This window comes from Arthrobacter sp. Y3223151 (genome assembly GCF_059091125.1).
In genome coordinates this window covers 1-85,223 of record NZ_JBNHGI010000014.1, presented here as the reverse complement: position 1 = coordinate 85,223, position 85,223 = coordinate 1, and the positions used below count along the sequence as shown (strand labels likewise).

Below are 85,223 nucleotides of genomic sequence, written 5' to 3'. Positions count from 1 at the left end.
CGCTGCCGGCAGACGATACTGGCGCAAGCGCTGCCGCGGCGGGAGGTTCGGGTATGGCCGGATCAAACATCTCAGCGTCTCAATCTTCAGCATGCGTGCTGCATGGCCTCGACTACGAGCGGTCACGAACCCTGGACGGATCCGCAGACGCCACCGGCAAACCACTGCCCGGCGGCCAACGATGGTGCTGAACTGCTACTGAAAACAGGCTATCCGCCGCCACTGACAGTTTCGGAGGATGCAGAAATCCTCCGCAGAAAGCGGTCAGGCCGCAGGTGTGGGGTCCGCAAGCCGCCGATAGTGGCCCCTCCGCTACGGCGGGTCCCCGGCTGCGCTGCGGCACGGCCTCTCCGATTCCTAGCCGAGTGCCGCCACTATGTGAGGCAGCAGCGCGCGGAACGCCTGGCCGCGGTGGCTGATAGCGTTCTTTTCCTCCGGCCGCAGTTCGGCGCAACTGCGGTCCATCCCCGCTGGCTGCAGAATGGGGTCGTAGCCAAATCCGCCGGAGCCGCGCGGTTGGGCCAGCAGGGTGCCCGCCAGACGGCCCTCCTCGACGGCTTCGAGGCGCGCAGACACGACGCTTGCTGCACAGACGAACGCAGCCCCGCGATGCTCGGGCGCGATGTCGGACAACTGGTTTAACAGCAGGCGCAGGTTCGCTTCGTCGTCGCCGTGTTTCCCGGCCCAGCGGGCCGAGAAGATGCCGGGTGCCCCGCCGAGTACGTCAACCGCCAGACCCGAGTCGTCGGCCACCGCGACCAGTCCGGTGGCTTCGGCCACGGCGCGTGCCTTCAACAGGGAGTTCTCTGCGAAGGTCAGACCGGTTTCGGCAACGTCCGGGACCCCTGCCGTGGCAGCGTCGATCACCTGGGTATCCACGTCCAGCCCCGGTATCTGGCCGCGCAGCAGGTCACGCAATTCACGCAGCTTTCCCTGGTTGCGGGTGGCCAAGACCAGCCGGGGCTCGATCTCCTGCCCGGCGTCCGGCGCTCCGCCGGGGCCGGCGCCTGCCGCCCCGGTGTCAGCCACGAATGACTTCTCCCAGTGTCTCCGCCAGCGTGTCCCGCTGGATCTGGGCCAACTGGGCAGTGCCGGCAAGAGCCAGGTCCAGCAGCGCGTCGAGTTCCGCACGGTCGAACGGCGCGCCCTCGGCGGTGCCCTGGACTTCCACGAACTGGCCGGATCCGGTGACCACCACGTTCATGTCCGTTTCGGCGCGCACGTCTTCGACGTAGGGCAGGTCCAGCATCGGCACGCCATCGATAATGCCGACGCTCACGGCGGCGACGGTATCGGTGAGCGGGCGGGCGGAACGGGCGATCAGCTTCTGCTCTTTCGCCCAGTGCAAGGCGTCGGCAAGGGCCACGAAGGCGCCGGTAATGGCCGCGGTGCGCGTGCCGCCGTCGGCTTGGAGCACGTCGCAGTCCAAGACGATGGTGTTCTCCCCCAGCGCCTTGGTGTCGATCACCGAGCGAAGCGAGCGGCCGATCAGCCGGGAAATTTCGTGCGTGCGGCCGCCGATCTTGCCTTTGACGGATTCGCGGTCGGAACGGGTGTTCGTGGCGCGGGGAAGCATCGCGTATTCGGCCGTCACCCAGCCGCGTCCTTCGCCCTTCAGCCAACGCGGCACGCCCGCGGTCACCGATGCGGTGCAGAGCACGCGGGTGTTGCCGAACTCGATCAGCGCCGATCCTTCGGCCTGGTTGGACCAGCCGCGCGTGATGCTGATTGGGCGCAACTGCTCGGGCGTCCGGCCGTCGGCGCGGGCGGCGGCAGCGGGCATGGCGGAACCGGGATCAACATCAATCATGAGTCCACCCTATCGGCTCGCGGTGGCCGCGGCCGCGCGTAAGACGCCGCCGCCACCGCTTGGCTGCCGCTCAGGCGTCTTCGGCCGACTCTGCCGCAGCCGCTCGTAAGACGTCGCCGCCACCGCCCCGCCGCCGCTCAGACGACGTAGCTGACGCCGGCCACCGCGACCGCGAGATCGCCGACATAGGTTTCGCGGGCCTCCTCGACGGTGCGCACCGAGTCGTTCCAGACGGGCAGGTGGGTCAGCAGCAGCCGCCGGACCTGCGCCTCGGTGGCAGCGGCGCCGGCCCGCTTTCCGGTGAGGTGCACGCCGTCGACGGCGTCGTCGCGTCCCTCGTGGAAGGCAGCCTCGCACAGGAACATGTCCGCGCCGAAGGCAGCTTCGACCAGTTCGGGGCAGCTGTCGGTGTCACCGGAGTAGGCGAGCACCCGCGTGACCGGCCCCTCGGGCGTGGGCTCCGTAGCCTCGACCCGGATCGCGTAGGCCTCCTCAACGGGGTGGCGCACCGGATACGGCGTGATGGTGAACGGGCCCAGCTTCACCGGTTCCCGTTCCGCCCAAACGTGGAAGTCGAACTCCTCTTTCATGCCCGGATCCAATTCCAGCCCGTAGGCGGTGGCCATGCGGTCCGCCGTGGCGGCCGGCCCCCACACGGGGATGCGGCCCTTGGTCCAGCCGTCGGGATTCCAGCGCACCGCCACGTGCAGGCCGCACAGGTCCATGCAATGGTCCGGGTGCAGGTGGCTCAGGAAGACGGCGTCGATATCTTCCAACGCCATGTAGCGCTGCGCGGTGCCCAGGGCGCCGTTGCCCAGGTCCAGCAGGATGCGCCAGGTCCGCTCGCCGTCGTGGGCGCTGACCAGATAGCACGACGCCGGGGACTGCGGCCCGGGAAACGAACCGCTGCAGCCGATGATGGTCAGGTTCATGCCCGCTCCCCCGGGTTGTACTGCCCGGACGCACCGGCAAACGGCGAAACTTTCGGGCCTGCCTGCCCTCCTGCGCGCGCGGCGGCGACCATCTCGGGGGTGATCCTGGCCATGCTGCCGGTGGGATAGTGCGCCGCCACGTGCTCCACATGCTCCACGGCGATCACCTCCGGCCCCAGGAACCGGCGCGCCAGCACCTCGAAGGACGCGGCGTCGCCGGTGGCAATGAAGTGGTGCCGGCCCGGCGTCCCCTCCGGCCGCAGCAGATCGTGGGACACCAGGGACCGGTAAACGTCCTTCGCGGTCTCTTCCGCGCTGGAAACCAGTGTCACGCCGTCGCCCATGACGTAGGAGATCACGCCGGTCAGCAGCGGATAGTGGGTGCAGCCGAGCACCAGCGTGTCCACGTCGGCGCGCCGGAGCGGCTCCAGGTACTCCTCGGCGGTGGACAGCAGCTCCTGGCCTGCCGTCACGCCGGCCTCCACGTATTCGACGAACCGGGGGCAGGCCACGGAGGTCACGTCGAGGTGCGGTGCGGCGGCGAAGGTGTCCTCGTAGGCGCGGGAACCGACGGTGGCCGAGGTGCCGATCACGCCGATCTTGCCGCTCCGCGTGGAGGCGACCGCGCGGCGGACGGCCGGCTGGATCACCTCGATCACCGGGATGCCGTAGCGGGCGGTGTAGCGCTCCCGGGCGTCGCGCAGAACGGCGGCGGAGGCGGAGTTGCAGGCGATCACGAGGAGCTTCACGCCGGCGTCCACGAGCTCATCCATCACGCCCAGCGCGTTCGCGCGCACCTCGGCGATCGGCAGCGGTCCGTAGGGGCCGTTTGCGGTGTCGCCGACGTACAAGATGGATTCGTTGGGCAGCTGGTCTATCACTGCGCGGGCCACGGTCAGCCCACCCACCCCGGAATCAAAGATGCCGATCGGAGCTGCGGGTTGGATCAACATCGGGATGTCACTGCCTTCCGGGGCTCATATTTCTCTAGAGGATAGGCGTCGGCGGGCGCTTGGGCGAACTTCCGTACGGCTTCTGTTAGCCATCTCACAGTGTTTCCCAGCCGACGGCGGCCTCCCGGCAGGGCCTGGCTTCGCGGACCAGGTGACCTCCCGACCGGGGCGCAGCAGGGCGTGGCCTCGTGGAAGGGTGTGGCCCGTCCCGGGGTCCGCGGCCTCGGCGCCGCGGGGCATGGCCTCGCGATGTCCGGGCCTCGGGTTACAGGTGCCGGCCCGACGGGGCGTGGCTCAGCGGTGCCGGCCCGGCGTGGCGTGGCTCAGCGGTGCCGGCCCGGCGTGGCGTGGCTCAGCGGTGCCGGCCCGGCGTGGCGTGGCTCAGCGGTGCCGGCGCGCCGAGGCGTGGCTCAGCGATGCCGGCCCGACGGGTGGTCCAGCCCGTCCAGCAGCGCTTGCATCAGGGTCTCCTGGAGCCAGGTCATGAAGTTGTAGACCAGCGCCAGATAGGTCTCGAGGTCCTCGGCCTGGGACCAGTCATCAATCTCATGCAGGGCCTGGGCGTCCTCATCGGTGCGGAGCTCCAGCCGCTCGGCCAGCACCAACCGGACGTCGTTCACGGCCCGGGCGAACAGCCGGGCCTGCTCGTCGGTCAGGTGCAGCGGTGTCTGTTCGAGCAGCAGCGCGCTGGCGCGCAGCGCCCCGAGCTTGTCCTCCCGCAGCGTGCGTTCGGTGAGCTTGCGGAACTCCAGGGCCTCGCCGTCGTCGTGCTCCACCGCATCCGGCAGCAACCGGAGCAGCGCGGGGTCCCGCGGCTTGGCGGCATCCATGTCCAGACCCACGATCGCCGCGAGGGGGTCCTCGTCCTGCCGGTCGACTTCCAGCATGGCGACGACGTCCGCGAACAGCTTCCGGATCAGGTCCCGCTCGGCGGGCTCCAGGAACCCGGTGATTCCCTTGCGCGTGTGCTTGAATGCCTTGGCCATCTACGCCTGGTCCGCCTTCTGGTACGTGGCCCACAGGCCGAACGAATGCATCGCCACGGTGTCCTGCTCGGCCTGCTCGCGGCTGCCCGTGGCCACCACCGACTTGCCCTGCTGGTGCACCTCGAGCATCAGCTTGCGGGCCTTGGTTTCCGAATAGCCGAAGTAGCTTTGGAAGACATAGCTGACGTAGCTCATCAGGTTGACCGGGTCGTTCCACACGATCACCACCCACGGGGTGTCCTTGGCCGTAAGTTCGGCGGATTCCGCGCGGCGGGACGTCTCGATATCCGAGTCCAGCACGGTTGTGCAGGAGGGAAGGATGCTCACGGTCATGGCTTCCATTGTAGGCAGGGCGGGCCCGGCCGGCCTTACGGGGGCAGGGAAGCGCCCGGTCGGCCCGACGGCGGCACGACGGGGGCACGACGGAACCGCCCGGTCGGCGACGGCGGCGGACCTGCGGACGGCCCGACGTCGGCACGAAACCGCCCGGGCGGCGACGGCGGCACGAAACTGCCCGGAGGGCGAAACAGGATTAGAGTCGGGGATGTGAACATTGCAGCCGGCTGGGCGCACCCCAGCACCTCCCTGTACACCGACCATTACGAGCTGACCATGCTCCAGGCCGCCCTGCACTCCGGCGCAGCGCACCGGCGTTCGGTCTTCGAGGCGTTCGCCCGGCGGCTGCCGGAAGGCCGCCGGTACGGCGTGGTGGCCGGAACCGGCCGGATCCTGGAAGGCCTGGAACACTTCACGTTCTCCGAGCACCAGCTGGATTTTCTGGCCCGCACCGACGTCGTGGACGCGCGCACCATCGACTGGCTGGCCGATTTTCGTTTCTCCGGCGACATCTACGGCTATGCCGAGGGCGAGGCCTACTTCCCGTACTCGCCGATCCTGGTCGTGGAGTCCAGCTTCGCCGAGGCCTGCGTGCTGGAGACCTTCATCCTGTCCGTGCTGAACCACGACAGCGCCATCGCCTCGGCCGCCTCGCGGATGACCGGGGCGGCCGGCAGCCGGCCGTGCATCGAGATGGGGTCCCGGCGCACGCACGAGGAATCGGCGGTGGCCGCCGCCCGGGCCGCGGTGATCGGCGGCTTCTCCAGCACCTCCAACTTGGAAGCCGGCTACCGGTACGGCGTCAAGACGGTGGGCACCGCCGCCCATTCCTTCACCTTGCTGCACGACACCGAGCAGCAGGCCTTCGAGGCGCAGCTGGCCTCGCTGGGCGTGGGCACCACCCTGCTGGCGGACACGTACGACGTCGAAATCGCCGTCCGTACGGCCGTGGACCTGGCGGGTCCGGAACTGGGCGGCGTGCGGCTCGATTCCGGCGACCTCATCGCCCAGGCTCAGTGGGTGCGCCAGCTGCTGGACGACCTGGGCAACCACCACACCCGCATCACCGTCACCTCGGACCTGGACGAATACGCGATCGCGGCTCTCGCCTCGGCTCCGGTGGACTCCTACGGCGTCGGCACCGCGCTGGTCACCGGGTCCGGCGCACCCACCGCGAGCATGGTCTACAAGCTGGTCAGCCGCGAGGGCAGCAACGGCGAGCAGGCGTCGGTGGCGAAGGCGTCGAAGAACAAGATCTCCGTCGGCGGACGCAAATACGCGCTGCGCCGGCTGGACGGGCACGGGTCCGCCACGGCCGAGGTGGTCGGCATCGGCCATCCGCCTTTCGACGACGGCAACGACCGCCCGCTGCTGCAGCAGTTCGTCACGAACGGCAAGCTGGCGGACGGCTGGACCGGCGCCGAGGGCGTCCGCCGCGCCGCTGAACGCCACACCGCTTCCATGGCCGAGCTGCCCGGCGCCGTTAACCGGCTGCAGCGGGGCGAGGCCGCCATTCCCACCGAATTCGAGGAGCAGCCATGACACGCGCACTGATCATCGTTGACGTCCAGAACGACTTCTGCGAGGGAGGCGCCCTGGCCGTCGACGGCGGGGCGAAAACTGCCGCCGACATCAGCGAGCACCTGGAGACCCGGCCGGACGAATACGACGTCGTGGTGGCGACCCAGGACTGGCACGTGGATCCGGGCAGCCACTTCTCCGACGAGCCGGACTTCGTGGACAGCTGGCCCCGGCACTGCGTCGCCGGTACCCGCGGGGCAGACCTGCATCCCGACCTGGACACCGACCGGATCGACGCCTACTTCCGCAAGGGCCAGTACGACGCCGGCTACTCCGGTTTCGACGGACTGCTGGCACCGGCGGACGAGGTGGCCACCGGGGAGCGCGAGGGCGACGAGGAGGAAGAGCAGGTCGAGATGCCCAGCCTGGACGACTGGCTGCAGGAGCACGGGGTGGACGAGGTGGTGGTGGCCGGGCTGGCGACCGACTACTGCGTCCGCCAGACCGCCCTCGATGCCGCGCAGGCCGGGTACGCCACCGCCGTCAACCTGGCACTGTCGGCGGGCATCAATGCCGGGCGGGTCGAGAAGACGTTGGCCGAATTCAGCGACTACGGCATCGACGTCATCGAATAGCAGGGCGGGCCTGCGCCGGAATTGCACGCGGCTTAGACGCCTCGCTCGTTCCTCGCTCAGCGATGCGCCGCTTAGCGATTCCGGCCTCCGGCCCCCGCGACGTGGGCAAAACCCGCGTCCCGCCCACGAGGTCCGGGGCACGCGTCCAGATCACCAAAGCCGCACCCCCTGACCTCATCGCGAGGTCAGGGTCGGGCTGCGAGATCACCGTTTATATGCCCTGACTTCGCAGCCATCCCCCGACCTCGGCTCCAGGCCGGGCGGGACGCTGCGCCGTCACTGGCTTCGGGCTGCCCCACGGCCATGCGGGCCCCGACCGAAACCCGCGTCGACCACGACCGGCAGCCATGCCAGGCCGTGGCGGCCGGCTACTTCCGGCCGATGAACCAGTCCTGGAGCTTCTTCAGGCGCCTGTTCAGCTGCTCCTCGTTCGCCTGGGCCACCGGCGGGCCGCCGCAGACCCGGCGCAGCTCGGAGTGGACCACGCCGTGCGGCATGCCGGAGCGCGCCGACCAGGCGGACACGTTCTTGGCCAGCTGGTTGCGCAGTTCGGTCAGCTGCCGGTGGTCAACCACGGCAGGGGCCGGCTCGGGATCCGCGGCCCCGCCCGAAGGCTTGCGTTTGCGCGACTGCTGTTCCTGCTGGCGCTGGCGCAGCAGCATGCCCACCTGCTCCGCGTCCAGCAGCCCCGGGATGCCCAGGAAGTCCAGTTCCTCTTCGCTGCCGAGCTCGCCCCCGGTGCCGAACTCGGCGCCGTCGAACAGCACGCGGTCGAAGGACGCCTGGGAATCCAGCGCCTCGAACTTCTGCTTGGTGAGCGCGTCCGATGCCGACTCTTCCCGGTTGGCCTGCTCCATCAGGGCCTCTTCGGGAATGAAGCCCTCGTCGTTGTCCTTGTCCGGACGGTCCAGCGCGTGGTCGCGCTCCAGCTCCATCTGGTTGGCCAGTTCCATCAGGTTCGGCACCGACGGTAGGAACACCGACGCCGTTTCGCCGCGCTTCCGGGCGCGCACGAAGCGGCCCACGGCCTGCGCGAAGAACAGCGGGGTCGCCGTCGAGGTGGCGTAGACCCCGACCGAGAGCCGGGGCACGTCCACGCCTTCGGAGACCATGCGGACGGCGACCATCCAGCGGCTGTCGCCGGCGGAAAACGCCTCGATCTTTTCGGAGGCACCGGCGTCGTCGGAAAGGATGACGGTGGCGGATTCCCCGGTGATCTTCTTCAGCTGGCCGGCGTAGGCCCGCGCGTCCTCGTGGTCGGTGGCGATCACCAGCCCGCCGGCGTCGGGCACGGCCCGGCGGACCTCGGTCAGCCGCTTGTCGGCTGCCGCCAGCACCGACGGGATCCATTGGCCCTGCGGGTTCAGCGCCGTACGCCAGGCCTGCGCCGTGATGTCCTTGGTGACCGCGGCCTCGCCGAGCGACGCGGCGTACTCGTCCCCCGAACTGGTGCGCCAGCGCATCTGCCCCGAGTAGGCCATGAACATGACCGGGCGCACCACGTGGTCGCGCAGGGCGCTGCCGTAGCCGTAGGTGTAGTCGGCCCGCGAGCGGCGGATGCCGTCCTTGTCCTCGGCGTACTCCACGAACGGAATCGCCGCCGTATCCGAGCGGAACGGGGTGCCGGTCAGCGCCAGGCGCCGGGCGGCGGGTTCGAACGCCTCGCGGATGCCGTCGCCCCAGCTGAGGGCGTCGCCGCCGTGGTGGATCTCGTCGAGGATCACCAGCGTCTTGGCGGCCTCGGTCTTGGCCCGGTGCAACAGCGGCTTCATGGCCACCTGCGCGTAGGTGACGGCGACGCCGATGAAGTCGCGGCCGTGCGAACCGTCCGAGTTCTTGAAGTTCGGGTCGATGGCCAGCCCCACGCGCGCCGCGGCGTCAGCCCACTGGCGCTTGAGGTGGTCGGTCGGGGCGACGACGGTGATCCGGTTGACGATCCCCCGGTCCACCAGTTCGGTGGCCACGCGCAGCGCGAAGGTGGTCTTGCCCGCGCCGGGGGTAGCCACGGCCAGGAAGTCCTGCGGGGCCATGTCGAAGTACTTCTGCAGGGCCTCGGCCTGCCATTGGCGCAGTTTGGGGGCGGTGCCCCAGGCGGCCCGTTCCGGGTAAGCCGGCGGCAGCACCGGTCCGGCGCCGAATAGTGTGTCGTTGCTCATTTGCTGGCCTCCTCCCGTTGTTCCTGTCCGTTGTCAATCCGTTCCGCGCTGCGCCAGCCGGTGGCGATCCCGCCTGCCGCCACCACCGCCAGCACCAGCCAAATGACCACGTAGACGCCCACCGAGCCCGGGTTGTCCGGATCCCGCAGCAGCGCGAACAGTCCGCCCGCCCCGGCGGTACCCACCACGCCGCCCAGCTGGTCGGCCAACTGCAGCGACGCGGAGTTCCGTCCGCGCTCCTGGGGGGCGGACAGCTTCAGCACCATCACGGACGTGGTGGACAAGGCCATGCCCATCGAGAACCCGGCCAGCGCCCAGACGACGATGAGCGCCGCGAGCGGCACCGACGGCGCGGACACCAGCGCCATCAGCCCCATGCAGGCGGTCAGGATGCCGGATCCGATCACCAGCATCCGGTGCCGGGCGGTCTCGACGCGTGCCTGCAGCCAGGAGCCGATGCTCCAGCCGACCGCACCGGCCGTCAGGGCCAGGCCCGCGGTCGCCGGCGAGATGCCGTGCGCCGCCACCAGCATCAGCGGGATGAACGCCTCGGCGCCGAAGAACGCCAGGTTGATCAGTCCGCGGGTGGCGATCACGCTGGGCAGCCCGCGGCGCAGCCGCAAGGTGCCCGGCGGCATCAGCTTGGGCAGCGCCGCCAAGGCCAGCACCACGCCGCCGGCGGCCAGCGCGTACATCAGCACCAGCTTCCCGGCGGACCCGCCGGCGACCGCCTCGAACAGGGCCCACTGGGCCAGGAACACGCCGCCGGCCAGCATCAGGCCCCGCATCGCCTGCAGGCGCCCGCCGCGTTTGTCCGTGGTCGGGTTCTCCGGGGCTCCCACGCTGCCGGTCTGCGGCCAGATGACCAGCACGGCCAGCAGGAAGATCGGCGCCACGCCGTAGAACACCAGGCGCCAGGAAATGTACTGGGCGACGACGCCGGCGGCCAGCGGCCCCACCAGCGACGGCACCACCCAGGCCGCCGCCAGCCAGCCGAAGACCACCGGCTGCAGCCGCTGCGGATAGACCTGCCCAATGATCACGTAGACGGCCACGATCGCGAAGCCGCCGCCCAGCCCGGCCACGGCGCGGCCCGCGGTGAAGATCCAGAATTCCCCGGCCACCCCGGACAGGACCAGGCCGGCGACCATCAGCACCAGCCCCGCGGCGAGCGCCGGGCGCGGGCCCTTCGCGTCGCACCAGACTCCGGCCACCACGCTGGCCAGCAGCGAAGCGGTCAGGAACATGGAGAACGCCAGCCCGTAGGCGGACTTGCCCTCCAGGTCGGCCGCCACCACCGGCATCGCCGTCGCCACCGCCACCGCCTCGAACGCCGCCAGCGTGATCACCGTCAGCAGGCCGATGGTCAGCGGCCGGTAGGCAGCAGACATGGCGCCGGGCGCGCGGATGGCGGTGGATTCGGGCATCAAAAAACCAGGGCTGACTTTCTTGGCAGGCAGGGGGAAGCGCGGCGGGCACCGGACGCGCCCGCCCACGTGGGGAGGGAAAGGTTACTACTTCTTCTTGCCGGAATCGTCGCCGCCGGGGCGCAGGCCCTCGTAGATGGCCTTGCAGTCCGGGCATACCGGGAACTTGTTCGGGTCGCGGCCGGGCACCCACACCTTGCCGCAGAGGGCGATCACCGGTTCGCCGGACAGCGCCGACTCCATGATCTTTTCCTTGCGGACGTAGTGCGCAAAGCGTTCGCGGTCGCCGGGCTCAAGCTCTTCGCGGAGTTCTTCACGCTCGATCGTCGCGGTGGACCCGCCCGGGGTCTGCGGCGCGCGGGGGTCGTTTTCGAAAGGATCCGGGGGAAGACTCATGCCTCCCATCTTAACCCCTGAAACGGGAACGACGACGGCGGAGCCCGGCTCCCCCGTCGTCGTCGCCCGCCGCTGCGGCCGCGCCGGCGTGCTATTTGTTTTTGGCCACGGCCTGGAGGAGTTCCGGTGTCCGGCGGTCATACCAGCGGCCGCCCAGCTCGACGCCGACCACCAGCAGGACCGCCCCGAGCACGAGGCCGACGGCCAGCGCCAGCCAGCCCCACAGCGCGTCGCCGGTGAAGACGCCGATCAGCGCCAGCACCAGTTCCGGCAGCGAGAGCAGCACCAGCACGCCGAGGCCGCCGAGCTGGACCAGCATCATCCGGGCGGTCGACCCGGGCGGGGTCTTGAACGGGCTCTCCCCCGGCAGCGGCACGTTGTAGGTGTAGCGGGCCGAGACCACGCTGGACAGGCCCAGGCCGGTCAGCAGCACGCCGAGGGCCACCCCGGAAACGGGCGGCAGCAGGTGCCACCCGCCGATGAACACGAACGGCAGCACGGTCAGCACGACGGTGGCCGGCAGCGCGATCACCGCGCAGGCCGCGGCCCGGCCGATCCGGTCGGCCCGTCCGCTCACGCCGGTGGTGACGTGCAGCGCGAACGCCGTGTTGTCGTAGGCGATGTCCGCGGAGATGCCGAAGGACAGCAGGAAGGCGATCATCGGGCCCAGCCACAGCATGAAGGTGAAATCGCCGGTTTGCGAGAGGCCGAAGAAGACCGCCACCGGTATGAGCGGAATGGACACCAGGGACGCCCCGTAGCGGGGATCCTTGAACCAATAGATCAGCGCGCGCGCCGCCACGGCTCCGGCAGGGGTGCCGGGCATCCGGGAGAACCAGCCCAGTTTGCCGCCGGCTTTCCGGGACACGGCGTTGTACGGCGGGGTGACCAGCGCACGGGCCAGGCTGAGCTTCCACAGCCAGGCCAGCACGGCCAGGAAGGCCACCGCGATGAGCAGCCGGGCGCCAGCCGCGCCCCAGTTGCCCAGGGCCAGGTCGCCGGGGACGGCCCAGACCGCGCCCAGCGGCGACCAGGCCAGGCCCTCGGTCAGGGCCGGCAGGAAGTCCTGTGAGCTGCGGAACCCCTCGACGATGCCGACCATAATCGGTCCCAGCAGCACCAGCGGGATGATGCCGATGACGCCGCTGAGGTCCTTGAACCGGCGCGAGCTGGCCAGCGTCGTGGACGCCGACGTCGTCACGCGGGAGAGCACCACGCACGTCAGCGTCGCGACCAGGGCGCACAGGACGGCGGCCACGAGCGCTGCCGGGTGCTGCCACCAGGCGGCCGCGTGCCCGAGCGCGGCGACCAGCGTCACCACGCCCGGGATGCCGACCAGGCCGCCGATGGCGAGCCCGAGCAGCAGCTGGCGCATGGGCACGGCGTAGGTCACGAACCGGGCCGGGTCCAGCGTCATGTCCACGCCGGTGGCCATCATCGGGATCAGCGCCCAGCCCAGGAAGGCCGCGGAGCCGCCCAGCACCACCACCATGCGGGCCATGTCCGGCTCCGTGTAACTGAGGAAGAACAGTCCTGAAATCAGCAGGGTCAGCATGCCGATCGCGTACAGGCCGCCGAGGATCACGCCCACCAGCTGCCACGGGCTGCGTTTGAAGCCGTTGCGCAGCAGCGCCAGCTTCAGCCTTACGAGGTGCGCAACCACTCGAGCCCCTCCGCCTGGGTCCGTCCGCCGACCAGCTGGACGAAACGCTCTTCGAGGCTCGCGCCGGCGCGGACCTCGTCCACGGTGCCGGCGGCCAGCACGTTGCCGCCGGCGATCACCGCCACGTGGTCGCACATGCGCTGGACCAGGTCCATGACGTGGCTGGAGACGATCACCGTGCCCCCGGAGTCCACGTAGTCGTGGAGGATGTCGCGGATGTTCGCCGCGGAGACCGGGTCTACCGCCTCGAACGGTTCATCCAGCACCAACAGCTTCGGCGCATGGATCAGTGCGGTGGCCAGCGCGATCTTCTTCGTCATGCCGGCGGAATAGTCCACCACCAGGGTGCCGGCGTCGTTGGTCAGGTCCATGGCGCGCAGCAGGTCCGGTACGCGGGCGGCCACGGTCTCCCGGTCCATGCCCCGCAGCAGCCCGGCGTAGGTGACCAGCTGCTCGCCGGTCAGCCGGTCGAACAGCCGGACGCCGTCGGGCAGCACGCCCATCAGGCGCTTGGCCGTCAGCGGCTCGCCCCAGACGTCCACGCCGTGCACCCACACCTGGCCGTAATCCGGCCGCAACAGCCCGGTGGCCATGGAGAGCGAGGTGGTCTTGCCCGCCCCGTTCGGCCCGACCAACCCGTAGAAGGAGCCGGCGGGCACGTCCAGGTTGACGCCGTTGACGGCGATCTTGTCGCCGAAGCGCTTGGCCAGGCCGCGCACCGCCAGGGCGGGAACGGGGGCCTGGGCGGGCGCGGGGGCTTGGGTGGGTGCGGCAGCGGGCGCCGGGTACCCGTGCGGGGCGGCGCCGTCCGGCACCGGTACCGCGCTGCTGTTCTGCTCGTCCGGCTGCTGGACCGGTGGTTGTGATGGGTGCGAAGTCATGTGTCCACGCTAACAACCGGGGGTTCACCGGGACGTCATCCGCAAGGACTAATATTTCTCCGCCACCGCGGCACGCTCGTATTGCGGCGCCCACGCCAGTTCGTGGCCCAGTTCGACGGCGGCGCGCTGCCACCAGTGCGGGTCGCGCAGCGCCGCCCGGGCGAGCAGTACCGCGTCCGCCGAGCCTTCCCGGATGATGGAGTCGGCCTGCGCGGCCGTGGTGATGAGTCCTACGGCGCCGGTCGGGATGCCGGCCTGGCGCCGGATGGCGGCCGCGAAGGGCACCTGGTATCCCGGCCGCAGCGGGATGTTCGCTCCGTGCACCGCGCCGCCACTCGAGACGTCCACCAGGTCCACGCCGCGGGCAGCGGCCTGTTCCACCACGTCGGCCACGGCCTCCGGTTCCAGCCCGCCGTCCGACCAGTCGGAGGCAGAGACGCGCAGCAGCAGCGGCATGGCGTCCGGAATGACGCCGCGGACCGCCTCCACCACCTCCAGCAGCAGCCGGGCGCGCCCGGCGGCCGTACCGCCCCAGCCGTCGGTGCGGGTGTTGACCAGCGGCGAGAGGAACTGGTGCAGCAGGTAGCCGTGGGCGCCGTGGATCTCCACGGTGTCGAAGCCGGCCCAGACGGCACGCGCCGCCGCGTCGCGGAAGTCCGCGATGACCTGCCGGATGCCGGCCTCGTCCAGGGCGTCGGGCGCCGAGTAGCGGCCGAAGGCGGCAGCCGTCGGACCCACGGTCCGCCAGCCGCCCTCGGCGGGCGGCACGGAGCCGGATGTCGGGGCGAAGGGCGCGTAGGTCGACGCCTTGCGCCCGGCGTGGGCCAGCTGGATGCCGATCTTGGTGTCCGCCGAGCCGTAGCGGTGCACGAACTCCGTGATCCTGCCCCACGCCTGGGCCTGGTCGTCGGTCCAGATGCCGGTGTCCTCGGGACTGATCCGGCCGGCCGCGTCAACCGCTGTCGCCTCGGTGAGGATCAGCGCGGCCCCGCCGGCGGCGAACTGGCCCAGATGCATCAGGTGCCAGTCGTTAGGCGTCCCGGGCGCGTCCTCGCGCCGCACCGAGTACTGGCACATCGGCGCCACCCAGCCGCGGTGCAGGAGCTGCAGACCGCGCAGTTTCAGCGGCTCGAACAGGCCGCCGGCCACAGGCTGCGCCATTTAGAAGAGCGCCCTGGCCAGAGCCTGGCGTGCCTTGGACACCCGCGGGTCGGTGCTGCCCACCACGTCGAACAGCTCCACGAGGCGGGCCCGGGCGGCCTCCCGTTCATCCCCGGCGTGGCGGCTGATGAAACCCACCAGGCGGGCGAAGGCGTCCTCGACGTGGCCGCCCGAGATGTCCAGGTCGGCGACGGCCAGCTGGGCCTGCAGGTCGTCGGGCCGGTCGGCGGCAGCGGCGCGCAACCCGGCCGCATCGGCCCCCTGCAGCCGCTGCAGCAGCTGGACCTGGTACAGACCGGTGCGCGCCTCGTCGTCCGCCGGCTGCTCGGCCAGCGCCTTCTGGTACGCCGCGGCGGCGCGATCAAAGTCGCCGGCCTCGATGGCCTCGAACGCTTCCTGGTGCAGCGGCGGCAGCGGCTTCTCTTCCTCGGCCGGGGCCTCCCCCGCACCGGGCGCGGTGCCGGTGACGCCGTTGGCCTGTGCCACCTTGAGCAGCTCGTTGACGAACTGCCGCAGCTCGTCGGCCGTCGCCGCCCCCTGGAACAGCGGGATCGGCTGCCCCTTCAGGAGTGCCACGGCGGCCGGCACGCTCTGCAGCTGGAAGGCTTGGGCGATGCCGGGACTGGCATCGACGTCAACCCTGGCCAGCACAAAGCGGCCGGCGAACTCGTTCGCCACCTCCGCCATGGCGGAGGCCAGCTGCTGCGCCAGGTCGCTCCACGACGCGGTCAGTTCCACGATCACGGGGACCTGTGCGGACAGCTGGACGAGCGGCTGGAAGCTCTGCTCGTTGACCTCGACGATGTAGCCCGGAGCTTCGCCTTCACCCGCTGCCGGCGCGCCGGGGGCGGCCGGCATGCCTCCCGCCGGCGGCTGCGGCTTTTTCAGCGCGGACAGGTCGACGGCGCCGCGGAGGCTGACGGAAGACGGCGCGGGGCCCTGTCCTGGAGTTGGAGTGGTCATGACATCACACTAATACGTCTCGGTCGGGGTCCGGAATTTTGCCCGACCGGGCCGGCGGCGCGGCCCGGTCGGCCCGGGGCTACTTCAGTTCGGCGTCCACCAGGCCCTGAGCAACGCCCACCAAGGTGAGCCGGTCGTCGGAACCGACCGGCGGCACGTACAGGAAGACGGACTCGCCGTAGGTCACGTCCACGCCTTCCGTGGTGGAGTCTTCCCCGGCCAGCGCCGCGAACTCGGGCGAGAGTTCCACGGTGGCGCCGGCTTCGGCCGGCACGCTGCTCATCACCGACTCCATGTGGCCGAACACCACGGCGCCGCCGTCGGCGGTGCGCAGCGCCCGCAGCGAGCCGTCGTCAACGCTGCGGCTGAAGGAGATGTCCGCGTTTTCGTTGGATTCCACCTGGTCTTTTTGGAACGCCCGGATCTGCTCGGAGAAGGTGTTCTTGCCGATCGCGTCCTTGTGCTTGCCGTCGTCGAGGTTCTCCGCGACCATTTTCACCGCCGCCTGCGGCGAGTGCAGCAGGCCTTCCCCGGCGTCCGGCGCCACGGCCGGCGTCCCGGCGCTCTCGGTGGAGACCTGCGGGAAGGTGGTGCCCGGCAGCATCTGGAGCGCGCCCACCATCCGGTAGTTCGAGCGCGGATCCTGCTGCACCAGCACGATCACCTGCGGCACCGGATTGTCCTCGCCCTCCGTGACCGTCACGACCGTCCGCGGCCAGTCGGCACTCGTGCTGACCATCGAGGTCAGGATGGGCCCGGCAGCCACCGGGACGGGAGCCGCGGCCTCGCCGTTTTCAGCCCGCACCTTGTAGTTGGCCTCGCGGACCGTCAGGGCGGCCCCGGCGACCCGCGGCTTCAGCTTGCCGGAATCCCGCGCCGAGTCCGCGTCCGAGACCGCCTTGGCCACCGAGTCCATGATCCGGGTCAGTTGGCCCTCCAGCACCACCGGGTAGCCGGCGGCTTCCCCGGCGTCCTGGGACGGGGCGGCCGGAGAGGCTGCGTGGGCGGGAAGCACGGCGCCGGAGGCCAGGACCATGGCCGCGCCCGCCGCAGCGGCGGCGCGCAGGCCCAGCTTCGGGCGTTCCATCAGGGAACGGCGGCCCGCTGACCGGTCGCCCTGTTCGGGCTTTTCCAGGCCCGCGCCCCCGGGCACGGACTGGCCGGGACGGCCGGCCGGAACGCTGCCGCCGGACTGAGCCAGCGGGGTCGTTTCCGGGCCGCCTGCCTGCGGTCGGCCGCTGCCGCCCCGGGGGTCGGAGTCGCCGCCGGGGACGGGCCGGTTCGGACGGCGGGACACCACGGCCATCGCCACCCCGAGCACCAGCAGCAGGGCGCCGATGATCATCAGGGCCAGCGACCACGGCACCGAGGTGTCGTTCGGCCAGGTGACGGTCACCGACGTCGGTGCCGGCTCGGTACCGTCCGCGGCCAGCAGGATGGACCACTCGCCGTCGGCCGGGGCCAGCCACCGGTGCTCGAGGCTGCCCTCGGCCTGCTGCTGGCTCACCCACAGGTCGGAACCCGCCGGGTTCGGCACCTTGGCCTCGCCCTCGGTCACGGTTCCCTGCAGCTGCCCGTCCTCGATGCCGGTCAGGGAGGTGTGCGCCGCCTCTCCGACCCAGGCTTCGACGTCGCCCGCGCGGCCGACGGCCAGCAGGAACTCGCCGTCGGCCTCCACCGAAACGTCCACTTCTTCTTCGTGGACACCGAAGACTTCCGGTTCGATGACGGTCACGGGTGCGGTCGCATCGGCTGCCGTGTAGGTGGCCGAGGCGCGCTCGGGCGGTGCCCACACGGTCCGCTGGGCGATGCCCAGCGCGATGGCCAGCAGGCCGATCACCATCAGGGCCACTGAAATCTTAAAACGCACAAAAATACCAATCGTCGATCGCTGCAGGAAGGAAGGGCCGGAGGGACGCCCAAGCCTCCAGGGCCGGCCGGGGTGCCCGCCATCGGTCATGCTTTATAACCCTATGGTAACGAACCCTCTCGGCCGTCCGTGCGCGGCCGAACCGTGTGGTCCGCCGCGGACGGCCTTTTGCCCTTTTTGCCGTCGGCATCCGCTGCCACACCATACCGGACTGGTAGTCTTTCGCTCAGAATTGCCCCTATCCTGCGCCGTTGTTGCTTAGCGCGTGACAAGTGCACCCGCCCGCTGCTTCAGCGGCTGCAGGATGAAGAGAGGATGCTGCGTGAGCGAACCCCGGGATGCCCCCACGCCCGCCGCCGGCAACGGGTCGCCGGCCGAGGGCCAACCGGCCGACCTCGCGGCACCGGTCCCGAATCCCGCCGCGCCGGCCGGCTCCCCGGCCTCTGCGCCGGTCATGGCGGCGCGCCGGCATGCCGTGCTCGGCGCCCTCGGGCGCCTCGGCGCGTCGATGCCCCGCGCCCGGCCGCGCGTCCGCTTCCAGATGCCGCCCGAGGACGATTCCCCCGCCGCCGCCCGCGACGGCGCCGCAGGCACCGACTTCTCCCCCGCCCGGCACCCGATCCACTTCGGATTCATGGCCACGGTCGGCGTCGGTTTCGCGCTGCTGCTCTACTTTGTGCTGACCAACGTCGGTGAACTGCTGGCGTGGATCGCGGCGGCGCTCTTCATTGCCCTGGGGCTCGATCCGATCGTCCGCTGGCTGGAAAGCAAGGGGCTGCCGCGTCCGGCCGGCGTAATCATTGTGGTGCTGATCCTGGCCGGGCTGATCGCGGCGTTCATCTCCACGCTGATCCCGACCATCGTCAACCAGACCACGCAGATCGTGGCCAACGCTCCGCGCTATGTCGAGGACATCCTGAACTCGGCCTTCTTCCAGACGATCGATGCGCAGTTCCAGGTCCGGGAGCGCATCGACATCGAACTGGAGCGGTTTTTTGCCAGTTCCGAGAACGTCACGGGCATCTTCGGCGGCGTCCTCGGCGTCGGCAGCGCCGTGCTCCAGGGTGCGTTCGGGGCGCTGATCGTGCTGGTGCTTACGCTGTACTTCCTGGCGTCGCTCCCGGCGCTGAAGGTGTGGGCCTACCGGCTCGCTCCGCGGTCCAAGCGGCGGCAGGTGCAGCGCCTGTCCGAGGAGATCACCGGCAGCGTGGGCAGCTACGTGATCGGCCAGGCCTGCGTGGCCCTGATCAACGCGGCCGTGGCCTTTATCGCCATGACCATCGCGCAGGTGCCGTTCACGGCCCTGCTGACCTTTGTCGTCGGCCTGCTGGCCTTCATCCCGCTGATCGGGGCCGTGATCGCCGGCGGGTTCGTCTCGCTGGTTGCCCTGACCGTGGGCTGGCAGCCGGCGCTGCTGTTCGCCGTCATCTACTTTGCCTACCTGCAGATCGAGGCCTACTTCGTCTCGCCGCGCATCATGCAGCGCGCGGTGGCCGTCCCCGGCGCCGTGGCCGTGATCGCCGTGATTGCCGGCGGTTCGCTGATGGGCGTGCTGGGCGCCCTGATGGCCATTCCGGCCGCGGCGTCGGTGATGCTGCTGCTGAAGGACGTCTTCATCGTCCGGCAGGACCGGAACTGAGGCCGGCTCAGCGGTAGCGGAAACTGCGGGTCTGCCAGCAGCGCGGATGCCAGTGCCGCCGCTCGGCCAGCGCCGTCTCGCCGCCGAACAGCGAGTCGGCCTGCCAGGCGACCAGGTGTTCGATCCCCGGGCCGATCGTCCGGTTGCAGCCCGGGCAGGTGTACTCCTTGGCGGCGTTTGACGGGGTGATGCGCCGCACGTTCCATTCGCCGTCGGGCGCGTTCTGGCGCTCCGGGATGCCGGCGCGGGCGCGGTCCAGGTCCAGCTCGTTGGCCCGCGTCCACTTGCTGCTGCCGGCCCCTGAGCGGCGGCGCGGGCGGTTGGAACGGGGCATGCCACCATTCTGCCCCACCGGCGCGGCCCGGACCGAACGAGCCCGCCCGCCGCGGCACCGGACCGACCACGCAGCGGGCACCGGTAAAGTGGCCTACTGTGCGTCTTGTCATTGCCCGTTGCTCCGTTGACTACATCGGCCGCCTCCGCGCCCACCTGCCGCTGGCCACGCGCCTGCTGATGGTGAAGGCGGACGGCTCCGTCCTGATCCATTCCGACGGCGGTTCCTACAAGCCGCTCAACTGGATGAGCCCGCCGGCGAATCTCCGGGTGGCGGAGCCGGAGGCCGACGACGCCTCGTCGGGCGTCCGCGAAGTCTGGCACGTCCAGCATGCCAAGAGCGACGACCGCCTGGTGATCAGCATCCACGAGCACCTGCACGAATACAGCCACGACCTCGGCGTGGACCCGGGGCTGGTCAAGGACGGCGTCGAGGCCGACCTGCAGCGCCTGCTGGCCGAACAGATCCACCGCCTCGGCCCCGGCCACACGCTGGTGCGGCGCGAATACATGACGGCGATCGGGCCGGTGGACATCCTGGCCCGCAACGCCGACGGCGGGACCGTGGCCGTGGAGCTCAAGCGGCGCGGCGACATCGACGGCGTGGAACAGCTGACCCGCTATCTAGAGCTGCTCAACCGCGATCCCCTGCTGGCTCCGGTCAAGGGCATTTTCGCTGCCCAGCAGATTAAGCCGCAGGCGCGCGTGCTTGCCGCCGACCGGGGCATCGAATGCCTGACCCTTGATTATGACGAGATGCGCGGCGTGGACGACGCCGACTCCCGCCTGTTCTGACGCCCCGGGCGGGGTGCAACAGCGCCCGCTTTCCCGCCGCCGGTGCCGGGTTCGGCGCCCGCGGGCCGGTACTTAACCCCGCGTCGAACCCTTGCTTAATAAAAGATTGAATTGTCCTTTGTACCGTTGACCGCCCATGGGGCTTGTGTGATGCTTAACTCAGTCTTTGTGTAGGTGTGGTTTTCATGCTCGCAAGACGTGTTGCGAGTGTGAAGCTCCACGGCGTCCGGCCCGCAGGCCGTGTCGTTTGGATCTTCCACGGAGTAACCGGGTTGGTACGAGGTGTGCCGGCTTGTTTTTGTTCCACGATGAGGAGATGTAAATGGCACAGGGGACCGTTAAGTGGTTTAACGCGGAAAAGGGCTTCGGCTTCATCACACCGGATGAGGCCGACGGCGACGTCTTCGTTCACTACTCTGAAATCCAGTCGGGCGGGTTCAAGACCCTCGACGAAAACCAGCGCGTGAGCTTCGAGATCGGCCAGGGCGCCAAGGGCCCCCAGGCCACCGGCGTCACTGTCATCTAGCTTCGGCTTGGCAGGGCGGGCCGTCCACGGCACCGCACCGCACACAGAACCCCTCCGATGCCTTCGGAGGGGTTCTGTGTTTTCCGGCGTCGGATCTTACGGCGTCAGGCGGGCAGCTTCGGCGGCCCCAGCCGGACCACGTCTCCGCCCAATGCGCGCAGGCGCTCGTCGAACCGCTCGTATCCCCGGTCAATGTGCTCCACGCCGTGGACCTCGGTGGTGCCGTCGGCCACGAGCCCCGCGATCACGAGCGCGGCGCCGGCTCGGATGTCGTTGGCCTCGACCGGGGCGCCGGAGAGCTGCGGCACCCCCTTGATCAGCGCGTGGTGCCCGTCCAGCCGCACCACCGCTCCCAGCCGGGCCAATTCGGAGGTGAAACCCCAGCGCGCCTCGAACACGTTTTCCGTCACCATGCCGTGCCCGTCGGCCACGGCATTCAGCGCGACGACGAACGGCTGCAGGTCCGTGGGAAATCCGGGGTACGGCAGCGTGGAGACGTTGATCGGCCGCGGGCGCTCCGGTCCTTCCACCGTGAAGCCGTCGTCCCTGCTGGTAATCCGGCAGCCGGCCTGTTCCAGCTTGTCCAGGACCACGGCCAGGTGGCCAGGATTGGACCTGGCCACGTCCACGGTTCCCCCGGTGACGGCAGCGGCGAAAGCCCACGTCCCGGCAACGATCCGGTCCGGCACGGTGCTGTGGCGCACGGGCTGCAGGCTCTCCACACCGGTGATGACCAGCGTGGGCGAGCCGATCCCTTCGATCCGGGCGCCCATCGAAACCAGCAGGTCCGCGATGTCGGTGATCTCCGGTTCCCGCGCCGCGTTGTCGATCACCGTCACTCCCCGGGCCAGGGTCGCGGCCATCATCAGGTTTTCGGTGGCGCCGACCGACGGATACGGCAGGCGGTGGTGGGTCCCGTGCAGCCCCTGCGGCGCCTTGGCCACGAGGTAGCCGTGGTCGATGCTGATGTGGGCGCCCATCTGTTCCAGCCCGGCCCGGTGCATGTCCAGGCCGCGGCTGCCGATGGCGTCTCCCCCGGGCAGTGCCACTTCCGCCTGCCGGCAGCGTGCCACGAGCGGGCCGAGCACGGAAATGGAGGCGCGCATGGCGCGGACCAGGTCGTAGTCTGCCTGGTGCGCCGGCGCGGCCGGGACGTCGATGTGGACGCTGGCGGCGTCGACGTCGTAGTCCACCGCGCAGCCGAGCCGGCGCAGCAGTTCCGACATGATCCAGACGTCCTGGATGTCCGGCACATTCGTGATCGTGGAACGGCCCTGGGCCAACAGCACCGCGGCCATCAGCTTCAGGACGCTGTTCTTGGCGCCGGGAACCTCCACCCGCCCGTTGAGAGAGCTGGGGCCGTGCACCACGATCACGTTCTCCATGAAAACCATCCTACGGTTGGGGCGGGACTGTGCCGGTTATGAAGGGCTGTGCTGGTTAAAAGGCGGACGGCGCGGCTCCGGGGAGCCGCGCCGCAGATTAGTCTCAACGCCAGGTGCCGATGCCGATCACCGGCCCCGCTTCCAGCCAGGACGAGAGACCTGCGTAAACGTCGAAGGTCATCGCCATCGACAGATCCTGTTTTTCGTGCGTGAGCATCACGACGATCGCACCGGGCTGGATCTTGGCGCGCTCGGTTTCGGTCGGCTGCCGCCAACCCTGCAGTTCCAGCGAACTGCGCCGGAACCGGTAGCGCGGCTTGGGACTCAACGACAGCAGGCGCAGCCATTCCAGGTGCGTGTCCGTATAACGACAAACCCCCATCTGCCAGCTGCCGGGCAGCATGGCGATGGAGGCGTCGAAGGTGCCGAGGGCGCGCCGCAGCTGGTAGCGGCGCACCCCGAAGGCGACCAGTGCCAACACCAGCAGCAGGAAGACTGCGGCCAGTATGGCGAACGTGACGTCGAGACCGTTCACCGGCGGCTAGCGGGTTCCCGCCGTAGCCTCGTCGCCAACCGTCGCATTGTCTGCGACGATGACGACCCGGTTGCTGTCGACCGAGAAGAACCCGCCGTCGACATTCACGTTGATGCGCTCACCGGAGACCGGCTCGATGGCCAGCTCGCCGGCGGCCAGGACCGCCAGCACCGGGCTGTGCCCGGGCAGGATCCCGATCTCGCCGTCGCTGGTCCGCGCCCTGACCATTGTTGCCGGGCCGGACCACACGAAGTGGTCCGCGGCAACAATCTCAACTTCCAGTTCAGCAGAAATATTAGCCACAGGCCTTACTTCCCGGTCTGTTCCTGGATCTTGGCCCACTGGCGCTCCACGTCGTCCAGGCCGCCAACGTTGAAGAAGGCCTGCTCGGCGATGTGGTCGAGCTCGCCGTCGCAGATGGCCCGGAAGCCCTCCACGGTGTCCTTGATGGAGACCGTGGAACCCTCGACGCCGGTGAACTGCTTGGCGGTGTAGGTGTTCTGCGACAGGAACTGCTGGATGCGGCGGGCGCGGGCGACGACGATCTTGTCTTCTTCGCCCAGTTCGTCAATGCCGAGGATGGCAATGATGTCCTGCAGTTCCTTGTTCTTCTGCAGGATCTGCTTCACGCGGACCGCGGTGTTGTAGTGGTCCTGCCCGATGTACTGCGGATCCAGGATGCGCGACGTCGAGGTCAGCGGATCCACGGCCGGGTACAGGCCACGCGAGGCGATTTCACGGGACAGTTCCGTGGTCGCGTCCAGGTGGGCGAAGGTGGTCGCCGGAGCCGGGTCGGTGTAGTCATCCGCGGGGACGTAGATCGCCTGCATGGAGGTGATCGAGTGGCCCTTGGTGGAGGTGATGCGTTCCTGCAGCACGCCCATCTCGTCGGCCAGGTTCGGCTGGTAGCCCACGGCCGAGGGCATGCGGCCCAGCAGCGTGGAGACCTCGGAACCGGCCTGCGTGAAGCGGAAGATGTTGTCGATGAACAGCAGCACGTCCTGCTTCTGCACATCGCGGAAGTACTCCGCCATGGTCAGGGCGGACAGGGCCACGCGCAGACGCGTTCCCGGCGGCTCGTCCATCTGGCCGAACACCAGGGCGGTGTCCTTGAGCACGCCGGCTTCTTCCATTTCGACCCAGAGGTCGTTGCCCTCGCGGGTACGCTCGCCAACGCCGGCGAACACCGAAGTACCGCCGAAGTTGCGGGCCACACGGGTGATCATTTCCTGGATCAGCACGGTCTTGCCCACGCCGGCGCCGCCGAAGAGGCCGATCTTGCCGCCCTTGATGTACGGGGTCAGCAGGTCGATCACCTTGATGCCGGTCTCCAGCATCTCGGTGGAGCCTTCCAGCTCGGCGAAGTTCGGTGCCTTGCGGTGGATCGGCCAGCGCTCGGTGATTTCCAGCTGGGATGCTTCGACGTCCAGCGGCTCGCCCAGGACGTTGAAGATGTGGCCCTTGACGCCGTCGCCCACGGGCACGGTGATCGGGGAGCCAAGGTCCTGGACCGTAGTGCCGCGGACCAGGCCGTCGGTGGCCTGCAGCGAGATCGCGCGGACCAGGTTGTCGCCCAGGTGCTGCGCGGTCTCGAAGGTAATGGTGCGGGTCTCGCCGTTGAGGGTCACCTCAGCGGTGAGGGCGTTGTACATTGCGGGGATTGCGTCCGCCGGGAATTCGACGTCGACAACCGGGCCGATGACACGGGCGATACGGCCGGTAGCGCCCGTAGCGACGGAACCGGTTCCGTGCTCGATGGTTTGGGCAGTCATCTTTCTCACTTCTCAGTTTCGATGGCGTGGTTATGTGTGCTGTTGCTGCAGGGACTTATCAGGACGCCGCCAGGGCGTCCGCGCCACCGACAATCTCGGTGAGTTCCTGCGTAATCTCTGCCTGGCGCGCGTTGTTGCGCAGACGGGTGTACTTCTCGATCAGGTCCGTGGCGTTGTCGCTGGCCGACTTCATCGCGCGCTGGCGTGCCGCCAGCTCGCTGGCGGCGGCCTGGAGCAGGGCTGCGAAGATGCGCGACTCGATGTAGCGCGGCAGCAGTGCATCCAAAACCTGCTCGGGCTCCGGCTCGTACTCGTACAGCGGCAGCAGATCGGTCTCTGCGGTGGCCTCTTCTTCCACGACTTCCAGCGGCAGCAGTCGGATGACCGCGGGCTCCTGGGTAACCATGGACTTGAAGCGGGTGTAGACAATGTGGAGCTCGTCTACGCCACCGTCCTCATACGGCGTGTTGAAGTCGGAGAGCAGTGCCTCGCCGATCTCGCGGGCGGTCGCGAACTCAGGAGCGTCCGTTCCGCCCGTCCAGACCTGCTGGTACTGAATGTTCCGGAAGTCGAAGTAGGCCTGCGCCTTGCGGCCGACCAGGTAGTGGCGGACTTCCTTGCCTTCTCCATGAAGCAGCTCGGTCAGGGCCTGGGCCTGCTTCAGCACGGACGCGGAGTACGATCCCGCTAGACCGCGGTCGGAGGTCAGCACGAGCACGGCGGCCCTGCGGATCTGCTCCGGCTCGGTGGTCAGCGGATGGTCGATCTCGGACTGCGAGGCCACGGCAGAAACGGCACGGGTGATCGCATTGGCGTACGGCAACGAGGCCGCGACGCGGCTGCGGGCCTTGCCAATGCGTGAGGCGGCGATCAGCTCCATCGCCTTGAAGATCTTCCGCAGCGACGAAGTCGATGCGATCTTCTGGCGGTAGACCCGAATCTGGGCTCCCATACTCTTCCTTTCCTCGTCCTCGGCGGCCGGACGGAACCCTCAAGTGGTTCCGCCCGGCCAACGAAGATGAATTAGCGCTTCTGCTTGACGATCTGTTCCTGGGCGACTTCGTCTTCGGCCAGGGGGTCGTACTCTTCGTGGCCGGCGCCGACCAAGCGGCTGTCGCCCTCCCCGAAGAAGCCCTGCTTGAAGTCCACGATCTGCGACTTCAACTCGTCCACGGTCGAATCCTCGAGCAGATTCGTCTGGGCGATCGTCGTCAGCACCGAGCTGCGGTGCCGCAGGTGCGAGAGGAACTCGGTCTCGAACCGGGTGACGTCCTCGACCGGAACATCGTCCAGGTAGCCGTTGGTGCCGGCCCAGATGGACACAACCTGGTTTTCCACCGGGTACGGCGTGTACTGGCCCTGCTTCAGCAGTTCCATGAGGCGCGCACCGCGGGTCAGCTGCTGGCGCGACGCCGCATCGAGGTCCGAGGCGAACATGGCGAACGCCTGCATGTCGCGGTACTGGGCCAGGTCCAGCTTCAGCGTGCCGGAAACCTTCTTCATGGCCTTGACCTGTGCCGCACCGCCCACGCGGGAGACGGACACGCCGACGTCCACGGCGGGACGCTGGTTGGCGTTGAACAGGTCGGACTGCAGGAAGATCTGGCCGTCGGTGATGGAGATGACGTTGGTCGGGATGTAGGCCGAGACGTCGTTCGCCTTGGTCTCGATGATCGGAAGGCCGGTCATCGAACCCGCGCCCAGCTCGTCGGAGAGCTTGGCACAACGCTCCAGCAAGCGGGAGTGAAGGTAGAACACGTCGCCCGGGTAGGCTTCGCGTCCCGGCGGGCGGCGCAGCAGCAGCGACACGGCGCGGTATGCTTCGGCCTGCTTGGAGAGATCATCAAAGATGATCAGGACGTGCTTGCCGGAGTACATCCAGTGCTGGCCGATGGCCGAACCGGCGTAGGGCGCCAGGTACTTGAAGCCGGCGGGATCGGAGGCCGGGGACGCCACGATGGTGGTGTACTCCAGCGCACCCTTGTCCTCCAGGGTCTGGCGGACGGCGGCGATGGTCGATGCTTTCTGGCCGATCGCCACGTAGATGCAGCGGACCTGCCGGTTGACGTCGCCGGACTCCCAGTTGGCCTTCTGGTTCAAGATGGCGTCGACGGCGATGGCGGTCTTGCCGGTCTGGCGGTCGCCGATGATCAGCTGGCGCTGTCCGCGGCCGATCGGGATCATCGCGTCGATGGCCTTCATGCCGGTCTGCAGCGGCTCGTGCACGGACTTGCGCTGGGTAACGCCCGGAGCCTGCAGCTCCAGTGCGCGGCGCTCGTGCGATTCGATCGGGCCCTTGTCGTCGATGGGAAGGCCCAGCGGGTCCACGACACGGCCGAGGAAGGCGTCGCCGACCGGTACGGACAGGATCTCACCGGTGCGGTGAACTTCCATGCCTTCTTCGATGCCGGTGAATTCACCGAGGATCACCACGCCAATTTCGCGGGTGTCGAGGTTCTGGGCCAGGCCCAGGACGCCGTTCTCGAAACGCAGCAGTTCGTTCGCCATGGCCGAGGGAAGACCCTCGACACGGGCGATGCCATCGCTGGCGGTGGTCACGTGGCCGACTTCGACCCGCTCGGCGCTTCCGGGTTCATAGGACGCCGCGAACTCGTTCAGCGCATTGCGGACGTCGTCGGCGTTGATGGTCAATTCGGCCATCTGCAGTCCCTGCTCTCCTGTGTTTATGATCATCGCGTGGTGCGCGACGACCGGTGTGTTTTTCAGTCTGTGTGAGGCTTCCGGCCCAGTCTCCGTGAGGAGGCTAAACCGCGAGACTCCGGCGGAGCTCGGCCAGGCGGGAGATCACGGACGCATCCACGACCTCATCCCCGACCATGACCCGCACGCCGCCAACCAGCCGTGGATCCACGTTGAAGTGGATCCGCAGCTCCCGGCCGTACAACCGGTTGAGCCCGGTCTGCAGGCGGCTCATCTGTTCGCTGGTCAGCGGACGGGTAACGCTGACCTCCGCGATCCAACGCTGCTGGCGCTTGGCCACCAACTGGATGAACCGCTCTACCAGAGCCGTGGGCTTGATGCCGCGCGGGGCGGTTACCGCCTGCCGGATCAGCAGCTGTGCCACGGGACCCGCGGCCGGCACCAGCTTCAGTGCCAGCGCCGATTTGGCTTCGTCCGAAGCCTGGGGTTCCAGCAGGGCACGCTGCAGGCCGTGGTCCGACCCGACAATGCGGTTGAACGCGAACAGGTCCCTCTCCAGACCTTCGAGTCCGTCAACACCCTGGCCCTCTGCGACTGCGACAGCCGTCGTGGCCGCCAAGGTCTCCAAGGCGTCCCCGATGTCGCGCGCGGAGGCCCAACGCGCGGCAGCCAACGAGGTTGCGATGGCCCGGGCATCCGCCGAGACCTTCCCCTCGAGGAGGCGGCCGAACATGTCGGCCTTCTCGCTGCTGTCGCGCGCCGGATCGGTCAGGGCACGGCGCAGACCGGCATTGCTGTCCAGCAGGCCCAGGATCCCAAAGAGTTCCTCTGCCAGGGACAGCGAAGCGGTGGGAAGCTTAGCCTCCAGTTCCTGCTGTGCCGCTTTCAGTGACTCGCTCGATACACCGGCCATTATTTAGCAGCACCTGCACTCTGAGACTCAAGGTCGGCGAGGAAGCGGTCCACGACGCGGGCAGCGCGTGCGTCGTCGTTCAGCGACTCGCCGACAATCCTGCCGGCCAGTTCGGTGGCCAGGGTGCCGACTTCGCTGCGCAGCGATGTCACGGCCGCCTGACGCTCTGCATCAATCTGGACCTGGGCCTGCTCGCTGATGCGTGCAGCCTCTGCCTGGGCCTTTTCCTTCAGCTCCGCCAGGATCTGGGCGCCTTCGGCGCGGGCGTCCTCGCGGATGCGGTTGGCTTCCGCGCGGGCGTCCATCAGCTGCTGCTTGTACTCGTCCAACGCAGCGCTGGCTTCGGCCTGGGCGGCCTCCGCCTTGGCGATCCCGCCCTCAATGGCTTCGGTGCGCTCCGCATACGTCTTCTCGAACGCCGGAACGACGAACTTGGCGACGATGTACATGAGAATCGCGAAGCCGATCAGCGTGACGACGATTTCCCAGACGTTAGGGATCAGAGGGTTTGCACCCTCCGCGGCGGCGAGGATCATTGCCTGATTCATATCTCACCCGTCCTATCTACTCGGTGTGGATGGTCCGCGTTGCCCTGTTAGAGGACGAACGCGAACACCAGACCAAGAATGGCCAAAGCTTCAGTCAGCGCGAGACCCAGGAATGCGATCGGCTGCAGCACGCGCTGTGCCTCCGGCTGGCGGGCAACGCCGTTGATGTAAGCAGCGAACACGAGGCCCACACCGATGGCACCGCCGATAGCGGAGAGACCGTAACCGACGAGGTTGATATTGCCTTCCATTATTTTCCTTTCAAGATGCCCCAATGGGCAGGTTGTTGGTTCAGGTTCTTCCCCAGCGGGGAAATTTAGTGTTCCTCGGCCAGGGAGCCTTGGATGTAGATCGCGGTCAGCAGGACGAACACGTAAGCCTGCAGGACCTGGATCAGGATTTCGAAGAAGTACATGCCCACGCCGCCGGCCAGCGTCAGGATGCCCAGCGGCTTGAACCAGAAGTCGGCATCCATGATCAGGAATTCGGATCCGGCGGCAGCCAGCATGATGATCAGGTGGCCGGCCAGCATGGTGGCGAAGAGACGCAGGCTGTGCGTGACCGGGCGGACCAGGAAGGTGGAGATGATCTCGATGAGGACGACCAGCGGGAGGATCGCCTTCGGCACGCCGGACGGAACGACGGCGAGCTTGAAGTAGCCGATGCCGTGCTTCTTGATGCCCAGGACGATCCACGTGATGTAGACGACGCCGGCCAGGGCGTAGGCCGTGCCCACGTGCGACGGGGTCGGCAGCTGCAGCAGCGGAATGGAGCCGAAGAGGTTGTTCACCAGGATGAAGAAGAACAGTGCCATCAGCAGCGGGACGAACGGCCTGAAATCGCGCTCACCGATGATGTCCTTGCCCACCGAGTTGCGGACGAAGTTGTAGCTCATTTCGCCCAGGTGCTGCAGCTTGCCGGGAACAAGCTGGCGGCGGCGGGAGGCCGCCACGAAGAACCAGGAAATCAGTGCGACGGACAGCAGGACCAGCAGCATCTGCTTGCCGAAGCCCTCACCGTACGGGGCCATCCACGGGAGAACCTCCGGTAGATGCATATCTTCGAGGGTCGGTGGGACGAAGCCACCTTCATCAGCGGCCGCCGGAAGCGCAAGCGCGATCAACGCGTTTCCTCTCTGCAGTGTCCATCTTTGGGCGTTTCAGGGTGGGTCGCCATCGAGGCAGGCCACCATATAAAGTTTTCTGACATTTAGGTGTGGTCCCCCGCGCCATCCTCATGGCGGCGCCGGGCGCCGCGCGTGAGGTTGTGTTTGCGGGCCAGATAATATCCGCCTCCAGCGCCCAGAACGGCACCGACGAAAATCAGCCAGCGGGTATCCAACAGATAGTCCAAACCCCAGCCTACCAAACCCCAGGCGATGATCCCGCCAAGGATATAGGTGAGGACGGTGTTGCCGCCCTGGTAGGTGGAATCGTCCCCGGAACCGCTCCGGGCGGGGCCGGATGTGCCCTTAGCCGCCATGTCCATTCTCCCCTTCCGCTTGCTGCCGGCGGTCCGCCGGCTCCGGTTCGGGATCGGCGTACAGCTGATGGCGGGTGCGCGAGAAGGCGAACACTTCGGCCGCCTGCCAGACCACCACGGTGGCCACCGCCGCAACAAAGAACCAGGTCCGCTCGAGCCACATCGGGGTGCCGATGAGGAAGAGAGCCGCCCCAAAGCCCACCACTTTGATGATGTAGGTGGCGATGAAGGCGCCGATGGCGCCGGAAGGATTGGACCGTCCCACGTAGTGGCCCACCAGCAGGCTGATGGCGAAGAACAGCACCACCAGCGCCGCCCCGAGCAGGGCACTCAGGGCACCTGCCGCACCCGCCGCCACCGTCGACATCACGATCACCAGCCCGGCGGTTGCGCCGCCGGCGACCAGGGCGGACCGCAGGATCTTCAGCCACGGCGACCGGGTGGGACCGGATGCAGCGACAGCTGCGCCAGCGGCGGGGTGGCCGTCGTGGCGTGAAGCGCGCATTGGTAGTCCGTTTTCGATCGCGGTGCGGGGCGGGCCGGAACGGCCGGGTTTATTCTACATGAGATAGAACTTGCCGACGAGTCGGGGCCCGCCGTTACGCCGCAGGGTTGGCGGCGTTGGATGTGCGGCGGCTGAAGAGCACCGGCGCGCGCAGATAAAAAACAACGACGGCGGCGCACGCGGCGATGGCTGCCGCCTTGCCCGCGAGGCCCGATTCGGCCGCCAGGTAGCCGCAGAAGCCGGTCAGCAACGTACAGCCGGTGACCAGCAGCGCCGACTGCACGTGGCTGAAGCCCACGTCCGTCAGCCGCTGGTAGGCGTGCTGCCGGTGCGGCGTGTACCACCGTTCCCCCGCGCTGATCCGCCGCAGCAGCGTGGCGAGCGTATCGGCCAGGTAGATGGCCACCGGTCCCAGCAGGTACTCCGCCTGCACGCCGTCCAAAAAGGCGGTGATGCCCAGCATGGCCAGGCCCGCCCCCAGCAGGTAGCTGCCGACGTCGCCCAGGAAGACGTTCCCGCGGCCCAGGTTCCAGGGCAGGAACGCCACAAAGGCGGCCGCCACCACGGTCCCGCCGACCACCAGCCAGCCGTGGCCGGTGATGGCGCCGGTAGCGGCGAACATCAGTCCGACGGCCGTGCCGTGCAACCCGGAAATCCCGTTGATGCCGTCCATGAAGTTGGCGATGTTGATGTAGGCCGCCAGGGCCAGGGCGCCCAGCGGCAGCCACCACCAGGTCTGGCCGGTGAGTCCGATGGCCAGTGCCGTGCCACCGACGCCGATGCCCAGCTGCAGCGCGGCCCGGCCGCGGATGGACAGTCCCCGGAAGTCTTCGATCCAGCCCAGCAGCGCGGCGGCGGCGGCCACCCCGGCGACCGCGAGCAGCAGCTGCGGCGCCGCCACGGCGCCGCCGAGCGCGGCAATCAGCAGCCCTGCCAGCAGCCCGGCCGCCACCGTGATGCCCACGCCGCGGACGACGACGCGGGTGTGCGAGGACCGCTCGTTCGGCACGTCGAGCACGCCCAGCCGCTTAAGCATCGGGATCAACGCGAACGGCAGCAACAGGCTGAGCAGGAGGGCCGCGGCAACGGCCACCACGGCTGCGGTCACGATGCCCGCTCCCGCCCGCCGTCCTTAAGCCCGGCCTCGAGTTCGTCGTCGGCGACCACTGCCGCCGGGACCACGTCGTCGAGTTCGTCGGCGGCGGCCACTGCGGCCGGGACCACGTCCATCGCCCCGGTCGAGGCCGAGATCAGGTCCTGCCGGCTCTTCCACTCGGCCAGGCTCATCCGGTCCGGGTCCAGGCCCTCGATGGAGGCGTGCGAGATTTTGGGGTGCAGCGGACGGGAATCGCTTTCGCCCTCCCCGATCAGGTCCTCGTGCAGCTTTTCGCCGGGGCGCAGGCCGGTGAAGACAATTTCCACGTCCTTGCCCGACATCGCGATCATCCGCTCGGCGACGTCCAGGATCTTCACCGGTTCGCCCATGTCGAGGATCAGCACTTCGCCGCCGCTGCCGATCGCGCCGGCCTGGATCACCAGCTGGCAGGCTTCCGGAATCGTCATAAAGAACCGGGTGGCCGCCGCGTCGGTGACCGTGACCGGACCGCCCTTGCGGATCTGCTCGCTGAACAGCGGCAGCACCGAACCGCGGCTGCCCAGCACGTTGCCGAACCGGACGGAGACGTACTTCTGCCCGGTCTGCTGCGCCACCCAGGCCGTCAGCTTTTCCGCCACGCGCTTGGAATGGCCCAGCACGGTGGTTGGGTTGGCGGCCTTGTCGGTGGAAATGTTGACGAAGGTCGCCACGTGCGCGGCGCGGGCGGCGCGCAGCACGTTCAGCGAACCGAGCACATTGGTCTTCCAGGCCTCCTCCGGATACTGCTCCAGCAGCGACACGTGCTTGAGCGCCGCGGCGTGGAACACCACTTCCGGCTTCCGGTCAAGGAAGATGTCCTCGAGTGCGGCTGGGTCGCGGATGTCGGCCAGCACGGTATCCCTGCCCGTGAGCAGGCCCTTGCCGGTGATCGAAATCTGCGTGCCCTGCAGCCCGGTCTCGTCGCGGTCCAGCATGATCAGCTCGGCCGGCTGGAACGCGTGGATCTGGCGGCACAGCTCGGAACCGATGGACCCGCCGGCGCCCGTGACCAGCACGCGCTTGCCGGTGACGTAGTGGGCAATCTCTTCGACGTGGATATCCACCGGCTGCCGCCCGATGAGGTCCTCGATGTCCACCTCGCGGAAGGAGAAGTCCTGGCGGCCGGTGAGCATTTCCTTCAGCGGCGGTACCACCAGCACCCGCATGTTCCGGCCCGCGATGCTGTCGGAGATCTGCCGCATCCGCGCGGAGTCGATGTCCGCGATCGCCACCAGCAGCACGGTCGCCCCGGTGCGGTGCGCGATCTCCGGCAGGTCCTCCATCCGGCCCAGCACCGGGACGGAGGCGATGCGCAGGTGCTTCTTGGCCGGATCGTCGTCGATCAGCCCCACCGGCAGCCAGGGCGAGGCCGGGTCGTTGCTCATCCGGGTCACGATGTTGTTGCCGACGAAACCGGCGCCGTAGATCAGCGTCCGCTCGGCCTCGTCCCCCGGCTTGGCCTTGCTTTCCACATACATCCGCTTCAGGTAGCGGACGGCGGCCATGAACAGGCAGGCGAACGGGAAGGCAATCAGGCCGGTGCCGCGCGCGATGCCCAGCGAGATGCCGAACAGCAGCAGTCCCACGCTCAGGATCAACGACACCGAGATGGTCACCATGACCAGCAGCTTGGCCTCGTGGAAGCTGCCGAAACTGTAGCGGCCCTTATAGAGGGCGAACGCAGACCCGACGGCCATTTGGGCCGCGATGGCCACCGCACAGAGCAGGATGATGCCGGGAATCTTGGTCAGGCTCAGCGTCATCTCGTAGCGCAGGAAGACGGCCAGCACGATCGCCAGGACCCAGGCCAGGGAGTCCAACAGGATCTGCGACCAGAGCCACAGGGCCCGGTCGCTGCTGGCGGTCTTGCCGCGGGGAAGAGCGGAATCGTGGCTCATGCCTCTACAGTCTCCCCCAGGCCCAGGATGCCCGGCACGACGGTGCGCAGTGTTTCCAGGCTGATCGTGCCCTCGCGGACCACCCGCAGTGTGGCGGAGGTGCAGTCGACGATGGTGGAGGGCACGGCCGTCGTGCCGTCGAAGGGCCGGAAGCCGTCTTCCAGGTAGACGTCCACGGACTCGGCCAACTGCTCCCTGGCCTGCGCGGCCGTCTGCGCCGACGGCTGCCCGGTGCGGTTCGCGGAGGACACGGCCAGCGGCCCGGTGGCCGCCAGCAGCTCCAGCGCCAGTTCGTCGTCGGGCATGCGCAGGGCGACGGTGCCCTTGGTTTCGCCCAGGTCCCAGGTCAGCGACGGCTGCGCGCGGAAAATCAGGGTCAGCCCGCCGGGCCAGAAGGTGTCGGCGAGGGCCCGGGCCTCGTCGCTCACGTCGGTGGCCAGCCCGTCCATGGTCTGCGGCCGCGGCACCAGCACCGGCGGGGGCATTTTGCGCCCGCGTCCCTTGGCGGCCAGCAGGGTGGCCACGGCCTGCGGCGAGAACGCGTCGGCGGCGATCCCGTAGACGGTATCGGTCGGCAGGACAACACACTGCCGGTCGGCGATGGCGGCCTGGGCCGCCGCCAGTCCCTCGCTGCGGGCGGCGTCGTCGTCGCAGTTATACGTAGTGCTCACAGACTCATTGTTCCATTCTCATAACCGTTGGGCCGACGTGGCCCGCTCGCGCCCGGTCAGATCGTACCGGGTGGCCACCTCGTCCCAGCATCCGGCCGTGCGCAGGAGGGAGTGCACGGCAGCGGCCTGGACTTCGGCGTGCTCCATGATGAAATGGCCGCCCGGCTTCAGCAGCCGCGCGGCCGTCGCCGCCGTCGCCGCCGGCAGTTCCATGCCGTCCGCTCCCCCGCCGTAGAGCGCCATCTGCGGGTCGTGTTCGGCCACTTCGGGCTCGCGCGGGACCGCTTCGGCGGGGATGTACGGCGGATTGGAGACGACGACGTCGAACGTTCCGTCGTGCGCGGACAGCGCCGTGCGCAAGTCCTCCCGCAGGAGGGTGACGCCCAGCGGCGCCAGGTTCCGTTCGGCCCAGGCGTGGGCGAGGGCGCTCAGTTCCACCGCGTAGACGGTGGCCGTGGGAACTTCGCTGGCCACGGCGGCGGCGATCGCGCCTGAGCCGGTGCCCAGGTCCACCACTTTGGCCGCGGGCAGGGCGCGGGCGCGGTCGATCGCGTGCTGGGCGACGGTTTCGGTTTCCGGGCGCGGGACGAACACGCCCGGTCCCACCTGCAGTTCGAGATGCCGGAAATAGGCGCGGCCGGTGATGTGCTGCAGCGGGATGCGGGTGGCCCGCTCGGCCACCAGGTCCTCGAGCCCGGGCGGAGGTTCCGTTCCCAGGAGCGCCAGCGCGCGGACCCGCCCCGGGGAAACGCCCAGCAGGTGGGCGGCGAGCAGTTCGGCGTCCACCCGCGGCGAGGGGACGCCGGCCTCGGCCAGCCGCGCGGCGGCGGCGGACAGGGCGTCGGCCAGGTTTGTGGCGGGCACTGCTGGCTAGTTTTCCTCGCCCAGGGCGGCCAGCCGGTGTTCCTCGTCCGCCTGGATGGCGGACTGGATCACCGGTTCCAGTTCACCGTTCATCACCGCGTCCAGGTTGTAGGCCTTGTAGCCGGTGCGGTGGTCGGCAATCCGGTTTTCCGGGAAGTTGTAGGTGCGGATGCGCTCGGACCGGTCCATGGTGCGGATCTGCGACTTGCGCGTCTCGGAGTTCGCGGCGTCGATCTGCTCCTGCTGGTGGGCCAGCAGCCGCGCCCGGAGCACGCGCATGCCGGCCTCGCGGTTCTGCAGCTGGGACTTCTCGTTCTGCATCGCGACCACGATGCCGGTGGGCAGGTGGGTGATGCGCACCGCCGAGTCGGTGGTGTTCACGGACTGGCCGCCCGGACCCGAGGAACGGTAAACATCGATCTTCAGGTCGTTCTGATGGATGTCCACTTCTTCCGGCTCGTCCACTTCCGGAAGCACCAGGACGCCCGCGGCGGAGGTGTGGATGCGGCCCTGCGATTCGGTCACCGGAACGCGTTGGACGCGGTGCACGCCGCCCTCGAACTTGAGCCTGGCCCAGACGCCTTCGGACGGGTCGTTGGAGTTGCCCTTGATGGCCATCTGGACGTCCTTGTAACCGCCCAGGTCGGACTCGGTCGCGGAAATGATTTCGGTTTTCCAGCCGCGGGATTCGGCGTAGCGCATGTACATCCGGAGCAGGTCGCCGGCGAACAGTGCCGCCTCGTCACCGCCTTCGCCGCCCTTGACCTCGATGATCACGTTGCGCGCGTCGTCCGGATCGCGCGGGATCAGCAGGCGGCGGAGCCGTTCCTGGGCGATTTCGAGTTCGGCTTCAAGTCCGGGCACCTCGGCCGCCAGCTCGGGATCCTCGTCGGCGAGCTCGCGTGCCGCTTCGAGGTCGTCCGCCAGGTGGGACCAGCGCTTGTGCGCCTCGACGATGCCGTTCAGCTCCGCCGACCGCCGGCCCAGCTTCCGGGCGCGCGCCTGGTCGGAATAGACGGCAGGGTCGCTCAATTCCTTCTGGAGCTCGGCGTGCTCGTCAAGAAGCCCCTGAACGGACTCAAACATCTTCAAACCTCTTTCGACTCACAACAAGTCTAAATAGCAACGAAAGGGACGGCAGGTAAGCGCCTTAAACGACAAGCCGCTCAGAATCTTTCTCCGGCCCGGGAGTGGCATCGGGCCTGCCGTAGCGCGGAGGCTCGAGTCCGTAGGACGAGAGCCTCCGCGCGAAGGGGCGGGGCCGGAGAAAATTCTGAGCGGTAACCCAGCTACTTGTCGTTTTCGGCCTTCGAGCCGAGCGTCGTTTTCTGGACCTGCATCAGGAACTCGACGTTGGACTGCGTCTCCCGGATCTTGCCGGTGAGCAGTTCCAGCGCCTGCTGGGTGTCCAGACCCGAGAGGACGCGGCGCAGGCGCCACATGATCTTGACCTCTTCGGGCGAGAGCAGGTTTTCCTCGCGGCGGGTGCCCGAGGCGTTGACGTCGACGGCCGGGAAGATGCGCTTGTCCGCCAGCGAGCGGGACAGGCGCAGTTCCATGTTGCCGGTGCCCTTGAACTCCTCGAAGATGACCTCGTCCATCTTGGACCCGGTCTCCACCAGCGCGGTGGCGAGGATGGTCAGGGAGCCGCCGTTTTCAATGTTCCGGGCGGCGCCGAAGAAACGCTTCGGCGGGTACAGCGCCGAGGAGTCCACGCCGCCGGAGAGGATGCGGCCCGAGGCCGGGGCGGCCAGGTTGTAGGCGCGGCCCAGGCGGGTCATCGAATCCAGCAGGACGACCACGTCCATGCCCATCTCCACCAGTCGCTTGGCGCGCTCGATGGCCAGTTCGGCCACGGTGGTGTGGTCGTCGGCGGGACGGTCGAAGGTCGAGGCGATGACCTCGCCCTTGACCGTGCGCTGCATGTCCGTGACCTCTTCGGGCCGCTCGTCGACCAGCACCATCATGAGGTGGACCTCGGGATTGTTGGTGGTGATCGCGTTGGCGATGGACTGCAGGATCAACGTCTTGCCGGCCTTCGGCGGGGAGACGATCAGGCCGCGCTGGCCCTTGCCGATCGGAGCCACCAGGTCGATGACGCGGGGGCCGATCTTCTTCGGCTCGGTCTCCAGGCGCAGCCGCTCGGACGGGTACAGCGGGACCAGCTTGGTGAAGTCCACGCGGTCCTTGTTCTCCTCCACCGGCTTGCCGTTGACGGAGGTGAGCTTGACCAGTGCGTTGAACTTCTGCCGGCTGCCCTGGCCGCCGGAATCGCCGTCGCGCGGGGCGCGGATGGCGCCGACGACGGCGTCGCCCTTGCGCAGGTTGTGCTTCTTGACCTGGGCCAGCGAGACGTAGACGTCGTTCGGTCCGGGCAGGTAGCCGGAGGTGCGCACGAAGGCGTAGTTCTCCAGCACGTCCAGGATGCCGGCAACGGGCAGCAGCACGTCGTCGTCGGAGATCTCGGTGTCGTCGACTTCGGGACCGCGGTCGCGGCCGCGGCGACGCTCGTTGCGGTCGCGGTAGCGGGTGTTGTTGCTGTCGTTGTCGCGGCGGTTGCGGCGGTTGCGGTTGCGGCCGCGGCCGCCCTCGTCGCCGTCGTCCTGGCGGGTATCGCGGGTGTCGCGCTCCCGGGTGTCGCGGTTGTCCCGGGTGTCGCGGTCGGCGTCGCTGCGGTTGCGGTTGCGGCTGCGGCGGTCGGACTGGCCGTCGCCGCGGCCGGACTGCTGCTGGCCGGAGCCGTCCTGGCCGTCCCTCTTCTCGTCCTGCTGAGCCTCGGCCGGCTTGCCGTCGGAAGCTTCCTGCGGCGCGTCGGCCTTGGTCTCGGCCGCGTCCTGCTGGCCGGAGTCGGAGCGGCGGTTGCGTCCGCGGCTGCGGCGCTCCTGGCGTCCCTCGCCCTCGGCCGGTGCGTTGTCCGCCGCGGGGGCCTGGGCCGGCGCGGTTTCGGCCGGGGCCTCGGTGGTGGCGGCCGTTGCTTCCCCGTCGGCGGCAGCCATGGTGCCGTCGCTGCTGGCGCGGCGGTTGCGGTTGCGGGTGCGGCTGACCCGCTCCGCCGCCTTGGTCAGGTCGCCGCCGGCGGTGCCGCCGGTTGCGCCGTCGCCTGCCGCGCCGGCGGTCTCTTCCTTCGCCGCCGAAGTTTCGGTGCGCACCGGCTGCTCGGCCTTCTTGGCCGTGCGGTCGGCCACGGAGGAGCCACGCTGGTGGTCGGAGATCGCGGCGACCAGGTCGCCCTTGCGCATCCGCGAGCCGCCGGTGATGCCGAGCTGCCCGGCCAGCACCTGCAGTTGGGCCAGCTTCAGGCCGGCAAGGCCTGCACTCTTCGGTGCAGGAGAGTCTATTGTTTCCACACCTGCGGTCAGGTCAGTGGTTTCGGTCACGAAGGATCCTTCCCCCTCGTCGGGCGGTGTGCATATGAAGCGCACCGCGTTGTTTGCTACCCGGCCGTTGCATGAGAAGCCCGGCTGGGTCCGGTATTGCCTGCGGCGTCGTGCCGAAACAAGTCCGGGTGATCAGAGATGAAAAACCTTGAAACAAGCCGTCCGGATGGAACGAGTGAGGTCCTGTCCGGCCGATGGCCGGCAGCAACGCCGTTGAGTGCCGCGGAAGGCTCCTGAAAGGCTGCACCTGGAACGGGGATCCTGCCCAAACGGCTACTCGGCTTGCTTGATCCGGAGCATCCGGCAGGTGTCCTCGCCGGTTAATCCCGGGGGTGCACTTCCACTTTAGCACCATCTGTGTCCACTGCCAGTTTCAGCACCCGCCAGTTCCCCGGCGAGTCACGGCGTTCCAGGTGGGCGGCGATGGCCCGCTGGACCTGCTCCGCCTCGGCCTGGTTCGCGGCGAGTGTCATCACGGTGGGTCCGGCACCGGAGACGACGGCGGCGTGGCCCTGGCTGCGCAGCGCCGCGATCAGCGCGGCGCTGGGTTCCATGGCCGGTGCCCGGTGCCGCTGGTGCAGCCAGTCTTCGGTTCCGGCCCGCAGCAGGGACGGATCGCGGGTCAGCGCGTGGACCAGCAGGGCGGCGCGGCCGGAGTTGGCGGCGGCCATGTGGTGCGGCACGGACGCGGGCAGGAGGTTGCGCGCGGTTTCCGTGGAAAGCTCGTAGGCCGGGATGGCCAGCACCGGCACGATGTCCGGGCAGATCGGCACGCAGGTGCTGGCGAAAACGCCGTCCTCTTCCCAGGAGATGGCCAGCTGCCCGCTAAGGGCCGGGGCCACGTTGTCGGGGTGGCCCTCCAGGGCGGAGCAAACCTGCAGGATGTCCGCCGCCCCCAGCCGTTCCCGCTCCGGCAGCAGCGCGTTGGCCAGCAGCACGGCGGACACGACGGCGGCGGCCGAGGATCCCATGCCGCGGCCGTGCGGAATGAGGTTCCGGGCCCGCAGGCGCAGCCCGCCGGCGTCGTACCCGGCCTCACGCAGCGTGCCGCGCAGGGTGCGGATGATCAGGTGGCTTTCATCGGCGGGCAGGCCCGCCGCGCCCTCGCCGGTCACGGAGGCGTGGAAGACGCCGTCGTCGGTCGATTCCACCGTGACGGTGTCGTAGTAGGCCAGGGCCAGGCCCAGGCTGTCGAAGCCCGGGCCCAGGTTGGCGCTGGTGGCCGGAACCCGCACGGTGACGCGCTGGCCGGGCGCGATGCGGCCGGCCACGGCGGTGCCCTCCTCCGGCAAGGTGCTGCTACTCAAGACCCAGGGCGCTGGCCACGCTGACCACGTCGAAGTCCACCTTGACCGGCGCCGCCTCGCTGCCGTCCTCGGTCTGCAGTGCCCACTGCGGGTCCTTCAGCCCGTGGCCGGTGACCGTGATGACGATAGTCTTGCCCGCGGGCACCTCCCCGGCCGCGTGCTTCTTGAGCACGCCGGCAACGCCTGCCGCGGAGCCGGGCTCCACGAAGACGCCCTCGCGGGAGGAGAGCCAGCGGTGCGCGGCCAGGATCTCGTCGTCGGTCACCGAGTCGATCAGGCCGCCGGACTCGTCGCGTGCGGCGACGGCGGTGTCCCAGGAGGCCGGATTTCCGATCCGGATGGCGGTGGCGATGGTCTCCGGTTCGGTCACCGGGTGTCCCAGCACCAGCGGCGCCGCGCCGGCGGCCTGGAAGCCCCACAGCACGGGGGTCTTGGTGGCGACCGGCGGGAGCATGCCGGCAACGGCCGATTCGTACGGCGCGGCGTACTCCTGGTACCCCTTCCAGTACGCGGTGATGTTGCCCGCGTTGCCCACCGGCATCACGTGGATGTCCGGCGCGTCGCCCAGGTAGTCGACGGTCTCGAAGGCCGCCGTCTTCTGGCCCTGGATGCGTGCCGGGTTCACCGAGTTGACCAGGAACACCGGGTAGGCCTCGGAGAGCTTGCGGGCCACTTCCAGGCAGTTGTCGAAGTTGCCGTTGATCTGGATGATCTCGGCGCCGTGTGCGACCGCCTGGCTCATCTTGCCCATGGCGATCTTGCCGGCCGGCACCAGCACCGCGCACTTCAGCCCGGCCTGGGTGGCATAGGCGGCAGCGGACGCGGAGGTGTTGCCGGTGGACGCGCAGACCACCGCCTTGGCACCGGCCTCCACGGCCGCGGTGATGGCCATGGTCATGCCGCGGTCCTTGAACGAGCCGGTGGGGTTCATCCCCTCCACCTTGAGGTAGACCTCGGATCCGGTCAGCTCGGAGAGCGCCTTCGCCTGCACCAGCGGGGTGCCGCCCTCGCCGAGGGTGATGATCTCGGTCTGCTCCGATACCGGCAGCCGGTCCGCGTATTCACGGATGACGCCGCGCCATTGGTGGGCCACTTAGATTCCTTCTACTCGCAGGACAGAGGTAACAGCGTTGACGATGTCGAGCCCGCGCACGGCCTCGACCGTTGCGGCCAGCGACGCCTCGGAGGCCCGGTGGGTGACGAAGCGCAGTTCGGCGGTCACCTCGCCGCCGTCGTGGACGGGCTCCAGCGGGCCTTCGGTGTGGATGGTCTGGCGCATGGTCTCGATGGAGACCCCGTGCTCGGCGAAAACACCGGCAATCTGGGCCAGCACGCCGGGCCGGTCGGCCACGTCCAGGCCGATGTAGTAGCTGGTCCGGACCGAGTCCAGCCCGACGGCGGGCAGGTCCACGGTCGCCGTTTCGGTCCGGCCCGGGCCGCCGCCGACCATGCGCCGGGCGGCGCTGACCACGTCGCCGACGACGGCCGACGCGGTCGGCGCACCGCCGGCACCCTGGCCGTAGAACATCAGTTCGCCGGCGTTTTCCGCTTCCACGAAGACGGCGTTGAACGCCCCGTGCACGGCGGCCAGCGGGTGCTGGCGCGGCAGCAGGGTCGGGTGGACGCGCACTGACACGCCCTCGCGGCCGTCGGCGCCGCTCAGCCGCTCGGCGATCGCCAGCAGCTTGATCACGTAGCCGGCGTCCCGGGCCGCGGCGATGTCGTCGGCGGAGACGGAGCTGATGCCCTGGCACTGGACGTCGGCCAGGTCGACCGCGGTGTGGAAGGCCAGCCCGGCCAGGATGGCGCCCTTGGCGGCGGCGTCATGGCCTTCGATGTCGGCGGTGGGGTCGGCTTCGGCGTAGCCGAGCTCCTGAGCGGCGGCCAGCGCCTCGCCGAACTGGGCGCCGGTGGAATCCATCTGGTTTAGGATGTAGTTGGTGGTTCCGTTGACGATGCCCATCACCTTGGTGACGCGGTCCCCCGCCAGCGACTCGCGGATCGGCCGCAGGATGGGGATGGCCCCGGCCACGGCCGCCTCGAAGGAGAGCTCGACGCCGGCGTCGTCGGCCTGGGCGTACAGCTCCTGGCCGTCGGCGGCCAGCAGGGCCTTGTTGCCGGTGACGACGGCGGCCCCGTTGGCGATCGCGGTGCGGATCAGCGTCCGGGCCGGTTCCAGGCCGCCCAGCAGTTCAATCACGATGTCGGCGTCCTTGACCAGCGTCGCGGCGTCGGTGGTGAACAGCTCTGCGGGCAGTTCCACGGCCCGTTTGGCCGAGGCATTGCGCACCGCGATGCCGGTCAGTTCCAGCCGCGCGCCGGTCCGCGCGGCCAGCACGTCGGCGTCGTCAAGCAAGATGCGGGCCACCTGGGCGCCGACGTTCCCGCATCCCAACAGTGCTACCTTCAGCGTTTTCATGCTGCCCAAACTCTCAGTCTTAGTCTTACTCGCATTAACTGCTGCCCGGCCGGCGCTCAGCCCAGGTCGCGGGCCAGCAGGTCGGCTTCGGTCTCGCCTCGGATGATCAACCGCGCCTCGCCGCCGCGCACGGCAACCACAGGTGGCCGGGCAACGTAGTTGTAGTTGCTGGAGAGCGCCCAGCAATAGGCCCCGGTCGCCGGCACCGCCAGCAGGTCCCCTGCCTCGATGTCCTCGGGCAGGTAAACGTTCCTGACTACAATGTCACCGCTCTCGCAGTGTTTACCAACCACGCGGGAAATAATCGGGGCCGCGTCCGTCACACGCGAGGCCAGCGCCGCCGAGTAGTCGGCGTCATAGAGCACCGGCCGGGCGTTGTCGCTCATGCCTCCGTCCACGGACACGTAGCGCCGCGGGCTGCTGCCGCCGCCCTCCGTGTCCACCTGGACGGTCTTGCGGGTGCCGGCCGAGTAGAGCGTGAACGTGCTGGGCCCGGCGATGGCCCGGCCCGGTTCGATCGAGATCCGCGGCACCGGGATGCCGAGCCGCTGCGTGACGGAGCGCACGACGGCGGCCATCGCCTGGGCGAGTTCCGCCGGCGGGCGGGGGCTGTCGGCTTCGGTGTAGGCAATGCCGTAGCCGCCGCCCAGGTCCAGTTCGTGCAGGTCCACGCCGTGGACCCGCTTGACCTCGGCAACGAACGTGAGCAGCCGCTCGGCCGCCAGCGCGAAGCCTTCGGGCTCGAAGATCTGCGATCCGATGTGGCAGTGCAGGCCCAGCAGGTTGATGGACTCGTGCTCCAGCGCCGCCGCCACGGCCTGCGCGGCCGGCGAGCCGGCCGGCCGGGGCTGCGCGCCGGCGTCGTGCCCCGAGCCGTCGTCGGCGCCGGCCATCGAGAGCCCGAACTTCTGGTCTTCGTGCGCCGTGGCAATGAACTCGTGGGTGTGCGCGTGCACGCCGGGGGTCAGCCGCAGCATCACGTTGGCCATCTCGCCGCGGGCAGCGGCGATGGCTCCCAGGCGCGCCAGTTCGTCCAGGCTGTCCACCACGATGCGGCCCAGCCCCATGTCCAGCGCGCGGTGGAGTTCGGCGTCCGACTTGTTGTTGCCGTGCAGGCCCAGGTCCTCCCCCGGGATGCCGGCGCGAGCGGCCACGGCCAGCTCCCCGCCGCTGCAGGTGTCCAGCCGCAGCCCCTCCTGCGCCACCCACCGGGCAATTTCCACGCTGAGGAACGCCTTGCCTGCGTAGTAGACGTCGACGCCGCCGCAGAGCGTGCTGAAGGCCTCGTCGAAGGCCTGCTTGAACTCGCGCGCGCGGGCCCGGAAGTCGTCCTCGGACACCACGAACAGCGGCGTGCCGAACTGCTCTTTCAGCCGGGTGACGCCGAGGCCGGAGATTTCCAGCTCGCCCTCCGCGCCGCGGGACACGTCCCGGGCCCAGAGCTTGGCGTCCAGCCGGTTGACGTCCTGCGGGCGGGTGAGCCAGTCCGGCGCCAGTTCAGACGCGGCGGCGGTTTCATGTGCTGCGGGCATTACATCCTCTCCGGCGCGCTGACGCCCAGCAGGCCGAGGCCGTTGGCCAGGACCTGGGTGACGGCGGCGTTTAACCACAAGCGGGTACGGTGCGTGTCGGTGACTTCGCCGTCCCCGATCGGCGTCACGCGGCAGGCGTCGTACCAGCGGTGGTACGCGCCGGCGATGACTTCCAGGTGCCGGGCGACGCGGTGCGGTTCCCGCAGCTTCGCGGCCGTGGCGACCACCGACGGGTAGGCGCCGAGCACGGCCAGCAGCTCGTTCTCCGTGGCATGGTCCAGCAGCGAGGCATAGAACGCGCTGCGGTCCACGCCGGAAGAGGCCGCGTTGCGCGCGACGGCGCAGGTGCGCGCATGGGCGTACTGCACGTAGAAGACCGGGTTGTCGTTGCTGTGCTTGACGAGCAGGTCCAGGTCGATGTCGATGTTGGAATCGGCGTGCGAGCGGGTGAGGGCATAGCGGGCGGCATCCACACCCACGGCGTCGACCAGGTCCTCCATGGTCACCACAGTGCCGGCCCGCTTCGACATCCGCAGGGGCTTGCCGTCCTTGACCAGGTTGACCATCTGCCCGATCAGCACTTCCACCCGGTCGGCGTCGTCGCCGATCGCGGCCGCGGCGGCTTTCAGCCGGGCAACGTAACCGTGGTGGTCGGCGCCGAGCATGTAGATGCACAGGTCAAAGCCGCGGTCCCGCTTGTTCTTGAAGTAGGCGATGTCGCCGGCGATATAGGCGGCATTGCCGTCGGACTTGATGACGACGCGGTCCTTGTCATCGCCGAAGTCCGTGGACTTCAACCACCAGGCACCGTCCTGGAAGTAGAGGCTGCCGGAGGTCTTGAGCTGCTCCAGCAGCTTTTCGACCGCACCGTCCTCGAACAGGGAGTTTTCGTGGAAGTAGACGTCGAAGTCCACCCCGAAGTCGTGCAGCGATTCCTTGATGGCGGCAAACATCAGCTCGACGCCGCGGCTGCGGAACTCTTCCTGCGGGTCGTCCGCCGACAGTGCATCCGGATTCTGCCGCAGCACCGCTTGGGCAATGTCCGCGATGTAGTCTCCGCCGTAGCCATCCTCGGGGGCGGGCTCGCCCTTGGCCTTCGCCAGCAGCGAGCGGGCGAAGCGGTCGATCTGCGACCCGTGGTCGTTGAAGTAGTACTCGCGCGTGACGTCGGCGCCCTGGGCGGCCAGGATGCGGGCCAGGGCGTCGCCGAGTGCCGCCCAGCGGGTCCCGCCCAGGTGGATCGGGCCGGTCGGGTTGGCGGAGACGAATTCGAGGTTGATCCGCTGGCCCGCCAGGTCGTTGGCGGTGCCGAAGGCGCTGCCGGCCTCCACGATGCTGCGGGCCAGCGTTCCCGCCGCGGCGGCGTCCACGGTGATGTTCAGGAATCCCGGTCCGGCGATGTCCACCCGGGTGACGCCGTCAATCTTCTCCAGCCGCGCGCTGAGGATCTCGGCGAACTGGCGCGGATTCATGCCGGCCTTCTTGGCCAGCTGCATGGCGATGTTGGTGGCCCAGTCCCCGTGCTCACGGTTCTTGGGGCGCTCCACCCGGACCTCGCTGGGCATTTCGACGGCGAAGTCGCCGGCGTCGACGGCGGCCTGCAGGCAGGCGGCAATGGCAGCGGAAAGTTCTTCAGGAGTCACCCCACAAGCATAGGGCAATCCCTTGATCCGACCGGCTTTCGGCGGGCTGGCTGTGACCGGGCTCGCAGGCGCACGGCGCCGGCCGGATGTGACGGCCGGACCGGCCGCTTCCCGCACGGTCGCCGTCGGGGCCGGCCGGGGCGCATTTCTTCTGGCGGCGCAGATGCTGATAAGCTCAATAGGTCCCGCAGGGCACCGGGCCAACAGCCTGTGCCGCGCCCTCGTAGCTCAGGGGATAGAGCGTCTGCCTCCGGAGCAGAAGGCCGTAGGTTCGAATCCTATCGAGGGCACTGAAGCGCAGGACAAGGGAGAATCCCCGGCCAAACGGCCGGGGATTCTCCCGTTAACTGCAGCCGGCCTGCGCCGGAGGTGCGTTACTCGCCGTCTCCCGGCCCGTCGAAGCGGCGGTCGACGCCCACCTGGTCCACCTTGCGGTGGAAGCGCATGCCGGACCTGCCGCCGAGAATGGCGCCGGCGAGCGAAACCAGCGCCGCGACGACCAGGAATATGATGCCGCCGGTCGTCAGCTCCCCTTCGCCGAGGGGCACGCGGGGGAAACTGTTTAAGGCGCTCAGCACATTGAACTGGCTGCCGGCGATCAGCCCCAGGATGGCGAGCACAATGGCAACCACGATCGCCCACAGCCACACGGCCAGCCCCTGCTTGACGCCGTCGAAGCGGGCCATCCGGCCGGCCACGTATCCGCCGCAGAAATACGAAATGAACAAGATGACGGCCAGGATGATGCCGCCCGCGATGCCGACCGTCCCCAGGTTCCGGGACGCCTGCTCGGCAACCTGCGCGGGATCGGCGCTCTCGGCAATGCCCACTGCCGTGCCGATGGCGGCTACGAGCGCCGTCAGGATGACCCCGATCCCGGTGGCCGCGAGCCAGCCGAAGAACGCCGAACCCCACTTGATGCCGCCGAATTGGCGCCTCTCGGCCGCTACCACTTCATTGCGCCGTTGCTTCGGGCTCCTGGCCCCTTCTGCAGCTGAACTCATCACCGGTTCTCCTTTGTTCGCTTGGGGTGCGCGCGCCCGGCAGGCGCAGGCACCCTGCTCATCCGCCGCGCATCGCCCGCCGGACTACTAAGCACACTTATGAGTGTGCCTGCACGCGGGCCGCGGTACAAGGACAACCCCCGGCGTGCCGCGGAGGGAAACGGCCCCTAGCGGGCCGCGCTGCCTGCCGGCTGCCGCGCGCCGGCGGCGGCGCCACCGCCGCGGAAGGTGCGGCGGTAGGACGCCGGGCTCACGCCAACGGACCTGGCGAAATGGTGGCGCAGCAGCACCGCCTGGCCGAACCCGGTGATCCGGGCGATCTCCTCGATGTTCAGGTCCGATTCCTCGAGCAGTTCCTGCGCACGCAGCACCCGCTGGGCGTTGATCCATGCCGCCGGCGTCGCGCCGGTCTCGGCCCGGAACCGGCGGGCGAAGGTGCGCTCGGACATGTGGACCCGCGCGGCCAGCTGGGCAACGCTGACGTCCTGAGCCAGGTTCTCGGACAGCCACGCCAGCAGGTCCTTGAGGGTGTGGCAGCCGGCCAGCGACATGGGGCGGTCAATATATTGCGACTGGCCCCCGGCCCGGTGCGGCGGCACCACCATGTCCCGGGCGATGGCCGAAGCCACGGATGCCCCGAGTTCGGTCCGCACCAGGTGCAGGCAGGCGTCGATTCCGGCGGCGGTGCCGGCGCTGGTGATGATGCGCTCGTCCTCCACGTACAACACGTTTTCGTCGACGTCGACCTGCGGATATTCTGCGGCCAGCTGGTGTGAGTACTGCCAGTGGGTGGTGGCGCGCCGGCCGTCCAACAGCCCCGCTTCGGCCAGCACAAAGGCCGCCGAGCACACGGACAAGACCCAGGCGCCGCGGGCGTGGGCCGCCCGCAGGGCCTGCAGAAGCGCTTCGGGGGCCTGGTCCATGCGCTGGTACGGCGCCACCACCACGAGGTCCGCGTCGTCGGCGGCCTCCAGCCCGAGCGGGACATTGAGGGAGAACCCCAGCTTGCTGCTGACGACCCCCGGCTCGGGGGTGCAGATCCGGAAGTCGAACGCCGGAACACCGGTCCCCCGGTCGGAACGGTCGATGCCGAAGACTTCGCAGACCACCCCGAATTCGAACGGCGCAGCTCCCGGAAGCACCACCACGGCCACCTTTTTCAGCATGCCACCAGTATGGCAGTTTTTTATGCTTTATGGTCGTTTCTGCCACTCTTTTTTTGCCGGCCGCAGGACCACCATGGAGGCATGGAACTCCTCCTGATCACCGCACTGGCACTCCTCGTAATCATCGAAACCCTCCGGCTGATCCTGCGTGACGGACGGGGAAACACCCCGCCGGAACGCTCGCAGGCCGACTGGACGGCCGGCTCCACCCCGAGCCGCCCCTACACCGACCTCGCCCGGCTGGCCTGACCCGGCCACCCCTCCGCGGGTTCCTGACGAAGGGACCCGCGGGACCCGGCCCCCTGAAAGCACCCCGCGGCCCGGCCCTCTGGAGCAACCCGCGGCCCGGACCCTCTGCACGGCTCCCTACTGGCGGTGGGCGAACAGGTCGCGCAACAGCGCGACCTCGGCCAGGTGATGAATCATTTCCCGGTTGATGTGCAGCACCAGCGTCCCCATGGATCGCTCGGCATAGGGGCCTTCGGCCGGCCCGCAGGGCGCCGCCAGCCCCTCGTCGCCGAGTCCCCGGACACCCGCAATCCAGTGCGCATAGTATTCGTCCAGCAGCTCCAACGCGCCCGACGCCGTGCCCGGATAGTCGAACGATTCGTAGCTGACCGGCGGCCCGCCGAAGTGCGAGGCGTTACGGCTGCCCAGCACGCCCACCAAAATGTGGCCCAGCCGCCAGGCAACGGTGGTGACGGGCGGCGGCACCGGCTCCGGAAGTCCGAAGTCGATCGTGAAAACGCCGGCGCCCACCGCCATCGGTGCGGTACTGGTCCCGCGGTGCCGCACGTTCCAGCAGCCCTCGGCGGGCTCCCAGAAGTACTCTTCGTCGGTAAGCCCCTCCAGCCGCGGCCGGGCCTGGGCGTCCCAATGCCAGGTCAGCTGCTCGAGCAACTCCTCGGCTGCATTGAAAGACATTCCGGCTCCTCCCCAACGGCGGCTCCCCGCCTGGGGAGCCCGGGAGTCCATCATGCCGGGCGGCCGGCTGTTTGCCCAGAGCGGGGGGCGAACCCCTGGGACGGGACGGGTTGCCGGTTGCCGGCAAGCCGGCCCCCTGATCACGGACAGTTCTTGTCGTGAATCGAGACTAGAGTGGCCCTGTTGCCGGAACGACCGGCACCCGCGCGTGCTGCAGGGTTCGGTACGCTCCGGCTGCTGAAGACAGGTGGGCCATGCTCGAAACGTCCGCGCGGCTGCTGCAGCTGCTCTCCCTGCTCCAGATGCGCCGGGAGTGGACCGGGTCCGCCCTGGCCGGGCGGATGGGGGTCACCGAACGGACGGTGCGCCGCGACATCGGCAAGCTCCGCAGCCTCGGGTATCCCATCAATGCCTCCCCCGGCGTGGCCGGCGGCTACCAGCTGGGCGCGGGCGCGCAGCTTCCGCCGCTGCTGCTTGACGACGACGAAGCCCTCGCCGTCGCGCTGGGCCTCGGGGCGGTGACCGCCAGCCCGGTGGCCGGCGTCGGCGAAGCCTCGCTCCGGGCGCTGACCAAGCTGGAGCAGGTGCTGCCGGCGCGGCTCCGGCCCAAGTTTTCCACCCTGAAGAACGCCGTGGTCACCCTGGCCGGCCCCACCGCCGCCGTTGACCCCGAGGTGCTGACCGGGATTTCCACCGCCATTGCCGAACGGCGCGTGGTCGGCTTCCGCTACGCCAAGGCGGACGGCGAGTCCGGCCGCCGCCTGGCCGAACCGTACCGGCTGGTGGACACCGGGCGCCGCTGGTATCTGGTGGCCTACGACACCGGCCGGCAGGACTGGCGCACCTTTCGGGTGGACCGGTTCGAATCGGTTCCCACGGCGCGTGAACGCTTTGCCCCGCGGCAGTTGCCGCAGCCGGACCTGGCCGCCTACGTCCAGCAGTCGATCACGCGGTCGCCGTACCGGTTCGACGTGGTGGTCCGGATCGACGCTCCCCTGCAGGCCGTCGCGGAGAGGATCCCGCCGAACATCGCCGTCCTGTCCGACGACGGCGGCGCCACCCTGCTGCGGGCCGGCTACGATTCGCTGGACTACCCCCTGGTGGAGCTGGCCGCCACCGGCTTTGCGTTCGAAATCCTGGAGCCGGCGGAATTCCGGCAGCGCGCCGCGGAGCTCGCGGGTCGGCTGGCTGCTGCCGCCGGCACGGGAACGGCGGCCGCCCCTACCGCCTAGGTGGGACAGCCGCCGTCGTTCGTTGACCCGGTCCGATGCCGGTGGCTCCTGGAGCGCGGACGCTACTGGAGCATGGTGCGGTCGTCGACCACGCCCTTGATCTTCTCGAACTCATGCAGCAGGTCCGGCACTGTGGCCTTCTGCTTCTGCTCCTGGTTTAGGTCCAGGATGATCCGGCCCTCGTGCATCATGATCAGCCGCGTGCCCAGCCGGAGCGCCTGCTCCATGTTGTGGGTGACCATCAGCGTGGTCAGGCGGTGCCGGTCCACCACTTCGGCGGTCAGGCGGCTAACCAGCTCCGCACGCTGCGGGTCGAGGGCGGCGGTGTGCTCGTCCAGCAGCAGGATTTTCGGGCTGCTGAACGTGGCCATCAGCAGCGACAGCGCCTGCCGCTGGCCGCCCGAGAGCAGACCCACCTTGGCCTTGAGCCGGTTCTCCAGCCCGAGCTCCAACGAACGCAGCTCTTCCTTGAAGAATTCGCGCTTCTTGCGGGTCACGCCGGGGCGCAATCCGCGGCGCTTGCCGCGTTCGTAGGCGATGGCCAGGTTTTGTTCGATGGTCATCTCCGGCGACGTTCCCGCCATCGGGTCCTGGAACACGCGGCCGACGAAGCGGGCCCGCTGGTGGTCGGCGAGCCTGGTGACGTCGTTGCCGTCGATGCTCACCGTGCCAACGTCCGGGCGCAGCTTGCCGGAGGTGATGTTCAGGATGGTCGACTTGCCGGCACCGTTGCTGCCGATCACCGTGACAAATTCGCCGGCGGCCAGGGACAAGTTGATCTCCTGCAGGGCGACTCGCTCGTTGACGGTGCCTGCGAAGAAGGTCTTGTGAACGTTCTTGATATCCAGCATGTCAGCCCTTCGCTCCCGTCAGGGACTTCTTCATCTTTCCGAGCCCGCCGACGCGGCGAAAGACCTTCCACTGCGGCAGCACCAGCGCGATGACCACCAGCACGGCCGAGACCAGCTTCATGTCATTCGGCTGCAGGCCGGCCTGGAGGGCCAGCTGGATGACCACGCGGTACAGCACGGAACCGAGCACCACGGCCAAGGTGGCGATCCAGATCAGGCGGGTTCCGAAGATCGCCTGGCCGATGATCACCGAGGCCAGGCCGGCCAGGATCAGGCCGATGCCCATGCCGATGTCGGCGAAGCCCTGGTACTGGGCGATGAACGCGCCGCAGACGGCCACGAGCCCGTTGGACAGGGCGAGGCCCAGGATCTTCTGGTTGTCCGTGCTGACGCCGAAGCTGCGGATCATCTGTTCGTTGTCGCCGGTCGCCTGCATGGCCAGTCCGATGTCGGTGTGCAGGAACCAGTCCATGATCACCTTCACCACCAGCGCGACCAGCAGGAAGATGGCGATGGCGCCGATGCCGCCGAGCATCCCCGACTCGCGCAGCGGGGTGATCAGGGTTTCTTCGCGCAACAGCGGCAGGTTGGCCCGGCCCATGATGCGCAGGTTGATGGAATAGAGGGCGATCATCGTCAGGATGCCGGCCAGCAGGCCGTTGATCTTGCCCTTGGTGTGCAGCAGGCCGGTGACGGTGCCGGCAGCCATGCCGGCGATGAAGGCCAGGATGGTGGCCATGACCGGCGGCATGCCGTTGATGATGCTGATGGCGGCGACTCCGGCGCCGGTGGTGAAACTGCCGTCGACCGTCAGGTCGGGAAAATCGAGGATGCGGAAGGTCAGGTAGACCCCCAGGGCCATGATCGCGTAGATCAGCCCAAGCTCAACCGCGGTAATCATAGGTAGTAGACCTTGGTTCTCTCGTGGCGTCGCTCCGGCGGCCGGGCTGGCCGGCCGCCGGAGGGACTGCGGACTTCTTCGGCTCGAGCTGGAAGTTCGGGCTTACTCGAAGACGTGGTCGGCCGTGTCGGCATAGCCGTCCGGCAGGGTCACACCCATGCGCTTGGCGGCGGCCGGGTTGACGTAGAGTTCCAGCTCGGTCTGGGTCTCCACCGGCATGGAGGCCGGTTCAGCCTCGCCCTTGAGGATCTTCACGGCCATCTCGCCGGTCTGGTAGCCCAGCTTTTCGTAGTTGATGCCGTAGGTGGCCACCGTGCCGCGCTTCACCGAGTCGCCCTCGGCGGCAATCGTCAGGATCTTCTTGGATTCGGCCACCTGGATCAGGGACTCGAGGGCGGACACCACGTTGTTGTCGGTCGGCACGTAGAACGCGTCGACGTCGAGCGACTCGGCGGCCTGCTGGACTTCACCGGAGTTGGAGATCGCTGCTTCCTTGATCTCCAGGCCCAGTTCCTTGGCCGCTTCCTTGGCCCATTCCACCTGGACGGTGGAGTTAACCTCGCCCGAGGAGTAGACGATGCCCACGGACTTCGCGTCCGGGTTCAGCTCCTTGACCAGGGCCAGCTGCTCCTCGACCGGGTTGCGGTCCGAGGTACCGCTGACGTTCGATCCCGGGGCGTCCATGCTTTCCACCAGCGAGGCGGACTCCGGGTCGGTGACCGCGGTGAACAGGATCGGGGTGTCGACGATGGCCTGCACGGCCGCCTGCGCGGTGGGCGTCGCGATGGCCAGGATGAGGTCCTTCTGGTCGCTGGCGAACTTGCCGGCGATGGAGGTCGCGGTGCCCTGGTCGCCCTGCGCGTTCTGCTCGTCGTAGGTCACGGTCTCGCCCTCGACGTAGCCGTTGTCGGCCAGCGCCTTCTTGAACCCTTCGCGGGCCGCGTCCAGGGACGGATGCGAGACGATCTGGCTGATGCCGATCTCCACCGATTCGGTGCTGCCTTCGGCGGCATTGCCCTCGGAGGATCCCGCGTTGCCGCACGCGGAAACAAGCAGGGCGGTGGCCAGCAGGCCTGACCCCAGGCCGAACATGGTCGAACGTTTCTTCACGATGTTCCTTTCAAATGTCCGTCACGTGCCGGATAGCCCGGCACTTTTCCGCCTTGCCGCCCCTCCCCGGCGCGGCTGAAGCGGTCCGCCACACGCGGCGTCGTCATCGGCGCCGGCGGTGATGGCAGGCAACCCTGCGGAAGCGTCCTGAAGATCTTACCTGTGAACCGAGTCACATTGTCTAATCAGAACCGCGGGGTCAGGACAACCATATGAGATACGTCTCCCCCACCGGACAAATTGCCTCCGTTTGTCGCCGGATAGTTATTTATGTCCACGGACGCACGCCTTGCCGGTCCTGCTGTGCGGACGGTCCGGGGCAGCGGGTCCAGCGACTAGACTGTGGTCAATCATGGCTGTGAACATCACGTACCCCGCGGCCCTGCCGGTTTCGGAGCGGCGCGAGGACATCATGGCGGCCATCGCCGCGAACCAAGTGACCGTCATCGCCGGCGAAACCGGCTCCGGAAAGACAACGCAAATCCCGAAGATGTGCCTGGAGCTGGGCCTGGGCGAGAAGGGGCTGATCGGCCACACCCAGCCCCGGCGGCTGGCCGCCCGGACCGTGGCCGAACGCATCGCCGAGGAACTGGACGTGAAGATCGGCCAGGAGGTCGGCTTCCAGGTCCGCTTCACCGGCGAGGTCGGCCGGGATACCCGGATCAAGCTCATGACGGACGGCATCCTGCTGGCCGAAATCCAACACGACAAACTGCTGAAAAAGTACAGCACGATCATCATCGACGAGGCCCACGAACGCAGCCTCAACATCGACTTCATCCTGGGCTATCTCAAGCAAATCCTGCCCAAGCGTCCGGACCTGAAGGTCATCATCACGTCCGCGACGATCGACCCGGACCGCTTTGCCCGGCACTTCGGCAGCGACGACGAACCGGCGCCGGTGATCGAGGTTTCCGGCCGGACCTACCCTGTGGAAATCCGCTACCGCCCGCTGAACCAGCCGGCGGCCACCGATCCCGACAACCCGGACGTGGACGAGCTGGAGGAAGACCGCGACCCGCTCGACGCCGTCTGTGACGCGGTGGACGAGCTGTCCCTGGAGGCGCCCGGGGACATCCTGGTCTTCTTCTCCGGCGAGCGCGAGATCCGTGATGCCGCCGACGCCCTCGCGGCCAGGATCAAGACCAACCGCCGGCTGGCCGGCACCCAGATCCTGCCGCTGTACGCCCGGCTGTCGCTGGCGGAGCAGCACCGTGTCTTCTCCCCCGGCGGCCAGCGCAGGATCGTGCTGGCCACCAACGTGGCCGAGACGTCGCTGACGGTTCCGGGCATCAAGTACGTCATCGACACCGGCACCGCGCGCATCTCCCGCTACTCGCACCGGACCAAGGTCCAGCGGCTGCCGATCGAGCGCATCTCGCAGGCCTCGGCCAACCAGCGCTCGGGCCGCTGCGGCCGCGTCAGCGACGGGATAGCCATTCGGCTCTATTCGGAAGAGGACTACGACTCCCGGCCGGAATTCACCGACCCCGAGATCCTGCGCACCAACCTGGCCGCGGTCATCCTGCAGATGACCGCGATGGGCGTGGCCCGCGGCCCCAAGGACATCGAGGCGTTCCCGTTCGTGGAGCCGCCCGAGTCCCGCGCCATCAACGACGGCGTCACCCTGCTGCGCGAACTCGGAGCCCTGCCCGAGCCCGGCACCCTGCCCCAGCCCGGCGCCAAGGAAGGATCCGCGCCGAAGTCGGGGCTCACCGCCGTCGGGCGCAAACTGGCGCAACTGCCGGTGGACCCCCGGCTGGGCCGCATGATCGTGGAGGCCGGCCAGCGCGGCTGCGTCCGCGAGGTGATGGTTTTGGCGGCGGCGCTGACCATCCAGGACCCCCGGGAGCGGCCCCATGGGGACAATACGGCCAAGCAGCAGCAGGCCAACGAGAAGCACAAGCGCTTCGTGGACGAGAAGTCCGACTTCACCGGCATCCTGAACCTGTGGCGCTATCTGCAGGAGCGGCAGCAGGAGCTCTCCTCCACCCAGTTCCGCAAACTGTGCCGCACCGAGTTCATCAACTACCTGCGGGTCCGGGAGTGGCAGGACCTGTTCGCGCAGCTGCGCCAGCTGGCCAAGCCGCTGGGCATCTCGCTGGAGTCCGGTCGGGAGGTCGACCCCGTGGGCAGGCACGACGACATCCACAAGTCCCTGCTCGCCGGCCTGCTCAGCCACATTGGCGTGTACGAGGAGCGCAAGCGCGAATATGCCGGCGCGCGCGGCACCCGGTTCGCCATCTTCCCCGGCTCGGCGCTGTTCAAGAAGTCGCCGGACTGGGTGATGGCCGCGGAGCTCGTGGAAACCTCCCGGCTGTGGGCCAGGGTGGCGGCGAAATTCGATCCGGCCTGGGCCGAAGAGATTGCCCCGCAGTTGTGCAAGCGCACGTATTCGGAGCCGCACTGGTCCAAGAAGATGGGCTCCGTGATGGCCTACGAGAAGGTCACCCTCTACGGGGTGCCGATCGTCCCGCAGCGCCGGATCCAGTACGGCCGGATCGACCGGGAACTCAGCCGCGAGCTGTTCATCCGCCACGCCCTGGTCGAGGGCGACTGGCGCACGCACCACAAGTTCTTCCACCGCAACCGCAAGCTGCTGGCCGAGGTCGAGGAACTGGAGACCCGGATGCGCCGCCGCGACCTGCGCGTGGACGACGAAACGCTGTTCGAGTTCTACGACGAACGGATCGGCCCCGAGGTAGTCTCCGAACGGCACTTCGACAGGTGGTGGAAGGACGCCCGGGCGGAGAATCCCACGCTGCTGGATTTCGATCCGGATGCCGTGCTGGCCGCCGACGCGGAGGAACTCGACGCCTCGGCGTTCCCGAAGACGTGGCGGCAGGGGACCTTCGAGCTCCCGCTGAGCTACGAATTCTCGCCGGTGGCACCGGGGGCAACCCCGGATCCGTCGGACGGCGTGACCGTGCACGTGCCGGTGCTGTTCCTCAACCAGCTGGACGCGGCCCCGTTCCGCTGGCAGATCCCGGGCCTGCGGGTTGAGCTGGTGACCGCGCTGATCAAGTCGTTGCCCAAGCAGGTCCGGAAGAACTTCGTCCCGGCCCCGGACGTTGCCCGGAGCGCGGCGGCGGCCCTGGCGGCGGACTTCGATCCCGCCGAAGATGACCTGGAGCCGTCGCTGGAGCTGGTGCTGCGCCGGCTGAAGGGGCACATCATCCCGCCCGGCTCATGGAACTGGGAGACCGTGCCGCCGCATCTGCGGATGTCGTTCCGCGTGCTCGACGGCGCCGGCAAGGTGCTGGGCGAGGACAAGGACCTGGACCGGCTGCAGCAGGAACTTGCGCCGGCCAACCGCCGGGCCATCGCCGAGTCGCTCGGGGCGACGCCCAAGACCGCCCAGCCGTCGCCGGCGGGTCAGCGCCGCGGCGCCACCGGCAAGAAGCGCGGCGGCGGCCAGGCCGCGGCCCCCTTTGCCGGGACACCGGCGTCGGGCACTGCCGCACAGGACGCCACGGGCCTGCAGGAACGCAGCGGCCTGACCGCCTGGCCGGACGGCGACCTCCCCCGCGAGGTCAAGCGCGAGGTGGCCGGGCACACCGTGACCGGCTATCCGGCCCTGGTGGACGAAGGCAGCACCGTCGGTGTGCGCGTCTTCCAGACACCCTCCGGCCAGCAGGCGGCCATGCGCTCGGGCATCATCCGGCTGCTGGTGCTGCGGGTGCCCTCGCCGCAGCGGTACGTGCTGGACCACCTGAACAATACGGAGAAGCTGACCTTCACGCAGAACCCGCACGGTTCGGTGGCGTCGCTGATCGACGACTGCACGCAGGCAGCGGTGGACAAGCTGGTGCCGGTCGAACTGCCCTTCACCCGGGCCGGCTTCGACGCGCTGTACGAGCAGGTCCGCGCGGAACTGATCGACACCGTCTTCACCGTGACCGCCATCGTGGAGAAGATCCTCTCCAGCACCCGGCGGATCCAGAAGGAGCTGAAGTCCAACGCCAGCCTGGCCCTGATCAGCCCGCTCTCCGACATCAAGAGCCAGCTGGAGCAGCTGGTCTATCCCGGGTTCGTGGCGGCCACGGGCTATGCGCAGCTCAGCCAGCTGCCGCGCTACCTGCAGGGGATTGAGCGCCGGCTGCAAAAACTGCCGACCGCCGTGGGCCGGGACGTGCAGCACATGGCAGTGGTTCAGCGACTCGAAGACGAGTACGACGACGCGCGGGCGGCGCTGAAGCCCGGGAACCTGGACGGCTCCGGGCTGGACAGGGTGCGCTGGATGCTGGAAGAACTGCGGATCAGCTTCTTCGCGCAGGAACTCGGCACCGCGTATTCGGTGTCCGAGAAGCGCGTCCGAACTGCTTTGAACGAGGCCCTCGCCGGCTGACGCGCGGGGTACGACAGGTTCCCGCGTCAGTCGGCGGGAACGACGTCCCCGTGTCCGGCCTCGCGCAGCGCCGCCCGGAGGCGTTTGGCTGACTCATCCATCACGGCCGGGTCCGGGTCCTGCTGCGCCCGCTTGAAGTCGAACTCGGCCTCCGAGTTGGAGGGCCAGACGTGCAGGTGCAGGTGGTTCACCTCGAAGCCGGCGATGATCAGGCCGGCACGGGCAGCGCCAAAGGCATCCACCTGAGCCTTGCCGATGGCCTGGGCGACCGCGGTGAGTTTCTGCAGCAGATCGGCCGGGGCATCGGTCCAGCGATCCACTTCCTGCCGCGGCACCACCAACGTGTGCCCGTCTGCGAGCGGGCCGATGCTCAGGAACGCCACCACGTCGTCGTCCTTCCAGACGAAGCGGCCGGGGATCTCGCCGTCGATGATTTTGGTGAAGAGGGTGCTCATGTACGCAGTCCTTGTCGGTTGGGGTCATTCGGGGGTCGGTAAGAGCCGGCCAGGTTCCAGCCGGGCTCGTGGGAGTCCGGTCGGGTGACAGCGAAGGTTCGGCCGGCCCGGCCTCGGTGCGGGCAGGTCCACCGCAGGCGATCAACCACGGGCAGGCCGCTCAGCGGTTCAGCGATGCGATGTCCAGGACGAAGCGGTAGGCGACGTCGCCGGCCACCATGCGGTCATAGGCTTGGTCGAGGTCCGGTGCGCCCACCAGTTCGATGTCGGCCGTGATCCCGTGTTCGGCGCAAAAGTCCAGCATCTCCTGGGTCTCGGCTATGCCGCCGATCTTCGAGGCGCCGTAGGCGACGCGCTCGCGCATCAGCAGGTTGACCGGCACCGGCGGCATCGGCTCGGGCGGCACGCCCAGTTGGATCAGCGCACCGTCGCGGCGGATGGCCCGCAGGTACGGGGCAAGGTCGTGGGCCGCGGCCACCGTATCGATGACCAAATCAACACTCCGCCGGGCCGCGGCGAGCGCCTCGGCGTCTCCGGTCACCACCACGTGGTCGGCGCCGAGCGCGCGGGCCGAATCGGCCTTGTCCGCCGAGCTCGTGAAGACGGTTACCGACGCCCCCATGGCCTTGGCCAGTTTGACAGCCATGTGTCCCAGCCCGCCCAGGCCCACCACGCCGACGGAGTCGCCGGCTTCGACGCCGAAGTAGCGCATGGGCGAGTAAGTGGTGATGCCGGCACAGAGCAGGGGGGCCGCGGCGGCGGGGTCGAGTTCCGGCGGCACGCGCAGCACGAAGTTCTCATCGACGACGACGGACGTTGCGTATCCGCCCTGCGTCATCCCGCCGCCGTGGCGGCGGTCGCGGGCGCCGTAGGTGCCCACCGCACCCTTGTCGCAGTACTGTTCAAGTCCTTCCCCGCAGGCGGAGCAATCGCCGCAGGAATCCACCATGCAGCCCACGCCCACCAAGTCGCCGACGGCGTGCAGGGTGACGTCCTGGCCGATGGCCGTGACCCGCCCAACGATCTCGTGGCCGGGCACCAGGGGATACTCGATCTCGCGCCACTCGCCGCGGACCGTGTGGACATCCGAGTGGCAGAGGCCGCAGAAGGCGATGGCGATCTCCACGTCGTGCGGTCCGGCGGCGCGGCGTTCAATCTGCAGGGCAACCATGCCGGAATCGGGCCCCGTCACTCCATAGGCCGCCGCCCTCCTCATACTGCTCCTCGGTGTCTGCAGGTCGGCTGCCGCGAGGGCCTGCTGCTCCTGGTCAGGTGAAAGCGGTTTCCCCAGCGGCGGCGGTGCCGGACGGCCAAGTGTCATGGGCCTGACGCTACCGTTTGCTGCTTCGCCATGCCACCACGGCACACCCTCTGTGACGCTTTCGGTGCCGTGGTGCAGGGCGTCGCTCCGGGCTGATCCGGCGGCTGATTACGGCGCGCTCCCCGTGGCTACCGGCAGCTCGGGATGTCCGCACCACTGTGACCAGGAGCCCGGGAAGAGGGCCGCATCCATGCCGGCCTCGGCCAACGCAACGACCTGGTGGGCGGCGGTGATGCCCGATCCGCAATAGACGGCCACCTTCCGTCCTTCCGCCCCCAGGTCCTTGAACCGTGCCGCGAGTTCCGCGGGCGGCAGGAAGCGCCCGTCCGGGGCCAGGTTGGCCGTGGTCGGTGCACTGACGGCGCCGGGGATGTGTCCGGCGCGGGGGTCCACCGGCTCGAAGTCGCCGCGGTAACGCTCGGCGGCCCGGGCATCCAGCAACAGCGAGGTACCCGCGAAATCCAGCACGTCCTCCAGCTCAAGCCTGGGCATCCTGCCGCTGCCCAGATCGACGTTGCCCAGGCACGCCAGCTCGTCGCCGCTGTCCAGTTCAAACCCCTCGTCCCGCCAGGCGGCGAGCCCGCCGTCGAGCAGGTAGACGGAGTCGAATCCGCCGTCTTTCAGCAGCCACCACACGCGGGCCGCGGCCATGCCGCCGTTGTCGTCGTAGGCCACCACGACGTCGTCGTTGTTGATGCCCCAATCGCGTGCGGCCTCGCGGAAGGCCTCCGGCTCCGGCAGCGGATGGCGGCCGCCGGCCGGCGTCGGAGCCGACGCCAGCTGCGAGGGCAGGTCGACGTAGACGGCACCGGGAATGTGGGCCTGGCGGTAGTGGCTGTGGCCGGCGTCGTCGCCCAGTTTCCAGCGAACATCGAGCAGTACGGTGCGCTGTCCGGAGATCATCCGTTCACGCAGTGTCTGCACGTCCATCAGAGTCCTCATGAGATCTCCTCCTGACTGCTGGCGGGCGTCGTTGCCCGCCGGTGTCCCGACAGTCCATCACAGCAGCCGGTATTGGGCCAAGCAGCCCGTCCGTGCTGTCCCGAAGGTCAGGCCAGCTCCACGCTCTCCCCCGGCGAGAGGTGCCGATACCTGGTGCCGTAGTAACCGCCAATCCGCTCCACGTGCTTCTCCACCAGCGACAGGCCGCGGTCGCTCAGGCCGGCGTCGTGGATCGGATAGGCATGCTCGGCGCGCATCGCGGTCACAAAGTCGATCACCTCGCCGGTCTTCGACCAGGGCGCGTGCACGGGAACCAGGACCGTCCTGACGGCCAGTCCGTGCGGAACGATGAAGGAATCGCCCGGGTGGTACAGGCTGTCATTGATGACGTAGCCGATGTTGGCGACCACCGGGATGTGCGGGTGAATCAGGGCGTGCTGGCCGCCGAAGGTGCGGATGCGGAACCCGGGCACCTCGAACTCCGTTTCCGGTTCGGCGGTATGGATCCGTCCCGCCGCCGCCGGGACCAGCGCCCGGAGGCCGGCGGCCACGGAGGCCGGGGCATACAACTGCATGTCGTCCGCCGCCTCGAGCAGGCCCGGAACCCGGTCCTGGTCGATGTGGTCGGCATGCTCGTGGGTGACCAGCACGGCGGTAGCCCCGTCGAGGGCCTGCTCCACTTCCGAGAAGTTACCGGGGTCGATCACCAGGACGTGTCCGTCCCGCTCAAGCCGTACGCACGCGTGGGTGAATTTTGTCAGCTTCATGGATCACACCCTAGCGGCGGGGGCCGGCCGGCGTCCCTGCGGTGCGTCGTGCGGGCGGGCCGGCGTGCCCCGGTAATCAGGCCTGCTGGTAGGCTGGGATGCACCCTACGGGTGCCAGTATCGACAGCGAGGAGCCGAAGCGGACATGTCCGTTCCTTCAGCGAAACCGCAGGCGCAGCGCCGCGGTTCGGAACAGCGGGTGACCCGCCAGAGGGTGGCCGTGGCCGCCGCCTTGGACAGCTTGGAGGACTTCGTCAGCACGCAGGAACTGCACCGCTTGCTGCAGGACCGCGGCGATTCGGTCTCGCTGGCCACCACGTACCGGATCCTGCAGGCCATGGCCGACGACGGGCAAGTTGACGTGATGCGCAGCGGCGAGGGCGAGGCCGTGTACCGGCGCTGCGCCGTCGAACATCACCATCACCACTTGCTCTGCCGCACCTGCGGCAAGACCGTGGAAATTGAGGCTCCGGCGGTGGAGCAATGGGCTGCCCGAATGGCGGCGGAGCACGGCTTCACGCAGGTTGCCCACACCGTCGAAATGTACGGGCTGTGCCCGGACTGCAGCGCCGCCCCCGCCAGCGCTTAACCGGCAGTCACCCGTACCGCGGCGACGTCGCGCCGCCCCACCTTGCCGCTCCGTTGCCGCCGCGCCCCGGCCAACCGGCAGACCACGTAGATCAGGAACGAGATCGTCGTGACGTAGGGGCTGATCGGCAGGCTGCCGCCCAGGGCCAGCAGGATGCCGCCCACCACAGCGGTCACCGCGAACACCACGCTCAGCAGCACGACCACGCGCGGCGAACTGCTCACCCGGAGCGCCGCGGCGGCCGGGGTGATGACCAGGGACAACACCAGCAAGGCACCGACCACCTGGATGGACAGCGCCACGGCAAGTCCCAGCAGGAACATGAACACGATCGCGAGGGCGCCCACGGGCACGCCGCGGGCCTCGGCCAGGTCCGGATCGGCGCTGGCGAAGGCCAGCGGACGCCAGATGGCCACAAGCCCCAGCACCACCACGGCCGAACCCGCGGTCAGAAGGTTCAGCTGCACCGTGTCCACGGACACGATCTGCCCGGTCAGCAGGCCGAACTTGTTCGCCGAGCGGCCCTCGTAGAGCGAGAGGAACAGGATCCCCAGGCCCAGCCCGAAGGACATGATCACGCCCGTGATCGAGTTCCGGTCCCGTGCCCGCATGCCCAGCATGCCCAGGACCACGGCCGCGATCACCGAGCCCACCAGCGAGCCGAACACCACGTTCGCGCCGATCAGCAGCGCGCATGCCGCCCCGGCGAAGGACAGCTCGGCGATGCCGTGCACGGCAAAGGCGAGGTCGCGCATCATCACGAACACGCCGATCAGGCCGCCGACCAGGCCCAGGACGGCGCCGGCAATCAGCGAGTTGCGCACCAGTGGGAGCAGGTCGCCGTAGTCGTTGAAGTTGAAGACCGCGTTCAGCAGTTCCGATGCATCCATGCTTACACCGCCTCGCCGTGGTGGTGGGTGGTCGCGTCGGGAAGCCCCACCACGATGATCCGGCCCTGGTTGTGGATGACCTCGACGTGGCTGTTGTACATGTGCGACAGCACCTCGGTGGTCATCACTTCTTTCGGCGTGCCAACGCGGAACTGGCCGCCGGCCAGGTAGAGCACCCGGTCCACATAGTCGATGATCGGATTGATTTCGTGCGTGACGAAGACGACCGCGCTGTTCCTTTCGTGGCATTGCCTGTTGATCATGGAGCTCACGGCCTGCTGGTGGTGCAGGTCCAGCGAGAGCAAAGGCTCGTCGCAGAGCAGCACCTGGGGGTCGGAGGCCAGCGCCTGGGCCGCCCGCAGCCGCTGTTGCTCGCCGCCGGACAGCTGCCCGACCGGGGCTTCCGCGTAACCGGAGGCGCCCACCATTTCGAGCAGTTCGTCCACCCGCCGGCGATGCCTGCGGCCGTTCAGCCGAATGCCCCACCGGTGCCCGTCCAGGCCCAGGCCCACCAGGTCGCGCGCACGCAGCGGGGTCTCCGGAGCGAAGGTCTTTTGCTGGGGGATATAGCCGATGTCCCGGCTCCCGCGCTCCAGCGGCCGTCCGTTGACCTCGGCCGTGCCACTGCTCAGCGGCTGCAGGCCCAGCAATACGCGCAGGAAGCTCGTCTTGCCGGAGCCGTTGGGGCCCAGCACCGCGAAGAACTCGCCCGGGTTGATGGTCAGGTCGAGGTCATGCCACAGCACGCGCTGGCCGAAGGACAGCGAAGCACCCTGCAATCGGACGGCGGGGGTCATGGCAGTGTTCCTTTGAGCTTCCGTGCCGCGCAGCGCACGAAGGGGATGCGGCACTTGCGGCGTCCGGCTTGGACTGCCTCAGTTAACCACAGCCCGGCGTCCTGTCCGGTCACGCGTCCAGCGCCTGGTCCACCGATTCCAGGTTCTCCGCCATCCAGGCCAGGTAGTCCTGATCCGGCGGCAGGGTCTCGGTGAAGTTGAGGACGTCGATGCCCGCCTTCTCCGCCAATTTGCGCAGGCCCTGGGTCTGCGGCCCTTCGGTCTGTTCGTTATAGGCGACGAACCGTACCGACCCGCCGGAAATCAGCTCCTCGGCCTCCCTCAGGGCTGCCGGGGCGGCGTCATTGCCTTCCTCGGCCGCCTCCATGAAGCCTGCCGGGGTCTTGTTCTCCAGTCCCAGCGCATCGAAGAAGTGCAGCGGCACCGGATCGGTGGCCGCTACGGCTTCCCCGGCCGCCGTGGCTGCGAGTTCGTCGATGTCGCTCTGGAGGCCGTCGATTCCGGCGCGGAACTGGTCGGCATTGGCCAGGAAGGTTTCGGCCTGCTCCGGGTCCAGGGCCGAGAGCTTCTCCGCGATGGCGTCCGCAATCGCGGCCATGGTCGGCAGGTCGTACCAAACGTGTTCATTGAAGCCGCCGTGGCTGTGGTCCGCGTGGCTGTCCTCCGTCTGCCCCGCGTCGCCGCCCCCGTGGGCCTGTCCTGCCTCGGCGGCCTTGGCTCCGGACAACGGCGACAGTTCCACCGCAGTGATGAGGTAGTCGTGGTCGACGCCGGTCTCGTCCGCCAGCGTGTGCATGAAAGTGTCGTAGCCCCCGCCGTTTTCCAGCACCAGGTCGGCCTGGGAGATCGCCAGTTTGTCCCGCGCCGTTGCCTCATAGGAGTGCGGATCCTGGGCCATCCGGTCGATGATCGAGGTGACGTCGACGTGCTCGCCGCCGATGGTTTCGGCCACATCACCGTAGACATTGGTGGAAGCGACCACGCTCAGCTTGCCGTCACCTTCGGCCTCTCCCCCTGCGGCGGCGCAGCCGGACAGCAGCACCGCGGCGGCGGCCAGCCCGGCCAGTACGGGAGCGGTTCGTGAGAGCCTCACGGGCAAACCTCGGTTCTACTCATAATGAGAATCAGTAACAATAAGGTTTTCAGCATAACGCAATTGCGAACCGTTCGCATTCGGCGGGGCAGGCGCGGCCCGGGGCACACAGGCGTGCGGGGCAGGCGCGGCCCGCGGCACACGAGCTTGCGCGGCAGGCGAGCGGCCCGCGGCACACGAGCTTGCGCGGCAAACGAGCGGCCAAGGCGGATCCGCCCGGCTCGGGACCGGCGCGCGGCGCGGGACTGTCTTGCCGCGCCGCGCCCCGCGAGGGCTATTCGCCGGTCCGGCGCAGTCCCTGGGCCTGCGTTTCGTCGCGGATCTCGCCCACCAGCACTTCCAGCACGTCCTCGAGGAACAGCACGCCGTGCGTACTGCCGTCGGATCCCAGCACCCGGGCCAAGTGCGATCCGGTGCGCTGCATGACCGCGAGCGCGTCCTCGATCTCCTCATCGAGCGCCAGGTTGGCCAGGGTGCGGACCTTGGTGACCGGAATCGTCTTGTTGAGCCGGTCCTCGGGGATGGTCATCACATCCTTGAGGTGCAGGTACCCGGTGAGGTTGTCGTTGGCGTCGGCCACGGCAAACCGGGAGAACCCGGTCCGCCCCACCGCGCGCTCGAACTGCGCCGGCGTGGTGTCGACGCCGATGGTAACCAATTCATCAAGCGGCACCATCACGGCGGCGGCGGTCACCGCCGAGAACTCCAGCGAACTGGAGATCAGTCCGGCGTCGTCGTCGACCAGCCCGTGCCTGGTGGATTCCTGCACAATGGACTGGACTTCCTCCAGCGTAAAGGTGGAAGAGACCTCGTCCTTCGGCTCGATCCGCACGGCCCGCAGCAAGTGGTTCGCGGTCCAGTTCAGGGTGAAGATCACCGGCCGCACCACCTTGGAGACCGCCACCAGCGGCGGAGCCAGCAGCAGCGCGGCCTTGTCCGCCATGGACACGGACATGTTCTTCGGCACCATCTCGCCGAAGGTCACGTGCAGGAACGTCACCAGCAGCAGCGCCACGGCAAACGAAATGCCGTAGGAGATCTCGTGCGGAATGCCCAGCCACCCCTCTAGCGGCAGCAGCAGCAGTTCCTTGATCGCCGGTTCGGCCACGTTCAGGATCAGCAGCGAACACACGGTGATGCCCAGCTGCGCACAGGCCAGCATCAGGGAGACGTGCTCCATGGCCCAGAGAGTGGTCTTGGCGCGCTTGGAGCCGGTGTCGGCCAGCGGCTCGATCTGGCTGCGGCGGGCGGACATGACGGCGAATTCGGCGCCGACGAAGAACGCGTTGGCGAACAGCAGCACTACCAGCCAGAAAATACCCATGGCGGCCATCAGAGCGCACCGCCCGCATTGCCGGCCTCAGGCAGCACCGCACCGGTTGCCGGACTCGGGATGAACCGGACACGGTCCACCCGCCGTCCGTCCAACCGCTCGACTTCCAGCGTGCCGCCGTCCACGGCCACGGTGTCGCCCACCACCGCAATCCTGCCCAGCTGCGCCATGATGAAGCCGCCGACCGTTTCGTAGCTGGCCCCGTCGGGCACGGTCAGCTGCGGGATTTGCTCGCTGACCTCGTCCGGACGCAGCAGGCCGGGGAAATACCAGTTTCCGGTGGCGCTCTGCAGCACGCCGGGCTTCACCCGGTCGTGCTCGTCGGCGACTTCGCCCACGATCTCTTCCACCAGGTCCTCCAGCGTCACCACGCCGGCGGTGCCGCCGTACTCGTCGAGCACCACGGCGAACTGCAGGTTTGCGGCCCGCAGCTCCGACAGCAGCGAATCCAGGTGCACCGTCTCGGGCACCCGCAGCACGTCGGCCATGATGGTGCCCACGGGCAGGTGCGGACGCTTCTTGCGCGGCACCCCGATCGCCTTCTTGATGTGCGCGACGCCGCGGACGTCGTCGGGGGAATCGCCGAGCACCGGGAACCGGGAGAAGCCGGTGCGGCGGGCGGCGGCGATGAGGTCGGCCACGGTCTGGTCCGCGTCGATGAACTCCACCCGGATGCGCGGCGTCATCACGTCGGCCGCGGTCCTGCCGGAGAAAGACAAGGTCTTGGCGAGGAAGTTCGCGGTCCCGGCATCCAGGGTGCCCATTTCCGCGGAGCGGCGTACCAGCGATGCCAGCTCGGACGGCGTGCGGGCGCCGGACAGTTCTTCTTTGGCCTCCAGCCCGAACAGGTGCAGCACCTTGTTGGCGAAGCCGTTGAGCAGCACCACGAACGGCTTGAACACCGCGGTGAAGATCAGCTGGGGCCGGGCCACCAGCTTGCCGACCGCCATGGGCAAGGCGATGGACGCGTTCTTGGGCACGAGTTCGCCCAGCAGCATGGACAGGAGGGTGGCGATCACCATGGCGATCACCGCACCGACCGGCTGGATGACGGCCTCGGCCAGGCCCAGCGCGGTCAGCGACGGACGCAGCAGCGAGCTGATGGCCGGTTCCATCAGGAAACCGGTCAGCAGCGTGGTGAGGGTGATGCCGAGCTGGCAGCTGGAGAGTTGCGTGGAGAGGGACTTCAGGCATTTCATCAGCGGCACTGCGCCGCGGTCGCCGTTGTCGATGGCGCGCTGCACGGTGGGCTGGTCAAGGGCCACCAGGGCGAATTCCACGGCGACAAAAAAGCCGGTGCCGAGGATCAGCAGCATGCCGGCGGTGATTTGGATCCATTCCATCTAGCGCGCCACCGCCCCGAACTTCAGGCGGTCGGGTGGAACCGGAGGGGGGTCGTCCGAGCCCGGACTAGGAGGCTCCTGACCGGCCGCGCGGGCGGCAAGTGTGTGACGGGCACGTGCACGGGATTTGCCGGTGCTGGGTGACGCCTCGCACGCGGCGCCCGCTTGGGCTGCCTGCGCTCCCGCGGTCCGGCATGCTGCCTGCCCTGCGGGGTGCGTCACGGACCGGCTCCTAGAATAGCTGTCCATTATGGGCAATAGCCTAGCAGGCGGGGTTGGGCCGCGGGCAGTCCCAGGCGGCCGTTCTGCCGCCGGCGTACCGGCGCCGGGCCCTCCGTGCCACTCCCCCGCCGGAGCGGGACGGGCGCACGCAGGGCCCCGGCCGCCGGAACTCCTACCAGCTCTCCGGCAGCGGACGGCCTTCTTCGTAGCCGGCGGCCGACTGCACGCCCACGATGGCGCGTTCGCGGAACTGCACCAGGTTCTGTGCGCCGGCGTAGGTCAGCGAGCTGCGCAGGCCGGCGGTGATCCCGTCCAGCAGGTCCTCGACGCCGGGGCGCAGCGGGTCCAGGTACATCTTGGAGGACGAGATGCCTTCTTCGAAGAGCGCCTTGCGGGCCCGCTCAAAGGCGTCCTCCCGCCGGGTCCGGTTCTGGACGGCGCGGGCCGACGCCATGCCGAAGCTTTCCTTGTACTTGCGGCCGTTGCTGTCCGTGAGCAGGTCTCCCGGGCTTTCGTGCGTTCCGGCGAACCAGGAACCGATCATCACCTGGCTGGCGCCGGCCGCCAGCGCCAGGGCGACATCGCGCGGGTAGCGGACCCCGCCGTCGGCCCACACGTGGGCGCCGAGCTCCCGGGCCGCCTCCGCGCATTCCTGCACGGCGGAGAACTGCGGCCGGCCCACGGCCGTCATCATGCGGGTGGTGCACATGGCCCCGGGCCCCACGCCGACCTTGACGATGTCCGCACCGGCTTCGACCAGGTCGCGCACGCCGTCGGCGCTGACCACGTTGCCGGCGACCACCGGAACCTGCGGGTCCAGGCTGCGGACCGCTTCGAGGGCCTCGAACATCTTGCGTTGGTGCCCGTGGGCTGTATCAACCACCAAAACGTCCACCCCGGCCTGCAGCAGCGCCTCGGTCTTGGCGCGGACGTCGCCATTAATCCCGACGGCGGCGGTTACCTTCAGCCGGCCCTGCGGATCCAGCGCGGGAGTGTAGATGGTCGAGCGCAGCGCGCCGGCACGGGTGAGCGCGCCGACCAGCACGCCGTCGTCGTCCACGACCGGCGCAAAGGACGCCGAGGCCGAGTCGAACAGGTCGAAGGCCTGCCGCAGCGCGGTGTCCGCCCCGGCGTTGAACATGGAGGCATCCAGCAGCAGCGGGTGGGCCGCCATCACCGACTCCAGCGACGCGTATCGGTCCACGCCCTCACAGTCCTCGGCGCGCACCACGCCCACGCACTTGCCGGCGCCGTCCACCACCGCGACCGCGCCGTGCGCGCGCTTGTCCATCAGGTGCACGGCATCGATCACGGTGTTGCCCGCGGTCAGTTCCAACGGCGTTTCGAAGACGATGTGGCGGTCCTTGATCCAGCCGGTGACCTCGGCCAGCACGTGCAGCGGCACGTCCTGCGGCAGCACGGCCAGCCCGCCGCGCCGCGCCATCGTCTCCGCCATGCGGCGGCCGCTGACGGCGGTCATGTTCGCCACGACCAGGGGAATGGTGCTCCCGGTGCCGTCGCCGGCTGACAGGTCCACATCCAGCCTCGAGGTGATATCCGAACGCGAAGGGACCAGGAAAACGTCCGAGTAGGTCAGGTCGGTCATCGGCTCGTTGATCAGGCGCATGGCTGCTCTCTTTCCCCGTCGCCGTGCAGGCCGGGACGGCCAGGTGGCGCGGCGGCCGGTCAGGTAGGTGGGGCTGCGGGCCAGGGGTCCGGATCCGTTGTGTCCGTGCGCTGCCGGTTGCTGCACACGGAGGGCGGGCCGGGCCGCCTGGAAATTTCCCTGCTCCCCTGAAAGTCTAGGGCCGGCGGGCCGCGGGACGAATCGGCACGAAGTTCCTCCGCTTAAACGCTAAAGATTAGCCTGCGTTGGGAAAGTGTCATTAGACTGGCAACTGGTCCAGATCTAGTGCGCGGCAGATGCGCACTCGCAATTCCGCTGCTGGCCGGCAGGTTCGGAAGGCAGCCAAGGGAAGCGCGTGATCTGCAGGGCAAGCGGCAATTCACGGAAGAGGCGTATCACAAGTGCCAGAGCATCCCAACCTTCGTCTACCCGAAGAATTCGGCGGTAACGAATGGCTCGTTGACGAAATCTACGAGCAGTACCTCCAAGACAAGAATTCCGTGGACAAGAAATGGTGGAGCATCTTCGAGGCGGCCAACGGCGGCGACGGCAGCCCGAAAGACACTGCAGCTTCCCCGGCGGGCGCCACCGCGCCTTCCCGCCCCGCCGCGGCTAATACCGCGCCCCAGGCCTCGGGCGAGAGCACGGCCACGGAGCAGGCCGGAACCAAGCCGATTCCCGCCGACAACGAGCCGGCCCCCAACACCTCCACCAATAGCTCCGCCGCCCCCGCCAAGCCGGCAGCGAAGGCCGAGCCGGCCGAAAAGGCGGAGGCGAAGCCTGCCCCGATCCCCGCCCAGTTGCCCAAATCCGCGCCCAGCGCACTGGCCGAAGAAGACACCGTCTCCGTGCTGCGCGGCCCGGCCAAGGCCATCGCCACCAACATGGACGCCAGCCTGAGCGTGCCAACCGCGACGACGGTGCGCGCGGTTCCCGCCAAGCTGCTGATCGACAACCGCCTGGTGATCAACTCCAACCTGGCCCGCGCCCGCGGCGGCAAGGTCTCCTTCACCCACCTCATCGGCTACGCCGTGGTCAAGGCGCTGGGCCAGTTCCCCAGCCAGAACGTCCACTACGACGAGATCGACGGCAAGCCCGCCGCCGTCCAGCCGGCCCACGTCAACTTCGGCATCGCGATCGACATGCCCAAGCCCGACGGCACCCGCCTGCTGGTGGTGCCGAACATCAAGCGCGCCGAAACCATGAACTTCTCCGAGTTCTGGCACACCTACGAGGACCTGATCAAGCGGGCCCGCGCCGGGAAGCTCACCGCCGACGACTACGCCGGCACCACGGTTTCCCTGACCAACCCCGGCGGCATCGGCACGGTGCACTCCGTCCCCCGGCTGTCCAAGGGCCAGGCCACCATCGTGGGCGTCGGTGCCCTCGAGTACCCGGCCGAGTTCCGCGGCGCCAGCGAACGGACGATCGCCGCGCAGGGCGTCGGCAAAATCATCACGCTCACCTCCACCTACGACCACCGGGTCATCCAGGGCGCCGGCTCGGGCGAGTTCCTGCGCCTGATCGAATCGCTGTTGCTGGGCGAGCAGGGCTTCTACGACGAGATCTTCGAAGCACTGCGCATCCCGTACGAGCCGGTCCGCTGGCGGCCGGACAACCAGGTGGACGTCGACCTGCAGGTCAACAAGGTGGCCCGCATCCAGCAACTGGTGCACGCCTACCGCGTCCGCGGCCACCTGATGGCGGACACCAACCCGCTGGAGTACGTGCAGCGCAAGCACCCGGACCTGGACATCAACACGTACGGGCTGACCCTCTGGGACCTGGACCGCGAATGGGTCACCGGCGGATTCGGCGGCAAGGACCGCCTGAAGCTGCGCGACATCCTGGGCGTGCTGCGTGATGCCTACTGCCGCACCACCGGCATCGAATACATGCACATCCAGGACCCGGCCGAGCGGGAGTGGTTCCAGAACGAGCTGGAACGCGAGTACGCCAAGCCCAGCCGCGAGGAGCAGTTGCGCATCCTGGGCAAGCTCAACGCCGCCGAGGCGTTCGAGACCTTCCTGCAGACCAAGTTCGTGGGCCAGAAGCGCTTCTCGCTGGAGGGCGGGGAGTCCCTGATCCCGCTGCTCGATGCGGTGATTTCCGACGCCGCCGACGACGGCCTGGATGAAGTGGCCATCGGCATGGCACACCGCGGCCGGCTGAACGTGCTCACCAACATCGCCGGCAAGACCTACGCACAGGTCTTCCGCGAGTTCGAGGGCACCCCGGACCCGCGCAGCGTCCAGGGCTCCGGTGACGTGAAGTACCACCTGGGCACGGAAGGGAAGTTCACCTCCGACAACGGCAACGAGACCAAGGTCTACCTTGCCGCCAACCCCTCCCACCTGGAGGCGGTCGATCCGGTGCTCGAGGGCATCACCCGCGCCAAGCAGGACCGCCTGGACAGGGGCGACGAGTTCCCGGTGCTGCCGGTCATCATCCACGGCGACGCGGCCTTCGCCGGCCAGGGCGTGGTGGCTGAAACCCTGAACCTGTCGCAGCTGCGCGGCTACCGCACCGGCGGCACCGTGCACATCGTGGTGAACAACCAGGTCGGTTTCACCACGTCGCCGCACGCCTCGCGGTCCTCGGTGTACTCCACCGACGTGGCGAAGATGATCCAGGCCCCGGTCTTCCATGTGAACGGCGACGACCCCGAGGCCGTGGTCCGCGTGGGACAGTTGGCCTACGAGTACCGCCAGCGCTTCCACAAGGACGTCGTCATCGACATGGTCTGCTACCGGCGTCGCGGACACAACGAGGGTGACGATCCCTCGATGACGCAGCCGATGATGTACAACCTCATCGAGGCCAAGCGTTCCACCCGCAAGCTGTACACGGAGGCCCTGGTGGGCCGCGGCGATATCACCCAGGACGAAGCCGACCAGGCCCTGCGCGACTACCAGGAACGGCTGGAGCGTGTCTTCGCCGAGACCCACGCGGCGCAGACCTCGCCGATCCCGGTGATCACCAAGGACTCCGCGGCCGTGTCCGACCTGGAGCGCCCGCTCTCCCAGCAGACCGAGGACAGGGCCAACGTCCCGGCCGGCACCGCCGTCTCCGCCGAGATGATGGCGAGGATCGGCAAGGCGCATGTGGAAGTACCGGAGGGCTTCGCCGTCCATCCGAAGCTGAAGGCGCTGCTGGAGCGCCGCGAGCAGATGTCCCGCGAGGGCAACATCGACTGGGGCTTCGGCGAACTCGCGGCCTTCGGCTCGCTGCTGATGGAAGGGGTGCCGGTGCGCCTGGCCGGCCAGGACTCCCGCCGCGGCACCTTCGTCCAGCGCCATGCGGTCTTCCACGACCGCGTCACGGGCCAAGAGTGGGTCCCGCTCAGCCACCTGTCCGACGACCAGGCCAAGCTGTGGATCTACGATTCGCTGCTGTCCGAGTACGCGGCCATGGGCTTCGAATACGGCTACTCGGTCGAGCGCCCGGACGCGCTGGTGCTGTGGGAGGCCCAGTTCGGCGACTTCGTCAACGGCGCCCAGACGGTGATCGACGAGTTCCTCTCCTCGGCCGAGCAGAAGTGGGGCCAGCGGTCGTCGCTGGTGCTGCTGCTGCCGCACGGCTACGAAGGCCAGGGCCCGGACCACTCGTCGGCCCGGATCGAGCGGTTCCTGCAGATGTGCGCCGAGGACAACATGATCGTGGCCAACCCGACCACCCCGGCCTCGCACTTCCACCTGCTGCGCCGCCAGGCCTACAACCGGCCGCGCAAGCCGCTGATCATCTTCACGCCGAAGCAGCTGCTGCGGCTGAAGGCTGCCGCGGCCAAGGTGGAGGACTTCACCAGCGGCACGTTCCAGCCGGTCATCGGCGACGTTCAGGACATGAACGGCCAGGATGTCGACCGTGTGGTGCTGGTCTCCGGCCGGCTCTACTACGATCTGCTGGCTGCGCGCCAGAAGAACTCCGACACCAAGACCGCGCTCGTCCGGGTCGAACAGCTCTACCCGCTGCCGGTCGACGAGATCAAGGCGGAACTGGCCAAGTACCCGAACGCGGAAATCGTCTGGGCACAGGACGAACCGGCCAACCAGGGCCCGTGGCCCTTCATGGGCCTGTACCTGCCCGAGGCCCTGGACCGTCCGCTGCGCCTGGTTTCCCGCCCGGCCTCCGCTGCCACCTCCACCGGCTCGGCCAAGCGCCACGCCGCGGAGCAGGATGTCCTGGTCAAGAAGGCCTTTGAACGCCGCTAAGTAAGATGGTGGGCGGGGTGCCGCAGGGCGCCCCGCCCACTTTCGTTTAAGCACGCTTCCAATCCGTCGAACCAGAAAGCTACCCGTGGAGCAACGCAGAATCAGGATCGCCGCCGTGGGTGATCAACTGCTGGCCGGTGTGGGCGACCCGCGCGCCCTCGGCTGGCTCGGCCGCACTTTGGCCCGGACCAACCCGGATCCAGCCACCCTGGAATCCTTTGTGCTGGCCTCGCCCAACGAAGGAACGGAGGAACTGGCCGGCCGCTGGCTGCAGGAAGCCGGACGGCGTTTCGATGACGGCTTCGAAAACCGGCTCGTCATCGGGCTGTCCGGCCGCGATCTCGAGCTCGGACTATCCACGGCGCGCAGCCGGCTCAACCTGGCGAACATCCTCGACGGCGCGGCGCAGCTGAGCGTCAAGGTCTTCGTCGTCGGCCCGCCGCCGGGACTGGACCCGGACCGCAACATCCAACTGGCCGAGCTGTCCACCGCCTTCGGCGATGTGACCACGCGGCGCAAGCACGTCTTCGTCGACACGTTCACGCCGTTGCTGAACCACGAGCAGTGGCGCACCGACCTGGCCAGCAACGGCGGGGGCCCCGGCCAGGCGGGCTACGGGCTGCTGGCGTGGCTGGTGCTGCACCGCGGGTGGTACCCGTGGCTGGACCTGCCCGAGCCTTTCTGAGCGGACGCGCACGGCACGGGTGTGCCGCGCAGGCCCTGAACACCGCCTCGGCGGGACCGGAGAATGCTCCGGTCCCGCCGTTCCGCTTAAGGAGGCGGTTCTGGCCCTTGCGGTCGCGGCAATCGCGATATATCGTGTCTTGCATCACAAGATATATCGCGTTTGGAGCGGTGTATCGCCACAGGCAGGACAGGCCATGAACGATACCTGGAGCATCGACGGCCCCCGGACGATCGACGTCGACGATGTCCGTTCGCTGCGGGCATCCATCGTCAAGGGGCGGCTGGACATCATCGTCCATGACGAGCCGACGGTCCGCGTGGAGGTCTCCGAGGTCGCCGGATCACCCCTGGAAATGACCCTGCGCAACGGCACGCTGGAGATCAACCACGGCAAGGTCGGCGACGGCCCGCTGGGTTTCCTCGCCCGCCGCGTCAACCTGGTGCTTCCCGGTGCCCGGGACGAAGCGGTGATCAGTATCGGCGTTCCCCGGGACCTGCCGGTCAAGGCCGCCACGGTCAGTGGCGACGGCCTGGTGTGCGGTACGGCGGCCGGGGCGGATGTCAGCACGGTCACCGGATCCATGATGGCGGACGACACCGCCGGCATGCTCGCCGTGAATACGGTCAGCGGCGAAATCATCGTCCGCGGGCACAGCGGGAATCTGGTGGCCAAGAGCGTCTCCGGCGAAATCACCGCCTCGGGCTTCCTGGGCCACATCCGCGCCAGCACGGTCAACGGCGACCTGGGGTTCGATTTGCACGGCGCCCCGGAGGACTTGGCCGTCAATTCCGTCTCCGGCGACGTTACCGTGCGCGTACCGGAGGAATGCGGGGCGGAGGTGGCTGCTTCCTCGGCCACCGGCAGCATCACGGTGAACGACCAGAAGTTTTTCGGCCTCTCCGAGAAGGTGAAAACCCGGATCGGACCCGACGGCCCCGGGCTCACGATCCGCTCCACCACGGTTTCGGGCACCTTGGCGGTCTTCCACCGGGACAACGCCGGAAGCCAGGTCGGCTGATGACCCCGGTCTTCGCGCACGGTGCCCTGCGGCTCTACCTGCTCGCGCTGGTGGCGGAGGGCGACAAGCACGGGTATGACATCATCCGCGCCCTCAGCGACCGATTCGGCGGCACCTACTCCCCCAGTGCCGGCACCGTCTACCCCAGGCTGGCCAAACTCGAGGAGGAAGGGCTGGTGATCACCTCGTCCGATGGCCGCCGCACCGTGTACAGCATCACCGACGCCGGGCGGGCGGAACTGGCTGCCCGCCGGGAAGAGCTGGCCGGGGTCGAGGCCGACATCGCTGCCTCGGTGCGGCGGCTCGCGGACGAGCTGCGGGAGGAACTGCGCAGTTCGATGAAGGGGCTGCGGGCCGACCTCGCCGCCTCGGCCGAGGCCGCCCGCAGCAACGCCCGGAAGTCGCCGCGGGCGGCCGAGGCCGCCGGACAGCGCACCGTGAAGGAACTGGAACACCTGCTCAACGACTTCCGCGACGACGTGAGGGTGCACTTGCGCCGGCGGACGGCGGACGGCACCGTGGACGAAGTCGCCGTGCAGACCATCAGGACCGTGCTGGAGCAGGCCAAGGCCTCCATCACGGCGGCCCTGCGCTGACCGGTCCCGACCCTCCTCCGGTTAGGAGGCGGGGCGGGCATATGACAGACTGATACGCAGTTCTTTTTCGTCCAGCAAAGGAGGCAGCCATGAGCAAGCGAGCACGCAAGCGCAAAGACCGTAAGCGCGGCGGCGCAAACCACGGCAAGCGCCCCAACACCTAAGCAGTCGGCTAACAGCCCGCGCGGCTGAAGCTGCTGACGGAAGAACCCCCGCGCCCGGTTGGGCGGCGGGGGTTCTTTCGTTGTTCCCGGCGCGTTCCCTGCAGTATGGGTGCGGCAGGCCCGTTATACGGTGTCGGTTTCCCTGATGTGGCTGATCCTGTCCAGGATCCGTTCCTTCAGCGTCTGTGGTGCATGCTCCTGGCAGGAGCGCTTCACCACCGAGCGGATCAGGCACTCCAGGTTGTGTTCTTCGGCGCATTCGGGACAGCTGTCCAGATGCGCTTTGATCTCCGCTAGGTCATCGCGGGAGAGTGCGCCGTCGACGTACTCGTAGATCCGCTGCATCCGGTCGTCTTCGCAGTCGCCCAGTCCGTGGCAGTCGCTCATGTGCCGTTCTCCTGTTGTGTCCCCACCGCCGCCGCGGCGTTTTTCTTGTCCTTGGTGCCGGACATGCCACGTTCGTGCGCATAATCTGCGAGCAGTTCGCGCAGCAATTTGCGTCCCCGGTGCAGGCGGGACATCACGGTGCCGATGGGGGTGTTCATGATTTCCGATATTTCCTTGTACGCGAAGCCCTCCACGTCCGAAAAGTAGACGGCCAGCCGGAATTCCTCCGGGATCGCCTGGAGGGCGTTCTTCACGTCCGAGTCCGGCAAGTGGTCCAGCGCCTCCGCTTCCGCCGAGCGGAGCCCGGAGGAGGTGTGCGCGGCGGCCTGGAACATCTGCCAGTCCTCGACCTGGTCCGTGTTGGACTGTTGCGGCTCGCGCTGCCGCTTCCGGTAGAGGTTGATGTACGTATTGGTCAGGATCCGGTACAGCCAGGCCTTGAGATTGGTGCCCGGCTTGTACTGGTGGAAGGCCGAAAAGGCCTTGGTGTAGGCCTCCTGCACCAGGTCCTCGGCGTCGCTGGGATTGCGTGCCATCCGCATCGCCGCCGAATAGAGCTGGTCCACATACTGCATGGCGTCGCGTTCGAACCGGGCACGGCGCTGGTCGGCGGTTTCCGTCTGGACGTCGACCTCGTCCGGCTCCCCCGTTGTGGCGGGGATGGCGCGGTCCTGGGTGGCGTCCGAATTCTCAGTCGTCATTGGCTCCCAGTCTACGCTGGGCTGCCCCGACGCCGGGGCGGACGCTGCGCCGGCAACCGGGCCTGCCCGGCCCCGTTCGGCTAGCGCTGTAGGCACAGGATCTCCCTCCGTTTCGACACCTTGCCGGCCGGAGACAATGCACCGGCCTTCCTCTCATGGCTAACCGCCGATGCCCCGCAACTATTCCCCACCGGCCGCCGCAAACGGCCCGGCAAGGTGTGCGGTGCCAACAAAAGTGCCAGACTAGTGTGCAGTGCCTCCTTCCCTGGGCCCCGGCTCCGGGAAAGGCGCAGATCCTTCGACGCACGCTGACAGCCAGGAGGCTTCCATGTCAATCGTCCGCCTTGCCGCCCGCCCGCTGCTGGCCACAAGCTTTGTAGCAACCGGCATCGACCGTCTGCGCCACACCGAGGAAACGGCGGTGTCCCTGCGGCCGCTGGTTCAGCAGGCGGAATCCGCCCTGCCTGCCGCCGGCGCCCTGGCCGGGCAGGAAAAGCTGTTGGCGCGCGCTGTCGGCGCAGCCCAGGTGGGGGCAGGCGTGCTCCTGGGCATGGGCAGGTTCTCGCGGCTCGCGGCTGCGGTGCTGGCCGGCACCACCGCGCTTAACACCGTGGTGGATTACCGCGCCGCCGACGCCGCAACGCCGGATGCCAGGCGCTCGCGCCGCACCCAGCTGCTGAAGAATCTGTCGTTGATCGGGGCGGTCCTGCTCGCCGCTGTGGATACCAATGGCCGGCCCGGCCTGGTGTGGCGGGCCGAGCACCTTGCCGCCGACGCCCGGCGCAACGTGCGCTCCATCAGCAAAGACGCGCGCCGCAATGCCGGCTCGATCGGCCACGACGCCCGGAAGCAGCTGAAGCGGGCCGAACGGGCAGTGCGCGAAGCAACGGCGGACGTGGTGGCATCCTGAACGCAATGCCCCACACTGCCACCCACTGGCCTGCCCCGTTCGCGGAGCGGCCGATCGACGCAATCGTAGAGGTTCCCGCCTCCAAGTCCCTGACCAACCGCTACCTGGTGCTCGCCGCGCTGGCCGACGGCCCGTCCCGGCTGCGCTCCCCGCTGCACTCGCGGGACACGTCCCTGATGGTGGAGGCGCTGCGCTCATTGGGAGCCGGCATCACCGAGACCGAGGGCGACGGCCGGTTCGGCCCGGATCTGCTGGTGGAACCGATCGACCCGGCGCGGACCCTGGGCGCCGCCGGCATCGACTGCGGACTGGCCGGCACGGTCATGCGGTTCGTGCCGCCGCTGGCGGCGCTGTGCAGCGGCGCCGTGGAGTTCGACGGCGACCCGGCCGCGCGCCGCCGGCCCATGTCCCCCACCATCGACGCCCTGCGCCGGCTGGGCGTGGACGTGGACGACCGCGGGCTCGGCAGCCTGCCGTTCCGCGTCACCGGCACGGGTGAAGTGGCCGGAGGCCACCTGGCGATCGATGCCAGCGCCTCCTCGCAGTTCGTTTCGGCCCTCCTGCTGGTCGGCCCCCGTTTCCGCGACGGACTGCACCTCGAGCACACCGGCGAACGCGTGCCGAGCCTGGATCACATCTCCATGACGGTGCGGCTGCTGCGGGACCTGGGCGTGAGCGTCGACGACTCCACCCCCAACCACTGGGTGGTCTCCCCGGGCCCGATCCGTGCCTTCGACACCCGGATCGAGCAGGATCTTTCCAACGCCGGCCCGTTCCTGGCCGCCGCCCTGGCCACCCGCGGCCGGGTCAGGATCCCCAACTGGCCCACCGCCACCACCCAGGTGGGCGACGCCTGGCGGGACATCCTGCCGAGGCTGGGCGCCACGGTCACGCTGGAGGACGGCACCCTGACCGTCACCGGCGGGGCCTCGATCACCGGCGCCGACCTCGCCGACACCAGCGAGCTGGCGCCGACCGCGGCAGCGCTGTGCGCGTTGGCCGACGGCGAGTCCCGCCTGAGCGGCATTGCCCACCTGCGCGGCCATGAGACGGACCGCTTGGCGGCCCTGGTGGCGGAAATCAATCGGCTGGGCGGCGACGCCGAGGAGACGGAGGACGGTCTGCTGATCCGGCCCAAGCCGCTGCACGGCGGCCTGTTCCATTCCTACGAAGACCACCGCATGGCGACCGCCGGCGCCATCCTCGGTTTGGCCGTGCGCGGCGTGGAGGTCGAGGACATCGGCACCACGGCGAAGACGATGCCCGAGTTCCCGCAGCTGTGGCAGGACATGTTCACCGTCGCGCCGGCCGCCTCGGCCAGCGAGGGCTGACGGTGTCGCGCAGCACCGGCAGCTGGGACGAATCGGATGTGCGCATCCGCCCGAACAAGCGCGGTTCCCGTCCGCGCACCAAGGACCGCCCGGCCCACGAGGATGCGGAGCTCGGGCGGATCGTCACCGTCGACCGCGGCCGCTACACCGCCGTCGTCGATGAAGACACTGCCCGCGAGCGCATCGTCGTCGCGGCCCGGGCCCGCGAACTGCGCCGCACCCCGGTGGTCACCGGAGACTTCGTGGCCCTGGTCGGCGATGTCTCCGGCGAACCCGACAGCCTCGCCCGGCTGGTCCGGGTGGAGGAACGGCGCACCCTGCTGCGCCGCAGCGCCGACGACACCGATCCGGTTGAACGCGCGGTGGTGGCCAATGCCGACCAGCTGGTCATCGTGGTGGCGGCTGCGAACCCCGAACCCCGCACCGGGTTCATCGACCGGGCGCTGGTGGCCGCGTACGACGCCGGGATCCGCCCGCTGCTGTGCGTCACCAAGGCCGACCTGAAGGACCCCGCCGAGCTGCTGTCCAATTACGAGCACCTGGAGCTGCCGGTGATCGTCAGCCGCACCGCCGCTGCCGACGCCCTCGGCGTGGACACCCGCTCCGACGAGGGCCTGTCCGCGCGGCTCGATACCGAGGCCGTGGCCGCGCTGCGCGGTTATCTCGACGGCAAGGTCACCGTCACCCTCGGCCACTCGGGCGTCGGCAAGTCCACCATGGTCAATGCGCTCACCGGCGCCCAGCGCGCCACCGGCGGAGTCAACGCCGTCACCGGGCGCGGCCGGCACACGTCGTCGTCGGCCCTGGCGCTGAAGGTCCAGGACTCGCCCGCCGGCACCTGGATCATCGACACCCCGGGCATCCGTTCCTTCGGTCTGGCCTACGTGGACCCCGACCGGATCCTGTCCGCCTTCCCCGATCTGGAGCCCGGCACCGCCGACTGTCCGCGCGGCTGCAAACACGACGCCGCCGCCGTGGGCTGCGGACTGGACCCCTACGTCGCTGACGGCGGGGCCGGGGACGCCGGGGCGGCGAGGCTTGCGTCGCTGCGCCGCCTGCTGGGCGCCGAAGAGCGCCCCGAGGCCAAAGAACTCGGCACCGTCTAAGGGCCGCCGGCCGGGCTGCAGCTCCGCCTCCCGCGTCCGCACTTCACTTACCGATAGGTTGAAACCTATGACCCACGCTTCGCAAAGCTACAACGACGACCTGCGCCTGGCCCATGTGATGGCCGACTCCGTCGACGCGCAGACCATGGCCCGCTTCAAGGCACTCGACCTGAAGGTGGAGACCAAGCCGGACCTGACGCCGGTCACGGACGCCGACCGTGCCGCCGAAGAGGCAATCCGCGGGCAGCTCTCCCGCTCCCGGCCGCGCGACGCCGTGCTCGGCGAAGAATTCGGCAGCAGCGGCCACGGCGCCCGCCGCTGGATCATCGACCCGATTGACGGCACCAAGAACTTTGTCCGGGGCGTACCGGTCTGGGCCACCCTGATCGCGTTGGTGGACGAGGGACAGCCGGTGGTCGGGCTGGTCAGCGCGCCGGCACTGGGCAAGCGCTGGTGGGCCGCCAAGGGGACCGGCGCCTACACGGGACGTTCGCTGGCCACCGCGACCCGGCTCCAGGTCTCCGCCGTGGACCGGCTGGAGAACGCGTCGCTGTCCTACTCCAGCCTGGGCGGCTGGAAGGAACGCGGTAACCTGGACGACTTCCTCGGCCTGACCGAATCCGTCTGGCGCACGCGGGCCTTCGGCGATTTCTGGTCCTACTGCCTGGTGGCCGAGGGCGCCGTGGACATCGCCTGCGAGCCGGAACTGAACCTCTACGACATGGCCGCCCTGGTGCCGATCGTGACCGAAGCCGGTGGGCGGTTCAGCTCGCTGGAGGGCGAAGACGGCCCGTTCGGCGGCAACGCGCTGGCCACCAACGGCCTGCTCCACATGGAGGCCCTGCACCGCCTGAACCCCGAACTGCGCGGACAGCGCCCCGCCGGGTCGGCCGCGGCGGCATACGACGACGAAGCCGCCGGCAGCGTCGAGGCCGCCGGCGAGGGCCGGTAGCACGCCGCCGCACGAGGAGCACCACGTGGCACACAGCGGCCCCCGGATGGGCGATGAGCAGCGGCGCGCCTACGCCAACACCTTCCAGCAGGGCGGCGAACACTACGACCGCATCCGTCCCGGCTATCCCGACGACGCCGTCGACTGGCTGCTGCCGGCCGGCGCCCGGGACGCTGCCGACGTGGGAGCCGGCACCGGCAAGTACACCGCCGCCCTGGCCGCCCGCGGGCTGCGGGTGGTTGCGGTGGATCCCTCGGCGGACATGCTCGCGCAGCTGGAGCGGAACCTTCCGGGCGTTGCCACCGTGGTGGGCACCGCCGAGGATACCGGCCTCCCGGACGCCGGCATGGACGTGGTCACCGTGGCCCAGGCCTGGCACTGGACCGATCCGCTGCGGGCAAGCACCGAAGCCGCCCGCATCCTCAAACCCGGCGGGACCCTGGGCCTGGTGTGGAACCAGTTGGATACCGGCGTGCCGTGGGTGCACCGGCTCTCGCGCATCATGCATGCCGGCGACGTGCTCAAGCCAGGTTTCCGCCCCCGCGTCGGCCCGGAGTTCGGCCCGCCGGAAGGGCACGAGACCCGGTGGCTGGACCGGCTCAGCACCGGCGACGTGATGGAGCTGGTCAAAACGCGCAGCTACTACCTGCGCGCGGCGGAGGCCACCCGGGCGAAGGTCCTGGGCAACCTCGACTGGTACCTGCACGACCACCTGGGCCACTCCCCCGGGGCCATGATCGACCTGCCCTACCTGACCCACAGCTGGCGGGCGAGAAAGATCTGACCCCGGTCCCCGGACATTTTCCCTCGGTGCTTGTTTTGAGGCTGGCCGTCCTGCAAAATTTAGGCATGCCGAAACTTTGCGCGAGGGGGTTCCTGCTGGCCGTTGCCTTCGTGCTGGCCGCCACCGGCTGTGCCGCGCCGCCGGAGTCCGCCGCCGCGTCGGAGCGGCCGCTGGTTCTGACCACGTTCACCGTGCTGGCCGACATGGCCGACACGATCGGCGGCGGCCACGTGGAGGTCGCGTCCATCACCAAGGTCGGCGCGGAAATCCACGGCTACCAGCCCACGCCGTCGGACCTGGTGCGGGCCCAGGACGCGGACCTCATCCTCGACAACGGGCTGGGCCTCGAACGCTGGTTCGCACGGTTCCTGCATGCCGTCCCGGCCCCGCACGTGGTCCTCAGCGACGGCGTGGAGCCGGTGGGCATCACCGCCGGGAATTATGCCGGGAAGCCGAACCCGCACGCGTGGATGTCCCCGAAGGCTGCGAAGGTCTACGTGGACAACATCGTTGACGCCTTCAGCCGCCTGCTGCCCGCACACGCCGCCGACTTTCGCCGCAACGGCGCGGAATACCATCGGGAGCTGGACGTGCTGATGGCCGGCCTGGAGTCGGCCTTCGCCGATCCGTCGGCCGTCCCGGCCCTGGTCAGCTGTGAAGGCGCCTTCTCCTACCTTGCCCGCGACGCCGGGCTGCGTGAGGCCTATCTCTGGCCGGTGAACTCCGATGCCGAGGGCACGCCTCGGCAAATCAAGGACGTGATCGGCCAGGTCGCCGAACACGGGATCCCGGCGGTGTTCTGCGAATCGACCGTCAATCCGGAATCGATGCAGCAGGTCGCCGCCGCCACCGGCGCCCGCCTCATCAGGCCGCTGTACGTGGACTCCCTCTCGGGACCGGATGGCCCGGTGCCCACCCACCTGGAGCTGATCCGGCACGACATCTCCCTGATCAAGGAAGGACTGGCCCCGTGAGCACCCCCCACCTCCCGCCCGGCGCCGCCGCCATCTCCGTGCTCGGCCTCACCGTGGCCTACAACGACGTCGTCGCCCTGGACCGCGTTTCCGTTACGGTGGCGCCGGGAACCATCTGCGGGCTGATCGGGGTCAACGGCTCCGGGAAGTCCACGCTGTTCAAATCGCTGATGGGACTGGTCCACCCGGCGTCGGGCACGGTGGAACTGTTTGGGCTGTCGCCCCGGCAGGCGAGGAAGCTGAACCTGGCCAGCTACGTGCCGCAGTCCGAAGACGTCGACTGGACTTTTCCGGTCTCCGTGCGCGACGTCGTGATGATGGGCCGTTACGGTCGGCTCGGACCGATGCGCCGCCCCCGCCGCCCCGACCGAGAGGCGGTCGACGCAGCCCTGGAACGCACCGGCCTGCGCCACCTGCAGCACCGGCAGATCGGCGAACTCTCCGGCGGCCAGCGCAAGCGCGCCTTCGTGGCCCGCGGCATAGCCCAGCACGCCGGCCTGCTGCTGCTCGATGAGCCCTTCGCCGGGGTGGACAAGGCCTCCGAGGCGGTCCTGATCGCCCTGCTGAAGGAACTGCGCGACGAGGGCAGGACGATCCTGATCTCCACCCACGACCTGGCCGGCATCCCGCAGCTGTGCGACGAGGCCATCCTGCTGCACCAGAAAATACTCGCGCACGGCCGGCCGGCAGACGTGCTCACCAACGAAAACCTGGCCCTGGCCTTCGGCTCCGCGCTGGCCGGTCCGGGGGAAGGAACACGCAGTGGAGCTGTTTAACTGGCTGCTGGAACCCCTGCAGTACGGGTTCCTGACCCGCGCCCTGATGGTAACGCTGGCCGCCTCCGTCGTGTCGGCGGTGCTGTCCTGCTGGCTGATCCTGATGGGCTGGTCGCTGATGGGCGATGCGGTCTCCCACGCCGTGCTCCCCGGCGTCGCGCTGGCCTACATCGTCGGGGTGCCGTTCTCGCTGGGCGCGTTCATCTTCGGCGCCGCGGCGGTGGCGCTGATCGGCGGCGTGCGATCCTCCACCCGCCTGAAGGGCGATACCGTGATCGGCGTGGTGTTCACGGCGTTTTTCGCGGCCGGTCTGGCCATCATCTCCAAGACGCCCAGCCAGACCGACCTGCAGCACATCCTCTTCGGCAACGTGCTGGGCGTCAGCGACGGCGAACTGCTGCAGGTGCTCATCCTCGGCGCCGTGGCGCTGTGCGTGCTGCTGTTCAAGCGCCGCGACCTGACGCTGTTCGCCTTCGACCGCATCCACGCCCACGCCATCGGACTCAGCACCCGCTGGCTGTCGGTGCTGCTGCTCGGGCTGCTGGCGATCACCGTCGTCGTCGGGCTGCAGGCGGTCGGCATCGTGCTGGTGGTGGCCATGCTCATCACCCCGGGGGCGACCGCGTTCCTGTTGGCCCGCAGGTTCGATGCCATGCTGGCGATTGCCGCCTCCGTCACCGCGGCCGCCTCGGTCGCCGGCATCTACGCCAGCTACTATCTGGACGTCGCCACCGGCGCGGCGGTGGTCCTGGCCCAGGCCCTGGTCTTCCTCGCGGTCTACCTGGGCGCGCCGCGGACCGGGGTAATCTGGCAGTTGGCCCGGCGCCGCGCAGGGGCGGGCTCCCCCGCGCAGCCCGGCTCCGGCGCCGCCGCCGCCAACCTGCCGTCCTGACAGACGTTCGACGAGAGAGTGAGACGCATGCCCCCGGCCAGGAAAACCGCGCTGAGCAGCGGCTCGTCCAGCGTGCAGGACTACGTCAAGGTCATCTACGCCTTCACCGAGTGGCAGGACAAGCCCATCACCTCCTCGCAGCTGGCCGGCCGGCTCGGGGTGGCCAACTCCTCGGTCTCCGAGATGGTGCGCAAGCTGGTGGAGCTGCAGCTGGTGGACCACCGGCCGTACAGCGCCATCGAACTGACCGACGCCGGCCGCCGGCTGGCCCTGACCATGGTCCGCCGGCATCGGGTCCTGGAGACTTTCCTGGTGCAGGAACTCGGCTATGCCTGGGACGAAGTCCACGACGAGGCCGAGCTGCTCGAACACACCGTCTCCGACATGTTCATCGACCGGATGGCGGCCAAGCTGGGCCACCCGCAGCGCGATCCGCACGGCGACCCCATCCCGGCGGCGGACGGCACCGTCCACGTCCCCAGCGCGGTGCAGTTGGAAGAGCTCGACGGCGGACACACCGGCCGGATCACCCGGATCAGCGACGCCGATGCCGACCTCCTGCGCTTCTTCAGCGCCGAGCGGATCGGACTCGACGACCGCGTGGAGGTGGTCGGCCGACGCCCCTTCGGCGGTGCGCTGGTGGTCCGGTTCGGCCCGGACGGGGCGGCCCGGGAGCTGGATTTGGGCGACCAGGCCGCCGCCGCCCTGTGGGTGCACGGCGATCCGCATCCCGGCTGCCGGCTCGCTTCGTGAGCACGACGCCGCGCGCGCGGCTTCGCATCGCGGCGGCTCCGTCCGCGCTGCCGGGCCCGGGCGCCTGGGCCGCCGTCGCCGTCGGCGGCTTCGCGGGCGCCGAGGCGCGCTACCTGCTCGGCGTCGCCTTCCCTGAAGACGGCCCCATCCCGTGGACCACGCTGGCCATCAACGTGGCCGGCAGCCTGCTGCTGGGCGTCCTCACGGCCCTCTGGACCGAACGTCCCGGCACCGCATTCTGGCTCCGGGCGGCGCTGGGCCCGGGGCTGCTCGCCTCATTCACGACGTTCTCCGCCGTTGCGCTGGCCGTCGACCAGTTGGCGGCGCAGGGCCGCCACGCCGACTGGCTGCTGTATCTGGGCCTGTCCCTGGCCGCGGGCCTGGCCGCCGCCGTCGCCGGGCTGCACGCCGGCCGCAGGCTGGGCCGCCGGGCCG

Annotated in this window: 79 protein-coding genes, 1 tRNA gene and 1 pseudogene; 25 read left to right on the top strand and 56 right to left on the bottom strand. The window is 68.9% G+C overall.

Translation table 11 applies throughout. The features are described 5' to 3' along the window. Positions 1 to 357: 357 nt before the first annotated feature. The 6 genes from rdgB to clpS all read right to left on the bottom strand — a co-directional run bounded on the left by rdgB (position 358) and on the right by clpS (position 5,014). Positions 358 to 969 (bottom strand): RdgB/HAM1 family non-canonical purine NTP pyrophosphatase, encoded by a 612-nt coding sequence (gene rdgB, locus AC5RUP_RS15555; RefSeq protein ID WP_494154775.1) that lies wholly within the window; start codon positions 967 to 969, stop codon positions 358 to 360. 52 nt (positions 970 to 1,021) lie between these two features. After that, a complete protein-coding gene (gene rph, locus AC5RUP_RS15550) occupies positions 1,022 to 1,810 on the bottom strand; it encodes a ribonuclease PH (RefSeq protein ID WP_493979743.1) in 789 nt (262 codons plus the stop codon). Positions 1,811 to 1,947: 137 nt separating this feature from the next. Further along, positions 1,948 to 2,742 (bottom strand): MBL fold metallo-hydrolase, encoded by a 795-nt coding sequence (locus tag AC5RUP_RS15545; RefSeq protein ID WP_494067167.1) that lies wholly within the window; start codon positions 2,740 to 2,742, stop codon positions 1,948 to 1,950. After that, positions 2,739 to 3,695, bottom strand: a complete 957-nt coding sequence (gene murI, locus AC5RUP_RS15540) for a glutamate racemase (RefSeq protein WP_494067168.1) — start codon at positions 3,693 to 3,695, stop codon at positions 2,739 to 2,741. Before murI ends, AC5RUP_RS15545 begins: the two co-directional genes overlap by 4 nt. A 410-nt stretch (positions 3,696 to 4,105) precedes the next feature. Next, entirely contained in the window at positions 4,106 to 4,681 is a 576-nt protein-coding gene (locus AC5RUP_RS15535) for a DUF2017 domain-containing protein (protein ID WP_494092325.1), read from the bottom strand. After that, positions 4,682 to 5,014: an ATP-dependent Clp protease adapter ClpS gene (gene clpS, locus AC5RUP_RS15530; RefSeq protein ID WP_494154506.1), complete on the bottom strand. Its 333-nt coding sequence runs from the start codon at positions 5,012 to 5,014 to the stop codon at positions 4,682 to 4,684. 213 nt (positions 5,015 to 5,227) lie between these two features. On the opposite strand from clpS, the gene AC5RUP_RS15525 reads away from it, so the two are divergent. Then, positions 5,228 to 6,559 carry a nicotinate phosphoribosyltransferase gene (locus AC5RUP_RS15525; RefSeq protein WP_494154505.1) on the top strand — a complete coding sequence of 444 codons (1,332 nt, stop codon included), beginning with the start codon at positions 5,228 to 5,230 and terminating at the stop codon, positions 6,557 to 6,559. Further along, positions 6,556 to 7,173: an isochorismatase family protein gene (locus tag AC5RUP_RS15520; RefSeq protein ID WP_494092327.1), complete on the top strand. Its 618-nt coding sequence runs from the start codon at positions 6,556 to 6,558 to the stop codon at positions 7,171 to 7,173. Before AC5RUP_RS15525 ends, AC5RUP_RS15520 begins: the two co-directional genes overlap by 4 nt. Before the next feature lie 368 nt (positions 7,174 to 7,541). Here AC5RUP_RS15520 and AC5RUP_RS15515 read toward each other — a convergent pair whose 3' ends face one another. From AC5RUP_RS15515 to AC5RUP_RS15480, 8 genes are all read right to left on the bottom strand, one after another. After that, complete coding sequence (locus AC5RUP_RS15515) at positions 7,542 to 9,329, bottom strand: DEAD/DEAH box helicase (protein WP_494154504.1); 1,788 nt, start codon at positions 9,327 to 9,329, stop codon at positions 7,542 to 7,544. Continuing rightward, the gene (locus AC5RUP_RS15510; protein WP_494158728.1) at positions 9,326 to 10,756 is read right to left on the bottom strand and encodes an MFS transporter; all 1,431 of its coding nucleotides are present in this window, start codon (positions 10,754 to 10,756) and stop codon (positions 9,326 to 9,328) included. Before AC5RUP_RS15510 ends, AC5RUP_RS15515 begins: the two co-directional genes overlap by 4 nt. Positions 10,757 to 10,843: 87 nt before the next feature. Beyond that, positions 10,844 to 11,152 (bottom strand): DUF3039 domain-containing protein, encoded by a 309-nt coding sequence (locus AC5RUP_RS15505; protein ID WP_493979734.1) that lies wholly within the window; start codon positions 11,150 to 11,152, stop codon positions 10,844 to 10,846. A 91-nt stretch (positions 11,153 to 11,243) separates the two neighbouring features. Beyond that, complete coding sequence (locus AC5RUP_RS15500) at positions 11,244 to 12,815, bottom strand: transporter (protein ID WP_494158727.1); 1,572 nt, start codon at positions 12,813 to 12,815, stop codon at positions 11,244 to 11,246. After that, on the bottom strand, positions 12,797 to 13,696 hold the full coding sequence (locus tag AC5RUP_RS15495; protein ID WP_494155092.1) for an ABC transporter ATP-binding protein: 900 nt from the start codon (positions 13,694 to 13,696) through the stop codon (positions 12,797 to 12,799). The genes AC5RUP_RS15500 and AC5RUP_RS15495 overlap by 19 nt, the downstream gene beginning before the upstream one ends. Positions 13,697 to 13,744: 48 nt before the next feature. Beyond that, positions 13,745 to 14,857 (bottom strand): NADH:flavin oxidoreductase/NADH oxidase, encoded by a 1,113-nt coding sequence (locus AC5RUP_RS15490; RefSeq protein ID WP_494158726.1) that lies wholly within the window; start codon positions 14,855 to 14,857, stop codon positions 13,745 to 13,747. After that, entirely contained in the window at positions 14,858 to 15,820 is a 963-nt protein-coding gene (locus AC5RUP_RS15485) for a tetratricopeptide repeat protein (RefSeq protein WP_494158725.1), read from the bottom strand. Positions 15,821 to 15,899: 79 nt separating this feature from the next. Then, positions 15,900 to 17,663, bottom strand: a complete 1,764-nt coding sequence (locus AC5RUP_RS15480; protein WP_494158730.1) for a DUF8094 domain-containing protein — start codon at positions 17,661 to 17,663, stop codon at positions 15,900 to 15,902. A gap of 349 nt (positions 17,664 to 18,012) precedes the next feature. On the opposite strand from AC5RUP_RS15480, the gene AC5RUP_RS15475 reads away from it, so the two are divergent. Continuing rightward, the gene (locus AC5RUP_RS15475) at positions 18,013 to 19,329 is read left to right on the top strand and encodes an AI-2E family transporter (RefSeq protein ID WP_494131802.1); all 1,317 of its coding nucleotides are present in this window, start codon (positions 18,013 to 18,015) and stop codon (positions 19,327 to 19,329) included. A gap of 7 nt (positions 19,330 to 19,336) precedes the next feature. Here AC5RUP_RS15475 and AC5RUP_RS15470 read toward each other — a convergent pair whose 3' ends face one another. Beyond that, complete coding sequence (locus AC5RUP_RS15470; protein ID WP_494000114.1) at positions 19,337 to 19,663, bottom strand: Rv1322 family protein; 327 nt, start codon at positions 19,661 to 19,663, stop codon at positions 19,337 to 19,339. 98 nt (positions 19,664 to 19,761) lie between these two features. Between AC5RUP_RS15470 and nucS the strand changes: the two genes are divergently transcribed. Together nucS and AC5RUP_RS15460 are read left to right on the top strand one after the other, a co-directional pair. Further along, a complete protein-coding gene (nucS, locus tag AC5RUP_RS15465) occupies positions 19,762 to 20,457 on the top strand; it encodes an endonuclease NucS (protein ID WP_494000115.1) in 696 nt (231 codons plus the stop codon). Positions 20,458 to 20,779: 322 nt separating this feature from the next. Further along, positions 20,780 to 20,983, top strand: coding sequence for a cold-shock protein (locus tag AC5RUP_RS15460; protein WP_136787594.1), 204 nt, complete (start codon positions 20,780 to 20,782; stop codon positions 20,981 to 20,983). A 104-nt stretch (positions 20,984 to 21,087) separates the two neighbouring features. Here the strand turns inward: AC5RUP_RS15460 and murA are convergent, their stop codons facing one another. The 23 genes and pseudogenes from murA to argS form a co-directional block, all read right to left on the bottom strand. Then, positions 21,088 to 22,368: a UDP-N-acetylglucosamine 1-carboxyvinyltransferase gene (gene murA, locus AC5RUP_RS15455; protein ID WP_494148850.1), complete on the bottom strand. Its 1,281-nt coding sequence runs from the start codon at positions 22,366 to 22,368 to the stop codon at positions 21,088 to 21,090. A gap of 103 nt (positions 22,369 to 22,471) precedes the next feature. Further along, positions 22,472 to 22,903 carry a DUF2550 domain-containing protein gene (locus AC5RUP_RS15450; RefSeq protein ID WP_493989254.1) on the bottom strand — a complete coding sequence of 144 codons (432 nt, stop codon included), beginning with the start codon at positions 22,901 to 22,903 and terminating at the stop codon, positions 22,472 to 22,474. A gap of 6 nt (positions 22,904 to 22,909) precedes the next feature. Then, a complete protein-coding gene (locus AC5RUP_RS15445; RefSeq protein ID WP_493979723.1) occupies positions 22,910 to 23,206 on the bottom strand; it encodes a F0F1 ATP synthase subunit epsilon in 297 nt (98 codons plus the stop codon). Positions 23,207 to 23,211: 5 nt separating this feature from the next. Continuing rightward, on the bottom strand, positions 23,212 to 24,675 hold the full coding sequence (gene atpD / locus AC5RUP_RS15440; RefSeq protein WP_494153810.1) for a F0F1 ATP synthase subunit beta: 1,464 nt from the start codon (positions 24,673 to 24,675) through the stop codon (positions 23,212 to 23,214). A gap of 58 nt (positions 24,676 to 24,733) precedes the next feature. Beyond that, positions 24,734 to 25,627: a F0F1 ATP synthase subunit gamma gene (locus AC5RUP_RS15435; protein ID WP_494131807.1), complete on the bottom strand. Its 894-nt coding sequence runs from the start codon at positions 25,625 to 25,627 to the stop codon at positions 24,734 to 24,736. A 71-nt stretch (positions 25,628 to 25,698) separates the two neighbouring features. Continuing rightward, a complete protein-coding gene (gene atpA, locus AC5RUP_RS15430) occupies positions 25,699 to 27,336 on the bottom strand; it encodes a F0F1 ATP synthase subunit alpha (RefSeq protein WP_494000121.1) in 1,638 nt (545 codons plus the stop codon). 103 nt (positions 27,337 to 27,439) lie between these two features. Next, entirely contained in the window at positions 27,440 to 28,249 is an 810-nt protein-coding gene (locus AC5RUP_RS15425; protein WP_494092186.1) for a F0F1 ATP synthase subunit delta, read from the bottom strand. Next, positions 28,249 to 28,797: a F0F1 ATP synthase subunit B gene (locus AC5RUP_RS15420; RefSeq protein WP_494012425.1), complete on the bottom strand. Its 549-nt coding sequence runs from the start codon at positions 28,795 to 28,797 to the stop codon at positions 28,249 to 28,251. Before AC5RUP_RS15420 ends, AC5RUP_RS15425 begins: the two co-directional genes overlap by 1 nt. 47 nt (positions 28,798 to 28,844) lie before the next feature. Further along, the gene (gene atpE / locus AC5RUP_RS15415) at positions 28,845 to 29,048 is read right to left on the bottom strand and encodes an ATP synthase F0 subunit C (protein WP_074701684.1); all 204 of its coding nucleotides are present in this window, start codon (positions 29,046 to 29,048) and stop codon (positions 28,845 to 28,847) included. A gap of 65 nt (positions 29,049 to 29,113) precedes the next feature. Further along, positions 29,114 to 29,920, bottom strand: coding sequence for a F0F1 ATP synthase subunit A (gene atpB / locus AC5RUP_RS15410; protein ID WP_493979717.1), 807 nt, complete (start codon positions 29,918 to 29,920; stop codon positions 29,114 to 29,116). Between the two features lie 86 nt (positions 29,921 to 30,006). Continuing rightward, positions 30,007 to 30,285, bottom strand: a complete 279-nt coding sequence (locus AC5RUP_RS15405; protein ID WP_494153811.1) for a hypothetical protein — start codon at positions 30,283 to 30,285, stop codon at positions 30,007 to 30,009. Further along, on the bottom strand, positions 30,269 to 30,784 hold the full coding sequence (locus AC5RUP_RS15400) for a Cg1360 family ATP-synthase-associated protein (RefSeq protein ID WP_494153812.1): 516 nt from the start codon (positions 30,782 to 30,784) through the stop codon (positions 30,269 to 30,271). Before AC5RUP_RS15400 ends, AC5RUP_RS15405 begins: the two co-directional genes overlap by 17 nt. Positions 30,785 to 30,878: 94 nt before the next feature. Continuing rightward, complete coding sequence (locus AC5RUP_RS15395; RefSeq protein WP_494158724.1) at positions 30,879 to 31,892, bottom strand: MraY family glycosyltransferase; 1,014 nt, start codon at positions 31,890 to 31,892, stop codon at positions 30,879 to 30,881. Then, entirely contained in the window at positions 31,889 to 33,817 is a 1,929-nt protein-coding gene (locus AC5RUP_RS15390) for a polysaccharide biosynthesis protein (RefSeq protein WP_494154818.1), read from the bottom strand. Before AC5RUP_RS15390 ends, AC5RUP_RS15395 begins: the two co-directional genes overlap by 4 nt. Before the next feature lie 11 nt (positions 33,818 to 33,828). Continuing rightward, positions 33,829 to 34,488: pseudogene (locus AC5RUP_RS15385) on the bottom strand (L-threonylcarbamoyladenylate synthase); the annotation flags it as partial. Positions 34,489 to 34,506: 18 nt separating this feature from the next. Further along, positions 34,507 to 35,352, bottom strand: a complete 846-nt coding sequence (gene prmC, locus AC5RUP_RS15380) for a peptide chain release factor N(5)-glutamine methyltransferase (RefSeq protein ID WP_494158723.1) — start codon at positions 35,350 to 35,352, stop codon at positions 34,507 to 34,509. A gap of 6 nt (positions 35,353 to 35,358) precedes the next feature. Then, on the bottom strand, positions 35,359 to 36,438 hold the full coding sequence (gene prfA, locus AC5RUP_RS15375; protein ID WP_494067187.1) for a peptide chain release factor 1: 1,080 nt from the start codon (positions 36,436 to 36,438) through the stop codon (positions 35,359 to 35,361). A gap of 203 nt (positions 36,439 to 36,641) precedes the next feature. Further along, a complete protein-coding gene (rho, locus tag AC5RUP_RS15370; RefSeq protein ID WP_494158722.1) occupies positions 36,642 to 38,729 on the bottom strand; it encodes a transcription termination factor Rho in 2,088 nt (695 codons plus the stop codon). A gap of 320 nt (positions 38,730 to 39,049) precedes the next feature. After that, complete coding sequence (thrB, locus tag AC5RUP_RS15365; protein WP_494131815.1) at positions 39,050 to 40,036, bottom strand: homoserine kinase; 987 nt, start codon at positions 40,034 to 40,036, stop codon at positions 39,050 to 39,052. Then, entirely contained in the window at positions 40,029 to 41,129 is a 1,101-nt protein-coding gene (thrC, locus tag AC5RUP_RS15360; RefSeq protein ID WP_494093187.1) for a threonine synthase, read from the bottom strand. Before thrC ends, thrB begins: the two co-directional genes overlap by 8 nt. Beyond that, a complete protein-coding gene (locus AC5RUP_RS15355) occupies positions 41,130 to 42,455 on the bottom strand; it encodes a homoserine dehydrogenase (RefSeq protein WP_494158729.1) in 1,326 nt (441 codons plus the stop codon). It abuts the gene before it with no gap. A 56-nt stretch (positions 42,456 to 42,511) separates the two neighbouring features. Further along, on the bottom strand, positions 42,512 to 43,987 hold the full coding sequence (gene lysA, locus AC5RUP_RS15350) for a diaminopimelate decarboxylase (RefSeq protein WP_494131816.1): 1,476 nt from the start codon (positions 43,985 to 43,987) through the stop codon (positions 42,512 to 42,514). Then, positions 43,987 to 45,630 (bottom strand): arginine--tRNA ligase, encoded by a 1,644-nt coding sequence (argS, locus tag AC5RUP_RS15345; protein ID WP_494154831.1) that lies wholly within the window; start codon positions 45,628 to 45,630, stop codon positions 43,987 to 43,989. Before argS ends, lysA begins: the two co-directional genes overlap by 1 nt. A 217-nt stretch (positions 45,631 to 45,847) precedes the next feature. Between argS and AC5RUP_RS15340 the strand changes: the two genes are divergently transcribed. Further along, positions 45,848 to 45,920, top strand: a tRNA-Arg gene (locus AC5RUP_RS15340). Between the two features lie 84 nt (positions 45,921 to 46,004). On the opposite strand, the gene AC5RUP_RS15335 is transcribed toward AC5RUP_RS15340, so the two are convergent. Beyond that, positions 46,005 to 46,634, bottom strand: coding sequence for a hypothetical protein (locus AC5RUP_RS15335; RefSeq protein ID WP_494131818.1), 630 nt, complete (start codon positions 46,632 to 46,634; stop codon positions 46,005 to 46,007). Between the two features lie 167 nt (positions 46,635 to 46,801). Next, entirely contained in the window at positions 46,802 to 47,800 is a 999-nt protein-coding gene (locus tag AC5RUP_RS15330) for a GlxA family transcriptional regulator (RefSeq protein WP_494131819.1), read from the bottom strand. 81 nt (positions 47,801 to 47,881) lie between these two features. Between AC5RUP_RS15330 and AC5RUP_RS15325 the strand changes: the two genes are divergently transcribed. After that, positions 47,882 to 48,049 carry a hypothetical protein gene (locus AC5RUP_RS15325; RefSeq protein ID WP_494000140.1) on the top strand — a complete coding sequence of 56 codons (168 nt, stop codon included), beginning with the start codon at positions 47,882 to 47,884 and terminating at the stop codon, positions 48,047 to 48,049. 117 nt (positions 48,050 to 48,166) lie between these two features. Here the strand turns inward: AC5RUP_RS15325 and AC5RUP_RS15320 are convergent, their stop codons facing one another. Beyond that, the gene (locus tag AC5RUP_RS15320) at positions 48,167 to 48,724 is read right to left on the bottom strand and encodes a DinB family protein (protein WP_494154129.1); all 558 of its coding nucleotides are present in this window, start codon (positions 48,722 to 48,724) and stop codon (positions 48,167 to 48,169) included. Positions 48,725 to 48,978: 254 nt separating this feature from the next. Here AC5RUP_RS15320 and AC5RUP_RS15315 point away from each other — a divergent pair, with 254 nt between their 5' ends. Further along, on the top strand, positions 48,979 to 49,956 hold the full coding sequence (locus AC5RUP_RS15315; protein ID WP_494131821.1) for a helix-turn-helix transcriptional regulator: 978 nt from the start codon (positions 48,979 to 48,981) through the stop codon (positions 49,954 to 49,956). Between the two features lie 62 nt (positions 49,957 to 50,018). On the opposite strand, the gene AC5RUP_RS15310 is transcribed toward AC5RUP_RS15315, so the two are convergent. The 3 genes from AC5RUP_RS15310 to AC5RUP_RS15300 all read right to left on the bottom strand — a co-directional run bounded on the left by AC5RUP_RS15310 (position 50,019) and on the right by AC5RUP_RS15300 (position 52,800). Next, positions 50,019 to 50,807: an ABC transporter ATP-binding protein gene (locus AC5RUP_RS15310; RefSeq protein ID WP_494131822.1), complete on the bottom strand. Its 789-nt coding sequence runs from the start codon at positions 50,805 to 50,807 to the stop codon at positions 50,019 to 50,021. Between the two features lies 1 nt (position 50,808). Then, positions 50,809 to 51,708: an ABC transporter permease gene (locus AC5RUP_RS15305; protein WP_493979031.1), complete on the bottom strand. Its 900-nt coding sequence runs from the start codon at positions 51,706 to 51,708 to the stop codon at positions 50,809 to 50,811. A gap of 102 nt (positions 51,709 to 51,810) precedes the next feature. Further along, positions 51,811 to 52,800: an ABC transporter substrate-binding protein gene (locus AC5RUP_RS15300; protein WP_494001277.1), complete on the bottom strand. Its 990-nt coding sequence runs from the start codon at positions 52,798 to 52,800 to the stop codon at positions 51,811 to 51,813. Positions 52,801 to 53,170: 370 nt separating this feature from the next. Between AC5RUP_RS15300 and hrpA the strand changes: the two genes are divergently transcribed. After that, positions 53,171 to 57,166, top strand: coding sequence for an ATP-dependent RNA helicase HrpA (gene hrpA, locus AC5RUP_RS15295; protein ID WP_494158721.1), 3,996 nt, complete (start codon positions 53,171 to 53,173; stop codon positions 57,164 to 57,166). 26 nt (positions 57,167 to 57,192) lie between these two features. Here the strand turns inward: hrpA and AC5RUP_RS15290 are convergent, their stop codons facing one another. The 4 genes from AC5RUP_RS15290 to AC5RUP_RS15275 all read right to left on the bottom strand — a co-directional run bounded on the left by AC5RUP_RS15290 (position 57,193) and on the right by AC5RUP_RS15275 (position 60,651). Then, the gene (locus AC5RUP_RS15290; RefSeq protein WP_494131824.1) at positions 57,193 to 57,621 is read right to left on the bottom strand and encodes an HIT family protein; all 429 of its coding nucleotides are present in this window, start codon (positions 57,619 to 57,621) and stop codon (positions 57,193 to 57,195) included. 160 nt (positions 57,622 to 57,781) lie between these two features. Further along, positions 57,782 to 58,942 carry an NAD(P)-dependent alcohol dehydrogenase gene (locus AC5RUP_RS15285; RefSeq protein ID WP_494154251.1) on the bottom strand — a complete coding sequence of 387 codons (1,161 nt, stop codon included), beginning with the start codon at positions 58,940 to 58,942 and terminating at the stop codon, positions 57,782 to 57,784. 108 nt (positions 58,943 to 59,050) lie between these two features. Next, a complete protein-coding gene (locus AC5RUP_RS15280) occupies positions 59,051 to 59,884 on the bottom strand; it encodes a sulfurtransferase (protein WP_494154252.1) in 834 nt (277 codons plus the stop codon). Between the two features lie 107 nt (positions 59,885 to 59,991). Next, entirely contained in the window at positions 59,992 to 60,651 is a 660-nt protein-coding gene (locus AC5RUP_RS15275) for an MBL fold metallo-hydrolase (protein ID WP_494154253.1), read from the bottom strand. 145 nt (positions 60,652 to 60,796) lie between these two features. Between AC5RUP_RS15275 and AC5RUP_RS15270 the strand changes: the two genes are divergently transcribed. Next, a complete protein-coding gene (locus AC5RUP_RS15270; protein WP_494000149.1) occupies positions 60,797 to 61,240 on the top strand; it encodes a Fur family transcriptional regulator in 444 nt (147 codons plus the stop codon). Here the strand turns inward: AC5RUP_RS15270 and AC5RUP_RS15265 are convergent. The 6 genes from AC5RUP_RS15265 to guaB1 form a co-directional block, all read right to left on the bottom strand. Beyond that, the gene (locus tag AC5RUP_RS15265; RefSeq protein ID WP_494154254.1) at positions 61,237 to 62,130 is read right to left on the bottom strand and encodes a metal ABC transporter permease; all 894 of its coding nucleotides are present in this window, start codon (positions 62,128 to 62,130) and stop codon (positions 61,237 to 61,239) included. The genes AC5RUP_RS15270 and AC5RUP_RS15265 overlap by 4 nt on opposite strands. A 2-nt stretch (positions 62,131 to 62,132) precedes the next feature. Then, complete coding sequence (locus AC5RUP_RS15260; RefSeq protein ID WP_494131829.1) at positions 62,133 to 62,927, bottom strand: metal ABC transporter ATP-binding protein; 795 nt, start codon at positions 62,925 to 62,927, stop codon at positions 62,133 to 62,135. Between the two features lie 109 nt (positions 62,928 to 63,036). Continuing rightward, positions 63,037 to 64,020, bottom strand: coding sequence for a metal ABC transporter solute-binding protein, Zn/Mn family (locus tag AC5RUP_RS15255; protein WP_494154255.1), 984 nt, complete (start codon positions 64,018 to 64,020; stop codon positions 63,037 to 63,039). 274 nt (positions 64,021 to 64,294) lie between these two features. Then, a complete protein-coding gene (locus AC5RUP_RS15250) occupies positions 64,295 to 65,344 on the bottom strand; it encodes a hemolysin family protein (protein WP_494154945.1) in 1,050 nt (349 codons plus the stop codon). A gap of 8 nt (positions 65,345 to 65,352) precedes the next feature. Beyond that, complete coding sequence (locus tag AC5RUP_RS15245) at positions 65,353 to 66,696, bottom strand: hemolysin family protein (RefSeq protein WP_494154944.1); 1,344 nt, start codon at positions 66,694 to 66,696, stop codon at positions 65,353 to 65,355. Positions 66,697 to 67,090: 394 nt separating this feature from the next. Further along, complete coding sequence (gene guaB1, locus AC5RUP_RS15240) at positions 67,091 to 68,545, bottom strand: GMP reductase (RefSeq protein ID WP_494158720.1); 1,455 nt, start codon at positions 68,543 to 68,545, stop codon at positions 67,091 to 67,093. 401 nt (positions 68,546 to 68,946) lie between these two features. Here guaB1 and AC5RUP_RS15235 point away from each other — a divergent pair, with 401 nt between their 5' ends. The 5 genes from AC5RUP_RS15235 (at position 68,947) to AC5RUP_RS15215 (ending at position 75,222) form a co-directional block, all read left to right on the top strand. After that, positions 68,947 to 72,756 carry a multifunctional oxoglutarate decarboxylase/oxoglutarate dehydrogenase thiamine pyrophosphate-binding subunit/dihydrolipoyllysine-residue succinyltransferase subunit gene (locus tag AC5RUP_RS15235; RefSeq protein ID WP_494154313.1) on the top strand — a complete coding sequence of 1,270 codons (3,810 nt, stop codon included), beginning with the start codon at positions 68,947 to 68,949 and terminating at the stop codon, positions 72,754 to 72,756. Between the two features lie 85 nt (positions 72,757 to 72,841). Then, positions 72,842 to 73,441, top strand: coding sequence for a GDSL-type esterase/lipase family protein (locus AC5RUP_RS15230; protein ID WP_493989216.1), 600 nt, complete (start codon positions 72,842 to 72,844; stop codon positions 73,439 to 73,441). 196 nt (positions 73,442 to 73,637) lie between these two features. Next, entirely contained in the window at positions 73,638 to 74,462 is an 825-nt protein-coding gene (locus tag AC5RUP_RS15225) for a DUF4097 family beta strand repeat-containing protein (protein ID WP_494154314.1), read from the top strand. Further along, a complete protein-coding gene (locus AC5RUP_RS15220) occupies positions 74,462 to 75,058 on the top strand; it encodes a PadR family transcriptional regulator (RefSeq protein ID WP_494158719.1) in 597 nt (198 codons plus the stop codon). Before AC5RUP_RS15225 ends, AC5RUP_RS15220 begins: the two co-directional genes overlap by 1 nt. Positions 75,059 to 75,147: 89 nt before the next feature. Further along, the gene (locus AC5RUP_RS15215) at positions 75,148 to 75,222 is read left to right on the top strand and encodes a 50S ribosomal protein bL37 (RefSeq protein ID WP_370664980.1); all 75 of its coding nucleotides are present in this window, start codon (positions 75,148 to 75,150) and stop codon (positions 75,220 to 75,222) included. Between the two features lie 123 nt (positions 75,223 to 75,345). Here AC5RUP_RS15215 and rsrA read toward each other — a convergent pair whose 3' ends face one another. Together rsrA and AC5RUP_RS15205 are read right to left on the bottom strand one after the other, a co-directional pair. After that, on the bottom strand, positions 75,346 to 75,609 hold the full coding sequence (rsrA, locus tag AC5RUP_RS15210; protein ID WP_493979048.1) for a mycothiol system anti-sigma-R factor: 264 nt from the start codon (positions 75,607 to 75,609) through the stop codon (positions 75,346 to 75,348). Next, complete coding sequence (locus tag AC5RUP_RS15205; RefSeq protein WP_493979049.1) at positions 75,606 to 76,310, bottom strand: sigma-70 family RNA polymerase sigma factor; 705 nt, start codon at positions 76,308 to 76,310, stop codon at positions 75,606 to 75,608. The genes rsrA and AC5RUP_RS15205 overlap by 4 nt, the downstream gene beginning before the upstream one ends. 328 nt (positions 76,311 to 76,638) lie before the next feature. Between AC5RUP_RS15205 and AC5RUP_RS15200 the strand changes: the two genes are divergently transcribed. The 10 genes from AC5RUP_RS15200 to AC5RUP_RS15155 form a co-directional block, all read left to right on the top strand. Then, a complete protein-coding gene (locus AC5RUP_RS15200) occupies positions 76,639 to 77,220 on the top strand; it encodes a DoxX family protein (RefSeq protein ID WP_494067212.1) in 582 nt (193 codons plus the stop codon). Between the two features lie 5 nt (positions 77,221 to 77,225). Continuing rightward, entirely contained in the window at positions 77,226 to 78,551 is a 1,326-nt protein-coding gene (gene aroA, locus AC5RUP_RS15195) for a 3-phosphoshikimate 1-carboxyvinyltransferase (RefSeq protein WP_494158718.1), read from the top strand. 2 nt (positions 78,552 to 78,553) lie between these two features. After that, positions 78,554 to 79,657 (top strand): ribosome small subunit-dependent GTPase A, encoded by a 1,104-nt coding sequence (gene rsgA, locus AC5RUP_RS15190; RefSeq protein WP_494067214.1) that lies wholly within the window; start codon positions 78,554 to 78,556, stop codon positions 79,655 to 79,657. Positions 79,658 to 79,724: 67 nt separating this feature from the next. Beyond that, the gene (hisN, locus tag AC5RUP_RS15185) at positions 79,725 to 80,609 is read left to right on the top strand and encodes a histidinol-phosphatase (RefSeq protein WP_494158717.1); all 885 of its coding nucleotides are present in this window, start codon (positions 79,725 to 79,727) and stop codon (positions 80,607 to 80,609) included. 46 nt (positions 80,610 to 80,655) lie between these two features. Continuing rightward, the gene (locus AC5RUP_RS15180) at positions 80,656 to 81,393 is read left to right on the top strand and encodes a class I SAM-dependent methyltransferase (RefSeq protein ID WP_494154848.1); all 738 of its coding nucleotides are present in this window, start codon (positions 80,656 to 80,658) and stop codon (positions 81,391 to 81,393) included. A 65-nt stretch (positions 81,394 to 81,458) separates the two neighbouring features. After that, positions 81,459 to 82,367, top strand: a complete 909-nt coding sequence (locus tag AC5RUP_RS15175; RefSeq protein ID WP_494154847.1) for a metal ABC transporter substrate-binding protein — start codon at positions 81,459 to 81,461, stop codon at positions 82,365 to 82,367. Next, a complete protein-coding gene (locus AC5RUP_RS15170; protein ID WP_494131839.1) occupies positions 82,364 to 83,143 on the top strand; it encodes a metal ABC transporter ATP-binding protein in 780 nt (259 codons plus the stop codon). Before AC5RUP_RS15175 ends, AC5RUP_RS15170 begins: the two co-directional genes overlap by 4 nt. Next, entirely contained in the window at positions 83,130 to 84,035 is a 906-nt protein-coding gene (locus AC5RUP_RS15165; RefSeq protein WP_494158716.1) for a metal ABC transporter permease, read from the top strand. The genes AC5RUP_RS15170 and AC5RUP_RS15165 overlap by 14 nt, the downstream gene beginning before the upstream one ends. 27 nt (positions 84,036 to 84,062) lie before the next feature. Further along, on the top strand, positions 84,063 to 84,788 hold the full coding sequence (locus AC5RUP_RS15160) for a metal-dependent transcriptional regulator (RefSeq protein ID WP_494067219.1): 726 nt from the start codon (positions 84,063 to 84,065) through the stop codon (positions 84,786 to 84,788). Continuing rightward, positions 84,785 to 85,223, top strand: a 439-nt coding sequence (locus AC5RUP_RS15155; protein WP_494158715.1) for a fluoride efflux transporter FluC, incomplete at its 3' end; no start/stop codon positions are given. The genes AC5RUP_RS15160 and AC5RUP_RS15155, both read left to right, overlap by 4 nt.

Excerpts from the sequence above, each read along its gene's own strand:
- rph (WP_493979743.1), bottom strand. The coding sequence starts at position 1,810 with ATGATTGATGTTGATCCCGGTTCCGCCATGCCCGCTGCCGCCGCCCGC.
- AC5RUP_RS15545 (WP_494067167.1), bottom strand. The coding sequence starts at position 2,742 with ATGAACCTGACCATCATCGGCTGCAGCGGTTCGTTTCCCGGGCCGCAG.
- murI (WP_494067168.1), bottom strand. The coding sequence starts at position 3,695 with ATGTTGATCCAACCCGCAGCTCCGATCGGCATCTTTGATTCCGGGGTG.
- AC5RUP_RS15535 (WP_494092325.1), bottom strand. The coding sequence starts at position 4,681 with ATGGCCAAGGCATTCAAGCACACGCGCAAGGGAATCACCGGGTTCCTG.
- clpS (WP_494154506.1), bottom strand. The coding sequence starts at position 5,014 with ATGACCGTGAGCATCCTTCCCTCCTGCACAACCGTGCTGGACTCGGAT.
- AC5RUP_RS15520 (WP_494092327.1), top strand. The coding sequence starts at position 6,556 with ATGACACGCGCACTGATCATCGTTGACGTCCAGAACGACTTCTGCGAG.
- AC5RUP_RS15515 (WP_494154504.1), bottom strand. The coding sequence starts at position 9,329 with ATGAGCAACGACACACTATTCGGCGCCGGACCGGTGCTGCCGCCGGCT.
- AC5RUP_RS15510 (WP_494158728.1), bottom strand. The coding sequence starts at position 10,756 with ATGCCCGAATCCACCGCCATCCGCGCGCCCGGCGCCATGTCTGCTGCC.
- AC5RUP_RS15505 (WP_493979734.1), bottom strand. The coding sequence starts at position 11,152 with ATGAGTCTTCCCCCGGATCCTTTCGAAAACGACCCCCGCGCGCCGCAG.
- AC5RUP_RS15495 (WP_494155092.1), bottom strand. The coding sequence starts at position 13,696 with ATGACTTCGCACCCATCACAACCACCGGTCCAGCAGCCGGACGAGCAG.
- AC5RUP_RS15490 (WP_494158726.1), bottom strand. The coding sequence starts at position 14,857 with ATGGCGCAGCCTGTGGCCGGCGGCCTGTTCGAGCCGCTGAAACTGCGC.
- AC5RUP_RS15485 (WP_494158725.1), bottom strand. The coding sequence starts at position 15,820 with ATGACCACTCCAACTCCAGGACAGGGCCCCGCGCCGTCTTCCGTCAGC.
- AC5RUP_RS15480 (WP_494158730.1), bottom strand. The coding sequence starts at position 17,663 with ATGGTGATCGGCCTGCTGGCCATCGCGCTGGGCATCGCCCAGCGGACC.
- AC5RUP_RS15470 (WP_494000114.1), bottom strand. The coding sequence starts at position 19,663 with ATGCCCCGTTCCAACCGCCCGCGCCGCCGCTCAGGGGCCGGCAGCAGC.
- AC5RUP_RS15460 (WP_136787594.1), top strand. The coding sequence starts at position 20,780 with ATGGCACAGGGGACCGTTAAGTGGTTTAACGCGGAAAAGGGCTTCGGC.
- murA (WP_494148850.1), bottom strand. The coding sequence starts at position 22,368 with ATGGAGAACGTGATCGTGGTGCACGGCCCCAGCTCTCTCAACGGGCGG.
- atpD (WP_494153810.1), bottom strand. The coding sequence starts at position 24,675 with ATGACTGCCCAAACCATCGAGCACGGAACCGGTTCCGTCGCTACGGGC.
- AC5RUP_RS15435 (WP_494131807.1), bottom strand. The coding sequence starts at position 25,627 with ATGGGAGCCCAGATTCGGGTCTACCGCCAGAAGATCGCATCGACTTCG.
- atpA (WP_494000121.1), bottom strand. The coding sequence starts at position 27,336 with ATGGCCGAATTGACCATCAACGCCGACGACGTCCGCAATGCGCTGAAC.
- AC5RUP_RS15425 (WP_494092186.1), bottom strand. The coding sequence starts at position 28,249 with ATGGCCGGTGTATCGAGCGAGTCACTGAAAGCGGCACAGCAGGAACTG.
- AC5RUP_RS15420 (WP_494012425.1), bottom strand. The coding sequence starts at position 28,797 with ATGAATCAGGCAATGATCCTCGCCGCCGCGGAGGGTGCAAACCCTCTG.
- atpE (WP_074701684.1), bottom strand. The coding sequence starts at position 29,048 with ATGGAAGGCAATATCAACCTCGTCGGTTACGGTCTCTCCGCTATCGGC.
- AC5RUP_RS15405 (WP_494153811.1), bottom strand. The coding sequence starts at position 30,285 with ATGGACATGGCGGCTAAGGGCACATCCGGCCCCGCCCGGAGCGGTTCC.
- AC5RUP_RS15400 (WP_494153812.1), bottom strand. The coding sequence starts at position 30,784 with ATGCGCGCTTCACGCCACGACGGCCACCCCGCCGCTGGCGCAGCTGTC.
- AC5RUP_RS15390 (WP_494154818.1), bottom strand. The coding sequence starts at position 33,817 with ATGAGCCACGATTCCGCTCTTCCCCGCGGCAAGACCGCCAGCAGCGAC.
- prfA (WP_494067187.1), bottom strand. The coding sequence starts at position 36,438 with ATGTTTGAGTCCGTTCAGGGGCTTCTTGACGAGCACGCCGAGCTCCAG.
- AC5RUP_RS15355 (WP_494158729.1), bottom strand. The coding sequence starts at position 42,455 with ATGAAAACGCTGAAGGTAGCACTGTTGGGATGCGGGAACGTCGGCGCC.
- lysA (WP_494131816.1), bottom strand. The coding sequence starts at position 43,987 with ATGCCCGCAGCACATGAAACCGCCGCCGCGTCTGAACTGGCGCCGGAC.
- AC5RUP_RS15335 (WP_494131818.1), bottom strand. The coding sequence starts at position 46,634 with ATGAGTTCAGCTGCAGAAGGGGCCAGGAGCCCGAAGCAACGGCGCAAT.
- AC5RUP_RS15330 (WP_494131819.1), bottom strand. The coding sequence starts at position 47,800 with ATGCTGAAAAAGGTGGCCGTGGTGGTGCTTCCGGGAGCTGCGCCGTTC.
- AC5RUP_RS15325 (WP_494000140.1), top strand. The coding sequence starts at position 47,882 with ATGGAACTCCTCCTGATCACCGCACTGGCACTCCTCGTAATCATCGAA.
- AC5RUP_RS15320 (WP_494154129.1), bottom strand. The coding sequence starts at position 48,724 with ATGTCTTTCAATGCAGCCGAGGAGTTGCTCGAGCAGCTGACCTGGCAT.
- AC5RUP_RS15315 (WP_494131821.1), top strand. The coding sequence starts at position 48,979 with ATGCTCGAAACGTCCGCGCGGCTGCTGCAGCTGCTCTCCCTGCTCCAG.
- AC5RUP_RS15310 (WP_494131822.1), bottom strand. The coding sequence starts at position 50,807 with ATGCTGGATATCAAGAACGTTCACAAGACCTTCTTCGCAGGCACCGTC.
- AC5RUP_RS15305 (WP_493979031.1), bottom strand. The coding sequence starts at position 51,708 with ATGATTACCGCGGTTGAGCTTGGGCTGATCTACGCGATCATGGCCCTG.
- AC5RUP_RS15300 (WP_494001277.1), bottom strand. The coding sequence starts at position 52,800 with ATGTTCGGCCTGGGGTCAGGCCTGCTGGCCACCGCCCTGCTTGTTTCC.
- hrpA (WP_494158721.1), top strand. The coding sequence starts at position 53,171 with ATGGCTGTGAACATCACGTACCCCGCGGCCCTGCCGGTTTCGGAGCGG.
- AC5RUP_RS15290 (WP_494131824.1), bottom strand. The coding sequence starts at position 57,621 with ATGAGCACCCTCTTCACCAAAATCATCGACGGCGAGATCCCCGGCCGC.
- AC5RUP_RS15285 (WP_494154251.1), bottom strand. The coding sequence starts at position 58,942 with ATGACACTTGGCCGTCCGGCACCGCCGCCGCTGGGGAAACCGCTTTCA.
- AC5RUP_RS15280 (WP_494154252.1), bottom strand. The coding sequence starts at position 59,884 with ATGAGGACTCTGATGGACGTGCAGACACTGCGTGAACGGATGATCTCC.
- AC5RUP_RS15275 (WP_494154253.1), bottom strand. The coding sequence starts at position 60,651 with ATGAAGCTGACAAAATTCACCCACGCGTGCGTACGGCTTGAGCGGGAC.
- AC5RUP_RS15270 (WP_494000149.1), top strand. The coding sequence starts at position 60,797 with ATGTCCGTTCCTTCAGCGAAACCGCAGGCGCAGCGCCGCGGTTCGGAA.
- AC5RUP_RS15265 (WP_494154254.1), bottom strand. The coding sequence starts at position 62,130 with ATGGATGCATCGGAACTGCTGAACGCGGTCTTCAACTTCAACGACTAC.
- AC5RUP_RS15260 (WP_494131829.1), bottom strand. The coding sequence starts at position 62,927 with ATGACCCCCGCCGTCCGATTGCAGGGTGCTTCGCTGTCCTTCGGCCAG.
- AC5RUP_RS15250 (WP_494154945.1), bottom strand. The coding sequence starts at position 65,344 with ATGGGTATTTTCTGGCTGGTAGTGCTGCTGTTCGCCAACGCGTTCTTC.
- AC5RUP_RS15245 (WP_494154944.1), bottom strand. The coding sequence starts at position 66,696 with ATGGAATGGATCCAAATCACCGCCGGCATGCTGCTGATCCTCGGCACC.
- guaB1 (WP_494158720.1), bottom strand. The coding sequence starts at position 68,545 with ATGCGCCTGATCAACGAGCCGATGACCGACCTGACCTACTCGGACGTT.
- AC5RUP_RS15225 (WP_494154314.1), top strand. The coding sequence starts at position 73,638 with ATGAACGATACCTGGAGCATCGACGGCCCCCGGACGATCGACGTCGAC.
- AC5RUP_RS15220 (WP_494158719.1), top strand. The coding sequence starts at position 74,462 with ATGACCCCGGTCTTCGCGCACGGTGCCCTGCGGCTCTACCTGCTCGCG.
- rsrA (WP_493979048.1), bottom strand. The coding sequence starts at position 75,609 with ATGAGCGACTGCCACGGACTGGGCGACTGCGAAGACGACCGGATGCAG.
- AC5RUP_RS15205 (WP_493979049.1), bottom strand. The coding sequence starts at position 76,310 with ATGACGACTGAGAATTCGGACGCCACCCAGGACCGCGCCATCCCCGCC.
- AC5RUP_RS15200 (WP_494067212.1), top strand. The coding sequence starts at position 76,639 with ATGTCAATCGTCCGCCTTGCCGCCCGCCCGCTGCTGGCCACAAGCTTT.
- aroA (WP_494158718.1), top strand. The coding sequence starts at position 77,226 with ATGCCCCACACTGCCACCCACTGGCCTGCCCCGTTCGCGGAGCGGCCG.
- hisN (WP_494158717.1), top strand. The coding sequence starts at position 79,725 with ATGACCCACGCTTCGCAAAGCTACAACGACGACCTGCGCCTGGCCCAT.
- AC5RUP_RS15180 (WP_494154848.1), top strand. The coding sequence starts at position 80,656 with ATGGGCGATGAGCAGCGGCGCGCCTACGCCAACACCTTCCAGCAGGGC.
- AC5RUP_RS15175 (WP_494154847.1), top strand. The coding sequence starts at position 81,459 with ATGCCGAAACTTTGCGCGAGGGGGTTCCTGCTGGCCGTTGCCTTCGTG.
- AC5RUP_RS15160 (WP_494067219.1), top strand. The coding sequence starts at position 84,063 with ATGCCCCCGGCCAGGAAAACCGCGCTGAGCAGCGGCTCGTCCAGCGTG.